This window comes from Sphingobium sp. GW456-12-10-14-TSB1, assembly GCF_059424385.1.
Genome location: NZ_JBWKZI010000001.1, coordinates 1694454 through 1807071, shown reverse-complemented (window position 1 = coordinate 1807071; position 112618 = coordinate 1694454). Strand labels below are relative to the sequence as shown.

The window sequence follows — 112618 nt, the reverse complement described above, 5'->3', positions numbered from 1 at the left end:
GATGGGCGATGAAGGCGGCGCGGCTGGGATAGCCTGCCTTGGCCGCGACGTCATCCATGCGGGCGCGGATACGGGCGACTTCGGACAGGCCGATGGCATGGATCTGGTCGGGGGTGAGGTCGGTCGTCGTATGGGCGCGAACCCGGCTGGCATACCATGCCGCGCCGCCGGGCAGGGTGGAGGCGCTGTCGCTCTTGCGGCAGGCGGGCAGATAGTCCTTCACGAACAGATCGTGCCATTTGGAATATTCGGGCGCGACCACGTCGCGGATGAGGGCGGTGGCGCGGGCCTGCATCGCGGCCCAGTCCGCATCGCTGATGTCGCGGGGCCTGGCGCGGGTGAAGGGTTCGTAGAAGCGCGTGTCCTGCGGCTTGCCCGCGACGATGCCGCTGATGCTGGCGGCATAGTTGCCCAGCACCGAGCAGGGCTGGACATAACCGCCCTTGATCGCCTGCCGCGTGATGGAAAGGGCGTCGGCATTTTGCCGGGGGTAGAGCGAAAGGCGCTTCAGATAGCTGTCATAATCGGCGCGATTGTAGAAGGGCAGGCCGTCGCTCATGCTGGCAAAGCCCTGATGCCAGCCATAATAAGTGGTGAACAGCATCAGCCGTTCGGCGGGATGGCTTTCCCCGGCGATGTCGTCCCGCAGCATCCACAGCAGCACGGCGCGGTTGACCCGGTCGGCGGAGTCAAGGCCGCTGTCGGCGATCGCGTCGAGCCGGGCGACGAATGCCTGTTCCGCCTTGATCTGCGCGGCGCGGCCAGCCAGCGAAATGTCGTAGATGCGATCGTCATAGTCGCGCACGCCGCGCGCGGTGGCATCGACCGGATGGACCGACAGCCACCAGGCCCAATGATCGTCCATAACCTTGCCAAGGGCGTCATGGGGCGTTTGGGCTTGGGCCAGAACTGGTGTGGCGACGGCGAGGAGGAGGGCGATGATCTTGCGCATGGCACAGGGGATCGCGTGTCCCGGCCCGTTTGGCAAGAGGATCAGGCAGGTGGATCAGGCCGGGGCGACGCCGTCCGCTTCGACGATGCCGTCGCCAGCGTGGTAGCCGCGGACCCGGACCCGCTTTTCGACCAGATCGACCGGGACGCGCAGCAGCACCAGCCGGTAGCTGCCGCCCCGATCGCGCTGGAGCAGGAAGCCGGCGGCGTCGCGGATCAATCGACCCGTTTCATCCACAGCCGCGCCTGTTTCTGCTCCAGCTATATCCATCGGTTCAGTCTATCGCGTCCTTGATGCCCTTGCCAGCCAGCATGCCCAGGACAAGGAAGAGAACAAAGACCGCAAGGGCGATGAAGAACAGGATCTTGGCGATGCCGACGAATGTGCCAGCCGCGCCGCCAAAGCCCAGTATGGCGAGGACGCCGGCGATGACGAGCGAGATGAGGGCGAGTTTCAACATGGTAATATGTCCCTGACGTTGGAAAGGCGATACTTTCCGAACGAGCGGCGGGACCAGCGGTTCCGTGGTCAGACCCAGCCTTCCAGCACCTGGTTGGGCGGGCGGTGGCCATCGACCCAGCTGCGGATGTTGGCGATGACGCGCGCGCCGGTGGCGTCGCGGCCTTCGAAGGTGGCGGACCCCATGTGCGGCAGCAGCACGACATTGGAGAGGGCGAAGAGGCGGGGATCGACGGCGGGTTCGTGGGTGTAGACGTCCAGCCCTGCGCCCGCGATCCGGCCTTCGTCCAGCGCGGCGATGAGCGCCGCTTCGTCGGTGATTTCGGCGCGGGATGTGTTGATGAGATAGGCGTCGGGCCGCATCAGTGCGATACGCCGTGCGTCGATCAGCCCGCGCGTATCGCCGTTGAGCGGGCAGTGGATCGACACGATGTCGCAGGCGGCGAGCAGGCCGTCGACATCGCCGACCCATTCCGCCTCCAGTTCCTGCTCCACCTCGAACGGCAGGCGGTGGCGGTTGTGATAGGCGATGGTCAGGCCAAAGGCGCGGGCGCGGCGGGCGACGGCGCGGCCGATGCGCCCCATGCCGATGATGCCCAGCTTCTTGCCGCCGATGCGGTGGCCGAGCATCCCCGACGGGCTCCAGCCGCGCCACTCGCCACTGCGCACCAGCTTCTCCCCTTCGGCCAGGCGGCGGGGGACCGACAGGATCAGCGCCATCGTCATGTCGGCGGTGTCTTCGGTCAGGACGCCGGGCGTATTGGTGACGATGATGCCCTTTGCGCGGGCGGCGGCGAGATCGATATGGTCGACGCCGCTGCCGAAGCTGGCCAGCAGTTGCAGCCGGTCCGGCGCGGCGGCGATCAGCGTGGCGTCGATCTGGTCGCTGATGCAGGGCACCAGCACGTCGCACTGGGCCATGGCACGGGCGAGTTCGGTGCGGCTCATCGGCTGATCACCGACATTGAAGCTGGCGTCGAACAGTTCGGCCATGCGCGCCTCCACATTGGGGGGCAGGCGTCGCGTGACGATGACGCGCGGCTTGGCGGGGCGCGGTTTTTTGGCCATGCCAAGGCCGCTATGCCTGGCCGCGCCATCGGTCAAGCGCTTATGGTGGATCGGGCAAGTCAGCAGTTGTCGCAGGGGCGGCGCAGCGGCTATGGGAAGGCCATGGGTGACAGGAAAAACAGGTCGGGCATGAAGCGCATTTTTCTGGGCGCGGGCGTGGTCATGGCGCTGGGCGCAGCGGGCGACGCGGTGATCGCGGCGGGCAAGCCTGTGCCGTACTGGGCCTCGATTTCGCAGCCGGAGGCGCGGATGCGGGTCGGGCCGAGCCTGGATTACCCATCCAACTGGATCTACCGCCGCCGCGACCTGCCGGTGAAGGTGGTGCAGGTGCTGGGCCTGTGGCGCAAGGTCGAGGACCCGGACGGCGCGCAGGGGTGGATGCATGTCCGCCTGCTGAGCGACACGCCAACCGGGGTGGTGCGCGCGGCCGAAGCGCCGATGCGCGAATCGGCCAGCGATGGGGCGCGGACATTATTTCGTGCGCAAAAGGGCGTGGTTGGGCGCCTGTCCGATTGTTCGGGCGGCTGGTGCAGCTTCGACGTGAAGGGCCAGCGCGGCTATGTGAAGGCGCAGGACGTGTGGGGCGCGACCGACAAATAGGATGTGCGGCGCTTAACTTCGCATATTTCCCGGTGATCGTGATATTTTCGTGCGTGCTTCGGGCAGAATGTTGCGCGGGCCGGTGGTTGGGCGCGGCGCGGAACTTCGCAAACTTCGCCCATGTCGCGCATGGGGGATTTGCGCGGGCGTGCTGGGGTGGACGATGGGAAAGAGCCGGGCGCGAGTGTAGCAGGGGGCGGGGGTGTAGGACAGGTGGGGGTAGGTGCCGGCTGGGGCCGTATGGCGACATTCGGCTTTCGCTAAAAAAAGCGAAAACCGACTTTAATCCCCCATCAAAATGGCTTCCTCGATCTGATTATCCATTAGCTGGGCGATGCTGACGCGGAATGCGTCGAGATTGGGGTAGTTCGTCTGGAACATACCGCGTGCTCGGTTATGAGGTTTGTGGTCGTCCGCCACCTCAAACCGCATCACCAAATTCCCGCGTTTATCAGCGGGCGAGATTTCAAACCGCAGGATGAGGTCGTTGCCTTGCTGCATTTCAAAGCCCCATTGTGCAACTACGGGACTATCTTCCTTAATCGGATACACGCTCAGCGCCTCGCCAAACTCCTTGACGTCCTGCCATTGAACCCAAAAGCCGCCGGTTCCTGAAAAATCATCTGTCACGACTGACACAGAAAGACGACCGAAGTCATCTCGAGTCTTTTTCGGATCAAAGAAGCTAGAGTCGTACTGATATTTGAGTGTGATCTTGTTCATCACGGCACTTTATGGAAGCGAATGCATGTCCGCTACGTAGAAATCACAGGCCTGCCCGCAATGGCGATTTCTGGTCGTTAGCTGATGCTGCTACCTTCATGGCGGCGTGATCTCCACTCCTGCATCGCAATCAGCGTGATCGCCAAAAGGCAGGTGACGCGCCAATTGCTTGGAAGATCGATAAACAGCAACACGGCTGGCGCTAGGGTAGCAATGAAGGAACTGCTGTCGATGCGAGCTGACCGTCGCGCTTGAAGCGCGAGATAGGTCGCGATCCCGAAGCCCAGCAAGGAAAGAAGCGCATAGCAAATCGTGTAGACGATGTGCGACAGGCCGACATAGCGAGCGTGAGGATCAGCGTGCAATAGGCACCCCCTTCGTGGGGTGATCGGCGTGCAAAAAGGACCCCTTCATCCCGGGGATTTAGTCGGCCGACTGGTTTTGATCAGTTGGCGAGAACGGGATGTTGATCGTGGAGACAGTGGTTCGGATTCGGCGTGAGCATGCAGCGGGTAAGGCGATCAAGGCGATCGCTCGTGACCTTCGTTTGTCGCGGAAGGTCGTCCGCAAAGCGATCCGGTCGCCGGAGGCGGCGTTCAACTATCAGCGCAAAGTCCAGCCGCTGCCGCGGATCGGTCCTTATCAGGATCGTCTCGATGCGCTGCTTGAGGAGAACGAAGGTCGCGGCCGCCGCGATCGGCTACGGATGACGCGTATCCATGACCTGCTGGTGCGCGAGGGGTTCGATGGATCCTATGATGCGGTGCGCCGCTATGCGGCGCGCTGGCGTGCTGCGCGGCGGAAGGATGCTGGCGAAGGCGCACCGGCGTTCATCCCGATGACCTTCCAGCCGGGTGAGGCCTACCAGTTCGACTGGAGCCACGAGGATGTGGAGATCGCCGGCAAGCCGATGCGGGTGAAGGTGGCGCATATGCGTCTCTGCGACTCGCGCGCACCCTATGTCCGGGCCTATCCGCGCGAGGGCCAGGAGATGCTGTTCGATGCCCATGCCCGGGCGTTCGCGTTCTTCGGCGGTGTGCCGCGACGCGGTATCTACGATAATATGAAGACGGCGGTGACGGCCGTGTTCACCGGCAAGGAGCGTGTGTTCAACCGCCGCTTCCTGATCATGACCGATCATTACATGGTCGAGCCGACCGCCTGCTCGCCGGCGGCGGGATGGGAGAAGGGCCAGGTCGAGCAGCAGGTCCAGACAATCCGAGGCCGCTTCTTCCAGCCGCGGCTCCGGTTCGCCAGCCTGGCCGAGCTCAACGGGTGGCTGGAGGCCGAGTGCCGGCGCTGGGCCGAGCATCATGCCCATCCCGAACGCGGGGATATTACCGTCGCCGAGGCGCTGGATATGGAGCGACCGGCCCTGCAGCCGATCCTGGCACCGTTCGACGGCTTCCATGAGAGCGAGCATGCCGTCACCGGCACCTGCCTCATCAGCTTCGATCGCAACCGCTACTCGGTCATGTCGACGGCCGCACGCCGGACCGTTCAGGTGCGCTCCTATGCCGATCGCATCGTCATACGCTGCGGCGATGCGATCGTCGGGGAGCATGAGCGCCACTTCGGTCGGAACCGCACGATATACGATCCCTGGCATTATCTGCCGGTCCTCGCGCACAAGCCCGGCGCGCTGCGTAACGGCGCACCGTTCCAGGACTGGGATCTGCCGCCCGCCCTGCACCGATTACGGCGAAGGCTCGGCACCGGGGACGAGGCCGATCGCAGGTTCGTGCGGGTCCTCTCGGCGGTGCTCACCGATGGCCTGGAGCCGGTAGAGGCTGCCGTGCGCGAAGCGTTGGCGAACGGAACGGCCAGCGACGAGCTGATCCTCAACATCCTCTCCCGGCGCCGCGAGCCGGCGACACCCCACAGCATCGTCACTTCGGAAGACCGGATGCTGCAGCATCCTCCGCTCGCCGACTGTGCCCGCTATGATCTGCTGCGAGGCTATGATGCAGCGGCATGATATGATCGACACGATGCGCGGCCTCGGACTCAAGGGCATGGCGGCGGCGTTCGACGAGGCGGTCACCACCGGCCTCCAGCGCAAGCGCACCACCATGGAGATACTGACCGACCTGCTCCGTGCTGAGGCGACCCACCGGGATGCAGCCTCCATCCGCTATCGGATGACGGCTGCGAGGCTGCCCGTGGTGAAGGACCTGGAGCGGTTCAGCTTCGAGGGCACACCGATCAATGAGGAGATGATCCGCTCCCTTCACGATGGCTCCTTCCTCCCGCCTCGCCGCAATATCGTGCTGGTCGGCGGCACGGGGACAGGCAAGACCCACCTCGCCATCGCGATCACCGCCAATGTCGTGCGAAGGGGCGCTCGCGCCCGCTACTTCAACACCGTCGATCTGGTGACACGCCTCGAAGAGGAGACCCGGATCGGCAAAGGCGGGACCCTGGCGGCGCAGCTGTCGCGGCTCGACCTGATCGTTCTCGACGAGCTCGGTTATCTGCCGTTCGCCCGCTCGGGAGGGCAGTTGCTGTTCCACCTCATCAGCAAGCTTTATGAGCGGACCAGCGTCATCATCACCACGAACCTCGCCTTCGGCGAATGGCCGACCGTGTTCGGCGATCCCAAGATGACCACGGCGCTGCTCGACCGCGTCACCCACCACTGCGATATCGTCGAGACGGGCAACGACAGCTGGCGCTTCAAAAACCGCAGCTGACAGCCACCTTCGGCGCCTTCAAAAATCTATCTTGCGCTGCGCGCGCCTCCGGTCGGGCTACGCCCGCCCTCCGCCGCACGCAGCGCAAGGCCATCTTCAACAAACCAGCATCATATTATCTGAAAAGGGGGTCCCTCTTCGACGCCGATCGGGGGTCCCTTTTGAACGCCGTTTGACAGCGAGCGAAGGCGCTGGCTGCGCTAAGCAGGCCTAGCATCAGCCATATGTCGCGCGAAGGTCTGAGGACGCTCATAGATGTAACCTAGCGATTGGCGGAATGTCCGCAATCGGGAACAACCGACCGCCGTCTCTTCTCGATAGGGTGACACCCCTCCACCACTTCGGGGACTGTCAGGAATTTCGTGTGCGGCGAGGCATAATGGGCAACAAGGAGACCCAATATGTCACGACGGAAAGAACCCTCAATACCGAACGCCATTCTCGATCAGTTGCTGGCCGGCACTGACGCGGCAGCGGCACTCAGCCAAGGCGGCCTGCTCGATTCTTTGAAGAAGGCTTTTGCCGAACGCGCCCTCAACGCGGAGATGGATCACCATCTTGGCCAGGAGGAGCAAGGGAACAACAGCCGGAACGGCTATGGCCGCAAGACGGTGACGACCGACGGTGGACGGATCGAGATCGAGGTTCCGCGTGATCGAGCGGGCAGCTTCGATCCTCAACTGATCGCCAAGTATCAGCGTCGCTTTCCCGGCTTCGATGACAAGATCATCTCGATGTATGCGCGCGGCATGAGCACCCGTGAGATCACCGGGCATCTGCGCGAACTATACGGCATAGAGGCCTCGCCCGACCTGATCAGCACGATCACCGACGCTGTGCTGGAGGAGGTTGCGGCCTGGCAGCAGCGGCCTCTGGACCCAGCCTATCCGTTGGTTTTCTTCGATGCGATCCGGGTCAAGATCCGCGACGAGGGGATGGTCCGCAATAAGGCGATCCATATTGCCCTGGGCGTCATGGCCGACGGCACCAAGGTGGTCCTTGGGCTATGGCTGGAGCAGAATGAAGGCGCCAAATTCTGGCTGCGCGTCATGAACGAACTGCGCAATCGCGGCGTCGAGGATATCATGCTGGCCGTCGTCGATGGCCTCAAGGGCTTTCCCGATGCCATCACCGCCGTCTTCCCCGAAGCGATGGTCCAGACCTGCATCGTCCATCTCCTGAGGAACTCGATGGATTTCGTGGCATGGAAGGATCGCAAGGCGCTCGGAACAGCCCTGAAGGCCATCTATCGTGCCGTCGATGCCGCAGCCGCCGAGGAGGCGCTGACCGCCTTCGAAGCCAGCTTCTGGGGCCAGCGCTATCCCGCTATCGGCCAGAGCTGGCGCCGGGCATGGCCTGAGGTCATCCCATTTTTCGCCTTCCCCGACGAGGTCAGGCGGATCGTCTATACGACCAATTCAATCGAGGCCCTCAATTCCAAGCTCCGCCGCGCTGTCCGGGCGCGGGGCCATTTCCCCAACGATGAGGCGGCGACAAAGCTGCTCTATCTGATCTTGAACCGATCGGAGAAAGAGTGGAAAATGCCACCGCGTGAGTGGAACATGGCGAAGGCGCAATTTGCCGTGCTCTTCGGCGAACGTTTCATCAGGGCCATGACGGCCTGATGGTCAACCGCCTCGCCGCACACGAAATTCCTGACAGTCCCCCACTTCGTGGTCCCCCTCCCCTTGCAGGGGAGGAGTTTATTGTCGCTCTTCTTGGGTCATGGCGGACCCTGCGCCGGTCGGAAGGTGACGAAGGTGGGTTTGGCAGCCTCTCGGCATATGCGCGCCGCCTGCGTCGGTCCCCCTCATCCAACTTCGCCTAACCTCACTGCGTTCGGTAAGGCTGCGTATCCTTCTCCCCCGTGGGGAGAAGGGAGGGGGCTGCTGTCAATCGTCGTCGTCATCCTGACGGATGGCAGGATCCATTGGCTCTGCCCTCGCGCGCAATCGCTAGCCTTGCGTGAATGGATCCCGGATCAAGTCCGGGATGACGGGGTGAGGGGTGTCTGGCGTTCTTTTGCCGATGCCCCTCACGCCTCCGGGCGGGTCCAGATCCAGGTGCCGCCGATCAGGGCGGCGGTGAGGGGGAGGAGGTACCAGGGCCAGGGGGAGAGGAAGAGGGCGAGGGTGGCGCTGAAGGCGAAGGCGGCGAGCGCGGCTTTCTTGCCGCGGCGGCTGATCGCGCCGCGTTCCCGCCAGCTGCGAATATGGGGGCCGAAAATCCGGTGGTCGAGCAGCCTGGCCTCCAGCGCGGGGCTGGAGCGGGCGAAGCAGAAGGCGGCGAGGATCATGAAGGGGACGGTGGGCAGCAGCGGCAGGAAGGCGCCGATGGTGCCCAGGCCCAGCGAGGCGAAACCGGCGATGAGGTAGAGGTGCCGCCGCATGGGGTTCCTGTTCTGGCCGGGGTGGATGATGCGTGCGATGCTATTGCTTCGCAGGGGCTGGGGTGGATGGCAAGGGTGACGTTGGCGTCCCGCCCCCTCTTCCAACTTCGCCTAAGCCGCTTCGCGGCCAAGGCTTCGTGTCCATCTCCCCCGTGGGGAGAAGGGGTTTTAGGCGGCGGGGAGTCTTAGACGCACGAGGAGGCCGCCCAGATCCTCGCTTTCTTCGAGGGTGACGGTGCCGCCGTAGATTTCCGCGACGTCGCGGACGATGGCGAGGCCAAGGCCGGTGCCGGGCTTGCCGGAATCGAGGCGGACGCCGCGGTCGAAAATGCGGGTGCGTTCTTGCGCCGGGATGCCGTGGCCGTCATCCTCGACCAATATTTCGACCATGTCGCCCGCGCGCTGGACGGTCGCGAACACGCTGCCGCCACCATATTTGGCGGCGTTTTCGACGAGGTTGCCGAGCATTTCGTCGAGATCCTGCCGCTCTACCCGCACGGCGGCGTCCTTCGATCCGTCCATGTCGACGCGGACGTGGGAATAGAGGCGGGCGACGGCGCGTTCGACGGCGGTGAGGCTGGCCCAGACGTCGGCGCGGCTTTGCGCGGCACCCCGCCGACCGACGGCGCGGGCGCGGGCGAGGTGATGATCGACCTGCCGCCGCATCGTCGTGGCCTCGCGGATCACGGTTTCGCCAAGATCGGCCGACTGGGCCGTCGCCGCGTTCATGATGACGGTCAGCGGGGTCTTGAGCGCATGGGCGAGATTGCCCGCATGGGTGCGCGCTTCTTCCGCCTGCCGTTCATTGTGGGCGAGCAGGGCGTTGAGTTCCTCCACCATGGGCAGCACTTCGGCGGGCATGGGTTCGGTGACGCGGCTTTTAAGGCCATCGCGCATGCGGATGATTTCCAGCCGCACCTTGCGCAGGGGGCGCAGGCCATAGAGGGTCTGGAGCGTGGCCAGCACGAACAGGCCGAGCGCGAGCAGCGCGAAGCTTTGCACCAGCGTGGTGCGCAGCGTGCGGATCTGGGCATTCAGGCCCGCGCGCGCCTGCGCCACGATGAACATCCAGCGCGTGTTCGATCCGGGCAGGACAACGCTGCGTTCCATGATGCGCAAATCCTCGCCAGGGAATTGCTTGCTGTCATAAACGTGGAGGCGGCGGTCATGATGGTCGAAGGGCACCTTGATCGCGCGGTCCCAGAGCGAGCGGGAGCGCCAATCCTCATGCCCCTTCGCACTTACCTGATAATAGAGGCCGCTATTGGGTTCGAGGAAGCGCTGGTCGGCCAGTTCGCGGTTGAAGAGGACTTCGCCGTCCGGGCCGATTTCCGACGCGGCGATCATCGCCGTCAGCACATAATTCATGCCGTCGTCGAAATTGCGGGTGATGGCGTCCGACAGCACCCGGTCCAGCGCCACGCCGCCGCCGATCAGCAGCACGCTGATCCACAGCGCGGCAATGCCGATCATCCGGCGGCTGATGGAGCCGGTAGAGCGGACGGGGGGAGGGGTGATGGGATCGGTCATGCGTATCCCACTTTACCGTTCGCCCTGCGCGAAGTCGAAGGGGTCCGGTGAGCGGAGCGAAGTGCCTTCACTGCGTTCAGGTGAAGGCTTCGACTTCGCTCAGCCCGAACGGATGTCGGGTTTGGTATCAGCGCCCCGGCTCGTCCAGGCTGTAGCCCAGGCCGCGGATGGTGGTGATGACGTCGGCGCCCAGTTTTTTGCGGATGCGGGTGACGAACACTTCGATCGTGTTGGAATCGCGGTCGAAATCCTGATCGTAAATATGTTCGATCAATTCGGTGCGGCTGACCACCTTGCCCTTGTGATGGAGCAGGTAGGAGAGCAGTTTATATTCCTGCGCGGTGAGCTTTACCGGATCGCCGCTGAGCGTCACCTTGCCTGAGCGGGTGTCGAGGCGGACGTCGCCTGCGGTGAGTTCGCTCGACGCATTGCCCGATGCGCGGCGGATGAGCGCGCGCAGGCGGGCGATGAGTTCTTCGGACTGGAAGGGTTTGGCGAGATAGTCGTCCGCGCCCGCGTCCAGCCCCGCCACCTTGTCCGACCAGCTGTCGCGCGCGGTCAGCACCAGCACGGGAAAGGCGCGGCCTTCCTTGCGCCAGCGGTCCAGCACCGTCAGGCCGTCAATGGTCGGCAGGCCCAGGTCGAGCACGACCGCATCGTAATTTTCGGTGGAGCCAAGGAAATGCCCATCCTCGCCATCGGTGGCGAGGTCGACGGCATAGCCAGCACCCTCCAGCGTGTTCCTGAGCTGCTGGCCCAGACTTGGTTCATCCTCGACGATCAGCAGACGCATGGGCTGTTCCGTTTCTTTTCTGTGTCAGGCGCGGTCAGCGCGCCCAGCCGATGATATTGCCTGTCCGGCCGTCCGCATCAACCCACATGACCTTTCCGTCCTTCACATATTTGAGGCGATAGCGGTTGGAGGACGGGTCGAATTCGCTGCCGACATAGCTGGCCCCGTTCATCTGCGAATCGACGCGGCGCTTGATCATGGCAAAGGGCATGACCTGCCCGTCGAGCATGGCCCGGCGCGCGGCGTCCTGCTCGTCGCGGCGTCCTCCAGCGTCGGCGACCGGGACCAGTGCGATTGCGGCCCCCATGGCGATGATTCCGGCGATCAGGCTTTTGCGCATCATTGTCATGGGCATGGCATAGGCGACAGGCATTGAACAGGTGGTGAATGGGGGAGGGTGAGGTGTTTGCGCTATTTCATCCCCCCCCGGCGGGGGGGGGCGGCCGCCGGGGGAGGATTGAGGTTTTTACTTTTCCAGTGCGTATTGCACCGTGAGCGTAACTGATGCGCTGACCTGGCCGGGTTCGACCGGGGTGGCGGCGGCATCGGCCTTGAAGCGGGCGCTTTGCAGCATGGGCATGGGGGGCTGGCCGCCGCTGTTGCTTTCGGCGATGGAGAGGAGGCGGGCGGTGCGGTAGCCAGCGGCCTGGGCGTAGAAATCGGCCTGGGCCTTGGCGCTCTTGAGTGCCGCGCCGCGCGCCTGCGCCAGCATCGGCGCGGGATTGTCGATCGCGAAGGTCGGGCCGTTGATGTTGGTCGCGCCCGCGGCCACCATGGCGTCGAGCAGGGGGCCGACCTTCCTGATGTCGCGCAGTTTGACGCTGAGCTGGTTGGACGCTTCATAGCCGATGAAGCGCGGGCCGGCGGGTTCGCCGTCGCGCTGGTTATAATCATATTGCGCCGACAGGTTGATGCCGCTGGTCTGGATGTCCTTCTTGGCGATGCCGGCGCGGGAGAGGGTGGCGATCAGCTTTTCCGTCTTGGCGGCATTGTCCTGCATCGCCGCCTGCGCGGTAGGCGCGCGCGTCTGGACGCCGGTGCCCACGGTGGCGATGTCGGGCGAGCCCTCGACGCTTTCGGTGACGTTGAGGGTGACCACCGGCGCGGTTTCGGCAAGGGTCACGCTGGTCTGGGCGATGGCGGCCATCGGGAGCGACGAAGCGGCGAGCGCCATGATGGCGAGGGCGGATTTCATGAAGGGAACACTCCTGTTTGGATGCCGTAATGGTGGGACGGCTGCGATGAATGGACGCTGACATGCGTTGAAAGCCGTCAGACAGGTTGGGGTTCCGTGTCCTCCCCCATGTCGGTGACGCCTTGCGCCGGGGAGGATGTGCTTGCTCCATCGTGATCTTGCGACTAGCTGCACGGGCATGGCAGCACCTCTTCTTTCGTTCGAAAATCTTGGCCTTTCGCAGGGCAGCCACTGGCTGTTTCGGGGGATGGATATTCACGTCGGCGCGCGCGACCGGCTGGCGCTGATCGGGCGCAACGGCGTGGGCAAGACAACCCTGCTCAAGCTGCTGGGCGGTCAGATCGAGGCCGATGAGGGCGTGCGGTCGGTGCAGCCGGGCGCGCGGATCATCACGCTGGAGCAGGACCCGGACGTCAGCGCCTTTGCGACGCTGCATGATTTCGCGCTGGCGGGCGAATTTGCGCCGCCCGCCCATGAGGTCGAGGCGATTGCCGACCAGTTGGGGATCGACCTGTCGCGCGAGGCGAAAACGGCGAGCGGCGGCGAGCGGCGGCGGGCGGCGATCGCCCGCGCGCTGGCGAGCGAACCGGACCTGCTGTTGCTGGACGAACCGACCAACCATCTGGACATTGCGGCGATCGACTGGCTGGAAAACTGGCTGGCGCGCTATAATGGCGGCTTCATCGTCATCAGCCATGACCGCGCCTTCCTGACGCGGCTGACGCGCCAGACGCTGTGGCTGGACCGGGGGCAGATGCGCCGCAACGAGATCGGCTTTGGCGGTTTCGAACAGTGGATGGAGGCGGTCTATGCCGAAGAGGCGCGGGCGGCGGAGAAGCTGGACGCCAAGCTGAAGATCGAGGCGCACTGGCTGGAGCGGGGCGTCACCGCGCGGCGCAAGCGCAACCAGGGGCGGCTGGCCAAGCTGTGGGAAATGCGCGAGACGCGCGCGGCTATGAACGGGCCGCAGGGCGTGGCCAAGATCGCGGTGGCGAGCGACGACAGCAAGACCAAGAGCGTCATCAAGGTCGAACATGCGACCAAGCGTTTCCCCCGGTCTCCGTTCGCTTCGAGCGAAGTCGAGAAGCGGCAGAGCGACGGTGTCTCGACTTCGCTCGACACGAACGGAGCTGGTGAAAGGGTCATCATCGACAATCTGTCGCTGCGCGTGCAGCGCGGCGACCGGATCGGCATTGTCGGGGGCAATGGCGCGGGCAAGACGACGTTGCTGAAACTGCTGACCGGCGAATTGCAGCCCGACAGCGGGACGGTGAGCCAGGCCAAGACGCTGGACATGATCTTCATCGACCAGCAGCGCAGCCTGATGCAGGGCGACAAGACGGTCCGCGAAGTGCTGGCCGAGGGGGGCGACTGGATCGATGTGCGGGGCGTGCGCAAGCATGTCCATGGCTATCTCAAGGACTTTCTGTTCGATCCAAGCCTTGCCGAGGCGAAGGTGGGCACGCTGTCGGGCGGGGAGCGTTCGCGCCTGCTGTTCGCGCGCGAATTTGCGCGCGAATCCAACCTGCTGGTGCTGGACGAGCCGACCAACGACCTGGATCTGGAAACGCTCGACCTGTTGCAGGAAGTGATTGCCGATTATGACGGCACGGTGCTGATCGTCAGCCATGACCGCGACTTTCTGGACCGCACGGTGACGGTGACGCTGGGGCTGGACGGATCGGGCAAGGTCGATGTGATCGTGGGCGGCTATGCCGACTGGATCGCCAAGCGCGATCCGCGCAAGGCGGTCAAGGTCGAGAAGAAGGCCGCCTCCGCGCCTCCGCCGCCAAAGCCCGTGTCGGCGAAGCTGAGCTACAAGGACCAGCGCGACCTGGAACTGCTGCCCAAGCGGGTCGAGGAACTGGAGGCGGCGATCGCGCGGGACGAGGATATGCTGGCGGACCCGGCGCTTTACACCCGCGACCGCAAGCGGTTCGACGCGCTGACCGGCGCGATCGAAAAGGCGCGGGCCGAGAAAGAGGCGGCGGAAATGCGCTGGCTGGAACTGGCGGAGAAGGCCGAGGGTTTGGCGGGGTAGGCTGTCGTGCTCCCGCGCAGGCGGGAGCCTAGTCGATAGCGTGGGACTGGGCTCCCGCCTGCGCGGGAGCACGTATCATGGGACACTCGACTTCGCGCCAAACCAACGGCAGGGTGGAGTAGGATCGTAACGGGGGCTGACCAATGGACACGGCAATCGACCAGTCGCACCATGCCGTTCATTATGTGAATCGCGTCGGCTGGCTGCGCGCGACGGTGCTGGGGGCCAATGACGGGATCGTGTCCACCGCCAGCCTGATGACCGGGATCGCGGCGTCGGGGGCGGACGGGCAGACGATCCTGCTGACCGGCGTTGCCGCGCTGGTCGCGGGGGCGATGTCGATGGCGGCGGGGGAATATGTGTCCGTCAGCGCGCAGTCGGATACCGAACGCGCCGACCTGGCCAAGGAACGGCATGCATTGGCCGTGCAACCCGAACAGGAATGGGCGGAACTGCGCGACATTTATGTCGAGCGCGGCCTGACGTCCGACCTGGCGGGGCAAGTGGCACGACAGTTGATGGAGGCCGACGCGCTGGGCGCGCATGCCCGCGACGAGCTGGGCATTTCCGATATTGCGACGGCCCGTCCGGTGCAGGCGGCGCTGGCGTCGGCGGGCAGCTTTGCCATGGGGGCCGCGCCGCCGGTGGTGGTCGCGGCGATCGCGCCTGCCGGCAGCGCGATCATGGCGATTGTCTGCCTGAGCCTGCTGTGCCTGGCGCTGCTGGGCTATGTCGGCGCGCGGCTGGGCGGGGCGCAGGTGGTGCGATCAATGGGCCGGACCCTGTTGTGGGGCGCTCTGGCGATGGCGGTGACGGCGGGCGCGGGGCATCTGTTCGGGGCGGCGATATAGTGGCAAGGTCCACGCAAATTTCACAGGAGACGACGAGATGACGGACATTCAGCAGATCCCGCTCAAGACCATCAAGGGCGCGGACACGTCCCTCGCTGACTATGCGGGCAAGGTGGTGCTGGCGGTCAATGTCGCATCCAAATGCGGGCTGACGCCGCAATATGAAGGGCTGGAAAAGCTGTACGCCGACTATAAGGACAAGGGGCTGGTGGTCGCAGGCTTTCCCGCCAATGATTTCGGCGCGCAGGAACCGGGGACGAACGACGAGATCGCGACATTTTGCACCACCAATTTCGGCGTCGATTTCCCGATGTTCGAGAAGATCGTGGTCACCGGGCCGGACAAGCATCCGCTCTATGCCGCGCTGACCAGCGCCGTGCCGGAAGCGCAGGGCGAGGGCGATGCGTTTCGCGAGAAGCTGAAAGGCTATGGCATGACCCCCAATCCGGTGCCTGAAATACTGTGGAATTTCGAGAAGTTCCTGATCGCCAAGGATGGCAGCGTGGCTGCGCGTTTTGCGCCGACGACCGCGCCTGACGACGCGGCGCTGGTCGCGGCGATCGAGACGGAACTGGCCAAGTGAGAATGCGGGCAGGCCTGATCGCGGGGGCGATGCTGATGGCGGGGGCACCCGCCGGGGCGGCGCTGTCGCCCGCCGAACGCACGATCAGCACCAGCGTGGAGGCGGGCTATGAACCCGCGATCGGCCTGCTCGAAAAACTGGTGAACCAGAATAGCGGTTCGATGAACCTGGCCGGGGTGAAGGCCGTGGCCGACATGCTGCGGCCTGAGTTCGAGAGGCTGGGCTTTGCCGTGACATGGCAGCCGATGGATGCGGCCAAGCGGGCCGGGCATCTGATCGCGGTGCATAAGGGACGGGCCGGGACCACGAAGATGCTGCTGATCGGGCATCTCGATACTGTGTTCGAGCCGGACTCGCCGTTTCAGACGTTCGAGCGCAAAGGCGATCTGGCGCGCGGGCCGGGCGTGGCGGACGACAAGGGCGGGGTCGTCACGATGCTGCTGGCATTGAAGGCGATGCAGGCGGCCGGCACGCTGAAGGGCGCGAATATCGAGGTGGTGCTGACCGGCGACGAGGAGGATTCGGGCGATCCGATCAGCATCGCGCGGGCCGACCTGATTGCCGCTGGCAAGCGCGCCGATGTGGCGCTGGATTTCGAGGGGCTGTCCCAGGAGGACGGCAAGGATATGGGGTCGATCGCGCGCCGATCCTCCAACAGCTGGACGCTGACCGCGAGCGGAAAGTCGGGGCATAGTTCGGGGATTTTTTCCGCCAGCGCGGGCGATGGCGCGATCTATGAACTGGCGCGGATCATCGTGGCGTTTCGCAAGGAACTGCCCGAACCCAATCTGACCTTCAATGTCGGGCTGATCGGCGGCGGGCAGAGCGCCGATGTGGACAAGGACGGCGTGCGGATCGCGGTGACCGGCAAGACCAACATCATCCCGCCGATTGCGGTGGCCAAGGGCGATTTCCGTACGCTGAGCGAAGAGCAGACGGCGCGGGTGCGCGCGAAGATGGAAGCGATCGTCGGGGCGGGGCATCTGCCGGGCACATCGGCGCGCATTGCATTCGACATGGGCTATCCGTCGATGGCGCCCACGGCGGGCAATCGCGCGCTGCTGGCGCGGTTGAACCGGGTCAATGCCGATCTGGGGCTGGCGCAGATGCCAGAACTCGATCCGCTGAAGCGCGGCGCGGGCGACATCAGCTTCGTCGCGCAGGATACGGACGGGCTGGTGGGGCTGGGCGTGACATCGACGGGCGATCACAGCCCGGCGGAACAGGCCGACCTGTCGAGCATGAAACGCCAGGCCAAGCGCGCGGCGATATTGATGAGCCGGCTGGCAGGGGAAAAGGGGCGGAAATAGGGGGCATGGCATAGTTGAGCAGCGTGTTCCCGCGCAGGCGGGAACCCAGGCCCGCCGTCCGAACTGGGTTCCCGCCTGCGCGGGAACACGGAAATATTGTAACGGATGTAAGTATATAGCCATGCTCCCGTCCACGCCCCTCCTCGCCACATCGATCGGCCCGGTGCTGGAAACGCTCAGCATCGTCGGTACGTTCGTTTTTGCCGCGTCGGGCGCGCTGGCGGCCGCGCGGTTGCGGCAGACTTTGGTGACCTTCGCCTTTTTCGCGCTGGTGACCGGGGTGGGCGGCGGCACGTTGCGCGATCTGCTGATCGGGGCGCCGGTATTCTGGGTCGTGAATGCCGCGCCCGCCATCACCTGCATGTGCGCGGCGGTGATCGTGTGGTGTACGCCGCGCCGCTTCTGGAGCGAGCGGGCGCTCGATTGGCTCGACGCGATCGGGCTGGCTGCCTTTGCGGTGTTCGGCGCGGTCAAGGCGATGAGTTTTGGCGTGCCGCCCTTTGTTGCCGGGATGATGGGCGTGGTGACCGGCTGCGTCGGCGGCATCATGCGCGATCTGCTGGCGGGGGAACCGTCGATCCTGTTGCGGCCCGAACTTTATGTGACGGCGGCGGCAGTAGCGGCGGGGCTGTTCGTTGGGTTGCGGATGATAGGGCTGGACGTGCCGGTCGCGGGCGTCATCGCGGCGCTGACCGGCTTTGGCTTGCGCGCGCTGGCGATATGGCGCGGGCTGGGGTTGCCGGTCTATCGGGATGAGGGGTAGTTTATCGTCCTTCTCTTGACGAGATTTACATGCCCTCTGACCTCACCCCGTTCGGGCTGAGCCTGTCGAAGCCTCGTCCTTCTGCTCAAGACGTGCAGCCCTTCGACAAGCTCAGGGCGAACGGAGGAGGGAATGCGCCGCAAGCGGAGAAGGGGATTAGCGCCACAACCCCGCGATGAGCGCCATCATGCCGCGCTGGTCTGCTGCGCTCTGCGTCCTCGGCGCGCCATAGCTGCGGCATTCCAGGCAGTCGGCACGAACGCCTGCGCCGGTGACCAGGGCCTTGACGTCGGCCACCGCCTGCATCGCCCAGTTGCGCTGGACCATGGCTTGCCGGGCCAGCATGTCGCGCGGCGCGCCTGCATCGTCCGCGTCGCGCTGCGCCATCGCCTCGATCCAGGCGGCCCATTTGTCGGGCGCTTTTTCGATGCGGTAGGCGCGGGCGGTCTTGGGGTCGATCTTGGCGCGGCGTGCGGCTTCGGCGATGGCGTCCTCCAGCCCGCCGAAGCGGTCGACAAGGCCATTCTGGCGCGCGGTGCCGCCGTCCCAGACGCGGCCCTGCGCGATGGCGTCGATCTGCGCCGGGGTCTTGTGGCGCGATTGGGCGACGATGCCGACGAAGCGGCGATAGATGTCCTCTACCCCCATCTGCATGATCGCGTCGAATTGCGGGGAGGTGCCGCCGGCAAGGTCTGGCTGGCCCGACAGGGGCGTGGTGGCGACGCCGTCCGTCGTGACGCCGATCTTGGCCAGCGAGCCTTCAAAGCTCGGCAGGATACCGAACACGCCGATCGAGCCGGTGATGGTGTCCGGCTCTGCAAAGATCATGTCGGCGGGGGTGGAGACCCAATAGCCGCCGCTGGCCGCGACATTGCCCATCGAGACGACCACGGGAAGTCCGTCCGCCTTGGCCTGAAGAATGGCGGAGCGGATCTTTTCCGAGGCCATGACCGATCCGCCGGGCGAATCGACGCGGACGACGAGGGCTTTCAGATCCTTTTCATTGAGCGCGGTCAGCAGCAGGTCGGAGATGGTGTCGCCTGCCGCAGTGCCGGGACCGGCTTCGCCATCGACGATGTCGCCCGCGATCGTCAGCACGCCGATCTGGCCGTCATTGGCGGGCATGCGCGCCTTGACATACGCGGCAAGGTCGATCGTGGCGAAACCGCCCGCCTTCGCATCGGAGGCGTCGCCCGCAATCTCCGCGACGCGCGTGCCAAAGGCGGTGGCGTCGCCCAGCTTGTCGATCAGGCCCGCGGACAGGGCGGCCTGCGCCATATTGCCGTTGGCGGCGCGGGCAGCGGCGACCGGGTCGGCGGCATAGGCGGCGATCTTCGCCTTTGGCCGCGCCCTGGCGACATCATCGCGCCAGTTTTGCCAAAGCGCGTCGGCCAGCGCCTGATTGGCCTGCTTGGCTTCGGGGGACTGATCGGCCCGGATAAAGGGTTCGACGAAGCTCTTGTAGGTGCCGACGCGATAGACATGGGTGTTGACGCCCAGCTTGTCGATCAGCCCCTTATAATAGAGGCCCGATCCGCCCCGGCCCATGATCGCGACGCCGCCCAGCGGATCGCTCCACGCTTCGCTGGCATGGGCGGCCAACAGATAGCTGTCATCGGTATAGAGGGTGGCATAGGCCAGCACCGGCTTTTTCGCGGCGCGCAGGGCGTCGAGCGCCTGGCCAACGCGGGCGATGGCGACCTGACCGCCGCCCATGAAGCCATCCAGGTTCAGGACCACCGCCTTGACCTTGCCATCCGTCCTGGCCGCATCGAGCGCGGTGACGATGTCGGACAGGCGATATTCCTTCATCTGCGGGCCGGACCCCGACAGCAGCGCGAAGGGATCAACCTCCGCTGGCTGTTCGACGATGGTGCCGTTGAGGTCGAGCAGCAGCGCGCCCGCGCTGATGCCGGCGACGGGTTTTGGCGAGAAGGAGAGGGCGGCGTAGAGCGCGCCGAAGAAGAGGAGCAGGAACAGCAGGACCAGTCCGTCCTTGATCGCGACCAATATGCGCCACGCGCCCTTCACAAATGCCAAGTGGGTGTTCCTTCTGCCCGATCTGCCATGGCTAGCCCATCGCCCTGTCGACTGCAATGTGGGGGTACAGGCGGGCTGGACAAGCTTGCGCGGTCGATTTTGGCCGCTATGGGGATCGTTGCATAATCACGGCCTATCCATCCCCGTTTGCCCTGAGCCTGTCGAAGGGGGCTTCGGCAAGCTCAGCCCGAACGGAGGTGGGGTTGGAGAATTATGCCGCCGTTCCGTGATGGGAACTCATATTGTCCGCTCTTGTGCAGGAGACATGCCCGATGCCCACACTCGTCCTTATCCGTCATGGCCAGTCGTCATGGAATCTGGAAAACCGCTTCACCGGATGGTGGGACGTGGACGTGACCGAGAAGGGCGCGGGCGAAGCGCGGGCGGCGGGACAGTTGATGAAGGCCAAGGGGCTGGATTTCGACCAATGCTATACCTCGCTCCAGACCCGCGCGATCAAGACGCTGAACCTGGCGCTGGAGGAAATGGGGCGGCTGTGGCTGCCGGTGGAGAAGGACTGGCGCTTGAACGAGCGTCACTATGGCGGGCTGACCGGCCTGGACAAGGCGGAGACGGCGGCCAAGCATGGCGACGCGCAGGTCAAGATCTGGCGCCGCAGCTTCGACATTCCGCCGCCGGTGCTGGAAGCGGGCAGCGAGTTCGACCTGAGCAAGGACCGCCGCTATGCGGGCATCGCCATTCCATCGACCGAGAGCCTGAAGGATACGATCGCGCGCGTGCTGCCCTATTGGGAAAGCCGCATCGCGCCCGACCTGAAGGCAGGCAAGCGGGCGCTGATTTCCGCCCATGGCAATTCGCTGCGCGCGCTGGTCAAGCATCTGTCGAACATTCCCGACGACGAGATTACCGAACTGGAAATTCCGACGGGTCAGCCGATCGTTTACGAACTGGCCGACGATCTGAGCGCGATCGAGCGCTATTATCTGTCGGAACGGTAAGGGCTGTGTGCTCCCGCGCAGGCGGGAGCCCAGTTGAAACGGCGGGACTAGGCTCCCGCCTGCGCGGGAGCACGCCGGGTTCGGAGGAAATACGACATTGCCCCCCGGCGACCCGGTCGCTAAGGGGCTTTGCTTTCCGGGCGGCACCGTGAAGGCCGCGCCATGAGGGGAAGCACGGGCATGAGCGGGGCAATCGAGGTCGGCATCATCATGGGGTCGCGGTCCGACTGGGACACGATGCGCCATGCCGCCGAAACGCTGGACGCGCTGGGCGTGCCCCATGAATGCAAGGTGGTGTCGGCGCACCGCACCCCGCAGCGGCTGTATGATTATGCGACGAGCGCGGTGAGCCGCGGCCTGAAGGTCATCATCGCGGGCGCGGGCGGGGCGGCGCATCTGCCGGGCATGTGCGCGTCCATGACGCGCCTGCCGGTGCTGGGCGTGCCGGTCGAATCGAAGGCGCTGAAGGGCATGGATTCGCTGCTGTCGATCGTCCAGATGCCCGGCGGCATTCCCGTGGCGACGCTGGCGATCGGCAAGCCGGGCGCGATCAATGCCGGGCTGCTGGCCGCCGCGATCCTGGCGACCAATGATCCTGAACTGGCCGGGCGACTGGACGCCTGGCGCACTAAGCAGACCGATGCGGTCGCCGAAACGGTGGAGGACTGAGCGGCCCCATGACGACCATCGCGCCCGGTTCGACCATCGGCATCCTTGGCGGCGGCCAGTTGGGGCGGATGATCGCCATCGCCGCCGCGCAGCTTGGCTATTGCACCGCCATCTACGCGCCGGAAGAGAGCGGCCCCGCCGCCGACGTGTCGCCGCGCTGGACGCGGGGCGATTATGAGGACGCAGCGGCGCTGGCGGCCTTTGCCGACGGCGTCGATGTCGTCACCTATGAATTTGAGAATATCGACCCGGCGGCGGTCGAGGTGCTGGCCACCCATGGGCTGGTGCGTCCGGGTGCGCAGGCGTTGCGGGTGGCGCAGGACCGGCTGGCGGAAAAGCGGTTCGTGTGCGATCTGGGCGGGCTGACCGCGCCCTTTGCGCCGGTCGAGGATCTGGACGATCTGGAGGCGGCGATCGCGCAGGTCGGCAGCCGCGCGATCCTGAAAACCAATCGCATGGGTTATGACGGCAAGGGGCAGGCGCGGATCAACGAGCCGGGCGATGCGGTCGGTGCTTGGAATGCGATCGGTCGGCAGAGCGCGATACTGGAAGGCTTTGTGACCTTTGCCGAGGAATTTTCGGTCATATTGGTGCGCGGGGCGGACGGTGAGGTGCGCTTCTGGGACAGTTCGGCCAATGTCCATGTCGATGGCATCCTTGACACGTCGATCACGCCCGCCGGGCCGCTGATCGAGGGGCAGGTGCCTGCCGCCCGCGCGCTGGCGCGGAAAATTGCCGATGCGCTGGACTATGTCGGCGTTCTGACCTGCGAATTTTTCGCCAGCGCCGACGGCCCGGTGTTCAACGAAATGGCGCCGCGCGTCCATAATAGCGGGCATGGCACGATCGAGGGTGCGGTGACGAGCCAGTTTGAAAATCATGTCCGCGCGATTTGCGGACTGCCGCTGGGCGACACCGCGCTGGCGGCGCGCCGGGTGGAGATGCGCAACCTGATCGGCGAGGCGGCGCATGACTGGCAGGCGATCCTGTCCGATCCGGCCAACCATCTGCACCTTTATGGCAAGCATGAAGCGCGGCCGGGGCGCAAGATGGGGCATGTCACGCGGCTGACGCTGTGAGCGAGATCGTGCTGATCCTGGCCCGCGCCGACAATGGCGTGATCGGGCGGGATGGTGATCTGCCCTGGCGGTTGCCGGCGGACCTCAAGCGGTTCAAGGCGCTGACGCTGGGCCATCCGATGATCATGGGGCGCAAGACGTTCGACAGCCTGCCGGGCCTGCTGCCGGGGCGTCGCCATATCGTCCTGACCCGCGACCGGACATGGAGCGGGGCAGGGGCGGAGGTAGCGCATGATGTCGCGGGCGCGCTGGCGCTGGCCAATGCGCCGGGCGTGATGGTGATTGGCGGGGCGGAAATCTATCGATTGTTCCTGGACGTTGCCCATCGAATCGAGCTGACCGAAGTGCATCTGGACGCGGTGGGGGATGCCAGCATCGCCTATCCCGATCCGGCGGACTGGGTGGAAGTGGCGCGGGAAGCGCATGAGGCCGTCGATGATCGGCCCGCCTATAGTTTTGTCTCTCTTTGTCGCATCGATTCGGAACAGGGCGCTATTTCCGCAGGTTAAGGCAGTCCCCGGATAGAGGACTGCATCCATGCCCATTTTAGACGCACGCGACGGCGCGCATATCCAGTATAAGGTGGCCGGAGAAGGCCCGCCCGTCATCCTGATCCACGGCTGGCCGCTGACCGGCGATATGTGGGAATATCAGACAGTCGCGCTGGTCGAGGCTGGGCATCAGGTCATCACCTATGATCGGCGTGGCTTTGGCCAGAGCAGCCATCCTGCGACCGGCTATACCTATGACATATTCGCCGACGATCTGGCCGACCTGATCGCCCATCTGGGTTTGCCGCGCGTCAGCCTGGTCGGCTTTTCGATGGGCGGGGGCGAGATTGCCCGTTACCTGACCCGCCATGGTGCCGCGCGGGTGGACCGAGCGGTCCTGGTGTCGTCCGTCGTGCCCTATCTGCTCAAGACCGCTGACAATCCCGATGGCGTGGAGGAGCATGTGTTTGCCGGTATGCAGGAGGATATCCGCAAGGATCGCTTCGACTTCCTCCAGAGTTTCGCCAAGGATTTCTATGGCGTTGGCTGGGTGACCAGCCCGGTCAGCAAGGGTTTGCTGGACTGGAGTTTCGCGCTGGGCATCATGGCCAGCCCGCTGGCTACCATTGCCTGTGTCGATGCCTTCGGGCGCACCGATTTCCGTCCTGACCTGGCAAGCTTCACCGTCCCCACGCTGGTGATCCATGGCAGCGGTGACAAGACAGTGCCGATCGACCCCAGCGGTCGCGCGGCGGCGGCGGGGATCGCTGGCGCGCAATGGCTGGAATATGAGGGCGAGCCCCATGGGCTGTTCGCGACGGTGCCCGACCGGCTGAATGCCGATCTCATCGCCTTCCTGCGTGGTGGCTGACGACTGAGGATTGCGGGCGTTCGCGAGAGGGGTCTCGGTCATTGCTCTTGGCCGGGATGCCCCCTATAGGCCGCGCCATGGAGCGGCTGACAAGCGGCGCCCCGGTCCCGGCGCATTTGCGCGGGGCCATCATGGCGCTGGGCAATTTCGACGGGTTTCACGCCGGGCATCAGGCCGTGGTCGGCCATGCGATAGACCGCGCCCGTGCCGAGGGGCGTCCGGTCATCGTCGCGACCTTCGATCCGCATCCGATGCGGTTGTTCCGGCCCGACACGCCCCATTTTCGCCTGACCACGCTGGACCAGCGGGCGGCCCTGTTCGCCGCTGCCGGGGCGGACGCGATGATGGTGTTCGCCTTTACCCCCCAACTGGCCGCGCTTGGGCCGCAGGCTTTCGTGCGCCTGCTGGCCGCCGATATGGGCATTGCGGGGGTCGTCACCGGGCAGGATTTCACCTTTGGCAAGGGGCGCGCCGGTTCCGTGGCGGCCCTGTCCGAACTGGGCGCGCCATGGGGCATGTGGGCGCAGGCGGTTGCGCCGGTGACCGATGCGGACGGGGCGGTGATTTCCTCCAGCCGCATCCGCGCGGCGTTGCAGGCGGGCGATTGCGCCACCGCGACCCGGCTGCTGACCCGGCCCTTCGCGATCGAGGGGGAGGTGCAGCATGGCGACAAGCTGGGGCGGACGATCGGCTTTCCCACCGCCAATGTCGATATGGGCAGCTATTTGCGCCCGGCCTATGGCATTTATGCGGTGCGCGGGATTTTGCCGGACGGGCGCGTGCTGGACGGGGCGGCGAATCTGGGCATCCGCCCGACCTTCGACCCGCCCAAGGAATTGCTGGAACCGCATTTCTTCGAATTTGCCGAAAGCCTGTATGGCCAGTGCATTGCCGTGCAACTGATCGCGTTCCTGCGGCCGGAGGCGAAATATGACGGGCTGGACGCGCTGATGGCGCAGATCGCGCTGGACTGCGAGGCTGCACGGCAAATCCTTGCGGGAACGCCTTACGTCGCTTAATGGCGGCTTGTTTTCTCACCCGTTCGGGCTGAGCGAAGTCGAAGCCTTCTACTGAGCGGAGCGAAGTGACCTCCCTATCGGTCGGTCGAGCCCTTCGACTTCGCTCAGGGCGAACGGTCATTAGCAGATACCGGACCCATTATGACCGACGCACCTGACTATAAGTCCACCGTTTTCCTGCCCGTCACCGACTTTCCGATGAAGGCCGGCCTGGCGCAGAAGGAACCCGCGATCGCGGCCAAGTGGGAGGCGATGGGTCTGTATGACCGGCTGCGCGAGCGGCGCAAGGGGCGCGAACGCTTCATCCTGCATGACGGGCCGCCCTACGCCAATGGCGACATCCATATGGGCCATGCGATGAACAAGGTGCTCAAGGACATCATCGTCCGCAGCCAATCGCTGCTGGGCAAGGATGCGCCCTATGTGCCCGGATGGGACTGCCATGGCCTGCCGATCGAATGGAAGATCGAGGAGGAGTATCGCAAGAAGAAGCTGAACAAGGACGAGGTGCCCGCCGCCGAGTTCCGCGCCCAGTGCCGCGCCTATGCCGACAAATGGGTGGGCGTGCAGAAGGAGCAGTTCAAGCGTCTGGGCGTGATGGGCGACTGGGCCGATCCCTACCTGACCATGAAGTTCGACGCCGAAGCTACCATCGTGGGCGAGTTGCTGAAATTCGCGGAAAGCGGCCAGCTGTATCGCGGGGCCAAGCCGGTGATGTGGTCCCCGGTCGAAAAGACCGCGCTGGCCGAGGCTGAGGTGGAATATGAGGATGTCGTGTCGACGCAGATCGACGTGGCGTTCGAGATTGTGGAAGCGCCCAATGCGCCGGAGCTGGTTGGCGCGCATGCGGTGATCTGGACGACGACCCCTTGGACGATCCCGGTGAACCAGGCGATCGCGTTTGGGGAGGGGATCGAGTATAAGCTGGTTGAAGAGACGACGCTTCCGTTGAACGATGAATCGGCGCCGACGAAGACTGGTCGCCGTTTTCTCGTAGCTTCGGATTTGGTGCACGCTTTCGGTGAACGTAACGGCTGGTTTGCTCGCAATACCGACGAAGAAGACTTCGGGTATATGTCGATATGGACCGGCAAAGGCATCGACCTCGCCGGAGCCATCGCCCGTCATCCGATGCACGCGCTCGGCGGCTTCTTCGCCCGTCCGCGTCCCTTCCTGCCCGCCGATCATGTTACCACCGACGCGGGTACCGGCCTTGTCCATATGTCCCCCGATCATGGCGAGGAGGATTTCATCGCCTGCAAGAAGCTGGGCATCGACCCGGTCTTTGCGGTCAATGATGCTGGTTTCTATCGCGACGATTGGGAATGGTTGCCGGGGCAGGGCAGCGTCATCAATACCAAGTTCAACGGTGCGGACGGCCCGATCTGCACTGACCTGCGCGCGGCTGGCGCGCTGCTGTCGGCCAGCGAGTTCAGGCATAGCTATCCCCATAGCTGGCGGTCGAAGGCGCGGATCATCTATCGCTGCACGCCGCAATGGTTCATTCCGATGGACAAGCCGAGCGGGCAGGTGATGGACTATCCGCTGCCGCCGCTGGAGCCGGTCACCGGCGCGCTGGCGACGGCGCTGCCGACCAACGGGCCGACGCTGCGCGGCGTGGCGCTCGATGCGATCCAGAACACCCGCTGGGTGCCGGAGCGCTCGACCAACCGTATCCGGTCCATGGTCGAAGGGCGTCCCGACTGGGTGATCAGCCGCCAGCGCGCCTGGGGCGTGCCGATCGCGCTCTATGTGCATCGCAAGAGTGGGCAGTATCTGGTTGATCCGGCGGTCAATACCCGCATCGTCGAAGCGTTCAAGGCGGGCGGCGCGGATGCCTGGTTCGGGGCGGATCATCAGGCGCTGCTGGGGCCGGAGCATGATCTGGCCGACTATGAGGTCATCACCGACATTCTCGATGTGTGGTTCGATTCCGGGTCGACCCACAGTTTCGTGGTGGAGGCCCGCTATGGCGAGGGCGCGCGCGCCGACCTGTATATCGAAGGGTCTGACCAGCATCGCGGCTGGTTCCAGTCATCGCTGCTCGAAAGCTGCGGCACGCGCGGACAGGCACCGTACAAGGCAGTGCTGACCCATGGCTTCGCGCTCGACGGGACCGGGCGCAAAATGTCCAAGAGCCTTGGCAATGTTGTCGATCCGCTCAAGATCATGGGCGAAAGCGGCGCGGACATATTGCGCGTATGGGTCGCGAGCACCGACTATTTCGACGATGTGCGGATCGGCAAGGAAGTGTTGGCCGGATCGTCCGACGCCTATCGCAAATTGCGCAATACTTTCCGGTACATGCTGGGCGCTCTTTCCGATTATGATGAAGAGACCGAAGCCGTGTCCTACGCCGAAATGCCGGAGCTGGAGCGCTATATGCTCCACCGGCTGGCGACGCTGGACGCGGAATTGCGCAGCGTTGTCGACAAGGCGGCGGACAGCGAGAATTGGCTGGAATTCAGCCGCTATACCCGCGCGCTGTTCGATTTCGCCAATAGCGACCTGTCGGCCTTCTTCTTCGACATTCGCAAGGACTGCCTCTATTGCGACGCGCCGTCGGACCCCAAGCGCCGCGCCTATCGCACATTGCTGGATACGCTGTTCCACGCGCTGGTCCGCTATGCCGCGCCGATCATCCCCTTCACCGCGGAGGAAGTATGGCAAAGCCGCTTCCCAAGTGACGAGGAAAGCGTGCATTTTCTGGAATGGCCGGAGATCGACCATCACTGGATCAACGCGCATCTGGACGAGAAATGGACCGAGTTGCGCAGCCAGCGCGAACAGGTGAACGAGGCGATCGAGCCGTTGCGGCGCGAGAAGATCGTGCGTTCCAGCCTGGAGGCCGATGTCACCATGGGGCAGGTGCTGGCCGTGGGCGACGTCGATTTCGCCGAAGTGGCGATCGTCGCGCGGGTGACGATGGGCGAGGGCGACGGCATCAGCGTCCGTCCCAGCGAATGGCACAAGTGCGGCCGTTGCTGGCGCTTGCTGCCCGAAGTCACCGAGGATGGCGCGCTGTGTGGCCGGTGTGACGCGGTTGTTGCGCCATGAATAGGCATGGAACAACGTGCTCCCGCGAAGGCGGGAGCCTAGTCGTGCCGTCCGAGCTGGGCTCCCGCCTTCGCGGGAGCACGTTTTTTCCAGTCGCTGGGTTTGATCGATGACTAATCCTATCAACCACCGCCCGCTGGGCCTGACCGTCGCGATCGTGACGCTGGCGCTCGACCAGCTCATCAAATATGCCGTCACCTATCCGCTGGCGCTCAAGAGCCGGGCGGATCTGGGGATCGAGATATTGCCGATCTTCCGCCTGCGCTGGTTGGAAAATCGCGGCGTGTCGATGGGCTTCTTCCACGCCGACACCGACCTGATGCGCTGGGCGCTGGTGGGCATGACCATATTGATCGCCGGATTTGTGGGCGTGTGGATGTGGCGCGAAAAGGCGCGGCAGGATGTCGCGGCGCTGGGGCTGGTCCTGGGCGGCGCCATAGGCAATATCGTCGACCGGATAAGGCTGGGCTATGTCGTTGATTATGCCGACCTGCATTTTGGCGACTGGCGGCCCTTCCTGATTTTCAACCTGGCTGACGCAGCGATCACCATCGGCGTGCTGATCCTGCTTGCGCGGGCGTTGCTGCTGCGCGACAAGGGCGCAAATACGGAGACTTTGAAGTGAAGCTTAAACTGATCCTTGCCGCCGGTCTGCTCACCACCCTGTCGGCCTGCGGCGGCGGCGGCGGGCTGTTCAACCGCGAACGTCCCGATGAATTTGCGGTGTCGCGTCAGGCGCCGCTGGTGATCCCGCCAGACTTCGCGCTGGTGCCGCCCGCGCCCGGCTCGCCTTCGTCCAATGCGGTCGATTCGAGCAAGGCGGCGATGGAAGCGATGTTCGGTGGCCCGGCGCAGCGCAGCGCGACCGAAACGTCGACGCTGAACGCCGCCGGTCGCGCCAATGCGGCGGCGGGCATCCGCTCGACCGCTGGCGATCCGGGCACCGAAGTGGTCGACAAGGGTGCGACCACCCGCGACATTATCGCCGCCCCCGAAGGCGACGGTCAGGACGCACGAGCCGCAACGCCGCAGTGACAGGGAATGGAAAAGGGGCCGAATGGCCCCTTTTTTGTTGCGATAGCTGCTTTCCCGCGTGAAGCGCCCACCTCCGTTCGTTTCGAGCGAAGTCGAGAAACCTGTGCGTGATGTTTCTCGACTTCGCTCGAAACGAACGGAGCACAGCAAGTTTATGATACCCTCCCCCGGAAGGAGGATGTTTTTTTAGGCCCGCGCTTCGGTTCCTACGCTGTTGTGGCGCAATGCCGTCAGCACCGTGTCGATGATGGCGTCGGCGTCCAGGCGCGCGTCGGCATATTGTTTTTCGGGCTTGTCCTGATCCTGAAACAGGTCCGGCAGGCGCAGGGTGCGCAGTTTCAGGCCGTTGTCGATCAGGCCAAGGTCACTGGCCAGCGTCAGCACATGCGCGCCAAGGCCGCCGATCGCCCCTTCCTCGATCGTCACGGCGACTTCATGGGTGGTGAGCAGGCGGCGGATCATCGCTTCGTCGAGCGGCTTGGCAAAGCGCAGGTCGGCGACGGTGGTGGAGAGGCCGCGCGCTTCCAGAGCCTCGGCGGCTTTGAGCGCCTCCTCCAGCCTTGTGCCGAGCGAGAGGATGGCAACCTGCCGCCCGTCGCGCACGATGCGGCCCTTGCCGATGTCCAGACGCTCCGGAATGGCGGGCATGGCGACGCCGGTGCCGTTGCCGCGCGGATAGCGCAGCGCGATCGGGCCGCTGTCATGGCAGGCGGCGGTATGGGTCATATGGACCAGTTCCGCCTCGTCCGCCGCCGCCATCACCACCATGTTGGGCAGGGTGGCGAGATAGGTGACGTCAAAACTGCCCGCATGGGTCGATCCGTCTGCGCCGACCAGACCCGCGCGGTCAATGGCGAATCGGACCGGCAGATTCTGGATCGCGACGTCATGGACGACCTGATCATAGGCGCGTTGCAGGAAGGTCGAATAGATGGCGCAGAAGGGCCGCATCCCCTGCGCAGCGAGGCCCGCGGCAAAGGTGACGGCATGTTGTTCGGCGATGCCGACGTCAAAGCAGCGGTCGGGGAAGGCGGTCGCGAACTTGTCCAGCCCGGTGCCGGACGGCATGGCGGCGGTGATGGCGCAGACGGCCGGATCGCGCTGCGCCTCGGCAATCAGCGCCTGGGCAAAGACATTGGTGTAGCTGGGCGGGCCGGGCGGTGCCTTGGCCTGGGTGCCGGTGATGACGTCGAATTTCTGGACGCCATGATATTTGTCATCGGCCGCTTCGGCGGGGCCATAGCCCTTGCCCTTTTGCGTGACGACATGGACCAGGCACGGCCCTTCGGCAGCGTCGCGGACATTTTCCAGCACGGGGATCAACTGGTCGAGATTATGGCCGTCGATCGGGCCGACATAGTAAAAGCCCAGTTCCTCGAACAAGGTGCCGCCCATCGCCATGCCGCGGGCGAATTCGTCGGTCTTGCGCGCGGCATTGTGGAGCGGGCGGGGCAGCTTGCGCGCCAGCTTCTTGGCAAGGTCTCGCAGGCCCAGAAATTCGCGGCTGGACACGAGCCGCGCGAGATAGCCCGACAGGCCGCCAACCGGGGGGGCGATCGACATGTCATTGTCGTTCAGGATGACGATCAGGCGATTGCCCGCCGCCTGCGCATTGTTCATCGCCTCATAGGCCATGCCCGCCGACATCGCGCCGTCGCCGATCACGGCGATGCCCTTGCCCGGCCGGTCCTGCATCTTGTTGGCGATGGCGAAGCCCAGAGCCGCGCTGATCGACGTGGAGCTATGCGCCGCGCCGAACGGGTCGAAATCGGATTCGGCGCGCTTGGTGAAGCCCGACAGGCCGCCGCCCTGACGCAGGGTGCGGATGCGGTCGCGCCGTCCGGTCAGGATTTTGTGGGGATAGCATTGATGCCCCACGTCCCAGATCAGCTTGTCATTGGGCGTGTCGAACACATAGTGGATGGCGGTCGTCAATTCGACCACGCCAAGCCCCGATCCCAGATGGCCGCCAGTGACGCCGACAGCGGCGATCACTTCCTGCCGCAGTTCGTCGGCAAGTTGCCGCAGCTGCTCCGGCTTGAGGGCGCGCAGGTCGGACGGCCAGATCACCTGGTCGAGCAACGGGGTTTGGGGGCGATCGTTCATGAAAGACATAGACTCGTCAGGGCGCTAGGCCGTTCCGTCGCGAAGCGCAACGATCCACTTATGCAGCGCATTTGGCGCATGTTCCCAAAATTTCTATCACCGGGCGTTCGGGCTTGAACCCTTCCTGTTCGGCAACGGCGCGGACTTCGTTCGTCACCTTGTCATCATCGACATGGGTAGCCTGCTTGCAGGTGCGGCACACCAGGAAGATGCAGTCATGGTGGCAGCCGGGATGGGCATTGGCGATATAGGCGTTGGCGCTTTCCACCCGCATCGCGACATTGTTGGTCACGAACAGGTCGAGGATGCGATAGACGCTGTTGGGCGCGACCCGCTTGCCGCGCGCCTTCGACACGGTGTCGGCAATGTCATAGGCCGATGCGGGCTTGTCCTCCGCCGCCAGCGCATCGAAAATGGCCGCGCGCATGGGCGTCCATTGTTCGCCCTGCGTTTCCAGCGTGGCGCGAGCAGCGTCGGCCAACCGGGTGCCGGTGGGTTCGTGATGATGGTGGTGATGGTCGGCCATGACGTCAATCTAGGCCGGGTAGATGGCCGGGGCAAGGGCGCGCGTCAGCGTTGCCCGAAGGTCCATGCCGCCCAGAGCCAGCCAGCGATCATCAACAGGCCGCCAATGGGCGTCACCGCGCCCAGCCATTTGGGCGCGCCCAGCGCCATGGCGTAGAGGGTGAGGGCGAAGATCGCCGCGCCAACCAGTAAAAGCGCCGCCGCGCCGCGCGCCACGCCCATGATCGCCAGCGCGGCGACGGCATGAACCAGTTGGTAAAGGCCGCCGGTGCGCAGCCATTCCGCCGCCTTGGGATCGGCAACGCCATGCGCGCCGAACGCGCCCGCCCCGATGGCGAGGGCGGCAGACAGGGCGGCGAATATGGGGATCATGGCTTTTCTCCATCGCCGCGCGAGAGCAGGCGCATGCCTCTGCCGGGGCGATACATGAGATCCTTGGCCGCCAGCAGCGTGCCATGTTCGATCTGGAGCGCCAGCCTTTGCTGATCGTTGGCGCGATATTGGCGTTCGACTTCCTCGATTTCCTCCGATGGGACGCCAAGCGCCTCCATCGCCTGCACGCCCATGCAGATGGCCGATTCATAGACTTCGCGCACCACGGCGGCGAGATCGATGTTCTGCAAGGCCAGCAATTGCCGCCGGTCGAAGGCGCGGACCATCAGCGCCGCCTGCGGGAAGGCTTCGGCAATGGGTTCAAGCGTGCGGCTGTCAAGCGAGGGATCGTCGATGCAGAAGGCGATCAGCCGGGCTTCTTCCGCGCCGGCGCGGCGCAGCAGGTCGATGCGGGTGCCGTCGCCATAATAGACTTTCGTGTCGAACCGCTGCGACGTTTCGATCTGGGCGGGCTTCTTGTCGATCGACACGACGGCAAAGCCGTGGCCGATCAGCATCTGCGCGACCGTCTGGCCGAAGCGGCCATAGCCAACGATGATCGCGGTGCCGCGCGGCGCTTCGTCCGGGTCGGGCAGATCGGCGCCGGCACTGGGCGTGGCGAATTCGAACCGGCGGGCGAACAGCATCAGGAAGGGGGTAGTCGCCATGGAGAAGGTGACGATGGCGCTGAACAGGCTGGCGGCTTCGGGCGCGATCAGCAGCGCGCCCTGCGCCTGAGCGAACAGGACGAAGCCGAATTCGCCGCCCTGACTGAGCAGCAGGCCAGCACCAAGCGCGGGCCGCCAGTCCATGCCGAACAGGCGGGCGAGGCCGGTGATGATCGCGGCCTTGGTCGCGACCAGGATCAGCGCCATGCCGATGACGAACACGGGATTGGCAGCGACGGTGGCGAGATCCAGCACCATGCCGACCGCCAGGAAGAACAGGCCAAGCAGGATGGAACGGAAGGGTTCGACGTCCGCCTCTATTTCATGCCGATAGGGCGAATCGGCGAGCATCACGCCCGCGACGAAGGCACCCAGGGCGGTGGAAAGATGCAGGCTGTGCATCAGCGCGGCGGCGGCCAGCACGGTGAACAGGCCGACGGTGACGAACAGTTCGCGCTCGCCCAATCGTCCGACAAGGGACAGGAGCGGGCGCAGGATGAAGCGACCGGCCAGAACCAGGCCCGCGATCGCCGCGACGGTATAGGCCGCCGTCATCCATCCGGGCGGTCCGCCTGCATCAGCGGGGTTGCGGGACAGGGCGGCGACGATGGTGATCAGCGGGACGATGGAAAGATCCTGAAACAGCAGGATCGAGAATATCTTTTCACCGAAGGGCGAGTTGATGCGGCCGCTGGATTTCAGGCCCGGCAAGACCTGAGCGGTCGACGAGAGGGCGAGCGGCAGGCCGAGCGCAATCGCCGCGCCCCAGGTGAAGCCGGTGAAATAGAAGATGATCGCGGTCAGGACGCAGCCGCACAGCACCACCTGCGCCAGGCCGAGGGCGAATATGTCCCGCTTCAACCGCCAGAGTCGGGCGGGATGCAGTTCCAGACCCACGAGGAAGAGCAGCAGGACGATGCCGATTTCGGCAATGGCGAGCTTCGATTCACCGCCGCCCACCAGCCCCAGCCCCTGCGGCCCGACCAGCGCGCCCGCGACGAGATAGCCCAGCACCGCGCCCAGCCCGAAGCGGCGGAAGATGATGACGAACAGCAACGCCGCGCCCAGCAGGAGGACGCCGTCGGAGAGCAATATCTCGGTCGCGGTGATGGGAGCGGCGGATTTGGCCATCAGGCGTCGGCCATCCGGGCGGCTTCGGCAATGGCTTCAAAGCCCAGCCGGATCGAGGCATGGCGGGCGGGGTAGCCGCGCGCCGGGGCGAGGACGGCAAGGCCGGGCCAGAAATCGAGATCGTCGCTGGCACCCGACAGATAGTCGGTCAGCTTGTCGCGGGCCTCGGCCAGTTCGTCGGCGCTCATGCCGATGGCCTGCGCGGCCATCAGCGAGGCGGATGCCTGTCCCAGCGCGCACGCCTTTACGTCCAGCCCGATGTCGGACAGGCGACCGTCGGCCATCGCCACATCCACCGTCACCCGCGACCCGCAGGTGGGAGAGCGCCGCTCCACGCTCGCCTGCGGGGCAGGCAGACGGTGATGATGCGGGATGCTGGCGGCGAGCCGCAAAATATCTTTGTTGTACAGGGGGGCGCTCATTGCCGTCCCATGTAGGGCAGGATGGGCGTGGGGTGAAGGCGGGGAATGGTCATAGCGGGAAATAATGGAAACAGGCGGCGGACATACTCGCCATTGTGAAGTGCCGTCCCCGCGCTTATCGCCCGGAGCCATGAAGATTCTGGTCGATGCCGATGCCTGTCCCGTGAAGGACGAGATTTACAAGGTCGCCTTTCGCCATGGCGTGCCGGTCACGATCGTGAGCAACAGCCCGATCCGGGTTCCCGCCCATGACCTGATCGACCGGGTGGTGGTGAGCGACGGGTTCGATGCGGCGGACGACTGGATTGCCGAGCGGGCGGATGCGGGCGCGGTGTGCATCACGGCCGACATCCTGCTGGCGGACCGATGCCTGAAAGCCGGTGCGATCGTGATTGCGCCCAATGGCAAGCCCTTCACGCTGAGTTCGATTGGCGCGGCGATTGCGACGCGGGCGATCATGGCGGATCTGCGCGCGGGGGGCGAACAGATTGGCGGGCCGCCGCCCTTTGGCAAGAATGACCGTTCGCGATTCCTGTCGGCGCTGGACGAGGCGCTGGTGCGCGGCAATCGGGGTCGATGATGGCCGATTGGGACGCGATCATCCTGGGTGCGGGTGCGGCGGGGATGATGTGCGCAGCGGTCGCAGGCCAGCGGGGCAGGCGGGTGCTGCTGGTCGACCATGCCGATCAGCCGGGCAAGAAAATCCTGATTTCGGGCGGCGGACGGTGCAATTTCACCAATATCGACACGGCGGCCGATCGCTATCTGTCGGCCAATCCGCATTTCGCCAAGTCCGCGCTGGGGCGGTACGGCGCGCAGGATTTCATCGCGCTGGTCGATAGCTATGGCATCGCCTGGCATGAAAAGACGCTGGGGCAATTATTCTGCGACGGGTCGGCCAAACAGATTGTCGCGATGCTGGAGGAGGAATGCGCCAAGGGCGGGGTGACGATGGCACTGGGGCAGCCGATTGCGGATGTGGCGCATGGCGATGGCCTGTATCGGGTGGCGGTCGGCGGGGTGGAGCATCGCGCGCCCGCGCTGGTGCTGGCGACCGGCGGGCCGTCCATCCCGAAGATGGGCGCGACCGGCTTTGCCTATGACGTCGCGCGGCAGTTTGGCCTGTCGATCATCCAGCCGCGGCCCGCGCTGGTGCCCTTCACGCTGGGGACGGACGAGGCGCTGTTTCAGGCACTGTCGGGCGTGTCGGCGGACGTCATGGTCCGCTGGAACAAGGTGCGGTTTCGGGAGGCGGCGCTGTTCACCCATCGCGGTCTGTCGGGACCGGCGATGTTGCAGATTTCATCCTATTGGCAGCATCGCACCCCGATCCATGTCGATTTCCTGCCCGACCATGACGCGGACTGGCTGATCGAGGCGAAGCGCGAACGGCCACGCGCAAGTTTGCGCAAAGTGGTGGCGCAGGCGCTGACCGAGCGGCTGGCCGATGCGCTGCTGGAGCGGGCCGGGGTGCAGGGCGAGATGGGCAATCTGTCCGACAAGGCGCTGCGGCAACTGGGTGCGCGGCTGCACGACTGGCCGTTCGCGCCGACGGGGACGGAGGGCTATGCCAAGGCCGAGGTGACGGTCGGCGGGATTGCGACGGCGGGCCTGTCATCGCGGACGATGGAGGCAAGCAAGGTGCCGGGCCTGTACGCGATTGGCGAGGCGGTGGACGTGACCGGCTGGCTGGGCGGCTATAATTTCCAATGGGCGTGGGCCAGTGGCTGGGCGGCCGCGCAGGCGGTTTAGGATCGACCGACATTCAGCCCTGACGGCCTGCAAATGGCGATTTTCCGTGCTTCCGGTGCTCACCTACTTTTAGTAGGCTGCGCTCCGGGTCACGAAAAACCACCATTTTCGGCTCGTCATCATCTGAATGTCGATCGACCCTGACGGTCGAGTTAAGGCCCGCTATCCTCGCCCTGCGGCGGTTGCGTGGGGGCGATGCGCGGTGGGGGCGTGTCGGCTGGCGGGGCTGGCTGGTCGGTGGGCAGGCGGATCTGGGCCGGGCCGACATTCACGGTCATGCCGCCTTCGTCGACACCGAGTCCGACATTGCCGATGCTGGTTTCCACGCTGATATTGGCGATGGCGTTGACGAGGTCGGCATCCTGCGTTTCGACCGGGGCGTCCTCCACCGCTTCGTTGATCGCGCCGCTCATGAAATTGCGCCAGATGCGCGCGGGGACGCCGCCGCCTGCCGCGCCGCCGGGGAGCGGGCTATTATCGTCATTGCCGATCCACACTGCCGTCACCAGACCACCGGCATAGCCAACGAAGATGGCGTCGCGGCTGTCCTGGGTCGTGCCGGTCTTGCCGAAGGTGCTGGTGCGCAGGGCCGCGGCGCTGCCGGTGCCGCGATTGGCCGCAGAGGAGAGCAGGTCGCGGATCATGGCCAGTTCATCGTCATCGAAGGCCCGCTGACGCGCCATCAACCGTTCGAACCAGCCCCGTTCTTCGGGCGGCAGGCCATGGGCAAGGACGGGATATGATCCCGCCGCGACCGCCGCATAGGCTTCGGCCAGTTCGATCAGCGGAATTTCCGATGTGCCGAGCGCCAGGCTCAAATCCTCGGTCAGGGGCGCGGTGACGCCCAGATCGCGGGCGACCTTGATGACATTGTCGACGCCGACCTTCTGCGTCAGGCGGACGGCGGCGACATTGCTGGAGGCGGCGAACGCCTGACGCAGGCTGATGCGGCCACGATATTTGCCGCCATGATTGGCCGGGCGATAGCTGCCCGTGGTGATCGGCGTGTCGTCGATCATATCCTCCGGCGTCATGCCTGCGCGGAAGGCGGCGAGATAGACGAACAGCTTGAAGGTCGAGCCGGGCTGGCGCCTGGCCTGCACGGCGCGGTTGAAGCTGCTTTTGGCGTAATTCTTGCCGCCGACCATGGCGACGACGCTGCCGTCCGGCTTCATTGCGACCAGTGCCGCCTGCGCTCCGCCCAGCGGCGCGCGGCGGACGGCGGCTTCGGCCAGGCGCTGGATGCGCCAGTCGAGCGTGGTGTCGATTTTCTGTTCGCCATAGACCGCGCCCGCCCGGTCGCGGGCGTCGAGCAGCACCCAGTCGGCAAAATAGGTGCCGGTGGTGGCGTCGGGCGTTTCGCGGACGTTGAGGCGGACAGGGGGCAGGGCGTTGCGTTCCGCCTGCGTCAGATAGCCAGCGTCCACCATCGCCTGCGTCACCAGCGCGGCGCGGGCGCGCGCGCCCTTCAGATTGCTGGTGGGGGCAAGGCGGGATGGCGCCTTGAGCAGGCCCGCCAGCATCGCGGCCTGCGGGATGGTCAGCCGTTCGGGCGCGCGGTTGAAATAATGGAGCGCGGCGGCGCGCAGGCCATAGACATTGTCGCCGAAATAGACGTTGGACAGATAACGTTCGAGGATCTGGTCCTTCGTCAGCCAGGCTTCGAGCCAGAAGGCGATCATCGCCTCACGCGCCTTGCGGCCCATGGTGCGGTCGCTGGAGAGGAATACGCCCTTGGCCAGCTGCTGGGTGATGGTGCTGCCGCCCTGCGACGATCCGTCCGACCAGAGATTGTGCCAGGCGGCGCGGGCGATGCCGCGCGGATCGACGCCCCAATGGCTGTAGAAGCGCCGGTCCTCGATCGCCATGAAAGCCTGGGGCACATGGGCGGGAAGCTGTGCGATGGTGACCGGCGTGTCGATCACCGCGCCGCGCCGGGCGATGAGGTGGCCGTCCGTCGACATCAGGCTGATGCTGGGCGGCGCGATCGGCCGGAGCGAGCGGGAGAGGGGGGCGGTGACGGCGAGCCAGCCGATCACCAGCATCAGCAGCGCCAGGCCAGCCGCGATGATCCAGCCCAATATCTGCAACCGCCGCCGCCAGGGCGTGGGCGGGGCGAAGGCGCTGGGCGGCCCGGCGCCGAATTCGCGCGGCGGCGGCGCGGCGGGATCGGCTATGCTTGACGGATCGGTCATCGGTTCAGCCATGCTGTATTATTCGCCTGATACAGTCAAGTCTGTCCCGCACCGGGACAGGGGCAGGTTAACCATCTTTCGCAATGGCCCAAATGGTAAATAATGCGTTAACCCATCATCATGCGAACACGCCCCCTTGTCCTGACGACCGAATCCGCCCGCCACCCTTTTCGCCAGCGGTTGCCGCAGCATGTGCTGCGCGTTGTCGAGCAGGCGCCAGCGGCCAGGCGAAAGCGGATCGATGACGACAGCGACTGGAAGCTGTTCGGACTGAGCTTCTGCGCCTTCTTCACGGCCTTCTACAGCTTCATTTCCTGAGCGCCCATCCTCCCCTTGCGGGGGAGATGGCTGGCCGCAGGCCAGACGGAGGGGTGTTGAGCCATCGAGAGGGGGACACCCCTCCGTCTGGCCTGCGGCGCGCCACCTCCCCTTAAAGGGGAGGATTTCAGGCACAGACGGGGCCGTCGCACGCCTTGTGCAGTTTCCACGCCAGCCAGGCGCAGGGCAGGCAGAGCAGGGCGACGAGCAGCAGTTGCTTCACGACTGACAGGCCGGCGATCGTCAGGCCGATCGCGATGACCGATCCGACCACCATCATGCCGCTGTTCACGATATTGTTGGCCGCGACGGTACGGGCGGCTTCGCATTTTTCGACGGTGGTGGTGAGGAAGGCGTAGAGCGGCACGACGAACATGCCGCCAAAGGTCGCGACGCCCAGCAGGCAGGCGGATAGCGGCATCGCCATGGGATGGGCGAGGAAGTCGCTGAACGAGAGCATCTGTCCGGCGGGGGCGGGCGTCCACAGCGCGCATACGACATGGAAGGCGACGATGCAGGCGCCCATGCCGATCACCGATGCCGGGGCGTATTTGGCCGAGACATGGCCGCAGAGCAGCCGGTTGATCGCGATCGAGCCGATGGCGATGCCGATCGAGAAGATGGCGAGGAACAGGCTGGCGACCGACTTGTCGGCGGTCAGCACATTTTTGACCAGCGGCGGAAACTGGATGAACAGGATGGAGCCGACCGCCCAGAACAGGCTGATCGACATGATCGCCAGAAACAGGCGGCGGATATGCATGGTGCCGCGCACCAGCGTAATCGACGAACGGATGATGTGGAAATCGATCGGCGTCCGTTCCAGCAGCGACGGGGCGGACGGCACCCTGCGCCCGGCGGCAAAGCCGATCAGCGCGGTGATGACGATGCCGACCGCAGCGACCTCCACCGGGATCAGGCCAGCCAGGATCGTGCCCGCCAGAATGGCGATATAGGTGCCGGCTTCCACCAGGCCGGTGCCGCCCAGCACTTCATCGTCATGGAGATGCTGGGGCAGGATGGCGTATTTGATCGGGCCGAAGAAGGTGGAGTGGACCCCCATGGCGAACAGCGCGAGCAGCAGCAGCGGGATGGCCAGCGTGTGGACGGCGATGCCCGCCCAGATGAGGCCGAGGCCAGTCGCGCCGACCAGCATGATCGCGATTTCCGCGCCCTTGACCCAGCGGATGATGACCGCCTTGTCCCGCTGATCGGCCAATTGTCCCGACAGGGCGGACAGGAGGAAGAAGGGCAGGATGAAGATGCCGGTGGCCAGCGCGCTGAACCAGGTTTCCGAGCGTTCGTCGTTATACACCTGATAGACGACGAACAGCACCATCGCGTTCTTGAAGAGATTGTCGTTGAACGCGCCGAGCAACTGGGTGATGAAAAGCGGCAGGAAACGGCGCTTGTTCAAGAGCCTGAGAGAGGCTTTCATGGATGAAGGGGGCTTCTTTACCGTTAGCGACCGGAGCGGGGTCTAGCCGCTGGCGGTGCCGCTGTCCAATCCCGTTGCCGCAATCATGTGTCGTGCCCATGTGTCGCGCCTTGTGCGTTGGGCCGGACTGTGGCAGTCGGCGGCGATGCTGACGCTGCCCAATCTGCTTACGCTTTCGCGCATCGTCACGGTGCCGTTGCTGGTCGCCCTGCTGTGGCCCGCGGAAATGGGCGCGCGCTGGACCACCGGCTATGCGCTGGCCTTCGCGCTATATTGCCTGATGGGCATTACCGATTATTTCGACGGCTATCTGGCGCGCGCACAGGGCGCGGTGTCGCGGCTGGGCATCTTCCTGGATCCCATCGCCGACAAGATCATGGTCGCCGCTGTCATCCTGATGCTGAGCGCGACGCGCGACATAGCGGGCATCCATATCGTCGCCGCGATGATCATCCTGCTGCGCGAGATCGCGGTATCGGGATTGCGCGAATTTCTGGCGGGCATTCAGGTGTCGGTGCCGGTGTCGCGGCTGGCCAAGTGGAAAACCACCTTCCAGATCATTGCGCTGGGCGCGCTGATCCTGGCGGGGGCGGTGCCGCAATTTCCCTTCGTCCAGGCGGTCGGCATCGTGACGCTGTGGGCCGCCGCGCTGCTGACGCTGATAACCGGCTGGGATTATCTGCGCGTCGGCATCAAGCATATGGATTGAGCGCGGATCATGCTGACGATCGTCTATTTCGCCTGGGTCCGCGAACGGATCGGGCTGGATGAGGAGCAGGTGGCGCGGCCCGACGCGGAGACCAGCATTGCCGATCTGGTGGCGATGCTGGCGGCGCGGGGCGGCGGCCATGCCGAGGCGCTGGGCGATGCGACACGATTGCGCGCGGCGCTGGACCAGCGGTTTGTGGCGCTGGACAGCCCGATCGGCGATGCGCGCGAACTGGCGCTGTTTCCGCCGGTGACCGGGGGATGAAGAGGGTCGCGGTGCAGGCCGGGGATTTCGATGTCGCGACCGAACTGGCCGCGCTCGAAGCCCTGGGCGGCGGCGGGGTGGCGAGCTTTACCGGCGTGGTGCGCGGGGGCGGCGGGCTGGTCGCACTGGAACTGGAACATTATCCGGCGATGACGCAGGCGCAGGTCGACCGCATCTGCGACGAGGCGATGGCGCGCTGGCCGCTGCTGGGCCTGAGCGTCATCCACCGCTTCGGGCGGCTGGAGCCGGGGGCGCGCATCGTGTTCGTCGGCACGGCATCGCGCCACCGCGCCGCCGCGCTGGAAAGCTGCGCCTTCCTGATCGACTGGCTGAAGTCACAGGCGCCCTTCTGGAAGAAGGAGCATTTCGCCGACGGCGCGGCGGGATGGGTCGAGGCGCGGGCGGAGGATGAGGCGAAGGCTAAGGGCTGGATCGGTTAGCATCCGTTTGTTTCTCGACTTCGCTCGAAACGCACGGAACTGTCAGGCCGCCTCCACCATCGTCGGCGGATCGGACGCTTCGCGCAGAATGCCGGCGAGGAGGTGGAATTCCTTTTCGCGCGGGCTGTTCTTGCGCCAGACCAGCGCGATGTCACGCCAGGCCCGGTCGGAACGGAGCGGGCGGGCGACGATCTGGGTATGTTCCAATATGCCGCTGGCGATCGCCATTTCGGGCAGCATGGTGACGCCCAGGCCATTGTCGACCATCTGAATGAGCGTGTGCAGCGACGTGCCCATCATGATCGCGCTGGCGCGCAGTTCGGGGCGGTTGCAGGCGGCCAGCGCATGGTCCTTCAGGCAATGCCCATCCTCCAGCAGCAATAATTTGCTCTCGTCGATCATCTCCGGCCCGATCCAGTCTGGCGGATCGCGCGGATCGTCGCGCGGGAAGGCGACATAGAGGCGGTCCTGAAAGAGGATTTCGCTTTCCAGTTCGCCGGTGGCGAAGGGGAGGGCGAGCAGGACGCAATCGACATTGCCATGGCGCAGCGATTCGATCGCCGCCTGGGTCGTTTCCTCGCGCAGATAGAGTTTGAGTTCGGGCCGGTCGGCGCGCAGGCGGGGCAACAGGCGCGGCAGCAGGAAGGGCGCGATCGTCGGGATGACGCTCATGCGCAATTCGCCCGACAGCGGCTTGCCCGACGCTTCGGCGATGGCGGAAAGCTCCTCCGCCTCCCGCAGCACGCGGTGCGCCTTTTCCACGATGCGATCGCCAAGCGCGGTGAAGCGCACGACGCGGCGGGTGCGCTCCACCAGCGTGACGCCCAGCAGCGATTCCAGTTCCCTGATGCCCGCCGACAATGTGGACTGAGTGACGTAGCAGCTGTCGGCCGCCTTGCCGAAATGTCCCTGTTCCTTCAGCGCAACCAGATATTGCAGCTGTTTGAGGGTGGGGAGGTAGTTGGACATCTATCGGCTTCCTCGATCAGAAAGCCGAATATAAGTGTTTCAGCCGATATATCCAAGATATTTGGCGAGGCCGACAATGGATGTGAGGGTCAGGATAAAGCCGACCGCCGTGAACAACAGGCGCGGCGGGATATGCTTGGCGAGCATCGCGCCGACCGGGGCGGCCAATACGCCACCGATCAACAGGCCGAGCGTGTAGGTGGTGAAGGCCTGCCACCCCAGATGGATGAGGAAGGTGAGGCTGATCGACAGGGTCAGGAAGAATTCGACCGTGTTGACGGTGCCGATCGTATGGCGAGGGCTGGACCCCTGCAACAACAGGTTGGAGGTCACGATCGGCCCCCAGCCACCGCCGCCGGTCGCATCCATGAAACCGCCCGTCAGGCCGAGCGGTGTCACCCATTTGGGGTCTTTCTGCTTGGGCGGTAGGTGAAAGCCACGCCAGACGAGATAGAGGCCGATGGCAGCGAGATAGGCCTGGATATAGGGTTTGATGACGGCGCCGTCGATATTGGACAGGACATAGGCGCCCGTCACGCCGCCGATGACGCCGGGAATGATGAGCTTCGAAAACAGCTTCCAGTCGACATTCTTGTGCAGGATGTGGCTGATGGCCGAGACGGCGGTGGTGAAGGTTTCCGCGACATGGACGCTGGCCGAGGCGCGGCTGGGCGGCACGCCGAGCGTGAGCAGCAGCGTGCTGGAGATGACGCCATAGGCCATGCCGAGCGCGCCATCGACCATCTGCGCGCCGAAGCCGACCAGGATGAACGGCAGAATTTCGCCGAAATGGGCCGTGAGAGCGTCGATCATCCGTCTGCCTTTGGTCTGATTGTCTACCTATATAGTTTGCTTATCAGCACGCGGCAAGCAAGTTCCTATTTGCGGTGGCGAAGGGGAAATAGCGCCGTCTCTGGAAAAATCGGACCTGGGTCGCTATGTTGGTTTTCGATTTAGCTATAGCGGCGTGCGGACAGGCGCGCCCGGTTCGGGGATATGTGGATGGTACGCGCCCTCATTGCCTATCTGGATTCGGTCAAATCGCGCGATCCTGCGCCCCGGTCCCGTGCGGAAATCCTGCTATATCCAGGCGTCTGGTCGCTGGCCTTTCACCGGGTGGCCCATCGCCTGTATCGGGCGCGGCTCTTTTTCCTGGCGCGCGCGGTCAATCATTTCTCGCGCTTCATGACCGGGAACGACATTCATCCGGGGGCCAAGATCGGCAAGCGCTTCTTCATCGACCATGGATTTACCGTGGTCGGAGAGACGGCGGAGATTGGCGACGATGTGACGCTGTACCAGAATGTGACACTGGGCGGGACCGATCCGGCCAATGGCATTGCGGGCAAGCGGCACCCGACGCTGGGCGATGGCGTGATCGTCGGGTCGGGCGCGCAGGTGCTGGGGCCAGTGACGGTCGGCGCGCGGGCGCGGGTCGGGGCCAATGCGGTGGTGACCAAGGATGTGGCCGAAGGCGCGACGATGGTGGGCATACCGGCGCGGGCGATGCTGGTCGACGTGACCGCCTATCAGCGCGATTTCGTGCCCTATGGCACCCCTTGCTCCGACTGTTTCGACCCGGAAAAGCAGAAGCTGGAACTGCTCCAGTGCGAGGTCGAACAGTTGCAGAAGCGGCTGGCGGAACTGATCGCGGAGCAACAGCGGCCCAAGCTGCCCGACGACGAGTCGCTGTTCAAGGCGCGTGACCGGGCCTGATGTCCAATGTGACGCCGTTTCCCAAGGGTGGAGCGGGGCAGGTCGGGTTCGACCGGCAGGAATTGCAGCGAATCATGGACCTGTATGGCCGGATGGTGTCAGCCGGGCACTGGCGTGACTATGCCATGGACATGGGGCGTGAGGCCGCGATTTTCAGCGCGTTCCGCCGCGCCGCCGAACGCCCCGAATATCGCATCGAAAAGCGCCCGGCGCTGCGCAACCGGCAGGGCATGTGGGCGCTGGTCGGCGAAGCGGGCAATATATTGAAACGAGGCCAGGATTTGCAGAATATCCTGGCCCCGGTCGAGCGCAAATTATTGCGGATCGTGGAGGGGTAAGTCCTCCTGATCCCTCCCCAAGGCAGGCTTTGGGGAGAATTTTCAGGCCGGTGCGCGGTCGAGATAGGGCAGCTTGTCGATCAGCGACGGGGGCAGGCCGCCGACCACCAGCGTGCGGGCATGGTGCCAGAGCGCCGACAGCAGCAGCAGCGAGGAGCCGATCACCAGCGCGGTGAAGGCGGCGGAGAGTTCGACCGCGCCTGCCTGCTTGAACAGGGCATAGAGGGCGAAGAGAACATAAGCGAGGCTGGAGACCAGCAGCGCGCGCCGGTCGATCGCCAGAGCGACAAGGCCGAAGGCGACATAGAGGGCGATGACCATCACCGCCTTTGCGACGCTGATGTCGTCGCCGTCGAATACGCCGAGCAGGTGGAAGAGCGAATGGGCGATCATCGGCGCAGCGGTAAGGTGCAGCCAGAAGGCGACGTCCGACCGGCGGGTGATGCGGCTGCGGTCCGACATGTCCCACCACATGGCGAAGGCGAAGATGGCAAGCCCGCCAGCCAGCAACAGCAGGAAGGGCAGGGTGACGTTGTTCGGGATCGCCGCGATGACGAGGCCCGCGACGACCCCGGCCGCCGCCGCAGCGCCTGCCGCCACGGTGATCGGCACCATGAAGCGCCGCCAGTGCGCGAAGGCCGCCAGCGCGCTGAATGCAGCGACGCCAGACAGGATCAGCGCGCCTGCCCGGTCGCCGACATCGGGGAAGAGTTGCGCCGCCAGCGCGCCCAGCGAAAAGGCGACGCCGCCGACGAAGCCGGCCAGCAACAGGATGGAGGGCAGCGCCATGCGCCGCTGGCGGGTGAAATATTCGGCCAGCCCCCAACTGGCTGCCGCGACCAGCAGGCCCGACATCAGCGACGGATGATGTTCCGGCGCGCCCAGCCGGATGCTGTTGCCCAGCCAGCCGACCGCGACCAGCAGGATGATGCCGGCGATCGCCACGAAAATATCGTTGAAGCCGGTCAGCAGGCGGAAGGATTCTTCATCCACCACCGGGCTGGACCGCAGCCGGGCGACATGATCGCGCAGCGCCTGCGCGCTTTGCGCGGGGATAACCCCCGCCGCTACAGCATCCTGTAGATCACTCTCGCTATACATCGTCCATCTCCAACGGACTGTTGATTATGGCCTGTCATAGCATGACTGTATTATATCATCAATACAGTTGATTTGGCCTTTTTCTGCGACGCCGCCAGTGATAGCGCGAATGGCGAACAAAGAAGGAGAGCTACGATCATGACCCTGCCGACATCGCTTCAAGGCCGTTTGTCGCTGCCGCTGATCGGATCGCCCATGTTCATCATATCCCAGCCCGACCTGGTCATCGCCCAGTGCCGGGCAGGCATTGTCGGCGCCTTCCCCTCGCTCAATGCCCGGCCTTCGGGCGTGTTCGAGAGCTGGCTGCAACGGCTGACCAGCGAATTGACGGAAAAGGATGCGCCCTTTGCCGTCAACCTGATCGTCCACAAGACCAATCCCCGGCTGGAGGAGGATCTGGCGCTGTGCGTCAAATATCGCGTCCCGATCATCATCACGTCGCTGGGCGCGCAGGAAAAGGTGAATGAGGCGATCCATAGCTATGGCGGGATCGTGCTGCATGACGTCATCAACAACAGGTTCGCGCGCAAGGCGATAGAGAAGGGCGCGGACGGCCTGATCGCGGTGGCGGCCGGGGCAGGGGGGCATGCCGGGACGCTGTCGCCCTTTGCCCTGGTGCAGGAAATCCGCCAGTGGTTCGACGGGCCGCTGGCACTGTCCGGGTCGATTGCGACGGGCCGCTCGATCGCGGCGGCGCGGATGATGGGGGCGGACCTGGCCTATATGGGATCGCCCTTCATCGCCACGAGCGAGGCCAATGCCGATGCGGCCTACAAGCAGATGATCGTCGAATCCCAGGCCGACGACATCATCTATTCCGATGTGTTCACCGGCGTTCATGGCAATTATCTGCGCCCCAGTATCGTGGCGGCGGGCATGGACCCGGACGCGCTGCCCAAGGCGGCGGACATGGATTTCGCCGGTGCCATGACCGACAAGAAGGCATGGCGCGATGTGTGGGGATGCGGGCAGGGGATCGGCGCGATCACCAAGGTGCAGCCAGCGGGCGATTTTATCGCGGGCCTGAAAGCGGAATATCAGGCGGCGGTGGCGGGGTTTGTGGCGTAATGGCATCCTCCCCCTTGCAGGGGAGGTGGATGGCCGTAGGCCAGACGGAGGGGTGTTACCCTATCGATAGGGCGACACCCCTCCACCATTCGCTTCGCGAACGGTCCCCCTCCCCTTGCAGGGGAGGACCTAATAGTCACAAAAACGCCCTCAATTCCGCGATGAAGCGGTTGAATTGGTCGTGGTGGAGCCAATGGCCCGCATCAGCAAATTCGACCAGCCGGGCGTTGGTGAAATGCGCGGCGCGACCGTCCTTGACCGGGTTGGACGCCCAGCTGTCGAGGCCCAGGCACAGCAAGGTCGGCGCGCTGATCTGTCGCCAAAAGGCAGGCAGATCGTCGTCCGATCCGGCCTGTGGCGCAGCGCCGTTGAGATAGGGATCGAATTTCCAGCTATAGCTGCCATCTTCATTGCGGTTGACGCCATGCATGGTGAGGTGCAGCGCCTGTTCCAGCGAGAGATGTTCGTTGCGTTCGCGCATCCGCCCGACCGCGGCCTCTATCGTTGGGTAGCGTTTGGGCGTGCGGCGGGCGCTGGCGCGACGGGATTCGATCCAGTTGCGCCAGACGTCAGGCTCTGATTCCTGCGCCTTTTCCTGTATCCGGTGGGGCGAAAGGCCCAATCCTTCGATCGCGACGATCTTGTCCACCTTGTCAGGGAACAGGCCCGCAAAGCGTAGCGCGATCGACCCGCCCAGCGAATGGCCGACGATCCTGATCGGCGATCGGTCCAGCAGATCGACCAGCAACGCCAGATCATAGACATAATTGGTCATCATATAGGCGCCGTCAGCCGACCAGCCGCTGTCGCCATGGCCGCGCAGGTCGAGCGCGACGACGTGATAATCCTTCGCCAGCGCGCGCGCCGTCCAGTCCCAGCTGCGCCCATGGTCGAAGCCGCCATGGACCAGGATCAGCGTGGGCGCCGATGAATTGCCCCAGTCGAGATAGTGCAGCCGGGTGCGCAACGACGTGAAGAAATGCGATGTCGGTGTGGGCGCAAACGGCGTGTCCATGTAATCCTGCGATTTTGTTGGAATTTTTATTCCATTGGCGAAGTGCAGGCTGCTTGCAACCCCCTATCCGCCAAAAGTGTCAGCCGCCGTGCGGCGTGACCGTAGCGTCGAGCAGCGGATCGCCGGCGCGCGAAGGGCGACTGGCCTTCACGATGCGGGCGAGATCGGCCTGTTTGAACGGCTTGTCCAGCCGGGGCCGGGCGCTGGCGTGCGGGGGCAATTCGGCAAAGCCGGTGATGATGATGACCGGCAGGCCGGGAAAGCAGGCCTCGATCGCGTCGGCCAGTTGCGCGCCGGTCATGCCCGGCATGGCATGGTCCGTCACGACAAGGTCGATCGCGCCCTGTTCCAGCAGGCGCAGCGCATCCACGGCATTGCTGGCCTGAAACACGGTATGGCCCAGATCTTCCAGCATCCCCGCCGTGTTCATCAGCACCAGATCATCATCATCGACCGCCAATATGACCATCGGCGTGTCGATGTCGTCGGCCATCTGAAAGCGCGCGGGCGCGGGTTCGGCGGTATCGGCGCTGGCGACGGGCAGCCACAGGGCGACGGTAGTGCCCAAGCCGACCTCGCTCGACAGGGTCAGCGATCCGCCACATTGCTGGGCAAAACCATGGACCATCGACAGGCCAAGCCCGGTGCCCTTGCCCACGCCCTTGGTCGTGAAGAAGGGTTCGCGCGCGCGTTGCAGCGTCGCTTCGTCCATGCCTTCGCCAGCGTCGGTGACGGCAAGGCGGATATAGGCACCGGCCGCCAAATCGGGCCGTTCGCCGGCATCGACCGCGATTTCCGCCGCCTCGACAATGATCAGCCCGCCGCCCGGCATGGCATCGCGCGCATTGACCGCCAGGTTGAGCAGAGCCAGTTCCAGTTGCGTCGGATCAGCATGGGCGGGGACCATGGCGAGCGGGAAGCGGGTTTCGATGGTGATGCCCGACCCCAGCGTCGTCTGGAGCAGGTCCGCCATGTCGCGCACCAGGGCGATGCAATCGACGCATTGCAGCTTGAGTTCCTGCTTGCGCGCGAAGGCCAGCATCCGCTGGGTCAACGTCGCGCCACGTTCGGCCGCGGCCATGGCATTGTCGAGATAGCGGCTGATGTCCGCGCCGCTCGCCATGCGCTGCCGCGCCAGATCAAGGCTGCCGACGATCACCGCCAGCAGATTGTTGAAATCATGCGCGACCCCGCCGGTCAGCTTGCCGATCGCGTCCATCTTCTGCGTCTGGACGATGGCGTCGCGCGCTTCGTCCAGCGCGCGCTGCGCTTCGCGTCGTTCGGTCAGATCGCGCGTCACCTTGGCAAAGCCGTGCAATTGGCCCAGCGGGTCGCGGATCGGATCGATCACGACATTGGCCCAGAAACGGGTGCCATCCTTGCGGATGCGCCAGCCTTCCGCTTCGAACCGCCCTTCCTGTTCGGCGGTGTGCAGCGCGCGGGAGGGGAGGCCGGCGATGCGGTCCTCCTCGCTATAGAAACGCGAGAAATTCTGGCCGACAATCTCGTCGGCGCTATAGCCCTTGCACCGTTCCGCGCCGCGGTTCCAGCTGGTTACCGTGCCGACGGGATCGAGCATGTAGATCGCATAATCGGTGACGCTGTCGACCAGCAGGCGGAAGCGTTCCTCGCTGTGGCGCAACGCTTCGCGCGCGGAGCGTTGTTCGGTCATGTCGCGGGTGATTTTGGCAAAGCCCAGCAATTGTCCGCTGGGATCGCGGATCGGATCGATCACGACGCTGGCCCAGAAGCGGGTGTCGCCCTTGCGCACGCGCCAGCCTTCCGCTTCGAAACGGCCATCATGTTCAGCAGTGTAGAGGGCAAGGGCAGGCACGCCGCTCGCCTGATCCTCCGCCGTGTAGAAGCGGGAAAAATGCTGGCCGATAATCTCGTCCGCTTCATAGCCCTTGAACCGGCGCGCACCTGCGTTCCAGCTGACGATGACGCCGGTGGGATCGAGCATGTAGATGGCGTAATCGGTAACACTCTGGACCAATAGTTCAAAGCAGTTGTCAGGACGTCCAGGCACAGCACTAATCATCAATTCCCCGAAGGCGGACGTCGAATGGATCAAGAGCGTCCTTGCCACAGGCAAAACGCTCATGTCGCGTGAAAGTTCCCTGTTGCCGCAAACAAGCCGTTTACCGTTGATGGCTTGACTTGCGCGCAGCCGCTCCGCACGAAACCGGCGTCAGATGGAGCGGGATGGAATATGGTCAGCGTAGCAGGGGCGAGCGTCACTGTCATCGGGGAAGCGATGCTGGAACTGAGCCGGGGGACGGGCGACGGCTGGACGCTGGGCTATGGCGGCGATGTCATCAACACCGCGATCCATCTCGCCCGGTCGGGCGACAGGGTGCGGCTGGCGAGCGCCATGGGCACGGACCCGATGAGCGCGGAGCTGTGCGCGGCATGGGAGGCCGAAGGGGTCGACACCGCGCTGGTGCTGCGCGCGGCGGACCGGCTGCCGGGCCTGTATGCGATCGAAACGGATGCGAGCGGCGAGCGCAGTTTCCATTATTGGCGGGGGGAGGCGGCCGCGCGACGGATGTTCGATCTGCCCGGCAGCGCAGAGATGGTGGCGCAGGCGGCGCAGTCCGACCTGCTCTATTTCTCGCTCATCACGCTGGCCATCCTGCCCGACGAAGGGCGGGAGGCGTTGCTGGACCTGTGCGCCAGGGTGCGGGCCGGGGGCGGCAAGGTGGCGTTCGACGGCAATTATCGCGCCCGGCTGTGGAGCGATGCCGCAACCGCCTGCCACTGGCGCGACCGGGCGATTGCGGTCAGCGACATGGGCCTGCCGACGCTGGCGGACGAGGTGGAGATGGGCGCAGCCGACGACGCGCAGGACGCCGCCGCCCGCTGGGGCGCGGGGCAGGGGCGTGAGGTGGTGGTGAAGCTGGGCGGTGATGGCTGCCTGGTCGATGGCAACATCGTGCCGGTCCCGCAGATGGTGCCGGTAATCGATTCCAGCGGTGCTGGCGATGCTTTCAACGGCGGCTATCTCCATGCACGGCTGACGGGCGCGACGCCCGTGGACGCGGCGCTGGCGGGGCACCGGCTGGCGGGATGGAATATCGGGCGTCGCGGCGCGATTCCGGCGCGCGATGGCGATGCGCCTTATTGAACCGATTCAGAACGGGAACTGTGATCCTCCCCCAGCGGGGGAGGTGGCTGGCCGCAGGCCAGACGGAGGGGTGTCCCGCTATCGAGAGGGCGACACCCCTCCGTCAGCACTTCGTGCTGCCACCTCCCCTTGCAGGGGAGGATGCTTCCAGAATGTCTGGCACAACATCTGCAATCGCGGACTGCGGCCTTCGCCGGGGGAACGCTAGCCGCAGGTTGCCTTAACCCCCGCCCGCATCCTGACCGGCCTTGCGCGCCACGCGGCGGTTTTTCGCGGCGCCCAGCCGTTCGAGCGGATTGACCAGCGCCTCATAGCGGCCGAACAGATGTTCCACCCGGTCGCGGTCGGTTTCAAACGGGGCCGCACGGTAGAGGCGATCAACCGCGCGGTCGAGCGCGGCATGGGCGCGGCGCAGGTCGGCGGGCATGGTGTCCGGGTCATAAAGGTCGGCCAGGCTGGACGTGGGATAGGCGGCGCGGGCATCCAGCACCGCCTGCGCCAGCTCCTCTATCTTCGCGCGCTGCGCGGGGGTGGCGTCGGGCCATGGGAAGGTGTTGTAGACCATACCGGGTGAATACTGAAAACGACTTTCTAATCTTCCACCAACATGACCCAGCCAAGCCATGTGCTGTCCGCTAGTAAGGATGCCAAAGTCCCAGAGCGTGGCATCCAAAACGACCAAGAGCTTGTTGCTCGGAATGGTAGGCGGTTCCAGCCAACCTATCGGCACATAATCGCGTCGCTCGCTACTCACTTCAGGAATAGCCAAATAGGGAGTGGCAGGAATTGTCGTCACCTCAAAAAGTGACGGATAAGAGGCAAGTTCTCGCGTTTTTGACTTTCGACTGGCGGCGCGAAAATCACGAACCTGCCGCAGCCGATCTTGAACGGACGGCATAGCTCTGATCAAATCGGGAGCCGCCTTACTGACGGATAAAATCCAACGCCCATTTCCTGAAATATACTCCTGAGCGCCTATGAACGGGACCATGAATGGTTGTGCATTTGGTTCGTTGTCGAGAAACGCTTGTCGTTCCCCGGCGTCGAATATCAGATGTCCGCCATCTACCGGCTTACTGCCCATTCTCATCGGCATTTTGGCAGACAACGGAACTGTTGCGGTGCGAACCATCAAGTGCCGGTTAGCTACGCCTTTTGCATCAAACAGATAGGCGGTGAGCGCCATATGGCGGCTTTCCACTGGATCGCGCTTGATGTCGGGATAGCTGAACAGTCGCTTCTCCGTCGGTTCATGATCGCGATGGGCCAGGCCGATGATGACGACATGCACATGCGCCTTGCCCTTGGCTTCACTCAGCCAACTGAATGTTCGATGGGCAAAGGCGATTTCCAGCCCGTGTCGGTCGAACAGGATCGGCCATAGCTGCGCCACCTGTTCACCCTGTGTAATCGAATTGGTTGCAACAAAGGCAATGCGAATGCGCCGGTTGTCCTGCACATATTGCCCTGCCTTGATAAACCACGCCGCGACATAATCCAGTGAACCGGCCTTGCCGTTAGTGGCGTTGATGACCCGCGCCATTTGATCCCGCTGCAACAGCGATTGGTAGCTCTGCCCAATAAAAGGCGGGTTGCCCATGATATAGCTGCATTTTTCCGGCGGCAGCAGCGCGGCCCAGTCCGCTTCCAGCGCGTCGCCATGCAATATGTGGGCGCTGTCCTTTAGCGGGATGCGGGCATAGTTCAGGCGGAACGCCTCATTGATCGCATTATTGGAGATATGGTCCATCATCCACATCGCGACTTCGGCGATCCGGGCCGGAAACTCCTCATATTCAATGCCGTAAAACTGGTCGACCGTGACGCGGGACAGCAGGGCTGCGTCGATCTGCTGGTCGCCATATTGGGCCTTGAGCGCTTCCAATTCCAAGGCGCGGATTTCGCGATAGGCGATGACCAGAAAATTGCCGCACCCGCAGGCGGGATCGAAAAAGGTCAGCCGCGCCAGCTTGTTCTGAAATTCGCCCAGCGCCCGGTCCCGGCCTGTCTTGCGCGCGATGATGGTGGCCAGTTCCGATTTCAGATCATCCAGAAACAGCGGCCCGATGACCTTCATGATATTGGCTTCGGTGGTGTAATGCGCGCCCTTCGCCCGCCGTTCCTTCGCGTCCATCACCGACTGGAACAGCGACCCGAAAATGGCGGGCGATACGCCCGACCAGTCGTGCCGCGCCGCGTCCAGCAGATGATCGCGCATCGCCTGGGTGAAATGCGGGGTGCGGACACGCTTGGCGAACAGGCGGCCATTCACATAGGGAAAGGCGTTGAGTTCCGCCTGCAATGTCGATTGGCGGGCATTTTCCGGCGTGTCCAGCACGTCGAACAGGTCATTGAGAACACGGCCAACATCACTGCCGTCGGGCCGCGTGTCGTTTTCGACAAGCTGGAGGAAAATATCCTTGGGCTGGAAAATGCCGGTGTCGTCGGCAAACAGGCAGAAGAGCAGCCGGACCAGCAATTGTTCCAGATCATGCCCGACATAGCCCGTTTCCTCCAGCGCGTCGTGCAGCTTGCCCATCAGTTCCGCCGCCTTGATGGTGACGCCTGCCTGGGTTTCAAAGCTGACCTTGCGGCCCAGCATGAAATCGAAAGCGGTGATATGCTTGTGCAGATCGGCGAGGCGGAACTTCAACTGTGTGCGGGTTTCAAGGTCCAGAAGCACCCAGGTCTGGAAATCGCAGGACAGCACCCAGCGGGGTTGCTGCGTCGGGTGGATGCCCTCCACATAATCGAGCGCCTGGCCCTGCGCCCGGCCAAGGTCCAGGCTGGCGCTTTTCTGTTCGACCAGCAGCGTGCCGGGCCAGAACAGGTCGATAAAGCCATGGCGATTGTTCAGCAGCTTGACGCGCTGTTCATAGATCGCGACCTGCTTGCGCTTGATGCCGAAAATCTCGAAAAATTCATTGTAGAATGTCTGGGTCTGGCCGCGCTCATAGTGCGCGTCTTTCCATTCATCGCTGAACGCCTTGGCCCGCCGCTTGATCTCATCCCAGCCTAAACGCATGAATCCCCCTGACGTGCGCCAAGGCTTAGCCTGACGAGCACCGGTCGCCAAGGCGCGTTTGGATTATCCAGAGGATTGGGAAAATTGGAGCGGGTGAGGGGAATCGAACCCCCGTCGTCAGCTTGGGAAGCTGCTGCTCTACCATTGAGCTACACCCGCGTTCGACCGCCCATTGCCACGGGGGAAATGCGCCGTCAACCGATTGGGCGTCAGCCGATCTGGCGCTTGGCGAGTTTGCGGGCCAGGGTGCGGCGGTGCATGCCCAGGCGGCGGGCGGCTTCGGAAATGTTGAACTCGCTGTCCTTGAGCGCTTCATGGATATGTTCCCACTCCAGCGTCTTGATCGACGTCGGGCGGGGGGCGAGCGGGATGGCGGTGTCGCCGCCGGACCGGGCGAAGGCGGCTTCGATGTCGTCGCTGTTGGACGGTTTGGCGAGATAGTTGGTGGCGCCCAGCTTGATCGCCTCTACCGCGGTGGCAATGCTGGCAAAGCCGGTAAGCACGACGATGAGCATGTCGGGATCATGGGCGTGGAGCGCCTGGACGCAGACCAGCCCGGATTGCCCGCCCAGTTTGAGGTCGACGACGGCATAGCCCGGATCATGATCCGCCAGTAATTGCACGACCATTTCCTGACTGTCGGCGATCAGCACGGTATAGCCGCGCCGCTCGAACGAGCGTTTGAGCGTCTTGGCGAAGGCGTCGTCATCCTCGACGATCATGAGCAGGCGGTTATCGGTCATCGCTATCCTCCCCGATCGCGAGCGTGCCAAGCGGCAGGCGCAGCAATATCAGCGCGCCGCCATCCGCGCCATTGCTGGCGCTGACGCAGCCGCCAAGCTTTCGCACGACATTGACGACCAGGAACAGGCCAAGCCCGCCGCCCTGCCGCCCCTTGCTGGAGCGATAGGGCTTGCCGAAATCGGCCAGCATGTCCGCGTCGAACCCCGGTCCATTGTCGCGCACGGCAATGTTGAGCCACTGGCTTTCGCGCCCGACCAGCAGGTCAATATAGGTTGCGCCCGCCTCCCGCGCATTATCGAGCAGGTTGGTGATCGCCTGCCGGATGACGGGATCAGCGACGATCCGCGGATAATCGTGCGGGCCGAAATCGCAGCGCAGCGGCATCCCCGGATTGGCGGCGCGCCAGCCCTGCGCCATGGAGTCGATGAAGGCGCGGACATTGGTGACCTGCGGCGCTTCGCCACGCGCTTCGCCCGCCGACAGCAATATGCCCGACAGGATCGCCTTGCACCGGGTGACGGCGGCCTGCATCTCCTCCACTTCCTCGACCAGAGCGGGGTGGGTGGTGATTTCGGGCATGTGCCGCCAGTCGCCCAGCACGACCGCGAGCGAGGAGAGGGGGGTGCCCAGTTCATGCGCCGCGCCCGACGCCAGCAGGCCCATGCGGACGATATGCTCTTCCTCCGCCGCCTGTTGCCGCAATTGCGCCAGATAGGCTTCGCGCGCGGCCAGGTTGCGGGTCACGCGGGTCATGAACAGCACCAGCAGCACCGCGATCATGGTGAAGCAGACCCAGGTGCCGATGATGTGCAGATCGAACAGGCGGCCCTCCAGCGCGTCGCTGAGGTCCAGCGGGCGGTAGAAAAAGGCGAGGCCGGCGGCGCACAGCACGGAGATCGCGACGATGCCCCACACGCTCCAGCGATGGAGCAGCACCGCACCCAGCGCGACTTGGAGCAAATAGAGCGAGATGAAGGGATTGGTCGCGCCGCCGCTCATATAGAGTTGGGCGGTGAGCGAGAGGACGTCGAACAGCAGCGCCAGGAACAGTTCGGCATGGGTGATGTCGGTGCGCCGCCGCAATATGGCGAGGCTGGCCAGGTTCACGCCAGCCGCGATGCAGGGGACGACCAGCATCGGCACCATCGGCAGGCGGATGCCCATGCCGTAATGGACGATCAGGATGGTAGCGACCTGACCCGCCAGCGCGATCCAGCGCAACTGCACCAGCAGCGCCATATTCTTGCGCCCGGCAGCGTCGGCTGGCCACTGGCTGGGCAGCCAGCGGGCGGCGATCGGCAGGCGCAGGGTCATGGACGGCGGCTTTGACGCATGAGGAGGATATAGGCGCCCGCGACCATGGCGGCCAGACTGAACCATGTCAGTGCATAGACAAGATGATTGTTGGGGAAGCGGATGACGGTGAGGCCGCCGACGGGCAGGGCATCGGGCTGTGTCCCGGCGTCGGCGTCGATGAAATAATCGGCGGTCGCGGGCAGGGCGCGCGCGGCGGCGATGGCGGCGACATCGCGCGAATACCAGCGGTCGGCGGCGGGATCGTTCGACCGCAGGAAGCCGCCGCCCGGCTCTGTAAGACGCAGCAGGCCGGTGATGCGGACCGTCCCTGCCGGGCGGGCGTAGCGGGTGCGGGCGTCGTGCGGCACGAAACCGCGATTGACCAGGAGGATCGTGCCATCGGGGCGGCGCAGCGGCGTCAGCACCCAAAAGCCGGGGCCGCGCACGGTGGAAGCCTGCACCAGCGTTACTCGGTCGTGCAGGAAGGTGCCGGTCGCGCGCACGCGGCGATATTCGTCGGCCCCGGTGGCGCTAGCCGGCGCGGCGACAGGCGTGGCGTGGATGCGCGCGTCGACGCGGGCGATCAGGTCACGCTTCCACGCCAGCCGCTCCACCTGCCACACGCCCAATGCACACAGCCCCGTAAACAGCAAGGCGGCGATCAGCGTCAGGCCGACGGGGAAACCCACCCGGCCCTGGCTGTGCGATGTCACGGCATCTGGCTCATGTCATGCTCCATATGGGGCATCATATTGTTGTTGAGATGATACATGACCCACATCGAGCCGGACAGGGTGATAACCACCAGCACCAGCGTGAAGAGCAGCGCCATCATCGACCAGCCGCCTTCCGAGCGGGTGTTCATGTGCAGGAAGTAGATCATGTGGACGATGGTCTGCACCATGGCAAAGCCCATGATGACGAAGGCGGTGACCTGCGGATTGGCGAAGGTCTGGTTCATGACCAGCCAGAAGGGAATGGCCGTCAGCAGCACCGACAGGCCAAAGCCGATCATGTAGCTGCCCATGGTGCCGTGACTACCAGACCCATGGTCGTGATCGTGGCCGTGATCGTGCGCGCTCATCGCAGCATCCCCATGAGATAGACGAAGGTGAAGACGCCGATCCAGATGACGTCGAGGAAATGCCAGAACATCGACAGGCACATCAGGCGGCGCTGGTTGGCGGCGATCAGCCCCTTTTGCCCGACCTGCACCATCAGCGTCACCAGCCAGATGATGCCGAAGGTGACGTGCAGGCCATGGGTGCCGACCAGCGCGAAGAAGGCGGACAGGAAGCCCGACCGTTGCGGGGTTGCGCCTTCATGGATGAGATGGGCAAATTCGTAGAGTTCGATGCTCAGGAACGCCAGGCCGAACAGGCCGGTGATGGCGAGCCAGGCCTGCGTCGCGCCGACCTTGTCCTTCTCCATCGCCAGCATGGCAAAGCCATAGGTGATGGATGAGAAGAGCAGCATCGCGGTGTTGAGCGCGACGAGATTGAGGTCGAACAGGTCGCGCGGTCCCGGTCCCGCCGCATAATTGCCGCCCAGCACGGCATAGATGGCGAACAGGCAGGCGAAGATGAGGCAATCGCTCATCAGGTAGATCCAGAAGCCCAGCGCCGTGCTGGACCCTTCGGGATGATGCGGATCTTCGCCCAGATGGAAGAGCGGATTGCCGTCATTATCGAGGAAGGCGGGGTCGATTGCGGATCGTGTGGCCATGATGCTTAGCCCTGTGTTGCGAGCAGCGCGCTGCGCTCGCCCTCGGTACGCTCAACCACGTCCCGTGGGATGTAGAAATCGCGCTTGTAGTTGAACGTATGCCCGATCGCGACCGCCAGTATGGCGACGAAGGACAGGCCCGCCAGCCACCATATGTACCAGATCATCCCGACCGAGAAGGCGACCGACAGGCCCGCAATGATGATGCCGGTGCCGGTGTTGGACGGCATGTGGATGGGGGCATAGCCGGTCAGCGGACGCTCATAGCCGCGCTTCTTCATGTCCGCCCAGGCATCGCCATCATGGATGAGCGGGGTGAAGGCGAAATTATAGTCGGGCGGAGGCGAACTGGTCGCCCACTCGAGCGTGCGGCCGTCCCACGGATCGCCGGTCGTGTCACGCAACTGGTCGCGATTCTTGATGCTGACGGCGAACTGGATGAGCATGCAGGCGATGCCCCCCGCGATCATCACCGCGCCCAGCGCCGCGATCTGGAACCAGATTTGCAGGCTGGGATCATCGAACACGCGCATCCGGCGGGTGACGCCCATCAGGCCCAGCACATAGAGCGGCATGAAGGCGACCCAGAAGCCCACGACCCACAGCCAGAAGCTGCGCTTGCCCCATGTCGTCTCCAACCGGAAACCAAAGGCCTTGGGCCACCAGTAATTGATCGCCGCGAACAGGCCGAACAGGACGCCGCCGATGATGACATTGTGGAAATGGGCGATCAGGAACAGCGAATTGTGCAGCACGAAATCCGCCGGCGGAACGGCGAGCAGCACGCCGGTCATGCCGCCCACGGTGAAGGTCAGCATGAAGGCGACCGTCCACATCATCGGCAGTTCGTAGCGGATGCGCCCGCGATACATGGTGAACAGCCAGTTAAAGAGCTTGGCCCCGGTGGGGATGGAAATCACCATCGTCGTGATGCCGAAGAAGCTGTTGACGCTGGCGCCCGAACCCATGGTGAAGAAATGGTGCAGCCAGACGAGATAGCTGAGCAGCGCGATGACGATCGTGGCGTAGACCATCGAGCTGTAGCCGAACAAGCGCTTGGACGAGAAAGTGGAGGTGACTTCGCTGAACACGCCGAACAGCGGCAGGATGAGGATATAGACTTCCGGATGGCCCCAGATCCAGATCAGGTTCACATACATCATGGGGTTGCCGCCCATGTCGTTGGTGAAGAAGGCGGTGCCGACATAACGGTCGAGGCTGAGCAGCGCCAGCACGGCGGTCAGCACCGGGAAGGCGGCGACGATCAGGATATTGGCGCAGAGCGACGTCCAGGTGAAGATGGGCAGCTTCATCATCGTCATGCCCGGCGCACGCATCTTGACGATGGTGGCGATCAGGTTGACGCCCGATAGCAGCGTACCGATGCCCGCGATCTGCAAGCCCCAGATATAATAGTCGACGCCTACGCCCGGCGAATAGGCGATGCCCGACAAGGGCGGATAGGCGAGCCAGCCGGTGCGGGCGAATTCGCCCACGAACAGCGACATCATGACGATGACGGCGCCCGCCGTCGTCATCCAGAAGCTGAAATTGTTGAGGAAAGGAAAGCTGACGTCGCGCGCGCCGATCTGGAGCGGGACGATATAGTTCATGATCCCCGTGATCATCGGCATCGCGACGAAGAAGATCATGATGACGCCATGCGCCGTGAAAATCTGGTCGTAATGATGGGAATTCAGATAGCCTTCGGAACCGTTGAAGGCCATCGCCTGCTGAAGCCGCATCATGATCGCGTCGGCAAAGCCGCGCAGGAACATGATCAGTCCCAGGACCATGTACATGATGCCGATGCGCTTATGGTCGACGGTGGTGAACCAGTCGCGCCACAACATGCCCCACAGCCGATATTTGGTGATGAGGCCCAGCACCACCGCGCCGCCCAGCGCGACCATCACGAAGGTGCCGACGACGATCGGCTCATGCAGCGGGAGCGAACTCCAGTCGAGTCGACCGAAGATCAGCTTCCAGATGCCGCTATTTTCGGAGGCGGGATGCGGGGACATGGACGTTAGGGCCTTGAAAGGGGGAAGGGGGTGTTGGCTCGGAATTGATCCTCCCCTGCAAGGGGAGGTGGCAGGGCGAAGCCCTGACGGAGGGGTGTCGCCCTATCGTGAGGGCGACACCCCTCCACCGGCTCCGCCGGTCCCCCTCCCCTTGCAGGGGAGGAATGAACATCACATGCCATGGCCACCCCCATGCCCCTCATGATCCTGCTGCCCCGGCGCTTGGTTGCCGCGCTCGGCGGGGGTGCGTTCGGCGGCGGGCGTCATGCCTGCGGGCTGCGCGATCTCCCCCTTCTTGCCGGGTTCGACCGGGTGATAGCCGCCTACGTCGATGGTGCCGTCATGGCGCAGGCCAGCCGTGTCGCGGGCCGATTCCTTGCCCGCCCCGCCTAGGGCGTCGGTCATCATGATCTGGTCCATGCAGCGCTTGCCCGGTTGCACGCACATATTGAGCGCGGCGTGGAACAGGCGGGGTTCGACGCTGGCGAAATAGATCGGCTTCACCTTTTCGCTGGGCTGTTCCAGCTTCACGTAGGTGGCGCGGTCCAGCCTCTGGCCGCTGGCCTTCACGCGGGCGACCCACTGGTCAAAGCCGCGCTGGTCCATGGCGTGGAATTTGAAGCGCATGTTGGAAAAGCCGGCGCCCGAATAGTTGGCGGAAAAGCCGTCGAAGGTGCCGGGCCGGTTGGCGACCGCGTGCAGGCTGGTCTGCATTGCCGGCATGGCATAGATCTGCCCGGCGAGCGCGGGCACGAAAAAGCTGTTCATGATCGATGCGGACGTGATCTTGAATTCGATCGGCTGGTCGATCGGCGCGGCCAGTTCATTGACTGTGGCGATCCCCAGTTCCGGATAGATGAACAGCCATTTCCAGTCGAGCGCGACGACTTCGACCTGCAGGCGCTTTGCCGCCGGATCGACCTTGCGCTGCGGGTCGAGCCGTTCGACCGGGCGATAGGGGTCGAGCAGATGGGTGCTGGTCCAGGTGACCGCACCCAGCGCGATGATGATCAGCAGCGGCGCGGACCAGATCAGCAATTCCAGGCTGGTCGAATGGTCCCAGTCGGGGTCATAATCGGCGGCCTGCGCCTTTGCGCGATATTTCCAGGCGAACCAGGCGATCGTGCCCATCACTGGCACCACGATCAGCAGCATCAGCGCGGTCGCGATGAGGATGAGGTCGCGTTGCTGCATTGCAACGTCGCCCGACGGGGCCATGACCACCCAGTTGCACGCCCCCAGCGGCAGCAGCAGAACGGGCGCGAATCGGCGCAGAATTGCGCGGCTTTTGGCGGGCGGTCGAGCGATCATGGCCTCCGTCTAGTCAGGAAGTTACCGGGGCGACATTGGACCTTTTGTCCTATCCCTGTGCGGTTGCGAAATAGGGCATGGGTCTATTTGACAAGCCGATGATTCGCCATGCAACGAAGTAGGGCGAACAATCGTTCCCGCAGCATGAAGGCCCTTTTCACGCCATGACATCCGCGACGACAACGCCCAACAAGACGCAGGCGGAGCATGACGTGCGCAATCTTCATGCGCATGGCGACAAGAAAATCGCGCCGACCGAGATCGCCATTGGCGTCATCATCGGGCGGACGTCGGAATTTTTCGACTTTTTCGTTTATGCCATCGCGTCCTGCATCGTCTTTCCCGCCCATGTGTTCCCCTATCTGTCGCCGCTGCAGGGCACGCTCTGGTCCTTCGCCATCTTTGCGCTCGCCTTTGTGAGCCGGCCGATCGGGTCGGTCATCTTCATGGCGATCGACCGCGCCTATGGCCGCGGGGTGAAGCTGACCATCGCGCTGTTCCTGCTTGGCGGATCGACCGCGGCTATCGCGTTCCTGCCCGGCTACGCGACGATCGGCCATTGGTCGGCCGTGCTGCTGGCGCTGTTCCGCGCGGGGCAGGGGGTGGCGCTGGGCGGCACCTGGGATGGTCTTGCATCCTTGCTCTCGCTCAACGCGCCGCAGAGCAAGCGCGGCTGGTACGCCATGATGCCGCAACTGGGTGCGCCGCTGGCGCTGATGGTGACGGCGGGCCTGTTCGCCTTCTTCCTGTCGACCTTGTCGCGCGCCGATTTCCTCGATTGGGGCTGGCGCTATCCTTTCTTCGTGGCGTTCGCGATCAATGTGGTGGCTTTGTTCGCGCGGTTGCGGATCGTGGTGACGGAGGAGTTTTCGCGCCTGTATGAAAAGCGCGAGCTTCAGCCTTCGCTGGTCATCCCGACCGTGCGCAGCGAAGGGCGCAACATCGTCATCGGCGCTTTTGCCCCGCTGGCCAGTTTCGCGCTGTTCCACATGGTCACCGTGTTTCCGCTGTCGTGGATCGCGCTCTACACCGACCAGCCGCTGGAGCGCTTTCTGGTGATCGAGGTGATCGGCGCGTTTGTCGGCGTGCTGGCGATCATCGTCTCCGGCTTCGTTGCCGACATGATCGGGCGCCGCCGGTTGCTGGGCTTTTCGGCGGTCGGCATCGGCTTTTTCGCGGTCGCCGCGCCGCTGCTGCTGAATGGCGGCGATCTGGGCGAGGTCGCCTTCATGGTGCTGGGCTTCATCCTGCTTGGCCTCAGCTTTGGCCAGTCGTCGGGCGTGGTAGCCTCCAATTTCCGTACCGCGACCCGCTATACCGGGTCGGCGCTGACGTCGGATCTTGCCTGGCTAGTGGGGGCGGGCTTTGCCCCGCTGGTCGCGCTGGCGATTTCCGCCGAGTTCGGGCTGGCGGCGTCGGGCGCCTATCTGCTGTCGGGTGCGGTCGTCACCGGCCTGGCGCTGTTCGTGAACAAGGAACTGGCGGGCAAGGATCGCTAACCCGTTTGCCAGCCCAGGCGGGCGGCGGAGCTTAGAGCGCGTCCCGCATCCGGGCCAATGCCTTGCGGTCGAACCAGGCGCTGATGCCGCCGCGCGGGCGGAAGCGGGGGAGCCAGTCGGGGTAGAGGCTGGAAAGGCGCGGGGGCAGGCCGTCCGGTCCCTGCCGCGTCATGATGTCCGACACGATCCGGTTCTGGAAGAAGCGGACCGAATAGTTAATCAGATGGGGTGGTTGCCGCCCTCCCCAGACGGCATCGCAATGTGCCAAGATAGTGGTGTTGAAAGGCCACTGAGCGGAAAGGACGGCAACCGTGACAAAGGATATGATGATCGGGGTTGATTTGGCAAAAGCTGTTTTTCAGCTGCATGCCGCGTCGATGACAGGTCAGCTTCGGTTTTGTAAAAAGCTGTCGCGGCAGAGTTTCCTCAAGTTTATGGCCGAGCAGCCTCGTGCGGTGGTTGTGATGGAGGCTTGTGGCAGCGCGCATTACTGGGCCCGCGAGATGACCAGCCTGGGCCACGAGGTGAAGCTGATTGCGCCGCAATACGTGAAGCCGTTTGTGAAGCGGCAGAAGAATGATGCGGCAGACGCCGAGGCGATCGTGATCGCCGCCCAGAGACCGGAAATGCGCTTCGTCGAGCCAAAATCAGCCGAGCAGCAAGGTCGGGCAATGCTGTTCCGGGCGCGGACCCGGCTAGTTCAGCAGCGCACCGAACTGGTCAACATGCTGCGCGCTTTTCTTTACGAGCTCGGTCATGTGGTGCCGCAGGGCATCAATAACGTGTCCCGGATCGCCGCGATCATCACCGAGCCCAACAGCGATCTGCCTGAGATTGCCCGGATTGAATGCCGCGATTTGCTGGAGCAGATCGAAGCAATGACCGTGCGGATTGCGACAAGCGACCGCCGGATCAAGGATCTGGCAGGGCAAGCAGACATGGCTCGAAGGCTACAGACCATGCCTGGAGTGGGGCCGATGACGGCTCTGGCAGTCGAAGCGTTTGCCCCGCCAATGGAGAGCTTCAAATGCGGCAGGGACTTTGCCGCTTGGCTGGGATTGGTGCCGAAACAGCATTCGAGCGGAGGCAAGACCCGTCATGGCCGCGTCTCCAAAGCCGGGCAAAGCGACATTCGCCAGCTGCTTATCATGGGCGCCATGTCGCGATTGAACTGGATGGGCCGAAAATCGATCTCAGAAACATCGTGGCTAGCCCGCATGCTGGCGCGCAAGCCACGGATGCTGGTGGCAATCGCATTGGCCAACAAGATGGCCCGGATGATCTGGGCGATGTTGACGAAACAGGAAGATTATCGAACCCCGGCAACGGCAATCGCCGCCTGATAGAAAGGCTGCGCAAGGCCCAAGCTGGTAAGGGGGAGTGAGAAGGCGACGACCCGAATGGGCAAAATGATCGAACAGATCTGGATCAGGAAAACCAGTTAAGAGTCCCGAGTTTCGAGCTCGTGAATCAGATTTGGACCTGATCCGCGGATCACCATACCGGCCAGCGGCTTCTGGAAAACGCTGCAATCAAAGGCCTGACAGAAGACCGCGCTCGATCACCTGTTCACCGGTTCAAATACTTCTTGCCTCACGGGCGGCAACCACAGAAGCCTCTTATACTGCATCGTCCAGGTGGACGGACGGGTCAGGCTGACCTGTTCGCAGGCAAAGCCCGCGCCGTCGCAGGCGATCACACGGGTAACGTCCCAGCCGCTATCCTTTTGCAGATCGGTATGCGCCCAGGCCGCGACCAGCCCATCATCGCCAATCAGATCGTCGGGCAGGCGCAGGCCGCGCATGCGGATCGCGCCGACGAAGAGCCCCGACAGCGCGTAGAGATCGCCAAACAGCCCGCCGTCGGCACGCAGATTGCGGCGATAGGTTTGCGCCATCCGGCCATTGACCGGCATACCGGCGGCGGCATTGGCATGGGGGTGGGCGGCAAGGTCCGCCACCAGCGCGTCAATCGACCCGCTCTGTATCTCCGCGTCGCCATCCAGAAAGACGACGGCCTGCTCGCTACCGTTCAGCAGGTCATGGATCAGATGGTTCCAGGTCCGTGACTTGCCGCCCGCGGCAATGTCATGAACGATGACGTTCGATCGCCCGCCCGCCGCTTCCCGCGCCCGCGCCACGGTGGCGTCGGTGGTGCCGTTGACCAGCACATGGAACAGCGTATCCGCCCGGTCGAGCGGCAGCGAGCCAAGGCAGGTGGCGATGCGCTTTTCTTCCTGATGGGCGAAAATGGCGACGGCAACAGTCATGGCGTTTAGCGGAAATCCCAGGCCTGCTGGCCATGCTGGCTGGCGTCGAGGCCGTCGGCTTCTTCCTGCGCGCCCACGCGCATGGGGATGACCATCGACACGATCAGCGCGGCGATGGCGGTGCCGATCATCGCCCAGAGCGCGACGATGGCAAGACCGGCGAGCTGGCTGAGCAGCGCGGCGCTCAGGCTGACCGGCACTTCATAGCCGACCCCGCCCAGCAGCGGCAGGACGAAGATGGGGAGCAGCAGGACGCCGGTGAGGCCGCCCAGTCCGTGCACCACGAATATGCCCGCCGGATCGTCGATCCAGCGCGCCGCCAGCCCGCCGCCGATGCGGCAGACAATTGCTGCAATCACGCCGATCATCATCGCGCCGCCTGTGCCCACCAAAGCGGCGCTGGCCGAAATGGCGGCGATTCCCGCCAGGGCGCCGGACAGGATGCCGGTGGCGCTGGTGCGCGCGCCCAGCAGCCGGTCGAGCAAGGCCCAGAGCAGCGCGGCGGCGCAGGCGGCAAAATGATAGTTCAGGATGGCGGTCGCGGCGTCATCGGTTGCGCCCAGTGCCCAGCCGCCGACCACGCCCGACAGGCCGATCCACAGCAATGCGCCGCCCGCCAGACCGAGTACGGGGGAATGGCCGGGTTCGGAGGCTTCGCGCCGCCGCCCGGCGATCAGGGTCAGAGTCAGCGCGGAAAAGCCCGCAACGCCATGCACGACCAGCCCGCCGGCAAAATCCAGCACGCCAAGGTCGGCGAGCCAGCCGCCGCCCCACACCGCATGGACAGTCGGCGCATAGACCAGCAACAGCCAGAGCGGCGCGAAGCCGATCAGCCAGCCCAGCCGCACCCGTTCCGCAACCGCACCGATCAGCAGACAGGCGGCCAGCAGGGCCAGCGCCATCTGGAACAGGACGAAGGCGGATTCGGGTACGGTCATCCCGTCGCGCAATTGCCCCAGATTGGCGAGCAGCAGGTTCGCGCCGCCGCCCAGCCATGCGCTGCCCGGCGCATAGGCGATGGAATAGCCCGCGATTCCCCAGACCAGCGACACGATCGCAATCACGGCCGCGCCCTGCGTCATCACCGACAGCGCATTGCGCACATTGACCAGCCCCGCATGGCGCAGCATCAGCCCCGGCAATGCGGCCAGCAGCACGAGCAGCGCGCAAAGGATCATCCAGCCGGTATCGCCACTATCGGCAACGGCGACCTGCGCAAAGGCGGGCTGCGGCAGCGCGAGGGCGGCGATCAGGGGCAGGGTCTGGGCAAAACGCATGGGGCATGTTCCGGCTTTAATAATGCGTCGGGGTCTAGCCCGGACGGGGTAAAGACTTCGATAAGCAGGAGCATGGCGTTGACGCGGCGCATTGGCTAGGCTGGGCGACATGAACCCGGACATACGCAATATCGTCATCCTCACCGGCGCGGGGATTTCCGCCGAAAGCGGGCTTGCCACCTTTCGCGGGCCGGACGGATTGTGGGAAGGGCATCGCGTCGAGGATGTCTGCACGCCCGAAGCGATCGCGCGCAATCCCGCGCTGGTGCATCGCTTCTATGACGAGCGGCGCGCGAAGCTGGACGATGTGGCGCCCAATGCCGCGCATGAGGCGCTGGCGGCGCTCGACAGGGCGTGGCCGGGCGAATTGCTGATCGTCACGCAGAATGTCGATGACCTGCATGAACGGGCTGGGGCGAAGCGGCTGATCCACATGCATGGCGCGCTGCGATCGGCGCTGTGCGCGGCGTGCGGGAAGGCGGTGGCGTGGAGCGGATCGCTGCCGCCCGGATCGGTATGCGATGGCTGCGGCAAGCCCAGGCTGCGGCCCGACATCGTGTTCTTTGGCGAAATGCCCTATGAGATGGACGCGATCGACGATGCGCTGCGGCGCGCGGACCTGTTCGTGTCGATCGGCACGTCCGGCGCGGTCTATCCGGCGGCAGGTTTCGTCCAGACCGCCCGCCATGTCGGCGCGCGAACGCTGGAGCTCAATCTCGATCCTTCAGCGGGCAGTTATTATTTCGAGGAAAGCCGGCTGGGACCGGCGAGTGTACTGGTGCCGGAGATGGTGCGGGAGTTGTTGGGGTAGGGGCAGGCTATTGCCCGAGCGGGTTTTGAAACTGATGCGTCCCGGGTGAAATCCCCACATCCGTTCGTTTCGAGCGAAGTCGAGAAACCTGCTCACCACGTTTCTCGACTTCGCTCGAAACGAACGGATCAAGATGTAGGCATCACGCTTCTACATTGGTCCGCCCTGCGCGTCACAAGCCGACCCCATTGTCCGCCATCGCCGGCTCTTCGTCGCGATAGAGCAGCATGACCGAGCCATCCTCGCCCGTGACCGCGCGGATGGGGAGGCTCAGTTGCAGGGCGGAGAGGAATTCGCGGCTGTCGCTGATGCGGAAGCGGCCGCCGATTCGCAGCGCCGACACCCGCGTATCGCCAATCAGGATCGGCGCGGTGCGGTAGCGGTTGAACTCGCCTGCCGCCTGCTCGATGGTTTCACCGTCCAGTTCGACCATCTGTTCGCGCCAGGCCGTGCGCTGGCCAACCAGCTTGGGGTCCAGCCGGGTGAGCGCGATGGTGCGCGGCTGGATCACCGCGCCGCTGCCTGCGCTGACGCGCTTTTGCACATTGTCGCCCGAATGGACGGTGACGGTGCCGTGGGTGACGGTGAGTTCGACGATCGAGGGACGCATCCGCACGTTGAAGGCGGTGCCGACCGCGCGGATGACCGCCGATCGTGCTTCAACGTCGAACGGGCGTTCGGCGTCACGGGCGACATCGAACGAAGCTTCGCCCTTCAGGATGCGCACTTTGCGGCCATTGTCGGTGAAGCGGACTTCGGCTTCGCTGTCGCTGTTGAGGTGCAGGGTCGATCCATCTTCCAGCGCGATGTCGCGGATCTGGCCGATGCCGGTCTGGAAACGCTCCACCCCGCTGAACGTGCGGACGGTGACGATGGCGGCGACGATGAAGAGCATGACCGCGACGGCGGCGGCGACCATGACGTTGCGCGACAGGCGGCGCTGCTGTTCTTCGCTGACGATCTGCGCCAGCGGGGGCAGGGTGACTTCGGCGGCGGCGCTTTTCAGTCGCTCGGCCGCTTCCCATGCTGCTTCGGCACGGGCGAACGCAACGGCGTGGCTGGGGTCAGCCTCTACCCATGCGCAAATTTCGGCTTCGTCCTGCGGGCTGGGATCGCTGTTAAGCCTGGCCAGCAGGCGCGCTGCTTCCGCTTCGATCGCGGCCCTGGTCCCGCAGCTTGATCCTGGCTCCGACCCCTGCACGTTCGAAATCCGTTTCCTCACGTTCTGCCCAGGCCCGCATAACTATCGCGATGGCTTTGGCCAGATGTTTTTCAACAGTAGAAACGGATAGGGACATCTCCTCCGCTATTTCCAGCATGGATTTTTCGTGGATGCGGCGAAGAATGAACACGCGACGGCACTGAGCAGGCAGCGACTCGACGATGACCTGCACCTGACGCAGCGCTTCGCGGGCGTTCAATTGCGCCTCGATCGTATTTTCGCCGCCCAGCAGTTCCAGGTCGGCCATGGTTTCGAAGCTGACCACCTTGTTACGGCGGGCGGTGTCGATGACGAGGTTGCGGGCGATGGTGAAGAGATAGGCGCGGCCTGTCGTCACATTTTCCCAATTTTCCGTCGCATAGGCGCGGGTCATGACTTCGGCGACCATGTCGTCCAGTTCATGGGTGGAGGGCAAAATGCGTCGCAAACGACCGCGCAGTGCTGCTTCCTGTGGCAGGATGACGGTTTTGAACCAATCCAGTTTTGCGCGAACCCTATGCACGTCGACCCCCTATTTTGTCAGCCGCGCCTCTCCGTCATTTCTATTTGTAACAATTCAATCATGCTTGCAGGGGTCTGTCCAGCGGCGGGGCCATCATATTTTAACGATCAACCAAAAAGGTTCCGCAAACTGACATAAAAATTGTGGATATGTTGGCCTATCGGCCGAAAATTGCGCTCAATCCGGCGGCACTTCGGCTGGCGCGCTGTCTGGCTGATCATAATCGGGACCGACCGGCACGATCTCGTCCGGCTCCGTGACCGGCAATTCCTGCGGAGTCGCAGGGGCGGGGGTTTCGGGTGGCGACTGCGGGTCGATAATGTCCGGCGGGGGCACGCCATCGGGGTTGGGCGTGGGGTCGGGCTGGGTGGCCATATCTGCTTCTCTCTGTTAAGGGGGCTGAGAGGTTACGCATGGGTCGTCGCCCCGGTTCCGCGACCCGACTCACTATCCCTTGCCCTTGCCCACGCTTTTCTCTATGCCGCGCCGACCGGCGACCGATGCGGGCGTGGCGAAATTGGTAGACGCGCCAGATTTAGGTTCTGGTATCGCAAGATGTGGGGGTTCGAGTCCCTTCGCCCGCACCAGTATGCCACCTGCGGCAGCGCCACCGAAATTCAGCTGAAGAAAGCGTTTGAGAGAAGAGATGCAGACTGTCGAGACGTTGAACGAAGGCCTTAAGCGCGCCTACACTGTCACCATCACGTCGAAGGATATCGACGCGCGAGTGGACAAGGAAGTGAAAGCCATGGCCCCGCAGGTGCGGATGCCCGGCTTCCGCCCCGGCAAGGTGCCCGCCAATCTCGTCAAGAAAATGCATGGCGAAGCGCTCCAGCGCGACGCGCTCAACAACAGCATTCAGGAAAGCATCCAGAAGCTGATCGCCGACCAGAAGCTGCGTCCCGCGATGCAGCCTTCGGTCGAGCTGGACGAAGGGTTCGAGTTCGGCAAGGACGCGGAAATCAAGGTCGCGCTCGAAGTGCTGCCCGACATCGCGGCGCCCAGCATCGAAGGCATCAAGCTGGAACGGCTGACCGTCGAAGTCGCCGACGCGCAGGTCGATGAGGCCGCGGGCCGCATCGCCACGCAGCAGGGCGCGCTGGAAGAAAAGGGCGACGATCATGTCGCGCAGGACGGCGACACGCTGGTCATCGACTTTCTGGGCAAGGTCGACGGCGAAGCCTTTGAAGGCGGCGCGGCCGAGGACATCAAGCTCAAGCTCGGCTCCGGCCAGTTCATCCCCGGCTTCGAGGAACAGCTGGGCGGCGTGAAGAAGGGCGAGGAAAAGGTCATCGAAGTGACCTTCCCTGAAGATTATGGCGCGGCGCACCTGGCCGGCAAGCTGGCGACCTTCGACATCAAGGTGAAGTCGATCCTGGACGGCGACAAGCCCAAGCTGGACGATGATTTCGCCAAGTCGCTGGGCCTGGAAGGGCTGGACCAGCTCAAGGATCTGCTCAAGGGCCAGATCGAGCAGGAACATAATGGCCTGACCCGCACCCATATGAAGCGCAAGCTGCTTGACCAGCTGGCGTCGGCCCATGACTTCGACGTGCCGCCGAGCATGGTCGAGGCCGAGTTCGAGCAGATCTGGCAGCAGCTTCAGCATGAAGCGAGCCATGAGGAAGATCCGGCCGCCGCGATCGCCGAAATGGAAGCCGAGAAGGAGGATTATCGCGCCATCGCCGTGCGCCGCGTTCGCCTCGGCCTGCTCCTCTCCGAAATCGGCCAGGCCAATGGCGTGACCGTCAGCGACCAGGAAATGAACCGCCTGATCATGCAGGCCGCGCAGCAGTACGGCCCGCAGGACCGTGAGCGTTTCGTGCAATATGTCCGTCAGGACCCGATGGCCGCAGCCCAGCTGCGCGCGCCGCTTTATGAGGACAAGGTCGTCGACTTCCTGTTCGACAAGGCCGAAGTCACCGACCGCGCCGTGACCAAGGAAGAGCTGGAAGCGGCGATCGAAGCCGAAGATGGCGACATCAAGCCCCACGTCCACGGCCCCGATTGCGGCCATGACCATGACGAAAAGCCCAAGGCGAAGAAGGCCGCGTCCAAGAAGGCCGCTGCCGAACCCGCCGCCGAAGCCGAAGCGGTAGCCGAGGAAGCCCCCGCCAAGCCGAAGAAGGCCGCCGCCAAGAAGGCAGCCCCTGCCGCGGCGGAAGCGGACGCGCCGGCCGCAGAGGCCGCTGCCGAGGAAAAGCCCAAGAAGAAGGCTGCTCCCAAGAAGGCCGCTGCCAAGGCTGAATAAGCCCGGCTGAAAAGCGATGGACAAGCGCCCGGCTTCCGACAGGAGGCGCGGGCGCTTTTCATTTCGCCTGCGCCATGGCAGAGGAAATATTAACCCTGTCGGTCCATGCCATCGGGCACGGAAGGCAGCAGGATGCGAAGGCCGATGAAGGAATATCCCGCCATGACCAGCGACAGCGCGCTGGCAGTCCCGCGCATCGCGGTCATCCTGCCCTGTTATAATGAAGCCGGCGCGATCGTGCAGACGGTGCAGGATTTCCGCCGCGCACTGCCCCATGCCGACATCTATGTGTTCGACAATAACAGCAGCGACGGCAGCCCCGAACTGGCGCGCGGCGCTGGCGCGATCGTCCGCCGCGTGACCCAGCAGGGCAAGGGTCATGTCGTGCGCCGCATGTTCGCCGATGTCGATGCCGACATCTATATCATGGCCGATGGCGACGCGACCTACGAGGCCGCTGCCGCCCCCGCGATGGTTGCCGCCATGCTCGACGATAATCTCGACATGGTCGTCGGTTGCCGCAAGTCGGAGGCGGAAGAGGCCTATCGCCCCGGCCATCGCCTGGGCAACTGGGCGCTGACCAGCCTGCTCAAACAATTGTTCGGGCGCAGTTTTACCGACATATTGTCGGGCTATCGCGTCTTTTCCCGCCGCTTCGTCAAAAGCTTTCCGGTGCTGTCGGCCGGGTTCGAGATCGAGACCGAGATCAGCGTTCATGCGCTCGAACTCGCCATGCCGGTCGCCGAAGTCGTCACCGCCTATGGCGCGCGGCCCGAAGGATCGGTCAGCAAGCTTTCCACCTATCGCGACGGCTTTCGCATCCTGCGCACCATCTTCACCCTCTATCGCATCGAGCGGCCGATCCTGTTCTTCGGCGTGATCGCTGCGTTCCTTGTCGCGCTGGGGCTGGGGCTGGCCGCGCCGCTGATCGTGACCTATATGCATACTGGCCTGGTGCCGCGTTTCCCGACCGCCATCCTGGTCACCGGCCTGATGATCCTTGCCACCCTGTCGGGCATGTGCGGGCTTATCCTCGACACGGTGGTGCGCGGGCGGCGGGAGGTGCGGCGGCTGTCCTATCTTGGTTTTCGCGCGCCGTCCGACTTCGCCCGGCGCGACTGAACCGGCTTCCTTCCTGCACGCCCCCCTTGAACCATTTGCCGTTTGTGCCGATGTAGGGGTGGGCAAAAGCACCTGACTGAAAGAGCACAATGACCAACATCATGCATGATCCCATGGCCGCGCTGGTTCCTATCGTTATCGAGCAGTCGAACCGTGGCGAGCGCAGCTTCGACATTTTTTCGCGCCTGTTGCGTGAGCGGATCATCTTCGTGACCGGCCAGGTCGAGGATCATATGGCCTCGCTGATCGTCGCCCAGTTGCTGTTCCTCGAATCGGAAAATCCGAAGAAGGACATCTGGATGTACATCAACTCGCCCGGCGGCGTGGTGACGGCGGGCATGGCGATCCACGACACGATGAAATATATCCGGCCACAGGTCGGCACGGTGTGCATCGGCCAGGCGGCGTCGATGGGCAGCTTCCTGCTGGCGGCCGGTGAACCGGGCAAGCGGATCGCGCTGGGCAATGCCCGCATCATGGTCCACCAGCCATCGGGCGGCGCGCAGGGCATGGCGAGCGACATCGAGATCCAGGCCAAGGAAATCCTGCGTATCCGCCGTCGCCTGAACGACCTGTATGTCCAATATACCGGCAGGTCGCTGGAAGAGATCGAGCGGGCGATGGACCGCGACACCTTCCTGGAGGCGGACGAGGCCAAGGCCTTCGGTCTGGTCGATGAAGTGTTCACCAGCCGGCCCGCGCTGCCCGAAGCGAGCGAGACTTAAAGCCCATCTTTACCGGGGCGCGCTACTTTCACCCCTTGTGAAACCGGCGCGCCACGGTCTAGGATGACTATGGACCAGATTACCCGCGCCGGAATGCGGTTTTGGTGATTGTTGAACCGGCAGGGAAGAAAGATTGGCGAATGACTAAGCTTACCGGCTCCGATTCCAAGAGCACGCTCTATTGCTCCTTCTGCGGCAAGTCGCAGCATGAAGTGCGCAAGCTGATCGCTGGGCCGACCGTGTTCATCTGCGATGAGTGCGTCGAGCTGTGCAACGACATCATCCGCGAGGAGACCAAGGGCGGTCTCGTCGGCAAGAAGGATGGCGGCGTACCGACCCCGCAGGAAATCTGCGATGTGCTGGACGATTATGTGATCGGCCAGAACCGGGCGAAGCGCGTACTGTCCGTCGCGGTCCATAACCATTACAAGCGGCTGAACCATGGCAGCAAGCCGGGCGAGGTCGAGCTGGCCAAGTCCAACATCCTGCTGGTCGGCCCGACCGGCTGCGGCAAGACGCTGCTGGCGCAGACGCTGGCCAAGACGTTCGACGTGCCCTTCACCATGGCCGATGCGACGACGCTGACCGAAGCGGGCTATGTCGGCGAGGATGTGGAAAACATCATCCTCAAGCTGCTTCAGGCGTCGGACTATAATGTCGAGAAGGCGCAGCGCGGCATCGTCTATATCGACGAGATCGACAAGATCAGCCGCAAGGCGGAAAACCCCTCCATCACCCGCGACGTATCCGGCGAGGGCGTGCAGCAGGCGTTGCTGAAGCTGATGGAAGGCACCACCGCTTCCGTCCCGCCGCAGGGCGGTCGCAAGCATCCGCAGCAGGAGTTTTTGCAGGTCGACACGACCAACATCCTGTTCATCTGCGGCGGCGCGTTCGCTGGTCTGGAAAAGATCATCGGCGATCGTCTGGAGGCCAAGTCGATCGGCTTTGGCGCCTATGTCGCTGCACCCGAAGAGCGCAAGACGGGCGAGCTGCTACGGCAGAGCGAACCGGAAGATTTGCTGAAATTCGGGCTGATCCCCGAATTTGTCGGTCGTCTGCCGGTCATCGCGACGCTGGAGGATCTGGACGTGTCGGCGCTGGTCAAGATTTTGGGCGAGCCGAAGAACGCGCTGGTCAAGCAATATGGCAAGCTGTTCGAGATGGAGAATGTCGACCTCAGCTTCACCGACGAAGCGCTGGTCGCGATCGCCAAGAAGGCGATCGAACGCAAGACCGGCGCGCGCGGGCTGCGCTCCATCCTCGAAGCGATCCTGCTCGACACCATGTTCGACCTGCCGTCCATGCAGGGCGTGGGCGAAGTGGTGGTCGACAAGGATGTCGTCGCGGGCAAGAAGGAACCGATTCGCGTATTCAGCGAAAACAGCAAGCGAGCCGAAGACGCCGCCTGATCGCAAGGCCAGGCCGGAGACAAAAATGGGGCTGACGGGTGACCGTCGGCCCCTTTTTGTTGGTCCGGTTCCACGCTGACACAAATATTCCTGCTGCGTTGCAAAATTGCACCACCGTCAAATAGTGGACAAAAACTCCTATAAAATGTAATTAAAACAATGGCTTGCGTGATGCGGGCGCCGTGCCTCTCGCGCCATCCTGCTCATCTGTTCGCACCTGTGACAGAGCATGTTGCACATTGTAACAAAAGTGCAGCCATAGCATCACAGGGGCGTCGCCAGAGGCCGTCACAGGCGGCTCCGGCTTCCCAGAAGCAGTATCAGGGACGCGCGCTTGTCGTGCGGTTCATCAAAAGGGATTTGGGTCAGATGAAGCATTTGAAAATCTTGCTGGCTGCGGGGGCTGCCTCGGTCAGCCTGTCGGCGGTAATGGTCGCACCTGTCCATGCACAGGAAACGACATCGACCGTGCGCGGCACCGTGACAGCTGATGGCGCGCCAGTCGCGAATGCGACAATCACCATCGTCCATATTCCTTCGGGCACCACCAGCACCGCGACGAGCACGGCTTCGGGCAGCTTCACGGCGTCCGGCCTGCGTATCGGCGGTCCTTTCACGGTGAAGGTCGCAGCCGACGGATACGAAAGCACGGAAGTCACCGACATTTTTACCGTGGCGGCGCAGGCCTATGACCTGCCGATTGCGCTGACGTCGACCGGTGGCACCATCATCGTGACCGCCTCCAGCGTGGTTGGCGCGGGGACCAAGGCGTCTGGACCCACCACCATTCTGACCGCGCAGGACATTGCCCAGGTCGCATCGGTCAATCGTGACATTCGCGACCTTATGCGTCGCGATCCGTTCGCGCGCCTCGACTATGCTGAAGGGTCCGGCCGCGCCGTGTCCTTTGCCGGTCAGAATGCCCGCTTCAACCGCTTCACTATCGATGGTGTTCCCGTCACCGACAATTTCGGTCTGAACCCCGATGGCCTGCCAACCCGTCGTTCGCCGGTGCCGCTGGACGCCATTGCCCAGTTCCAGACGCGCGTTGCGCCTTACGACGTGCGTGAAGGCAATTTCCAGGGCGGTACGATCAACGCTATTCTGAAGTCGGGAACCAACGAATTCCACGGCACTGGTTTCTATGCCTATTCGTCGGACAATCTGACCGGCAAAAAAACCAAGGCTGGTCCGGGCGTGCCCACTGGTCGGGTCACATTGCCGAATTTCAAATATGAAAATTATGGGGCCGAACTTTCCGGTCCGATCATCAAGGACAGGCTGTTCTTCATGATCGCAGGTGAGCGTATCCGTGCGGGCTTGCCAATCGCGGAAGGCACCGCGGGCGACAATGCCGGGACGGTCATTCCCAACATCACCGATGCGCAGGTCGCCCAGATTCAGGGCATCGCGCAGTCGCGCTACAATTATGACACCGGCGGCATCCTCAACAACTCCAACGACCGTGACGATCGTCTGGTGGCCCGTATCGACGCCAACCTGTCCGATACGCAACGCGCGTCCATTACGTACATGTACACCAAGGATTCGATCCAGTTTAACCAGAACACCTTTGCCACCGGTAACCCCGGTCTGGGACTGGAATCCAACGGTTATATTTCGTCGAACCAGTTGCATACCGGCGTGTTCCAGTTGAACTCGGAATGGAGCGACGAGTTCTCGACCGAAGTGCGCGGCTTCTACAAGGATTATAAGCGCGGCCAGGATCCGGTGATGGGTCGCGGTTTCGCCCAGTTCCAGGTTTGCACCGCGCCGACTTCGGATCGCACTGCGCCTGGCTCCGCAGGGTCCGGTGCATCAACTGCATGTCAGCCCGGCTTCGGTACGGTCAGCTTCGGTCCGGACGTATCCCGCCAGTCCAACGCGCTGACCAGCCGCACCTATGGCGGGATGGTGCAGGGGCGCCTGACCCGTGGCGATCATGATCTGCGCGTGTTCGGTGAATTTTCCGACACCAAGATTTTCAACCTGTTCCTGCAACGGACCGCAGGCGATTATTATTTCGACTCGATCGCCGATTTCGAGGCCGGCAATGCGCAGCGTATGCGCTACCAGAATGCCGTGCCCTCGCTTAACCCCGATGATGCGGCTGCGCGTTTCCGCTATCAGACCTACACTTTCGGCATCCAGGACACCTGGCGGATCAACGACATGCTGACGCTGGCCTATGGCGCGCGTTATGACTTGTATGGCGGCAATAGCCGTCCGGCGCTCAACCAGAATTTCGTTAATCGCTATGGTTTCACAAACACCGCTTATGTCGACGGTCGTGGTATCTTCCAGCCGCGCGTCGGCCTGAATTTCAAGCCGACCAGCGACCTGTCGATCCGTGCGGGCGGGGGCATCTTCTCCGGCGGTTCGCCTGACGTCTATGTCTCCAACAGCTTTTCGAACACCGGGTTCCTGTCCAACAGCATCGACGTGCGTCGTAACAATGATGGTTCGGTCACAGGCACGTCGCTGGCCAACGGCGACGCGATCCTGAACGGGGTCAACGGGACGACGATCCCGACCGCAGCCAACACGCTGGTGTCAAGTGCTGCTTCTTCGGCAACCGCGCCGGTCAACGCCCTGGATCACAAGTTCAAGATTCCGTCGCAATGGCGGGGCACGATTTCGGCAGACTGGACGCCGCGTGACACATTCCTGGGCAATGGCTGGAATTTCGGTGCGGATCTGTTCTATTCCGCTGTTCGCAATCAGGTGTTCTTCACCGATTTGCGTGTAGTGCCGACCGCTTCGCGGACCCCCGACGGTCGCATTCGTTACGCACCAGTCACGAGCTTTGCTGACACCAACAACGATCTGTTCCTTACCAACACAACGAAGGGGCGCAGCTACATCGCGGTTGCCCGGGTCGACAAGAGCTTTGATTTCGGGCTCGACCTTGGTTTCAGCTACACTTGGCAGGACGTGACCGATCAGGCGCCAGCCACATCGTCGACGGCATCATCCAACTATGCCAACGGCGCGTTCCTGGACGCGAACGGCGCCGCTGTCGGCACGTCGAATGACGAAGTGAAGCATAATTTCAAATATCGCCTCAACTTCAGCCATGCTTTCTTCGGCGATTACAAGACCAACTTTGCCCTGTTCGGCGAAACCCGCATCGGCCGCCCCTACAGCTATACGATGCAGGATGTCTCCAACGCACGTAGCGGGATATTCGGCACCACGGGTAGCAATTCGCGTTACCTTCTCTACGTGCCGACTGGTCCAAACGATCCGCTTGTGTCCTACGACAGTGCCGCGACGCAGAACTATCTGGAAGGGCTGATCACGACCACTGGTCTTGGCAAATTCCGAGGACAGATTGCACCGCGTAATGCCTTTAACGCCAAGTGGTTTACCAAGATCGATTTGCATATCGATCAGGAAGTCCCGACTGGTCTGGGCAATTCGCGTATCACCTTGTTCGCGGACATCGAGAATTTCACGAACTTCCTGAACAAGAAATGGGGTCAGCTTCGCGAATATTCTTTCCCCTACAATGTGATCGCGGTTCGCGCCCAGTGCCTGACGACGCCAGTTGCGACCGGAACGGCCCCAACCGGCGCGCAGGGAGCTACCAGCACCGCCCAAGCCTGTGCGCAGTATCGGTATAACGCGCCGACTGCGACGCCGACCGACACGATCTATTCGCGTCAGTCGCTCTACACCATTCGTGTGGGCGCTCGTTTTACCTTCTGATCGCAAAGATCATCGACAAAAGCGAAAGGGCGGGGCGCAATCCCCGCCCTTTTCATTTGAGGCAAGCATCCAGCCCGTCGCGCTGTACCACGCCGATCCGTGCGGCGATCGTGTTGCCGTAGCGGCGGGTGAAGCCGCTGGGGGCGATGGCGGCGCGGCGTTTGGGGAGGGGGAGGACGGCGGCGATCCGCGCCGCTTCTGCCCGGCTCAACCGGTCCGCGCCATGGCGAAAATAGCGGATGGCGCCCGCCTGCACACCATAGGTGCCGATGCCGGTTTCCGCGACGTTCAGATAGACTTCCATGATCCGCCGCTTGCCCCAGATCGCCTCGATCAACATGGTGAACCAGGCTTCGAACCCCTTGCGGACGAAGCCGCCGCCCTGCCACAGGAACACATTTTTCGCGGTCTGCTGGCTGATCGTGGATCCGCCGCGTACGCGGCCGCCGCTTGCGTTATGGATTGCCGCCTTGGCGATGGCGTCGACGTCGAAGCCGTGATGGGCGCAGAATTTGCCGTCCTCCGCCGCGATCGCCGCGCGCGCCATGTCCGGGTCAATCTCGTCCAGGCTCACCCAGTCCTTGGTGATGCCATTGGGATCGAGCAGCATCGTCATCGTCACTGGCGGGGGCACGAAGCGGTAGAGCGTCACCATCAGCAGCGAGAGGATGACGAAGCCGATCAGCAGTTTGAGCGGGATGCTGATCCAGCGGGAACGGCGGCGGGCAGAGGGGGTTTTGGCGGTCATGCCGCCAGCGTAACGCGCCCCGGCCTTGTGTTTCAAGCGCCCTGCAAGATGGCGGGGCGACCCCGGTTGATCATCAGCACCAGCCCCGCGCCGATCAGGCATAACAGCCCCGCCGCAACGAAGGCAGGCATATAGCTGTGCCAGACCGTGCGCGACAGGCCGCCCGCCATCGCTGCGCTGGCCGCACCGAGTTGATGGCCGGCAAAGATCCAGCCAAAGACGATGTTGGCGCGTTCCGGCCCGAAGCGCTGGGCGGTCAGCTTGACCGTGGGCGGCACGGTCGCGACCCAGTCCAGACCGTAAAAGACGGCGAACAGCGACAGGCTGTAGAGCGAGAAGTCGCTGAACGGCAGATAGAGCAGCGACGCGCCACGCAGGCCGTAATACCAGAAGAGCAGCCAGCGATTGTCGTATCGGTCCGACAGCCAGCCCGACGCCAGTGTGCCGCCGAAATCGAACAGCCCCATCATCGCCAGCATCGACGCCGCGCCGATCGCCGCCAATCCATAATCGCCGCACAGAGCGATGAAATGGGTCTGGACCAGACCGTTGGTGCTGGCACCGCAAATATAGAAGGAGAGGAAGAGGAACCAGAAGGTCGGCACTTTGGCCGCGTCGCGCAGAACGGTGATCGGTGTCATCAGCAACGCGCCAAAGCCGATCGTCTGGGCCGGCGGCGGCTGGATAGCGCTGTCGCCATAGGGTGGCAGGCCGAGATCGGACGGGCGATCGCGCATCAGCAGCAATACGACCAGCGCCGCCAGCAGGATCGCGCCGCACACCAGCAGCACGGCAGAGCGCCAGCCCAAAGTGTCTGTCATTCCGGCGAGCAGCGGCAGGAAAGCCAGTTGGCCAGTCGCCGTGCTGGCGGACAGCAGCCCCATGACAAGCCCGCGCCGGTCCGAAAACCAGCGGGTGGCGACGGTTGCGCCCAGCACCATGGCGGTGAGGCCAGTGCCCAGCCCGATCACCACGCCCCATAGCAGCACCAATTGCCAAAGCTGGCTCATGCCCAGCGACAGCAGCAGGCCGATCGTGACGATGCCGAGCGAAATCAGCATCATCCGGCGCACGCCGAAGCGGTTCATGAAAGCAGCGGCAAAGGGGCCGATCAGGCCGAACAGCAGGAAGCGGATGGCCAGCGCAGCGGAAATGTCGGCGGCGGTCCACCCAAATTCGCGTTGCAGCGGCACGATGAACACGCCGGGCGCGCCGACCGCGCCTGCGACCACGAGCATGGTGAGGAAGGTGGCGGCTAGGACGACCCAGCCATAATGGATTTTGCCGGTCGCCAGACGCCGGGCCAATGCAGTCGACATCAAGCTACATCCCCTTCGCGCGTCAGCCGGATCACCGCCATATGACCGACGTGCAAGGGGCCAACAAGACGCCAGTTGCGGTCCGATGGACCCTGGGCAACAGAAAAGGCTCCGAATCGCTTCGAAGCCTTTTCCGGTTAGCCTGTATCTGGCGTCAGGCGGCGGCGAAGCGCGCCATGTGGCTGAGCTTGTCACCGGCAATGCGCATCATCGCCTTTTGCAGCTTTTCAAAGGCGCGCACCTCGATCTGGCGGACGCGCTCGCGCGATACCCCATAGACCTGACTCAGTTCCTCCAGCGTCTTGGGTTCTTCGGCCAGACGCCGTTCGGCCAGGATGTGCTTTTCGCGATCGTTGAGGTCCGTCATCGCCTCGACCAGCATTTCGTGGCGCTGAGTGCGTTCCTGCTCCTCGGCCACGCGCTCGTCCTGCAACGGATCGGTATCCTGCAACCAATCCTGCCACTGGCCGTCGCCATCCTCCCGCATGGGGACGTTGAGCGACGTATCGCCACCCATCGCCATGCGGCGGTTCATCGACACGACATCCTGCTCGGACACGCCCAGATCGGTCGCGATCTTGGTCACATCTTCCGGCTTCAGATCGCCATCCTCGAACGCTTCGATATTGTTCTTCATCCGGCGAAGGTTGAAAAACAGCTTCTTCTGCGATGCGGTGGTGCCCATTTTCACAAGCGACCAGCTGCGCAGGATGAATTCCTGGATCGAGGCGCGAATCCACCACATGGCGTAGGTCGCCAGGCGGAAGCCGCGGTCAGCCTCAAACTTCTTCACGCCCTGCATCAGGCCGATATTGCCTTCGGAGATCAGTTCGCTGACCGGCAGGCCATAGCCGCGATAACCCATCGCGATCTTCGCCACGAGGCGCAGATGCGAGGTCACCAGCTGGGCCGCAGCCTCAGGGTCCTGATGCTCCTCATACCGTTTGGCGAGCATATATTCCTGCTCAGGGGTCAGAAGCGGAAATTTGCGGATTTCCGACAGATAGCGGTTGAGGCTGGCTTCACCGCCCAGCGCCGGAACCGCGGGGACATTGCTCGTCTTGGCCATGTCGCTTCACCTTTCCCTTTCATGCGCGGTCGGACCCAGAAGAGGCGTCACAAAGACCGTCGCAAACTTGTTCATCTCTATACGTGGAGCAGGCTTAACAGTTCCTGCATATCGGCAGGGAGTGCACTTTGGAACATAAGCCGTTCGTCCGTTACCGGATGTATGAACCCCAGGCTTTTTGCGTGCAATGCCTGCCTTTTGAAACCCAGCGTTTCCAGTATTGATTTGAAACCTTTTCTTTCTCTACCGTAAACCGGATCACCGATCAAGGGGTGTCCGATATGGTGCATATGGACGCGGACCTGATGGGTGCGGCCGGTTTCCAGCCGACATTCCACCATGGCCGCGTCGCGTAGCCGTTCCACCGTGCGATAATGGGTGACGGCATGTTTGCCGCGCCCTTCGCGATGAACCGCCATCTTCTTTCGATCAGCGTCCGAACGACCGAGCCAGGCATCGACCGTGCCGGTGCCGGGCAGGGGATGGCCATAGACGATCGCGGCATAGAGTCGCTGGATGCTGTGATCCTTGAACTGGCGCGCCAGCCCGTCATGCGCCTTGTCCGATTTGGCGACGACCAGCAGGCCGGACGTATCCTTGTCGATGCGGTGGACGATGCCGGGCCGGGCGACGCCGCCAATGCCCGACAACTGACCCTGGCAATGATGCAGCAGCGCATTGACCAGCGTGCCGTCCAGATTGCCCGCGGCGGGATGGACGACCAGCCCGGCGGGCTTGTCCACGACGATCAGGTCCGCATCCTCATGCACGATGTGGAGCGGAATATCCTGCGCCTGCGTTTCCAGCGCTACGGGCGCGGGCAGGGTGATGGCGAAAGACTGGCCGGTCGCGACCTTGATGGTGGTGCCGATCTTGATCGGCTGGCCGGTCGAGCGGACATGGCCGTCGTTGATCAGCGCCTTCAACCGTTCGCGCGACAGGTCGGGCAGCAGGTCGGCCAGCGCCCGGTCGAGCCGCATCCCGTCCTGCGCCTGCGCGATTGTCGCTTCGATGATGGAAACCCCCGAACCCATTGGGTAGGGATGTAGGCATGGCGATTGCAATATCAAGGACGCTGCTGGACCAGATTCAGTCGATTGCGGCGGCGGACCGGGCGGAGGTGTGCGGCCTGTTGTTCGGCACGGCGGAGCGAATCGCGGCCATCGCGCCCGCCGCCAATGTCGCGCCGGACCCCGCGCGCCATTTCGAGCTGGACCCGGCGGCGCTGATCGCTGCGCACCGGGCGGCGCGGGCGGGCGGGCCACCGATCATCGGTCATTATCATTCGCATCCGTCCGGCGTGGCGGTGCCATCGGCGACAGATACGGCCTGCGCCGCGCCCGATGGCAGCCTGTGGCTGATCGTCGCGGCGGGCGAGGCGCGGCTCTGGGTGGCGCAGGGGGATGGCGCGGGTGGCGTGTGCTTCGCCCCGACGACGTTGCAGGTCGTATGAGCGAAAGGGCGCGCGGCGGGGTTGCATCGCCCGGCGCAGCAGCGCATTAGCCAGTCAGGCCATCCTTAGTTTCCACAAAATCGGCGGTGCAGACCCTGACATGACCCACCCCATCGACAGCATCGAATTTGCCAGCCTTCTGTGTTCGCGCTTGTGCCACGACCTGTTGAGTCCGGTTGGCGCGCTGAATAACGGGCTGGAACTGATGGCGGACGAAACCGACCCGGACATGCGTCAGCGCTGCCTGGACCTGCTGGCCGACAGTGCCCGCACATCCGCCAACAAGCTCAAATTCTTCCGCCTGGCATTCGGTTCGGCCGGGGGCTTTGGCGACGCAGTGCCGCCGCATGAGGCGCGGGTTGCGATCGAGGGGATGTTCGCGGGGACGGGCCGGGTCAAGATCGGCTGGATGGTTGAGGAGCAGATGCTGGGCAAGCTGCCGGTCAAGGTGCTGCTGAACCTGGCGCTGATCGTCGGCGACGCGCTGGTGCGGGGCGGGCAGCTGGATATTGGCGCGGAAAAGCGGCCCGGCGTGACAGAGATTGTCGTGCGGGGCGAAGGGCCAAAGGTCGTGCTGGACCCCGATCTGCGCGCGGCGCTGGCGGGGACGCTGCCCGCCGAAGGGCTGGCTTCGCGCACGGCGGCGGCATGGATGGTACGGCAGTTGGTGACCAATGCAGGCGGCGAGATCGCGCTGTCGCCTGCAGGCGAGCCTATGCTGCTGTTTGGTGCGTCCATTCCGGAGTGAGAGAGGGGGCGGGCCTGCTGAAGTTCGGTTCGCCCTGAGCGTGTCGAACGGCTGTAGTGCCCCGAAGAAAAGGACAAGGCTTCGACAGGCTCAGCCCGAACGGATTTTGAGTTCTCGGATGCGCCTCAATCCTCATCGTCCATAAGCGCTTCCACCGGGGGGTGCAGGCGCAGGCGGCTTACGCGGCGGCCATCGCTGGCCAATATTTCCAGTTTCCAGCCGCTCTGTTCATGGTCGAGTATCTCGCCCGGTTCCGGCACCCGGCCAGCGATGATGAAAGCGAGGCCGCCCAGCGTGTCGACATCCTCGTCAATGTCGCCCAGCTTCTCGTCAATCTCTTCGGCGACATCGTCCAGTTCGGCGCGCGCGTCTGCTTCCCACAGGCCGCCGGGCAGCGGCACCAGCATCACTTCGGGGGCGTCGTCATGCTCATCCTCGACATCGCCGACGATTTCCTCGACCAGATCCTCGAACGTCAGCAGCCCTTCGGTGCCCGAATATTCGTCCAGCACGATGGCGAGATGGGTCCGCTTGGCACGCATTTCGGCCAGCAGGTCGAGCGCGCCCATGCTTTCGGGGACATAGAGCGGCTGGCGGATCAGCGGGGCCAGCGTGTCGGGGACGGGGGATTTGCCCGCCAGGATCGCGAAAGCATCGCGGATGTGGACCATGCCGACGATGGTGTCGAGCGTGTCGCGATAGACCGGGATGCGGCTATGGCCCGCTTCGGCAAACAGCGCGGCAAGATCGGCGAAACTGGCCTTCTCCTCGATCGCGATGATGTCGGCGCGCGGTACGGCGACGTCATCCACGGTATGTTCGGAAAAATGAAGCAGGTTGCGGACCATCTGGCGCTCGATCGCCGACAGGTCGCCCTTGGCGGGCGCAGCCGCGCCTTCGTCCTGCTCCTCCTCGTCATATTCGTCGAGCGCTTCCTCCAGTTCCTGCCGCAGCGTCGTGGATTCGTTATCGCCGAACAGAAGCGACTTTATGCCGCTCCATAAACCGCCTTCATTACTACTGTCCGATTCCTTGGAACCGTTGCCGTCCTTTGGGCTGCCCTCAGCCATAGTTCGTCCTACACCCCTGATAGAATATTATCCCCGTAGGGATCCGAAAGCCCAAGACTGGCCAGCGCCGCGACTTCCAGCGCTTCCATGACTTCGGCTTCATTGTCGTCCATATGATCATATCCAAGCAAATGAAAAGTCCCGTGGATAATCAAATGCGCAGCATGATCGGCAATGGAGATGCCCCGGTCGGCTGCTTCGGCGGCGCAAACCCCCTCCGCCAGCACGATGTCGCCCAGCAATATCTCGCCATCGTCCGTATTGGCGGTGCCTTCCAGCAGGTCGGCCTGCACCATCGGGAAGGACAGGACGTTGGTCGGCTTGTCCTTGTCGCGATAGGCGCGGTTGAGTTCATGGACTTCTTCATCCGTCGTCAGCTTGACCGCGACTTCGTAGGTCGCCGCATCAGTGGCGAAGGCGGCAAAGGGGCTGTGGGCGATGGCCGCAGACACGGCGCGCTGGGCAAGCATTTCCCAGTCCGTATCGGGCCAGCCAGTGTCATGGAGGACGGCGACGTCAATCATGGAACGAACTTTCCTCCGTTCGGGCTGAGCGAAGTCGAAGCCTTTGCCAGAGCGGAGCGAAGGCACCTCGCTCCGCTCGGTTGGGCACTTCGACTTCGCTCAGTGCGAACGGATTTTTTTGCTTACGCATCCGGCCCCTCATAAGCCTGCACGATCCGCCCGACGACCGGATGACGCACGACATCGCCGATGCCGAAGGGCACCATCGCGATGCCCTCCACCCCGTCCAGTCGCGCGACGGCATCGGCCAGGCCCGAAGCCCCCGGCAGCGGCAGATCGACCTGGCGGGGATCGCCGCAAATGACCATGCGGCTGCCTTCGCCAAAGCGGGTGAGGAACATCTTCATCTGGGCGATCGTGGTATTCTGCGCCTCGTCCAGCACGATGAAGGCGTTGGCCAGCGTTCGCCCGCGCATGAAGGCCAGCGGGGCGATCTCAATCTCTCCGCTGGCGATGCGCCGCTCGACCTGTTCGGCGGGCAGCGTGTCGTAGAGCGCGTCGTAGATCGGGCGGAGATAGGGGTCTACCTTCTCCTTCATGTCGCCGGGCAGGAAGCCCAGCCGCTCGCCCGCCTCGACCGCGGGGCGCGAGAGGATCAGCTTGTCGACCGTTCCGGTGATGAGCTGGCTGACCGCCTGCGCCACCGCCAGATAGGTCTTGCCCGTTCCTGCCGGCCCCAGGGCGAAGATGATGTCGTTCCGGTTCATCGCCTCCATATAGGTGACCTGCGTGGCGGATCGGGGGACGATGGTTTTCTTGCGCGTGCGGATCATCACCGTGGGCGGTTCGGCCACGTCATGGCGGATGATGCCGTCCAGCGTGGGTTCCGACGACATGGCGATCACGGCTTCCACCGCGCCCGTATCAATCTGTTGCCCGGCGACGATGCGGTTATAGAGGCCGGTCATGACGTCGCGCGCGCGGGCGGCGGCTTCCGCCTCGCCCTCGATCTGCAACTTGTTGCCGCGCGCAGCGATATAGACGCCCAGCCGATTTTCGATGGCGACCAGATTCTGGTCATATTGCCCGAACAGGGTGCCCAGCAGATGCGGCTTTTCGAACGTGACTTCGAGCCGCGCGCGTTCGGCGATGTCGGTGCGGGGTTGATGCGGTTTCTTGCCCATTCAAAAGCCTCCCTTGCCTGTCATGCATCTCGTTAGGATCGGCCAGAGCCGCAGATCGAAGAGATGGCGTCCCGCTGTTGCGGGAATGACGAGGCTTTGGTTCAAGCGGCTTTCCTCCTGCCAATTTCGCCGGCCAGACTATTGGGACCGGCGCTGATGATGTCGACCTCTATCATATCGCCGATCGCCTGGTCGGGGGCGGTGACGTGAACGGATTGCAGCCAGGGCGTCTTGCCGATCAATTGACCGGGATAGCGGCCCGCGCGTTCCAGCAATATGGTGGTGCGGCGTCCGACCGTGGCGGCGTTGAAGCCGACCTGATGGCGATTGATCGCCGCCTGTAGCCGCACGAGCCGATCGTCCATGACGTCGGCGGGTATTTGCCCGTCCATGTCGGCTGCTGGCGTGCCGGGGCGGGGGCTATATTTGAACGAATAGCATTGCGCATAGCCCACGGCGTCGACGATGCGCAGCGTGTCGGCAAATTCCTCCTCGGTCTCTCCGGGGAAGCCGACGATGAAGTCACCGGACAGGGCAATGTCCGGGCGCGCCGCGCGGACGCGATCGATCAGGCGCAGATAGCCCTCGACGCTATGGCTGCGGTTCATCGCCTTGAGGATGCGGTCATTGCCCGATTGCACCGGCAGATGGAGGAAGGGCATCAGCTTGTCGACGTCGCCATGGGCGGCGATCAGCCCGTCGCTCATGTCGTTGGGATGGCTGGTCGTATAGCGGATACGCTTGAGCGCATCGATCTTCGCCAGTTCCCGGACCAGACCGTCCATACCCTGTGCCCGGCCCTTGTCATCCTCGCCGGTCCAGGCGTTCACATTCTGGCCCAGCAGCGTGATTTCCTTCACCCCGCCATCCACCAGCGCCTTCGCCTCGTCGAGGATCGTGCCCCATGACCGGCTGATTTCCGCGCCGCGCGTATAGGGGACGACGCAATAGGTGCAGAATTTGTCGCACCCTTCCATGATCGTCAGAAAGGCGGTGGGCCGCGCCTGCTTGGTGCGGGCGGGCAGGGCGCCGAATTTCGATTCCGCCGGCATGTCGGTATCGACCGCCGCTTCGCCGCGACCCGCCTTTGCGATGAGGTCCGGCAGGCGGTGATAGGCCTGCGGGCCGACGACGATGTCCACCGTTCGGGCGCGGCGGCTGATTTCGCCGCCCTCGGCCTGCGCGACGCAGCCAGCGACCGCGATCATCGGGCGGCTGCCATCCTCGCGCGTCATCCGGCCAATGTCGGAATAGACCTTGTCCACTGCCTTTTCGCGGATGTGGCAGGTGTTGAGGATCACCAGATCGGCGTCATTCCCGTCCGCAGCGGCGGTCATGCCCCGCTCGCCCAGCATCTCGGCCATGCGTTCGCCATCATAGACGTTCATCTGGCAGCCGAAGGATTTTACGTGGAAGGTGGCTGGAGTCTTGGGCGGTAGGGGACGATTCATGGCCCAGCTATACAGGCGGCAGGGGGGTAGCGGAAGGCCGATGCTGCGATGCGGCGCTATCGGACGCATTTTGCGCGATGCTGGCGGCGATCGCGCCGCGTGCCGTTGCCGCTATGACCTTGCGATCGGCGCAATCGGCGGGGTCGAACGGCGGCAGAAAGCGCAGCGTCACGTCCAGCCGCCCCTTGCGCCCCAAAACGCGCCATGCGTTGGCGCCCGCCGGTTCGTCGCCATGCCAGGCGATGGCGGATGTCGCCGCGCCATAGTCGATATGCACCGGCTGGATCAGCACCGCGCGCGGCGGCGGCAGCAGCACGGCCAGAAGCGATGGCTTGAACGGCAGCAGCCCGCTGCCGTCGCTGGTCGTGCCTTCGGGAAATAGCGCGACCGGCTGATGCCCCAGCATGGCGGCGCGCAGCGCGTCGATCTGGCCCGACAGCGCGCCGCGCCGCTCACGGGCGACGAACAATGTGTTGTTCTGCGCCGCGAGCCAGCCGACGACCGGCCAGCGGGCAATGCCGTCATGCGCGACAAAGGCCGCGCCGGTGGCGCCGCCCATGGCCAATATGTCGATCCAGCTGACATGGTTGGCCAGCAGGAACATGTCGCCGCCATGCGGCTGTCCCGCGATCCGCACCCGCACGCCGACGGCGCGCGCGGCCATCGCCAGGAAACGGCGCGGCCAGGGCGACGGGCGACGAAGGACGCGCCAGAGCAGGTGGGGAGGCAGGCACAGCAGCAGGCTGGCAATCAGCGCGGCTATGCGCGACCAGCGACGAAGCGGCGGCAGCGCGTCAGTTCTTCCGGTCGAGGGCGACGCCGTACAATTCCATGCGATGATCGACCAGCCGGAAGCCCAGCTTTTCCGCGATCTGCTTTTGCAACTGTTCCAGTTCGGGGTCGACAAATTCGATCACATTGCCGGTTTCGACATCGATCAGATGATCGTGATGCGATTCGGGCGCAGCTTCGTAACGGGCGCGGCCATCGCCGAAATCATGGCGTTCCAGAATGCCGGCCTCTTCGAACAGGCGGACCGTGCGATAGACGGTGGCGATCGAGATGCCTGGGTCGATCGCAGCGGATCGCTTGTGCAATTCCTCGACATCGGGATGGTCGGTCGCATCACTCAGCACCTGGGCGATCACCCGGCGCTGTTCGGTGATGCGCAGCCCCTTTTCGTGACACAGGGCTTCGACGTCGATCTTGCGGTTCATGGAGTCTCGCTGGCTTTAGAGGTGCGGACAGTCAGACGAAGCCTAGCGGCTTTTCCTGTCGCGTAAAGGGGCACATGGCTGCATGCGCCCCTTTACACAAGACCGTTCCGTCAGCCGGGCGGATTACTTTGCGGCGCTGCCGCTACGGCGGCGCTTGGTGCCCAGGCCGATTTTCTTGGCCAGCGAGCGGCGCTGTTCGGCATAGTTGGGGGCGACCATCGGATAGTCGGCGGGCAGGCCCCATTTTGCGCGATAGTCTTCGGGCGTCATCTGATAATGGGTCATCAGGTGGCGCTTGAGCATCTTGAGCTTCTTGCCATCTTCCAGACAGATGATGAAGTCCGGCTTGATCGACGAACGGACCGAAACCGCAGGTTCGGGCTTGACGTCCGGCACGGCAGTCGGTTCGCTCAGGCCCGACAAGGCAGCGTGGACATTCTGGATCAGAGCAGCAACGTCAGATACAGACACGCTGTTATTGGAGACATGCGCGGCGACAATGTCCGATGTCAAAGTAATGAGCAGTTCGCTCTGTGCGGATTCTATTTCCATTGTCCTGTATCCTGTAAGGCTATTGTTGCGCGACCCGTCCTACGAGATTCATTTCAGGAACGGTACGTGTTCGCTAAACCTTGCCGGATAATTTCGCAAGAGCATTTGGCATCAAGCAAGCATGTCGATGCGAAAACTTAGAGCATCATAAAGTTGTCCATCATTGCCGCGATAGTAACCGGGGCGGCGATGCACGTATTCAAAGCCTGTTTTCTCATAGAGATGCACGGCGTTGTTGCTGGCGCGCACTTCCAGGTTCATGGATGTAATGCCTCTGCGACGCGCAGTGCGCAAACTGTCGCGCAGCAACGCTTCGCCAATGCCCCGTCCACGCCAGGCGGGGTCGACCGCCAGCAGCAGCAATTCGCATTCGTCGAGCACGGATCGCACCAGCGCAAAGCCCAGCGCCGCCGCGTCCACGCGCGCGATCGTCAGCCAGGTGCCGGGCATCATCATGACGCCGGCCAGTTGCGGCAATGTCCATGCCTCACCAAAAACCGGATCGAAGGCGGCCTCCATCACCGTCATCGCATCGGCCATCGCGTTGCGCTCGCTCTGGTCGTAGGTATCGAGGACAAGACCCGGCATCATGACGCGGCGCGCTCCGCCATGGTCTGCGCGTCGGCGCCCCGGCCATAAATGGGCGTTGCGGGCAGGGCGGGCTGGGCGGCGATCAGGCCATAGTCCGCTGCGTCGGGATAGAGATTGACCGCGGCGCCATGGCCGCGCGCGGTCACCAATGCTTCCGCCCCGGTGCCGTAGAGCGTGTCGATGTCGAGCTGCGTCGCCAGGGCGGCGATGGGGGTCGAGGCGACCGGGCTGGTCGCGTTCAGCCCGTCGGCGGTGAAGCATTGCCAGAATAGTTCGCCATGGCCGCCAGTGATGGTGACCGCGATCGGTCCGTCGCCAGCATGGAGTTGCGCCGCTTGCGCCGCGATCAGCGACGGCGCGCTATATCCGCGTAGTGGCAGTTGCCAAGCCAGCGCCAGCGCGCGGGCAGCGGCGATGCCGATGCGAACCCCGGTAAAGCTGCCGGGGCCGACATTGACGGCGATGGCATCCGCGCGACCACCGCCGGGCAGGGCGGCGATGGCGGGCAGCAGGGCTTCGGCATGGCCGCGCCCGACAATTTCATGGAAGCGCGCAACGGGCGCCCCATCTTCCAGCAGCGCGACGGACAAAGCCTGTGTCGCGGTGTCGATCACCAGCAGGCGCAAACCTTACCCCCCTCAACCTTCCTTCTTGCGGTTAGTCGATCTGTCGCGATTTGCCAAATGGTGGAAAGGGAAGGTTGACCCGATCAGACCGCGCGGACTTCCGTCACTTCGGGGACATAATGTTTGAGCAGTTGCTCGATCCCGTTTTTCAGCGTCGCGCTGGATGAAGGGCAGCCAGCGCAGGCGCCCTGCATCTTGAGGAATACGGTGCCCTTGTCGAAGCCGCGATAGACGATGTCGCCGCCATCATTGGCGACGGCGGGGCGGACGCGCGTGTCGATAAGATCGCGGATCTGCGCGACGATTTCGGCGTCTTGCGGGTCGTCGCCGAATGCGTCGTCATCCAGCGGCACGGCTATGCCCGCGGCCGATCCCGGCGCGAACAGCGGCATGTTGGCGGAAAAATGGTCGAGCAGGATCGACAGTATGTCCGGCTTCACGTCCCGCCATTCCGATCCCGGCGCGATCGTCACCGACACGAAATTGCCGCCGAAAAAGACGCCGGTAACATCGCCCAGCCCGAACAGCGCGTTGGCGAGCGGCGATGCCTCCGCCTCTTCAGGGGTTGCGAAATCGCGCGTTCCATCGCCCATGACCGCCTGGCCGGGGAGGAATTTGATGGTTGCCGGATTGGGCGTCAGTTCGGTCTCTATCAGCATGGCCGCTATGTGGCGATTTGCAGGCGCAAGATCAAGCGCTGCGGGAACTTCGCTGGCACCCGTCGATTGTTGGGAATGACCCAGCAGGAGAGATAGAATGACGACGCCAAAGGATATTCGCGAACATTTCTGGAGCGATATGAGCAAAAGCCCCTTCGTCATGGTGGGGTTGAGCAATAGTCAGGACCATAGCCTGCCGATGACGGCCCAGCTTGATCCCGATGCCGATCATTGCTTCTGGTTCTATACATCGCGCGACAATCGCCTGGCCCCCGGCGGCCCCGCCATGGCCCAGTTCGCGGCGAAGGATCATGGCCTGTTCGCCTGCATCAACGGCACGCTGGTCGAGGAGACCGACCCGGCGGTGATCGACCGCTACTGGTCCAAGCAGGTTGAGGCCTGGTATGAGGGCGGTCGCAATGATCCCAACCTGCTGATGCTGCGCTTCGACCTTGGCACGGCGGAAATCTGGCTGGCCGACCTGTCGCTGACGGGCGTGTTCAAGATGATGTTCGGCGGTGATGTGTCCAAGGAGATGAAGTCCAAGCATGCCGAGGTCGCGCTGTAAGGCGATTGAGCGGCATATACTGAACCCCACGGGCGTGCGAAGGCGCGTTCCCAAGGGCAGGCGGCTGCGCTTCATCGCGCGGCCGCTTGCTATTTGCCTGCATCTTCGCCATATGCGTTGCAGCGCAGCAGAGGGACCATGATGGTTCCATAGCGATTGGCAGCGTGATCGTCCGCAACCTGGGTGGCTGGAACAGCCGCAATAGGATCACGGACCGGCCAATGAGAGTCTGCGCCAAGCTTGAGGCTTCCCTTTTCACGCGGGTCGTTTCGTAACCCGCCTCGCGCCCTTCCTGCGTCCGCAGTGCAAGTTGGCGTAAAGGCCCACTTGTGAGTTTTCCAAATGCAATTCAACGATTTTGGTCTGGCCGAGCCGATCACCAAGGCGCTTGCCTCCAAAAATTATGTGACACCCACGCCCATCCAGCAAAAGGCGATTCCCGTGCTGCTGGACGGCAAGGATCTGTGCGGCATCGCCCAGACCGGCACCGGCAAGACCGCCGCCTTCGCGCTGCCCAGCCTCGACTATTTTGCCCGCAACCCCAAGCCGACGCCGATCAAGGGCTGCCGGATGCTGGTGCTGGCCCCGACCCGCGAACTGGCCGCGCAGATCGCGCAGAGCTTCCGCGATTATGGCCGCTTTTTGAGGCTGTCGGTCGAAACCGTGTTCGGCGGCGTGCCCATCGGCAAGCAGATCCGGGCGCTGGCCGGGGGCGTCGACATCGTCGTCGCGACGCCGGGCCGTCTGCTCGACCTGATCGACCAGCGCGCGCTGACCATCAAGGACACGGAAATCTTCGTGCTCGACGAAGCGGACCAGATGATGGACATGGGCTTCATCCAGCCATTGAAGCGCATTGCCAAGATGCTGCCCGCCGATCGGCAAAACCTGTTCTTCTCGGCCACGATGCCCAAGGAAATCGAGGCGCTGGCCGCCCAGTTCCTCAACAATCCGGTCAAGGTCAGCGTTGCGCCGCAATCGACCACCGCAGAGCGCGTCCAACAGCGCGCCACCTTCGTCAATCAGGCCGAGAAGCAGGCGCTGCTCCACCTGATCCTGAAGAGCGAGGACATTGACCGCGCGCTGATCTTCACCCGCACCAAGCATGGCGCCGACCGCGTCGTGCGTTTCCTGGAAGGCGCGGGGATCGAGGCGTTCGCCATCCATGGCAACAAGAGCCAGGGCCAGCGCACCACCGCGCTCCAGGCGTTCCGCCAGGGCAAGGTGAAGCTGCTGGTGGCGACCGACATCGCCGCGCGCGGCATCGACGTGTCGGGCGTGTCCCACGTCATCAACTTCGAAATCCCCAATGTGCCCGAACAATATGTCCACCGCATCGGCCGCACCGCGCGCGCCGGGGCCGAAGGCGTTGCGATCAGCTTCGTGGCGGACGATGAGCGGCCTTATCTCAAGGCGATCGAACGGGCGACGCGGGTGAAGCTGGCGATCGAACCGCTGCCGGAGAATTTCATGGAAGCGGTGCGGAACCTGCCCAAGCCTGCCGCCCCCAAGAAGGGACCGAGCCAGACGCCGCAGCAGCAGGCGCGTCGCGCCGAAGGGCAGCGCAAATATCAGGATGGCCAGCGCCAGCAGCGCGGTACCCCCGACCGGGCGCATCGCACCGATGCCGAGGGTGGCGAGAAGCGGCCCTTCCGCCGTCGCCGCAGCGGCGGTGGCGTCGGCGCGCACAAGGGCGCGGTCCAGCGCACCGGCGCGCCGCGCTGATGCAGTCTTCCGTTCGTTTCGAGCGTGGTCGGAAAACTATTCCGACACGCTCGAAGCGAACGATATTTTGCGGCGTCCCATGACCATCTTTGTCAGTAGCCATTCAGGAAAATCCCGTTAGGCTCCCCGGCCTATGAGATTGTTCCCCCGGCGCGCCGCCGCTTCGCTGACTGTCCTTGCCCTGCTGCTGTCGGGGGCGCCTGCGCCGCTGGCGGCCCGGACGGAATCTGCCCCTGCCGCCACGTCAGGCGCGCTCGCGCCGAAGGTGCGGCCGTGGCTTTACGAAAATAGCGATGTGCCGATTGATGCCGCATGGCGGTTTGGCACTTTGTCCAATGGCCTGCGCTATGCGATCCGTCGCAACGGCGTGCCGCCGGGGCAGGTGTCCGTGCGGTTGCGGATCGACGCGGGATCGCTGATGGAGCGGCCCGACGAGCAGGGCTATGCCCATTTCATGGAGCATCTGACCTTTCGTGGGTCACGCCATGTCCCCGATGGCGAATCCAAGCGTATCTGGCAGCGGCTGGGCGTGACATTCGGCAGCGACAGCAATGCGCAGACGACGCCGACCGGCACCAGCTATGCGCTCGACCTGCCGCAGGCGACGCCGCAGAGCCTGGGCGAAAGCCTGAAGATTCTGGCGGGGATGATGGCTGATCCCAATATTGTCGACAGCGCGGTCGATGCCGAGCGCGCGGTGGTGCTGGCCGAACGACGCGAGAGCGACGGGCCGCAGACGCGGATTTCCGACGTCAGTCGCGAGCATTTCTTCGCCGGGCAACCCATGGCCGATCGTGCGCCGATCGGCACGGTGGCGACGCTCAACGCCGCGACGGCGGCGAAGATGACGGCGTTTCACGAGCGCTGGTATCGCCCGGAAAACGCCGTGATCGCGATAGCGGGGGATATTGATCCGGCGCTGGCCGAACAGCTGATCAAGGACCAGTTTGGCGGCTGGTCCGTGCCCGGCAAGGGCGCGCCCATGCCCGACTTCGGCGCGCCCGATCCCAAGTTCCCCGCCACCCGCGTTGCGGTGGAGCCGGGCGTGCCGCTGGGCCTGACGCTTGCTTGGCTGCGCCCGTGGAAGCCGCGCGCCGACACTATCCTCTACAATCAGGACAAGCTGACCGACATGCTGGCGTTGCAGATCATCAGCCGCCGGCTGGAGCAGGCGGCGCGTAGCGGTGGCAGCTTCCTGCAATCGAGTGTCGAGCAGCAGGATGTCAGCCGATCGGTCGATGGTACGTTCATGACCATCATCCCGGTGGGCGAGAATTGGCAAAAGGCGCTGGCCGATGTGCGCGGCATCGTGGAGGACGCCAAGACCACGCCGCCCAGCCAGACCGAAATCGACCGCGAATATGCGCAGATGGATACGGCGCTGGCAATCCAGGTCGAAAATGCCGATACGGAGGCGGGCGCGAAACAGGCGAGCGACCTGATCAGTGCGGTCGATATTCGCGAAACGACGGTCAGCCCCGACGCGGCGCTCAGCATCTTCCGCTCTGGCAAGGCGAACATGACCCCTGTCAAGATCGTCGAATCGACCAACCGGCTGTTTTCGGCGGGCGTGTTCCGCGCCCTGCTGGTGACGGGCACGGCGCAGCCGGGTCTGGACGCGAAGCTGGCGGCGGCCGTCGCCGCGCCGGTCAAGGCGGCGACCAATGCGCGGCTGGCCGACAAGATCGTGACGATGGCGGACCTGCCCAAGCTGGGTGCGCCGGCCACGGTCGTTTCCCGCACGCCCATTGGCCTTGCCGGAATGGAAAGCATCACCTTTTCCAACGGGGTGAAGCTGACGCTGTTCGCCAATGATGCCGAGACGGAAAAGGTGCGGATCAACGTACGCTTCGGTCATGGCCAACAGGCCTTCTCCCCGGTCAAGCCGGTGGCGAGCTGGGCAGGGGATTATGCGCTGGTGGCCAGTGGCATCGGCACGCTGGGCCAGCGCGAGCTGGACGACCTGACCAATGGTCGCCGCATGGGCATGGATTTTTCGATCGACGAAGATGCGTTCGAATTGCAGGCGGTGACGCGCCCGGCCGACTATAAGGACCAGTTGCGCCTGTTCGCGACCAAGCTGGGTGCGCCCGGATGGGACCCGGCGCCGATCGCGCGGGTCAAGGCTGGCGCGACCGTTGCCTATGACGCCATGACCCGTTCGCCCGACGCTGTGCTGGGGCGTGATCTGGGCTGGTTGCTGCATGACAAGGATGTGCGGTTTCGCACCCCGTCGCTGGCCGAAATCAACGCGCTGACGCCGCAGGCCTTCCGCGCGACATGGGAACCGATTCTGGCGTCGGGACCGATAGAGGTGCAGATTTTCGGGCAGGTAAAGCCGGACGACGCGATAGCGGCAGTGGCGCAGACGCTGGGCGCGTTGCCGCCCCGCACCGATACGCCCGTGCCCGCCGCCAACCTGGCGATGCGCTTTCCTGCCCATGTCGAAACCCCGATCGTGCTGCGGCACAAGGGCGACAAGGAACAGGCCGCCGCCGTCATGGCATGGCCGACATCGGGGGGCTTCACCCTGCAAAAGGAAGCGCGCCAGCTGGAGATACTGACACAGATCTTCAACGACCGGCTGTTCGACCGGCTGCGATCGACCGAGGGTGCGGCCTATTCGCCCAGCGTCCAGAATAGCTGGCCATTTTCCTATGAGAGTGGCGGCTATATATTGGTGACGAGCCAGGTGCGGCCCGACCGGATCGCCTATTTCTACGATGTGGTGAAATCGACCGCGGCCGATCTGGCCAGGACGCCGGTCAGCGAGGATGAATTGCAGCGGGCGGTCGCGCCGATGCGGCAGATGCTGATGCGGGCCGGGACGGGCAATGCCTTCTGGATGAACCAGATGGAAGGCGCGACCCATGATGCGCGCTATGTGGCGGCGATGCAGACGATGGCGCAGGATATGCTGACTGTCACGCCAGCCCAGTTGCAGGCGCTGGCCGCCCGCTATCTGGTTCCGGCCAAAAGCTGGTCGGCGATTGTCCTGCCCGAAGGGGTCGAGGCGAAATAGCCGGGGGGGGGGCGCTGCTGGTCCGGCGCCCCGTTTTTGTCTAGCAGATGGCGCGCAGCGCCGCGACGATCATCAGTGCGGAGAGGCGGGCGGTGTCGGTTGCGCTGAGGCTGGGGCGCGAAAGGCTGCGATGGCCAAGGCCGAACAGGCAGGCGAGGACAATTTCTTCCGCGCCGTCCAGCGCTTCGCCTGACAGGTCGGGATTGGCCGCGCAGGCAAAGTCGCGAATATAGCCGCGAAACCGCACGCACATCGCCGCGATCATATCCCCGACCGGCCGGTTGCGGAAACTTTCGGCCAGAATGTCGAAGGACAGCGCTTCGTCCTTTTCATCGACGACATGCAGCAGCAATTCCTCGAACGTCTGTTCGACCGTCAGTTCGCCAGCGTCGAGCCGCGAGCGCAGCGCATCCATATGCATGCAGCGTTCGTCATAATCCGCCTGTACGATGGCGGCGATGATGTCTTCCTTGCCCTTGAACAGACGATATATCTGCCCGACCGAAACCTGGGCTGCTACGGCCAGTTCGGCCATGGAGGATTGATGGAAGCCATGGCTGTCGAACAGCGTTCGGGCGGCTTCCAAGATCCGCTCCTTACCCGACCTTTCCGGTACGGTCTGTTTTTGCTGCGCTGCAACCAATTTGCCCTCCTAGACATTTTCTCTCTTGAATTCACATTGGCATGATCCTACCTGCCGCGCAAGCGGAATGAACGTTCATTCCGATCAGTATCCTATCAAAACGGAAATATGCGCGATGCAAAAGGGGAAGTTCATCGGTCTGCTGGCGTGTGCGTCGGCGCTGACTCTGAGTGCGTGCGGGGACAGTCCGCCGCCTGCGCCGCCGCCACCCGCCGTGGGCGTCGTAACGCTCGAGACCGGCACCGCGCCGCTGATTAATGAGCTGCCGGGACGGATCGTAGCGGTGGAAACCGCCGAAGTTCGGCCACAAATCAGCGGCGTTATCCGTCGCCGTCTGTTTGCCGAGGGCGGCATGGTGCGGGCCGGGCAATTGCTCTACGAAATCGAGGACGCCCCCTATCGCGCCGCTGTCGCGCAGGCGCAGGGTGCGCTGGCGCGGGCCAATGCGGCGATCCGGGCCACCAGCTTGCAGGCGCAGCGCTACAAGGATCTGGTCGGCATCAACGCCGTCAGCCGTCAGGAATATGACAATGCCGACGCCGCCGCGCAGCAGGCGCGCGCCGATGTTGCAGCGCAGCGTGGCGCGCTGCAATCGGCACAGGTGAACCAGAATTTCACGCGCATTCGCGCCCCCATTTCCGGTCGTATCGGCCGTTCGTTGTTCACGCCGGGCGCACTGGTGCAGGCCGGGCAGGCGGACCCGCTGGCGACGATCCAGCGCACCGACACTGTCTATGTCGATGTCACCCAGTCCGCCGCGGAGATCATCGACCTGAAGCAGGCGATGAAGAAGGGCGGCGTCAGCAGCGTGGACGGCGCGCGTATCCAGTTGCTGCTGCCCAATGGCAGCACCTATCCGATCGAGGGCCGGCTGCAATTTTCCGAAGTGTCGGTCGATCCGACGTCGGGCGCAGTGACGCTGCGCGCGACCTTCGCCAATCCCGACGGGCTGTTGCTGCCGGGCATGTATGTGCGCGCCAGGGTAGTGGAAGGCCAGCGCCGCCAGGTCATCCTGGCGCCGCAGCAGGGCATCAGCCGCGACGCGCGCGGCCGCGCGACGGCGCTGGTCGTTGGCAAGGACAATAAGGCGGAATTGCGCCAGGTAACGGTCGATCGCCCGGTGGGCGACAAGTGGATCGTTACCGGCGGGTTGAAACCTGGCGACCGTTTGATCGTCGAAGGCTTGCTCAATCTGCGCGCCGGCACGGTCGTCAAGCCCGGTGCGCCGCAGCAGGTTACCGCGTCCAACGGCGGGGCGCAGTAAATCATGGCCCGCTATTTTATCGACCGGCCCATCTTTGCATGGGTCATCGCCATCGTCATCATGCTGGCCGGTCTGCTCGCCATCAGGGCGCTGCCCGTCGCGCAATTTCCTGAAATCGCGCCGCCCACGGTCGGCATCGCAACCAGCTATCCAGGTGCCAATGCCCAGACGCTGGAAAGCACGACGACCCAGATCATCGAGCAGCAGCTCAAGGGCATCGACAATCTGCGCTATTTCTCGTCCACCAGCGATAGCGCGGGCAACCTGAACATCACGCTGACGTTCGAGCAGGGCACCGATGCGGACATCGCGCAGGTGCAGGTGCAGAACAAGCTGGCGCAGGCGACGCCGCTCCTGCCGCAGGAAGTGCAGCAACAGGGGCTGCGCGTCACCAAATCGACCGCCAGCTTCCTGATGGTGATGGCGGTCTATTCCGATGACGGCATCCATGACCAGCAGGATGCGGGCGACTTTATCGCGTCGTCGCTGCAAGATCCGATCAGCCGCGTCACCGGGGTTGGCGACACCCAGTTGCTGGGTGCGCAATATGCCATGCGGGTGTGGCTGGACCCCTACAAGATGGCCAATCTGGGCGTCACGACGGGCGACGTGAAGGCCGCGATCCAGGCGCAAAATGCGCAGGTATCGGCGGGCCAGATCGGCGGCACGCCATCGCCAAAGGGCCAGGCGCTCAACGCCACCGTCACCGCCCAGTCGCGCTTGCGTACGCCGGAGGAATTCCGCGCCATTCGCCTGCGCAGCAACAGCGACGGGTCGGTCGTCCTGCTGTCTGACGTCGCGCGGGTCGAACTGGGATCGGAAAATTACAGTTTCGGCGCGAAGTTCAACGGCCATCCGGCCGCCGGTTTCGGCATAAAGCTGGCGCCGGGCGCCAACGCGCTGGACACGGTTACGGACGTCAAGGCGCAGATCAAGACGCTGTCGAGGAATTTCCCGTCCTGGGTCAAATATGACTTCCCGGTCGACAATTCGACCTTTGTGAAACTGTCGGTCGAACAGGTTATCCACACGCTGATCGAGGCAGTGTTGCTGGTGTTCGTCGTCATGTTCCTGTTCCTTCAGAACTGGCGCGCGACGTTGATCCCCACCATTGCCGTGCCGGTCGTGCTGCTGGGATCGCTCGCGATCCTGCATGCGGCGGGCTTTACCATCAACACGCTGACCCTGTTCGGCATGGTGCTGGCGATCGGCCTGCTGGTCGACGACGCCATCGTCGTCGTCGAAAATGTCGAGCGGCTGATTCAGGATGAAGGCCTCAGTCCCAAGGAAGCGGCGAAAAAGTCGATGGACGAGATTAGCGGCGCGCTGATCGGCATCGGCCTGGTGCTGTCCGCGGTGTTCCTGCCCATGGCATTCTTTGGCGGGTCCACCGGCGTCATCTTCCGCCAGTTTTCGATCACCATCGTTTCGTCCATGATCCTGTCGGTGCTGGTCGCGCTGATCCTGACGCCCGCGCTGTGCGCCACGATCCTGAAACCGGCCCGGCATGACCATGCGACGCAGAAGGGCTTTTTCGGCTGGTTCAACCGCACGTTCGACAAGGGCGTTGTCCGCTATGGGCAGGGCGTCGAGAAGGTCGAGCGGCGCTGGGGCCGGACCATGCTGGTCTTTGGCCTGGTGACCGTTGGCATGGCGGTCATCTTCCTGCGCCTGCCGACCGGCTTCCTGCCCGAAGAGGATCAGGGCCGCATCATCAACCAGATTTCGCTGCCCACCGGCGCGACGATCGAGGAGACGGAGCGGACGCTGGACCGGGTGCGCGACTATTATCTGACGCAGGAAAAGGACAATGTCGCGGCGGTCTTTACCATTTCCGGCTTCGGCTTTGTCGGGCAGGGCCAGAATGTCGGCATCGCCTTCGTGCCGATGAAGGACTGGAAGCTGCGCAAGGGGCAGGACAACAGCGTCATGGCGATCGCCGAGCGCGCCAATGCCGCCCTGCACAAGATTTCCGCAGGCATGGTCATCGCGTTCGTGCCGCCAGCGGTGCAGGAACTGGGCAATGCGTCGGGTTTCGACTTCCAGTTGCTGGACCTTGGCAGTGTGGGCCATGAAAAGTTGCTGGAGGCGCGCAACCAGTTGCTGGGCATGGCGATGCAAGACAAGCGATTGGCGCAGGTGCGGCCCAATGGCCTGGAGGACAGCGCACAGTTGAAGCTGACCGTCGATCAGGCGGCGGCGGGTGCGCTGGGCATCGCGCAGGCGGACGTCAACGACACGATCAGCACCAATCTGGGCAGCGCCTATGTCAATGACTTCATTGATCGCGACCGGGTGAAGCGCGTGTTCGTGCAGGCCGACGCGCCGTTCCGCACCACCCCCGATTCGATCGGGGCGCTGCATGTCCGGGGCAGCAGCGGCGTCATGGCGCCCCTGTCGGCCTTCTCCACGACGGAATGGGTCACGGGTCCGGCCCGGCTGGAGCGGTTCAACGGCGTGCCGTCTATGAACATACAGGGCGCGCCCGCGCCCGGCGTGTCGAGCGGCGAGGCGATGAAGGCGATGGAGGAATATGCCGCCAAATTGCCCGCCGGCATCGGCTATAGCTGGAACGGCATTTCCTATGAGGAACGCACGTCCGGCGGGCAGGCGCCCTATGTCTATGCTCTGTCGATGCTGATCGTGTTTCTGTGCCTGGCTGCGCTGTATGAAAGCTGGTCGGTGCCGATCGCGGTGATGCTGGTGGTGCCGCTGGGCGTTTTGGGCGCGGTGATCGCGGCCACGCTGGCGGGATTGAACAACGACATCTACCTTCAGGTCGGCCTGATCACGACGATTGGCGTGTCGGCGAAGAATGCGATCCTGATCGTGGAATTCGCCGAAGAGAAGATGCGTGAGGGCATGTCGCCGGGCGCGGCCGCGCTGGAGGCAGGCAAGCTGCGTCTGCGGCCGATCCTGATGACCAGCTTTGCCTTCATCTTCGGCGTGCTGCCGCTGGCGCTGTCGACCGGGGCAGGGGCCGGTGGCCAGAATGCGATCGGCTGGGCCGTGGTCGGGGGCATGTTGTCCGCGACAGTGCTGGCGATCTTCTTCGTGCCGGTATTCTTCACCGTGGTGAAGCGGCTGTTCCGTGAACATAAGACCCATGATGCGGCGCAAGAGCAGGCAACGCCCGCCACGCCGCAGGAGGCATAAGAGATGCGTAACATCAAAGCGCTGGGCGCCATCACCCTGTCGCTGGCGCTCGCCGCGTGCGACATGGCGCCCAAATATGTGCGGCCCGCGCTGCCGGTTCCGGCGACCAGCCCGCAGGGGCCGGCCTATGGCGCGGCGGACGGGGCGGCGATCGTCCCGGCCGATACGGCATGGCGCGATTTCTTCACCGACGCGCGGCTGGCGCGGGTCATTGACACGGCGCTCGCCAATAATCGCGATTTGCGCGTCGCGCTGGCCAATGTGGAGCAGGCGCGGGCGCAATATCGGGTGCAGCGCGCCGACCTGTTGCCCGGTGTGACGGCGGGCGGCAATGCGACCTATCAGGATTCGCCCTTTTCGCTCGCCGGGTCGGGTCGGACAGACATTTATCAGGCGCAGGTCGGCATATCGGCGTGGGAAATCGACCTGTTCGGGCGGGTCCGCAACCTGAGCAAGGCCGCGCAGGAGCAATATTTCGCCAGCGTCGAAACCCGTAACGCAGCGCAGACCGCGCTGATCGCGGAGGTGGCCAATGCGTGGCTGACGATGGCGGCGGACCAGGAACGGCTGCGCATCGCCCGCGATCTGGAAAGCGCGTTCGGCAAGACGCTGGAACTGAACCGCGCGCGCTTTGCCAAGGGGATCGCGTCCGAACTGGAGGTACGGCAGGCGCAGACCAGCTATGATTCGGCACGATCGACGATCGCCGAGACGCTGACGCTGGTGGCGCAGGATCAGAATGCGCTCAATCTGCTGGCGGGTACGACGGTTCCGGCCAGCGACCTGCCCGATGCGCTGCCAGCGGCAGGCGCGACGATCGACAATCTGCCCGCCGACATATCGTCCGACGTCCTGTTGCGGCGGCCCGACATTGCGGCGGCGGAGCATCAGTTGCGCAGCGCCAACGCCAATATCGGCGCGGCGCGGGCGGCCTTCTTCCCCAATATCTCGCTGACGGCGGCGTTCGGTTCGCTGAGCCTGGGCCTGTCCAACCTGTTCGGGTCGGGCAGCCAGTTCTGGTCGGTCGCACCATCGGCTTCGCTGCCGATCTTCGACTTCGGCAAGAATAAGGGCAATCTGGCCTATGCCAGGGCGACCTATGACGCGATGCTGGCGACCTATGAAAAGAGCGTCCAGACGGGCTTTCGCGAAGTGGCGGACGCGCTGGCAAGGCGCGGGACGATGACCCAGCAGATGGAAGCCCAGACATCGCAACGGGATTCGGCGCGGGCCGCCTATACGCTGTCGGACGCGCGTTTCCGGGCCGGGGTCGATCCCTTTCTGACGACGCTGGATTCGCAGCGTGCGCTGTTCACCGCAGAGCAAAGCCTGCTGGCGACGCGGCTGACCCGTGCGACCAATATGGTCGAACTCTATCGTGCCATGGGCGGCGGCCTGAAATAAGGCGGCTTTGATCGCAAGGGGCGGAACCGATAGGGAGACTGTTCCATGACGCTAGCCACGACCCTGTTTGCTTCGCCCGTCGGCACATTGACGCTGGTGGCCAGCGACGCCGGACTGGTGGCGGTGTTGTGGGAGGATGACGATCCCGCGCGCGTGCGCCTGCCGGTGACGGCGGCACGGCCCGACCATCCCGTCCTGCGGCAGGCCGCGACGCAACTGGCGGACTATTTCGCCGGGGTGCGGCAGCATTTCGACGTGCCGCTGGATATGCGCGGCACGGCCTTTCAGCAACGGGTGTGGGCGGCCTTGCTGGCGATCCCGTTCGGGGAGACGCGCAGCTATGGCGCGATCGCCAGCGCCATCGGCCAGCCGACCGCATCGCGCGCCGTGGGGGCGGCCAATGGCCGCAACCCGCTATCGATCCTTGCGCCATGCCACAGGGTGGTGGGCAGTAACGGGGCGCTGACGGGTTTTGCCGGCGGGCTGGCCGCCAAGACATGGCTGCTGGACCATGAGCGGCAGGTTTTGGGAACATAAGGCCATAGCCTGTTGCGTCAGGGCGGCGATCTGCCTAATCTGAGGGCAACAGGAGTCATCGAAATGAACCAGCGTAACCGCTGACGCGGCACGACCTATAGCAGCGGAGCAATCCGCCCATCTGGCTCTGTTTCGAGAATATCATGCATAAATTGACCAACAAGATTTGCGTCGTCACCGGCGCTGCGCGCGGCATTGGCCGGGCGATCGCGGCGCGTTTTCATGCCGAAGGCGCGCGCGTCATCCTGACCGATATTGATGCGGGGGCCGGGGCTGCGGCTGCGGCTGAAATCGGCTGCCGCTTCATCGCACTGGATGTGCGGGAGGAGGCGGACTGGGCGCGGCTGGCCGAGGCGGTTCCTGTGATCGACGTCATGGTGAACAATGCCGGGGTGACCGGGTTCGAGCAGGGCATGGTCGCCCATGATCCTGAACATGCGACGCTGGCCGACTGGCGGGCGGTCCACCACGTCAACCTGGACGGCACCTTTCTGGGATGCCGATACGCGATCGGCGCGATGAAGGCGCAGGGCAGCGGATCGATCATCAACATTTCGTCGCGGTCGGGGCTGGTCGGCATTCCGCTGGCGGCGGCCTATGCCTCGTCCAAGGCGGCGATCCGAAATCATAGCAAGTCTGTGGCGCTCTATTGCGCGCAGCAGGGCTGGGCCATCCGCTGCAATTCGATCCACCCCGCCGCGATCCTGACGCCGATGTGGGAAAGCATGATCGGCGATGGCCCGGATCGGGAGGCGCGGATGGCGGCGCTGGTCGCCGATACGCCGCTCAAGCGGTTCGGCACGAGCGATGAAGTCGCGACGGTCGCGGTCATGCTGGCGTCCGACGAGGCGACCTATATCACCGGGACGGAGGTGAATATCGATGGCGGGCTGCTGGCGGGATCGGCCGCTGCGCCCGGCTGAGCGGGGGTTTATGCCCACGTCGCGATGGATCAGCGGGCGGCATCGCTGCGCGCTTGCATCGGCTGAGCGGATCGGGGCACAAGGGCGGCAATGTCCGTTCCCCGCCCCGCTGTGACAGCCTGTCCCGATCCATCGCCGCCTGCGACCGGGTCGACTTTCCGCATCGACGTCTGGCGCGACCTGGGTGACCGGCGGATCGCGTGCAGGATCGATGCCGGGCAGGGCGTGACGGCGTTGCTCGGCCCGTCGGGGGTGGGCAAGACGACCATACTCAACATGGTCGCCGGGCTGTTGCGGCCCGATGGCGGCCATATCCATGTGGGCGACGTGCCGCTGTTCGACGCCGCGCGGGGCATCGATGTCGCGCCGGAACATCGGCGTCTGGGCTATATCTTTCAGGACGCCCGGCTGTTCCCGCACCTGCGGGTGCGCGGCAATCTTCTCTACGGTGTGCGTCGTTCGCCCGATGCCGCCGAGGCGCTGGAGGAGATGGCCCGCTTCCTTGGCATAGCGGCGCTGCTCGACCGCTGGCCATCGACCCTGTCGATGGGGGAGGCGCAGCGCGTGGCGATTGGCCGCGCCCTGCTGACGCACCCGTCCTGCCTGTTGATGGACGAACCGCTGGCGTCGATCGACCGCGCGCGGCGCGCCGACATATTGCAGCTTGTCGAACGGTTGCGGGACGAGGTGGGCGTGCCGATCCTGTACGTCACCCACGACCTGGCGGAGGCGGAGCGCCTGTCCGCGCATATCGTCCAGATGGATTTCGAATGATGGCCGCCCGCCGGATCCAGCGCAGGAGCATGACGTGATGCTGGACCTGCCGCCCGATTACTGGCCGATCATCGCCCTGTCGATCAAGGTCAGCGCGGTTGCGGTCGGCGCGATGCTGCCGATTGCGTTCGCGCTGGCCTGGATATTGGCGCGATGGCGTTTCCCCGGCCGGATGCTGCTGGACGCGCTGGTCTATCTGCCGCTGGTGGTGCCGCCGGTCGTCACCGGGTGGCTATTGCTGCTGCTGTTCGGCGCGAACGGCCCGATCGGGCGCTGGCTGGCGGACTGGTTCGGCATCACCCTGCTGTTCCGCTGGACCGGCGCGGCACTGGCCGCCGGGATCATGGCCATGCCGCTGATGGTGCGGGCGATCCGCCTTTCGATCGAGGCGGTGGATCGACGGCTGGAAGGCGCGGCCCGGACGCTGGGGGCCGGACCGGTGCGGGTGTTCCTGACCATTTCCCTGCCGCTGTCGCTGCCCGGCGTGCTGGCGGGGGTGATATTGGGCTTTGCCCGGTCCATCGGCGAATTCGGCGCGACCATCACCTTCGTGTCCGATATTCCGGGCGAAACCCGCACGCTTCCCATCGCCATCTACGCAGCGTTGCAAGCGCCCGGCGCAGAGGCCGTGGTCACGCGGCTGGCCATCGCGTCGATCCTGCTGTCGCTGACCGCCCTGCTCTTGTCCGAAGTGCTGGCCCGGCGCATGGCGGCGGGGGTTCGAAGCTATCGGGCCTAGGCCGCCGGGATATAGGAAATTGCGTGCCCCCGGATGGGGTGGTGCACCCAAGTGGATTCGAACCACTGGCCTTTGCCTTCGGAGGGCAACGCTCTATCCAGCTGAGCTATGGGTGCATGACGCTGGCCGGTGAGCCGTGTCAGACAGGCCGCTTAGCAAAGGCCGTTCGTCCGCGCCAGCGGCAAAATCGCCGCCGGGCCATCTTATTTCGATGCTTTTTTCATCGGCTGGAATTTGCCCAGGCCACAGCTGGCCCCCGGTTGCAGGCCGGGACCATTGTTCCACAGCACGGTGATGATATCGACCGAACAGAGTTGCGACAGGCTGGTGCGGTAGGAAAAGCGCTTTTCAAAACCCAGGCTGGGGCAGCTGTTGGGCAGGGTGTTGCGGTAGATTTTATTGCCGTTCATGATGAAATCGATGGTGCGGTCATCGCGAACATTGGTCGAGCGGATCGAGGTTAGCGGAATGCAATCCATGGCCTTCGCGCCGGTCGGGACATAGGGGTCGGGCGTGGTCTTGGCGATGGCGGGGGCGGCGGCCAGGGCCAGCGCGAAACCCAAAGCGAAACGGACGGACATATATTCTCTCCTTAGAGACGTCTTTGAACGAATCGACGTCGCAGGACTGTGAAAACCGTCCTAGCCGACCGGTTCTGAACGCAGGAAGAACAAGCAGGCGTCAGGCGGGCGGCGGGGTCTTGGGCTTGAACCGGCACAGGTCGGCGACGGGGCAGCGCCAGCATTCGGGTTTGCGCGCCTTGCAGACATAGCGGCCATGCAGGATCAGCCAGTGATGGGCGTCGCGGCGGAAGGGTTGGGGGACGCGCTTTTCCAATTTCGCCTCGACCGCCAGCACCGTCTTGCCCGGTGCCAGCCCGGTGCGGTTGCCGACGCGGAAGATGTGGGTATCGACCGCGAAGGTTTCCTGCCCGAAGGCGGTGTTGACGACGACATTGGCGGTCTTGCGCCCGACGCCGGGCAGGGTGGTCAGCGTGTCGCGATCCTGTGGTACTTCCCCGCCGAAATCGCGGACCAATATGTCCGACAGGGCGATGACATTCTTCGCCTTGGTATTGAACAGGCCGATCGTGCGGATATGGGCTTTGAGGCCATCCTCGCCCAGATCGACCATCTGCTGCGGCGTCGTGACGTCTGCGAAGAGGGCGCGGGTCGCCTTGTTGACGCCGACGTCCGTGGCCTGCGCCGAGAGCGTCACCGCGACCAGCAGCTGATAGGGGTTGCCATATTCCAGCTCCGTCACGGGCGCGGGATTGGCTTCGGCCAGGCGGCTGAAAAAGTCGAAGATCTGCGCTTTGTTCATGACGATGCTCAGGGGCGTCAGAGGCCCAATACGCCCTTCATGTCGTACCGCCCGACGCTCTGGCCGATCAGCCATTGCGCGCCCTTGACCGCGCCGCGGGCGAAGATGGTGCGGTTTTCGGCGCGGTGGCCGATTTCGATCCGTTCGCCTTCGGTTGCGAAGATGACCTGATGGTCGCCCGCGACCGATCCGCCGCGCAGGGCCGCAAAGCCGATCGCGCCGCTTGCCCGTGCGCCGGTGATGCCGTCCCGACCGCGTTCGCTATGGTCGGAGAGCGTGATGCCGCGCCCGTGTGCCGCGGCCTGGCCCAGCAGCAGGGCGGTGCCGGACGGGGCATCGACCTTGTGCCGGTGGTGCATTTCGACGATTTCGATATCCCAGTCATCGCCAAGGCCCGCTGCGGCCTGTTCCACCAGCGCGGCGAGCAGGTTGACGCCAAGCGACGTGTTGCCGGTCTGGAGGACGGGGATCATTGCTGCGGCTTCGTCGATCAGGGCGTGATGGACGGCTTCAAGGCCCGTGGTGCCGATCAGGATCGGCTTGTTGGCGGCAATGCAGACATCGAGATGAACAGAGAGGGCGCCCGGTACGGAGAAGTCGATCAGCACGTCGCTGCGCTCGGCGAGCGCCAGCGGATCGGTGGTGATGGCGATGCCCGGCGCGATCTCACCCGTGCCGTCGCGGTCGGTGCCGCCCGCTATGCCAAGGCCGGCGTCCGCCGCGACCTGCGCAATGGCGCGGCCCATGCGGCCAGCCGCCCCGAAAATCCCGATAGTCGTCATGTTCGCCCCGTTCGCATCCAGTCGTAGCGGCCGATGCCAGAGCGACGGCGCTTTGTCATTATCGTTCAATAGGAGTCGCCGCCGCAGGCAATGCGCCCGGTGCCGCGATTGTCGACCGAACAGGCGGCCTTGCCAGTGACGGTGACGTCGCCGGAGCCAGTGGCGGTGATTTTGGCGGTGACGTCTGCGCTGAGGGCAATGCTGCCCGGCCCGTCATTGGCAAGGGTCGCCTGCCGCGCGCGCAGACCTTCGCCCGCGACCGCGCCGGGGCCGGAGACGCGGATATTGGCGACGCTGGTGCGCCCGGCCAGGGTCGCGCGGCCACCGCCCGCCAGCGACAGGTCGATCCGGTCGAGATCGACCGCCGCCACGCTCACATCGCCATTGCCGCCCAGCACGATGTCCCCGCGCAGCCCCTTCATCCGGCTGACCGCGACCGATCCGCCGCCGGTCAGGACGATGCGGGACAGATCGCCGGTGGAGACGCGCAGGGTCGCCGCGCCGCCGCCTTTTTCACCGGGCCGCGCGCGGGTGATGCCAATGATGAGCAGGCGGCCCGACACCGCGACGTTCAGCCGGTCGAGCAGCGCCTGATCCCCCTCCGCGCGGGCCGATGCGCCTGCGCCGGTGGTGACGATGACGTTGACCGGCGCATCGACCCGGATCGCGTCGAAGCTGGTGATGGTATAGCCGCGGGTCGCCGCCGCAGCGGGCGTCGCGATCAGGATGGTCACGCCGATCAGGGCGCGCAGCGCGCCTCGCCCGGTCCTGTGCCACTGGTCGTACATTGCGCCTTGCCCTTCACCGTCACGTCGCCCGGCCCCATGATCCTGATAGCGACCGCGCCGTCCGACGCAAAGGCGATGTTGCCCGCGCCCAGGATCGACACTTTGGCCGTGCCCAGTTTGAGGTCGTCGGCGTCGATGTCCCCCGCGCCGGTGATGGCGAGTTGGCCTGAGTCGGCGGTGCCCGCGATCTTGACCGATCCGGCGCCGGTAATGTCGGTCTTGAGGCTGCGCAGCTTGACGGTGCCAATGGCGAAATCGCCAGCGCCGGTCAGCGACAGGTCCAGCATGTCGCCCTCCGCCCGGTCGAGCGTGAAGTCGCCTGCGCCGGTCAGCGCAGCGGCGCGGATGGCGGGCATGGTGACATGGACGGTGACGTCGCCATCGTCATTCTTGCGACCAAAGGCCCAGTTGCCGTCCGATTTGCGGCCGATCACCAGCCGGTCGCCCTTGACCGCGATGGTGAGCCTTTCGATCGCCTTGGGATCGCCCTCCGCGCGGACAGAATAGGCATCGCCGATCGTCACGGCGACATCGTCCGGGCCGGTCGCTTCGATGGCGTTGAAATCCTTGAGCGTCGACCAGTCCTGCGTCGCGCCGCCCTTTGCGGCGGGCGCGGCATCATCGGCGGGGCGCGAACAGGCGGCGGTCGACAGGGCAAGCCCGGCAAGCAGCAGAGCCGACAGGGAAGGGGAACGGGTCATCGTCATCTCCATACTGTATTGCCATTGTAATACACGCTCATGGTAGCGGTTCCAAGCCCCCTTGTTCGTCAGGCAGGATAAGGCAAGATAGAGACGAGATTAGAACGGAGTAGCACGACCATGCGCGGCCTTTCCTTCGGCATATCCCTGATCGCGTTGATGGCGGGCAGCGCCGCGCCGGCCGCGGGCGAGGGGGACAAGGGCGCGCGCTGGTGGGCGCATGTCGAGGCGCTGGCCAATGATGCGATGGAGGGGCGCGGGACCGGGACGCCGGGCTATGACCGGGCGGCGGACTATGTGATCGGGCAGTTCAAGGCGATGGGGCTGAAACCGGCTGGCACGCAGGGCTATCGCCAGCCGGTGGCGTTTGTGGAGCAGCGCATCCTGTCCGACAAGTCCAGCGCGGCGCTGGTGGGACCGCAGGGGGAGATGCCGCTGGCGGTGCCGGGTGACCTGATCTTTGGCGGTGGGGGCGGGCCGGTGCCCGAAAGCGTCGACGCGCCAATGGTGTTTGCGGGCTATGGCCTGCATCTGCCCGAAGCGGGGCATGACGATTTTGCCGGGCTGGACCTGAAGGGCAAGATCGTCGTCGTGCTGTCGGGTGGTCCGGCGACCCTGTCGGGCGCGCTCAAATCCCATGCGCGGTCGGAGCGGTCGCACTGGCTGGCGGAGCAGGGCGCGCTGGGGCTGATCACGCTGGTCACGCCCAGGCAGGTGGAGATCCCGTGGGTACGGCGGATCGCCCTGTCGGGCGCGCCCGCGCTTTATTATAGCGATGTCAGCCTGCGCGACACGCAGACGCCTTTCCTGAGCGCGCAGCTCGATCCGGCCAAGTCCGACATGCTGTTTGCCGGGTCGGGACAGGATTTTGCCGCGATCGTGGCGGCGGCGGATGCGTCCGCGCCCGTAGCGTCCTTTCCGCTGGCGCTGCGGCTGAAGGCGCAGGTGAACGCGACGCGGGCCGACCTGTCATCGCCCAATCTGATCGCGGTGCTGCCCGGTAGCGACCCGAAGCTGCGGCAGGAATATGTCGTGCTGTCGGCGCATCTGGACGGCTATGGCGTGGGCACGCCGATCAAGGGCGATGCGATCTATAATGGCGCGCTGGACAATGCGTCCGGGGTTGCGAGCCTGCTGGAGATCGGGCGCGCGCTCAAAGCCGGTAAGGTGAAGCCCAAACGGTCGATCCTGTTCGCGATCGTCACGGCGGAGGAGAAGGGATTGCTGGGCTCCCGCTATTTCGCGCGCCGCCCGCCCGTGCCGCAGAAGAGCATCATTGCGGACCTGAATTTCGACATGGCGCTGCCGATCTTTCCGCTGACCAGCGTGACGCCAATCGGCTATGACCAGAGTTCGCTGGGCAAGGATGCGGAAGCCGTGAGCGCGGCGATGAACCTGCCGATCACGCCCGACCCTTTCCCCGACCGCAACGTGTTCATCCGGTCGGACCAATATGCCTTCATCCGCGAGGGCATACCGGCGCTGTTCTTCAAATATGGGTTCAAGGCGGGGACGCCCGAAGCGACGGTAGAAAAGGCGTGGCGGGCGAATATCTACCATTCGCCGTTCGACGATCTGAACCAGCCGGTGATGCCCGCCGAAAGCGCGAAGCTGAACGACTATGTGACGGCGGTGACGCTGCGCGTGGCCAACGGGGCGGCGCGGCCGACTTGGAACGCGGACAGTTTCTTCCGGCGCTTTGCCAGGTAGCGACGGTCAGGGCGCTGGTTGCTCATACAGTTCGAGCGGCAGTCCGTCAGGGTCGGTGAAGAAGGTGAAGCGCTGGCCGGTATATTCATCGATCCGGATCGGTTCGCACGCGACCCCGGCGGCGTCGAGCCGCGCCACTTCCGCATCGATATTGGCGACGGTGAAGGCCAGGTGCCGCAGGCCGCAGGCTTCGGGGCGGCTGGTGCGGGCAGGCGGGTCGGGGAAGGAAAACAGCTCGATCTGGGCATTGCCTGCGTCAAGATCGCACTTCCAAGACTGGCGCTCGGCGCGCCAGACTTCGCGGATCACCGGCAACTGCAATATGTCGCGGTAAAAGGCGCGCGAGCGGGCATAGTCGGAACAGATGATGGCGATATGATGGATGGCGCGCATGAGGGCCTTCTATCGCAGGGGCAGGCCCGGGGGAATGGGGAATGGGGGATGGAGCGGCCTTCCTGTCGAGGGGAGCGGGGCGCTGGCCTGTGTTCGATCACTCTGGCTTGATCCCCCGGCTTCGCGCGCCTAGACCCGCGCCATGACCCAATCTTCCTATCCGGCGCTGCGGATGCGGCGCGCGCGGGCTTCGGCGTGGAGCCGGGCGATGTTTGCGGAAAATCGTCTGTCGCCCAGCGATTTCATCTGGCCCCTGTTCGTGACCGAGGGCGACGGGGTGGAGGAGCCGATCGGGGCGCTGCCGGGCGTGTCGCGATGGTCGGTGGATGGCATCGTCGCGCGGGCGCGGGAAGCGCGGGATGCGGGCATCCCTTGCCTGGCGCTGTTCCCCAATACGCAGGCCGACCGGCGCAGCGACGATGGCGCGGAGGCGCTGAACCCCGACAATCTGATGTGCCGGGCGATCCGCGCGATCAAGGATGCGGTGCCGGACATCGGCGTGCTGACCGACGTGGCGCTGGACCCCTATACCGCGCATGGGCAGGACGGGCTGCTGGACGATGGGGGCTATGTCCTCAACGATGCGACCGTCGATGTGCTGATTGGCCAGTCGCTCAATCAGGCGGCGGCGGGGGCGGACATCATTGCGCCCAGCGACATGATGGACGGGCGGGTCGGCGCGATCCGCGCGGCGCTGGAGGGCGAGGGCCATGTCAATGTCCAGATCATGTCCTATGCCGCCAAATATGCGAGCGCATTCTACGGCCCGTTCCGCGATGCGGTGGGATCGCGCGGGTTGCTGAAGGGCGACAAGAAAAATTACCAGATGGACCCGGCCAATGGGCAAGAGGCGTTGCGCGAGGTGGCGCTGGACCTGGCCGAGGGGGCAGACAGCGTGATGGTGAAGCCGGGGCTGCCCTATCTGGACATCATCGCCCGTGTGAAGGACCAGTTCGCGGTGCCGGTGTTCGCCTATCAGGTGTCGGGCGAATATGCGATGATCGAACATGCCGCCGCCGCTGGCGCGGGGGACCGCGACGCGCTGGTGCTCGAAACGCTGATGGCGTTCAAGCGGGCGGGCTGTTCGGGCGTCCTGACCTATCATGCGCTGCATGCGGCGCGGCTGCTGGGAGCTTGAGATGAGCGATTATCCGGGCGTCAGCATCGTCCCGTTCAAGGGCAAGACGCCGGTCATCCACCCCAGCGCCTTCATCGCGCCGGGATGCCGGATCATCGGCGATGTCGAGA

Annotated in this window: 108 protein-coding genes, 3 tRNA genes and 2 pseudogenes (2 of these 113 only partly in view); 52 read left to right on the top strand and 61 right to left on the bottom strand. The window is 64.2% G+C overall.

Features of this window, described 5'->3' with window-relative positions:
* From AC07X9_RS08825 to AC07X9_RS08810, 4 genes are all read right to left on the bottom strand, one after another.
* Positions 1-952, bottom strand: partial view of a DUF885 domain-containing protein gene (locus tag AC07X9_RS08825; RefSeq protein WP_017184341.1) — the 5' portion only. The gene continues 803 nt to the left of window position 1, outside the view; 952 of the gene's 1755 nt are visible here — the first part of the coding sequence; it begins with the start codon at positions 950-952; the stop codon falls past the left edge of the window.
* A 54-nt stretch (positions 953-1006) separates the two neighbouring features.
* Positions 1007-1222 carry a DUF5818 domain-containing protein gene (locus tag AC07X9_RS08820; protein WP_026002611.1) on the bottom strand — a complete coding sequence of 72 codons (216 nt, stop codon included), beginning with the start codon at positions 1220-1222 and terminating at the stop codon, positions 1007-1009.
* A gap of 4 nt (positions 1223-1226) precedes the next feature.
* Positions 1227-1412 (bottom strand): DUF1328 domain-containing protein, encoded by a 186-nt coding sequence (locus AC07X9_RS08815; RefSeq protein ID WP_017184339.1) that lies wholly within the window; start codon positions 1410-1412, stop codon positions 1227-1229.
* Positions 1413-1480: 68 nt separating this feature from the next.
* Positions 1481-2479, bottom strand: a complete 999-nt coding sequence (locus tag AC07X9_RS08810) for a 2-hydroxyacid dehydrogenase (RefSeq protein WP_017184338.1) — start codon at positions 2477-2479, stop codon at positions 1481-1483.
* Positions 2480-2581: 102 nt separating this feature from the next.
* Between AC07X9_RS08810 and AC07X9_RS08805 the strand changes: the two genes are divergently transcribed.
* A complete protein-coding gene (locus tag AC07X9_RS08805; RefSeq protein ID WP_037515119.1) occupies positions 2582-3079 on the top strand; it encodes an SH3 domain-containing protein in 498 nt (165 codons plus the stop codon).
* A 282-nt stretch (positions 3080-3361) separates the two neighbouring features.
* On the opposite strand, the gene AC07X9_RS08800 is transcribed toward AC07X9_RS08805, so the two are convergent.
* Together AC07X9_RS08800 and AC07X9_RS08795 are read right to left on the bottom strand one after the other, a co-directional pair.
* Positions 3362-3802 carry a hypothetical protein gene (locus AC07X9_RS08800; protein ID WP_086485745.1) on the bottom strand — a complete coding sequence of 147 codons (441 nt, stop codon included), beginning with the start codon at positions 3800-3802 and terminating at the stop codon, positions 3362-3364.
* 77 nt (positions 3803-3879) lie between these two features.
* Positions 3880-4167, bottom strand: coding sequence for a hypothetical protein (locus AC07X9_RS08795; RefSeq protein WP_086485744.1), 288 nt, complete (start codon positions 4165-4167; stop codon positions 3880-3882).
* 98 nt (positions 4168-4265) lie between these two features.
* Here AC07X9_RS08795 and istA point away from each other — a divergent pair, with 98 nt between their 5' ends.
* The 3 genes from istA to AC07X9_RS08780 all read left to right on the top strand — a co-directional run bounded on the left by istA (position 4266) and on the right by AC07X9_RS08780 (position 8120).
* Complete coding sequence (gene istA / locus AC07X9_RS08790; RefSeq protein WP_021238707.1) at positions 4266-5780, top strand: IS21 family transposase; 1515 nt, start codon at positions 4266-4268, stop codon at positions 5778-5780.
* Positions 5767-6495: an IS21-like element helper ATPase IstB gene (istB, locus tag AC07X9_RS08785; RefSeq protein WP_031304487.1), complete on the top strand. Its 729-nt coding sequence runs from the start codon at positions 5767-5769 to the stop codon at positions 6493-6495. Before istA ends, istB begins: the two co-directional genes overlap by 14 nt.
* Positions 6496-6896: 401 nt before the next feature.
* Positions 6897-8120: an IS256 family transposase gene (locus AC07X9_RS08780; RefSeq protein ID WP_026002694.1), complete on the top strand. Its 1224-nt coding sequence runs from the start codon at positions 6897-6899 to the stop codon at positions 8118-8120.
* Positions 8121-8530: 410 nt separating this feature from the next.
* Here AC07X9_RS08780 and AC07X9_RS08775 read toward each other — a convergent pair whose 3' ends face one another.
* The 5 genes from AC07X9_RS08775 to AC07X9_RS08755 form a co-directional block, all read right to left on the bottom strand.
* Positions 8531-8884, bottom strand: a complete 354-nt coding sequence (locus tag AC07X9_RS08775; protein WP_017182727.1) for a YbaN family protein — start codon at positions 8882-8884, stop codon at positions 8531-8533.
* Between the two features lie 168 nt (positions 8885-9052).
* Positions 9053-10357, bottom strand: coding sequence for a sensor histidine kinase (locus tag AC07X9_RS08770; protein ID WP_017182726.1), 1305 nt, complete (start codon positions 10355-10357; stop codon positions 9053-9055).
* Between the two features lie 184 nt (positions 10358-10541).
* Positions 10542-11207, bottom strand: a complete 666-nt coding sequence (locus tag AC07X9_RS08765) for a response regulator transcription factor (protein WP_006953141.1) — start codon at positions 11205-11207, stop codon at positions 10542-10544.
* Positions 11208-11241: 34 nt separating this feature from the next.
* Entirely contained in the window at positions 11242-11580 is a 339-nt protein-coding gene (locus AC07X9_RS08760) for a hypothetical protein (RefSeq protein WP_017182725.1), read from the bottom strand.
* Positions 11581-11673: 93 nt separating this feature from the next.
* Positions 11674-12402 (bottom strand): SIMPL domain-containing protein, encoded by a 729-nt coding sequence (locus AC07X9_RS08755; protein ID WP_017182724.1) that lies wholly within the window; start codon positions 12400-12402, stop codon positions 11674-11676.
* Between the two features lie 178 nt (positions 12403-12580).
* On the opposite strand from AC07X9_RS08755, the gene AC07X9_RS08750 reads away from it, so the two are divergent.
* The 5 genes from AC07X9_RS08750 (at position 12581) to AC07X9_RS08730 (ending at position 17950) form a co-directional block, all read left to right on the top strand.
* Entirely contained in the window at positions 12581-14443 is a 1863-nt protein-coding gene (locus AC07X9_RS08750) for an ABC-F family ATP-binding cassette domain-containing protein (RefSeq protein WP_017182723.1), read from the top strand.
* Between the two features lie 143 nt (positions 14444-14586).
* Positions 14587-15294: a VIT1/CCC1 transporter family protein gene (locus tag AC07X9_RS08745; protein WP_086485743.1), complete on the top strand. Its 708-nt coding sequence runs from the start codon at positions 14587-14589 to the stop codon at positions 15292-15294.
* 37 nt (positions 15295-15331) lie between these two features.
* Positions 15332-15877 (top strand): glutathione peroxidase, encoded by a 546-nt coding sequence (locus AC07X9_RS08740; RefSeq protein ID WP_017182721.1) that lies wholly within the window; start codon positions 15332-15334, stop codon positions 15875-15877.
* Positions 15878-15879: 2 nt separating this feature from the next.
* Complete coding sequence (locus AC07X9_RS08735) at positions 15880-17187, top strand: M20/M25/M40 family metallo-hydrolase (protein ID WP_017182720.1); 1308 nt, start codon at positions 15880-15882, stop codon at positions 17185-17187.
* Between the two features lie 121 nt (positions 17188-17308).
* On the top strand, positions 17309-17950 hold the full coding sequence (locus tag AC07X9_RS08730) for a trimeric intracellular cation channel family protein (protein WP_017182719.1): 642 nt from the start codon (positions 17309-17311) through the stop codon (positions 17948-17950).
* Positions 17951-18106: 156 nt separating this feature from the next.
* Here the strand turns inward: AC07X9_RS08730 and sppA are convergent, their stop codons facing one another.
* Positions 18107-19990 carry a signal peptide peptidase SppA gene (gene sppA, locus AC07X9_RS08725; RefSeq protein ID WP_017182718.1) on the bottom strand — a complete coding sequence of 628 codons (1884 nt, stop codon included), beginning with the start codon at positions 19988-19990 and terminating at the stop codon, positions 18107-18109.
* A gap of 272 nt (positions 19991-20262) precedes the next feature.
* Here sppA and gpmA point away from each other — a divergent pair, with 272 nt between their 5' ends.
* From gpmA to AC07X9_RS08680, 9 genes are all read left to right on the top strand, one after another.
* Positions 20263-20949: a 2,3-diphosphoglycerate-dependent phosphoglycerate mutase gene (gene gpmA / locus AC07X9_RS08720; protein WP_086485742.1), complete on the top strand. Its 687-nt coding sequence runs from the start codon at positions 20263-20265 to the stop codon at positions 20947-20949.
* Between the two features lie 180 nt (positions 20950-21129).
* Positions 21130-21618, top strand: coding sequence for a 5-(carboxyamino)imidazole ribonucleotide mutase (purE, locus tag AC07X9_RS08715; protein WP_017183666.1), 489 nt, complete (start codon positions 21130-21132; stop codon positions 21616-21618).
* Between the two features lie 8 nt (positions 21619-21626).
* Positions 21627-22697, top strand: coding sequence for a 5-(carboxyamino)imidazole ribonucleotide synthase (locus AC07X9_RS08710; protein WP_017183667.1), 1071 nt, complete (start codon positions 21627-21629; stop codon positions 22695-22697).
* A complete protein-coding gene (locus tag AC07X9_RS08705; protein WP_017183668.1) occupies positions 22694-23206 on the top strand; it encodes a dihydrofolate reductase in 513 nt (170 codons plus the stop codon). Before AC07X9_RS08710 ends, AC07X9_RS08705 begins: the two co-directional genes overlap by 4 nt.
* 28 nt (positions 23207-23234) lie before the next feature.
* Positions 23235-24059 carry an alpha/beta fold hydrolase gene (locus AC07X9_RS08700; protein ID WP_017183669.1) on the top strand — a complete coding sequence of 275 codons (825 nt, stop codon included), beginning with the start codon at positions 23235-23237 and terminating at the stop codon, positions 24057-24059.
* A gap of 77 nt (positions 24060-24136) precedes the next feature.
* Positions 24137-25078: a bifunctional riboflavin kinase/FAD synthetase gene (locus AC07X9_RS08695; RefSeq protein WP_017183670.1), complete on the top strand. Its 942-nt coding sequence runs from the start codon at positions 24137-24139 to the stop codon at positions 25076-25078.
* 141 nt (positions 25079-25219) lie between these two features.
* The gene (ileS, locus tag AC07X9_RS08690; RefSeq protein ID WP_086485741.1) at positions 25220-28135 is read left to right on the top strand and encodes an isoleucine--tRNA ligase; all 2916 of its coding nucleotides are present in this window, start codon (positions 25220-25222) and stop codon (positions 28133-28135) included.
* 109 nt (positions 28136-28244) lie between these two features.
* Positions 28245-28760 (top strand): signal peptidase II, encoded by a 516-nt coding sequence (gene lspA / locus AC07X9_RS08685; protein WP_017181350.1) that lies wholly within the window; start codon positions 28245-28247, stop codon positions 28758-28760.
* A complete protein-coding gene (locus tag AC07X9_RS08680) occupies positions 28757-29170 on the top strand; it encodes a DUF3035 domain-containing protein (protein ID WP_017181351.1) in 414 nt (137 codons plus the stop codon). Before lspA ends, AC07X9_RS08680 begins: the two co-directional genes overlap by 4 nt.
* Positions 29171-29356: 186 nt before the next feature.
* On the opposite strand, the gene dxs is transcribed toward AC07X9_RS08680, so the two are convergent.
* Genes dxs through AC07X9_RS08655 form a run of 5 tightly spaced genes read right to left on the bottom strand, consistent with a single transcriptional unit; the run spans position 29357 to position 34394 of the window.
* Positions 29357-31285, bottom strand: coding sequence for a 1-deoxy-D-xylulose-5-phosphate synthase (dxs, locus tag AC07X9_RS08675; protein ID WP_017181352.1), 1929 nt, complete (start codon positions 31283-31285; stop codon positions 29357-29359).
* Positions 31286-31334: 49 nt separating this feature from the next.
* Positions 31335-31802, bottom strand: a complete 468-nt coding sequence (locus AC07X9_RS08670) for a Fur family transcriptional regulator (RefSeq protein WP_017181353.1) — start codon at positions 31800-31802, stop codon at positions 31335-31337.
* Positions 31803-31846: 44 nt separating this feature from the next.
* On the bottom strand, positions 31847-32173 hold the full coding sequence (locus AC07X9_RS08665) for a DUF423 domain-containing protein (RefSeq protein WP_017181354.1): 327 nt from the start codon (positions 32171-32173) through the stop codon (positions 31847-31849).
* On the bottom strand, positions 32170-33972 hold the full coding sequence (locus AC07X9_RS08660; RefSeq protein ID WP_017181355.1) for a cation:proton antiporter domain-containing protein: 1803 nt from the start codon (positions 33970-33972) through the stop codon (positions 32170-32172). Before AC07X9_RS08660 ends, AC07X9_RS08665 begins: the two co-directional genes overlap by 4 nt.
* Entirely contained in the window at positions 33972-34394 is a 423-nt protein-coding gene (locus AC07X9_RS08655) for an iron-sulfur cluster assembly scaffold protein (RefSeq protein ID WP_017181356.1), read from the bottom strand. The genes AC07X9_RS08660 and AC07X9_RS08655 overlap by 1 nt, the downstream gene beginning before the upstream one ends.
* Before the next feature lie 130 nt (positions 34395-34524).
* On the opposite strand from AC07X9_RS08655, the gene AC07X9_RS08650 reads away from it, so the two are divergent.
* Positions 34525-34974: a YaiI/YqxD family protein gene (locus AC07X9_RS08650; protein WP_017181357.1), complete on the top strand. Its 450-nt coding sequence runs from the start codon at positions 34525-34527 to the stop codon at positions 34972-34974.
* Positions 34974-36146, top strand: a complete 1173-nt coding sequence (locus AC07X9_RS08645) for a BaiN/RdsA family NAD(P)/FAD-dependent oxidoreductase (protein ID WP_017181358.1) — start codon at positions 34974-34976, stop codon at positions 36144-36146. The genes AC07X9_RS08650 and AC07X9_RS08645 overlap by 1 nt, the downstream gene beginning before the upstream one ends.
* 152 nt (positions 36147-36298) lie before the next feature.
* Here AC07X9_RS08645 and AC07X9_RS08640 read toward each other — a convergent pair whose 3' ends face one another.
* Positions 36299-38353: a transglycosylase domain-containing protein gene (locus AC07X9_RS08640; RefSeq protein ID WP_017181359.1), complete on the bottom strand. Its 2055-nt coding sequence runs from the start codon at positions 38351-38353 to the stop codon at positions 36299-36301.
* A 108-nt stretch (positions 38354-38461) separates the two neighbouring features.
* Here AC07X9_RS08640 and AC07X9_RS08635 point away from each other — a divergent pair, with 108 nt between their 5' ends.
* A complete protein-coding gene (locus AC07X9_RS08635) occupies positions 38462-38659 on the top strand; it encodes a hypothetical protein (RefSeq protein WP_017181360.1) in 198 nt (65 codons plus the stop codon).
* A gap of 127 nt (positions 38660-38786) precedes the next feature.
* Here AC07X9_RS08635 and AC07X9_RS08630 read toward each other — a convergent pair whose 3' ends face one another.
* Complete coding sequence (locus AC07X9_RS08630) at positions 38787-40097, bottom strand: MFS transporter (protein WP_026002084.1); 1311 nt, start codon at positions 40095-40097, stop codon at positions 38787-38789.
* A gap of 145 nt (positions 40098-40242) precedes the next feature.
* On the opposite strand from AC07X9_RS08630, the gene pgsA reads away from it, so the two are divergent.
* Genes pgsA through AC07X9_RS08615 form a run of 3 tightly spaced genes read left to right on the top strand, consistent with a single transcriptional unit; the run spans position 40243 to position 41510 of the window.
* Positions 40243-40806: a CDP-diacylglycerol--glycerol-3-phosphate 3-phosphatidyltransferase gene (gene pgsA, locus AC07X9_RS08625; RefSeq protein WP_026002085.1), complete on the top strand. Its 564-nt coding sequence runs from the start codon at positions 40243-40245 to the stop codon at positions 40804-40806.
* 9 nt (positions 40807-40815) lie between these two features.
* Positions 40816-41070: a molybdopterin converting factor subunit 1 gene (moaD, locus tag AC07X9_RS08620; protein WP_017181363.1), complete on the top strand. Its 255-nt coding sequence runs from the start codon at positions 40816-40818 to the stop codon at positions 41068-41070.
* Complete coding sequence (locus AC07X9_RS08615; RefSeq protein WP_017181364.1) at positions 41067-41510, top strand: molybdenum cofactor biosynthesis protein MoaE; 444 nt, start codon at positions 41067-41069, stop codon at positions 41508-41510. The genes moaD and AC07X9_RS08615 overlap by 4 nt, the downstream gene beginning before the upstream one ends.
* Before the next feature lie 42 nt (positions 41511-41552).
* Here the strand turns inward: AC07X9_RS08615 and AC07X9_RS08610 are convergent, their stop codons facing one another.
* Positions 41553-42479, bottom strand: coding sequence for a hydrogen peroxide-inducible genes activator (locus AC07X9_RS08610; protein WP_017181365.1), 927 nt, complete (start codon positions 42477-42479; stop codon positions 41553-41555).
* 39 nt (positions 42480-42518) lie between these two features.
* Entirely contained in the window at positions 42519-43292 is a 774-nt protein-coding gene (locus AC07X9_RS08605) for a sulfite exporter TauE/SafE family protein (RefSeq protein ID WP_017181366.1), read from the bottom strand.
* A gap of 189 nt (positions 43293-43481) precedes the next feature.
* On the opposite strand from AC07X9_RS08605, the gene epsC reads away from it, so the two are divergent.
* Together epsC and AC07X9_RS08595 are read left to right on the top strand one after the other, a co-directional pair.
* The gene (gene epsC / locus AC07X9_RS08600; RefSeq protein WP_026002086.1) at positions 43482-44195 is read left to right on the top strand and encodes a serine O-acetyltransferase EpsC; all 714 of its coding nucleotides are present in this window, start codon (positions 43482-43484) and stop codon (positions 44193-44195) included.
* A complete protein-coding gene (locus AC07X9_RS08595; protein ID WP_017181368.1) occupies positions 44195-44533 on the top strand; it encodes a DUF2794 domain-containing protein in 339 nt (112 codons plus the stop codon). Before epsC ends, AC07X9_RS08595 begins: the two co-directional genes overlap by 1 nt.
* Positions 44534-44575: 42 nt before the next feature.
* Here AC07X9_RS08595 and AC07X9_RS08590 read toward each other — a convergent pair whose 3' ends face one another.
* Positions 44576-45634 (bottom strand): hypothetical protein, encoded by a 1059-nt coding sequence (locus AC07X9_RS08590; protein ID WP_017181369.1) that lies wholly within the window; start codon positions 45632-45634, stop codon positions 44576-44578.
* A 138-nt stretch (positions 45635-45772) separates the two neighbouring features.
* Between AC07X9_RS08590 and AC07X9_RS08585 the strand changes: the two genes are divergently transcribed.
* Complete coding sequence (locus AC07X9_RS08585) at positions 45773-46702, top strand: NAD(P)H-dependent flavin oxidoreductase (RefSeq protein ID WP_017181370.1); 930 nt, start codon at positions 45773-45775, stop codon at positions 46700-46702.
* 136 nt (positions 46703-46838) lie between these two features.
* Here the strand turns inward: AC07X9_RS08585 and AC07X9_RS08580 are convergent, their stop codons facing one another.
* Both AC07X9_RS08580 and AC07X9_RS08575 read right to left on the bottom strand, forming a co-directional pair.
* The gene (locus tag AC07X9_RS08580; RefSeq protein ID WP_017181371.1) at positions 46839-47717 is read right to left on the bottom strand and encodes an alpha/beta fold hydrolase; all 879 of its coding nucleotides are present in this window, start codon (positions 47715-47717) and stop codon (positions 46839-46841) included.
* 79 nt (positions 47718-47796) lie between these two features.
* Positions 47797-49758, bottom strand: coding sequence for a hybrid sensor histidine kinase/response regulator (locus tag AC07X9_RS08575; RefSeq protein ID WP_037513959.1), 1962 nt, complete (start codon positions 49756-49758; stop codon positions 47797-47799).
* Between the two features lie 171 nt (positions 49759-49929).
* Between AC07X9_RS08575 and AC07X9_RS08570 the strand changes: the two genes are divergently transcribed.
* Positions 49930-50844, top strand: a complete 915-nt coding sequence (locus tag AC07X9_RS08570) for a sugar kinase (RefSeq protein WP_017181373.1) — start codon at positions 49930-49932, stop codon at positions 50842-50844.
* Between the two features lie 220 nt (positions 50845-51064).
* Here AC07X9_RS08570 and AC07X9_RS08565 read toward each other — a convergent pair whose 3' ends face one another.
* From AC07X9_RS08565 to cyoA, 9 genes are all read right to left on the bottom strand, one after another.
* Complete coding sequence (locus AC07X9_RS08565) at positions 51065-53869, bottom strand: DNA methyltransferase (RefSeq protein WP_017181374.1); 2805 nt, start codon at positions 53867-53869, stop codon at positions 51065-51067.
* Between the two features lie 85 nt (positions 53870-53954).
* Positions 53955-54028, bottom strand: a tRNA-Gly gene (locus AC07X9_RS08560).
* A 50-nt stretch (positions 54029-54078) separates the two neighbouring features.
* Positions 54079-54612 (bottom strand): response regulator transcription factor, encoded by a 534-nt coding sequence (locus AC07X9_RS08555; RefSeq protein WP_017181375.1) that lies wholly within the window; start codon positions 54610-54612, stop codon positions 54079-54081.
* Positions 54602-55927 carry an ATP-binding protein gene (locus tag AC07X9_RS08550; RefSeq protein WP_017181376.1) on the bottom strand — a complete coding sequence of 442 codons (1326 nt, stop codon included), beginning with the start codon at positions 55925-55927 and terminating at the stop codon, positions 54602-54604. The genes AC07X9_RS08555 and AC07X9_RS08550 overlap by 11 nt, the downstream gene beginning before the upstream one ends.
* Entirely contained in the window at positions 55924-56622 is a 699-nt protein-coding gene (locus AC07X9_RS08545; RefSeq protein ID WP_017181377.1) for an SURF1 family protein, read from the bottom strand. The genes AC07X9_RS08550 and AC07X9_RS08545 overlap by 4 nt, the downstream gene beginning before the upstream one ends.
* The gene (cyoD, locus tag AC07X9_RS08540) at positions 56619-56993 is read right to left on the bottom strand and encodes a cytochrome o ubiquinol oxidase subunit IV (RefSeq protein WP_026002088.1); all 375 of its coding nucleotides are present in this window, start codon (positions 56991-56993) and stop codon (positions 56619-56621) included. The genes AC07X9_RS08545 and cyoD overlap by 4 nt, the downstream gene beginning before the upstream one ends.
* On the bottom strand, positions 56990-57634 hold the full coding sequence (gene cyoC / locus AC07X9_RS08535) for a cytochrome o ubiquinol oxidase subunit III (RefSeq protein WP_017181379.1): 645 nt from the start codon (positions 57632-57634) through the stop codon (positions 56990-56992). The genes cyoD and cyoC overlap by 4 nt, the downstream gene beginning before the upstream one ends.
* 5 nt (positions 57635-57639) lie before the next feature.
* Entirely contained in the window at positions 57640-59658 is a 2019-nt protein-coding gene (gene cyoB / locus AC07X9_RS08530) for a cytochrome o ubiquinol oxidase subunit I (RefSeq protein ID WP_086485740.1), read from the bottom strand.
* A 171-nt stretch (positions 59659-59829) separates the two neighbouring features.
* Entirely contained in the window at positions 59830-60969 is a 1140-nt protein-coding gene (gene cyoA, locus AC07X9_RS08525; RefSeq protein ID WP_017184232.1) for a ubiquinol oxidase subunit II, read from the bottom strand.
* A gap of 164 nt (positions 60970-61133) precedes the next feature.
* Here cyoA and AC07X9_RS08520 point away from each other — a divergent pair, with 164 nt between their 5' ends.
* The gene (locus AC07X9_RS08520) at positions 61134-62468 is read left to right on the top strand and encodes an MFS transporter (protein ID WP_017184231.1); all 1335 of its coding nucleotides are present in this window, start codon (positions 61134-61136) and stop codon (positions 62466-62468) included.
* Between the two features lie 31 nt (positions 62469-62499).
* On the opposite strand, the pseudogene AC07X9_RS08515 reads toward AC07X9_RS08520, so the two are convergent.
* A pseudogene (locus tag AC07X9_RS08515) lies at positions 62500-62691 on the bottom strand (family 2 glycosyl transferase); the annotation flags it as partial.
* Between the two features lie 100 nt (positions 62692-62791).
* On the opposite strand from AC07X9_RS08515, the gene AC07X9_RS08510 reads away from it, so the two are divergent.
* Positions 62792-63811: an IS110 family RNA-guided transposase gene (locus AC07X9_RS08510; RefSeq protein ID WP_086485900.1), complete on the top strand. Its 1020-nt coding sequence runs from the start codon at positions 62792-62794 to the stop codon at positions 63809-63811.
* Positions 63812-64077: 266 nt separating this feature from the next.
* Here AC07X9_RS08510 and AC07X9_RS08505 read toward each other — a convergent pair.
* A pseudogene (locus AC07X9_RS08505) lies at positions 64078-64737 on the bottom strand (glycosyltransferase family 2 protein); the annotation flags it as partial.
* A gap of 5 nt (positions 64738-64742) precedes the next feature.
* The gene (locus tag AC07X9_RS08500; protein ID WP_017184229.1) at positions 64743-66014 is read right to left on the bottom strand and encodes an ammonium transporter; all 1272 of its coding nucleotides are present in this window, start codon (positions 66012-66014) and stop codon (positions 64743-64745) included.
* A gap of 109 nt (positions 66015-66123) precedes the next feature.
* Here AC07X9_RS08500 and AC07X9_RS08495 point away from each other — a divergent pair, with 109 nt between their 5' ends.
* The gene (locus tag AC07X9_RS08495; RefSeq protein WP_017184228.1) at positions 66124-66825 is read left to right on the top strand and encodes an NAD-dependent deacylase; all 702 of its coding nucleotides are present in this window, start codon (positions 66124-66126) and stop codon (positions 66823-66825) included.
* Positions 66826-66997: 172 nt separating this feature from the next.
* On the opposite strand, the gene AC07X9_RS08490 is transcribed toward AC07X9_RS08495, so the two are convergent.
* From AC07X9_RS08490 to AC07X9_RS08480, 3 genes are all read right to left on the bottom strand, one after another.
* Complete coding sequence (locus AC07X9_RS08490; protein ID WP_017184227.1) at positions 66998-68026, bottom strand: FecR family protein; 1029 nt, start codon at positions 68024-68026, stop codon at positions 66998-67000.
* A complete protein-coding gene (locus AC07X9_RS08485; protein WP_017184226.1) occupies positions 67944-68549 on the bottom strand; it encodes a sigma-70 family RNA polymerase sigma factor in 606 nt (201 codons plus the stop codon). Before AC07X9_RS08485 ends, AC07X9_RS08490 begins: the two co-directional genes overlap by 83 nt.
* A gap of 177 nt (positions 68550-68726) precedes the next feature.
* Positions 68727-68924 carry a hypothetical protein gene (locus tag AC07X9_RS08480; RefSeq protein ID WP_017184225.1) on the bottom strand — a complete coding sequence of 66 codons (198 nt, stop codon included), beginning with the start codon at positions 68922-68924 and terminating at the stop codon, positions 68727-68729.
* Positions 68925-69051: 127 nt separating this feature from the next.
* Here AC07X9_RS08480 and AC07X9_RS08475 point away from each other — a divergent pair.
* The 6 genes from AC07X9_RS08475 (at position 69052) to AC07X9_RS08450 (ending at position 77767) form a co-directional block, all read left to right on the top strand.
* Positions 69052-69136 (top strand) — tRNA-Leu (locus AC07X9_RS08475).
* A gap of 59 nt (positions 69137-69195) precedes the next feature.
* Positions 69196-70800, top strand: coding sequence for a trigger factor (tig, locus tag AC07X9_RS08470; RefSeq protein WP_017184224.1), 1605 nt, complete (start codon positions 69196-69198; stop codon positions 70798-70800).
* Between the two features lie 144 nt (positions 70801-70944).
* The gene (locus tag AC07X9_RS08465; RefSeq protein WP_017184223.1) at positions 70945-71922 is read left to right on the top strand and encodes a glycosyltransferase family 2 protein; all 978 of its coding nucleotides are present in this window, start codon (positions 70945-70947) and stop codon (positions 71920-71922) included.
* Positions 71923-72011: 89 nt separating this feature from the next.
* Positions 72012-72647, top strand: a complete 636-nt coding sequence (clpP, locus tag AC07X9_RS08460) for an ATP-dependent Clp endopeptidase proteolytic subunit ClpP (protein WP_017184222.1) — start codon at positions 72012-72014, stop codon at positions 72645-72647.
* Positions 72648-72787: 140 nt separating this feature from the next.
* Complete coding sequence (gene clpX, locus AC07X9_RS08455; protein ID WP_017184221.1) at positions 72788-74056, top strand: ATP-dependent Clp protease ATP-binding subunit ClpX; 1269 nt, start codon at positions 72788-72790, stop codon at positions 74054-74056.
* Positions 74057-74425: 369 nt separating this feature from the next.
* Positions 74426-77767 (top strand): TonB-dependent receptor, encoded by a 3342-nt coding sequence (locus AC07X9_RS08450; protein ID WP_017184220.1) that lies wholly within the window; start codon positions 74426-74428, stop codon positions 77765-77767.
* 52 nt (positions 77768-77819) lie between these two features.
* On the opposite strand, the gene mtgA is transcribed toward AC07X9_RS08450, so the two are convergent.
* The 4 genes from mtgA to AC07X9_RS08430 all read right to left on the bottom strand — a co-directional run bounded on the left by mtgA (position 77820) and on the right by AC07X9_RS08430 (position 81937).
* Entirely contained in the window at positions 77820-78515 is a 696-nt protein-coding gene (mtgA, locus tag AC07X9_RS08445) for a monofunctional biosynthetic peptidoglycan transglycosylase (RefSeq protein WP_017184219.1), read from the bottom strand.
* Between the two features lie 32 nt (positions 78516-78547).
* Entirely contained in the window at positions 78548-79837 is a 1290-nt protein-coding gene (locus tag AC07X9_RS08440; protein WP_026002589.1) for an MFS transporter, read from the bottom strand.
* Between the two features lie 151 nt (positions 79838-79988).
* Positions 79989-80903, bottom strand: a complete 915-nt coding sequence (gene rpoH / locus AC07X9_RS08435; protein ID WP_017184217.1) for an RNA polymerase sigma factor RpoH — start codon at positions 80901-80903, stop codon at positions 79989-79991.
* A 77-nt stretch (positions 80904-80980) separates the two neighbouring features.
* Complete coding sequence (locus AC07X9_RS08430; RefSeq protein ID WP_017184216.1) at positions 80981-81937, bottom strand: RluA family pseudouridine synthase; 957 nt, start codon at positions 81935-81937, stop codon at positions 80981-80983.
* A 17-nt stretch (positions 81938-81954) separates the two neighbouring features.
* Here AC07X9_RS08430 and AC07X9_RS08425 point away from each other — a divergent pair, with 17 nt between their 5' ends.
* On the top strand, positions 81955-82356 hold the full coding sequence (locus AC07X9_RS08425) for a Mov34/MPN/PAD-1 family protein (protein WP_017184215.1): 402 nt from the start codon (positions 81955-81957) through the stop codon (positions 82354-82356).
* A 100-nt stretch (positions 82357-82456) separates the two neighbouring features.
* On the top strand, positions 82457-83104 hold the full coding sequence (locus AC07X9_RS08420; protein WP_017184214.1) for a histidine phosphotransferase family protein: 648 nt from the start codon (positions 82457-82459) through the stop codon (positions 83102-83104).
* 125 nt (positions 83105-83229) lie between these two features.
* Here AC07X9_RS08420 and AC07X9_RS08415 read toward each other — a convergent pair whose 3' ends face one another.
* The 10 genes from AC07X9_RS08415 to AC07X9_RS08370 all read right to left on the bottom strand — a co-directional run bounded on the left by AC07X9_RS08415 (position 83230) and on the right by AC07X9_RS08370 (position 90918).
* Entirely contained in the window at positions 83230-84174 is a 945-nt protein-coding gene (locus AC07X9_RS08415; protein ID WP_017184213.1) for a hemolysin family protein, read from the bottom strand.
* 8 nt (positions 84175-84182) lie between these two features.
* Entirely contained in the window at positions 84183-84698 is a 516-nt protein-coding gene (gene ybeY / locus AC07X9_RS08410) for an rRNA maturation RNase YbeY (RefSeq protein ID WP_017184212.1), read from the bottom strand.
* A 122-nt stretch (positions 84699-84820) separates the two neighbouring features.
* Positions 84821-85822, bottom strand: a complete 1002-nt coding sequence (locus tag AC07X9_RS08405; protein ID WP_017184211.1) for a PhoH family protein — start codon at positions 85820-85822, stop codon at positions 84821-84823.
* A gap of 101 nt (positions 85823-85923) precedes the next feature.
* The gene (gene miaB, locus AC07X9_RS08400) at positions 85924-87273 is read right to left on the bottom strand and encodes a tRNA (N6-isopentenyl adenosine(37)-C2)-methylthiotransferase MiaB (protein ID WP_026002588.1); all 1350 of its coding nucleotides are present in this window, start codon (positions 87271-87273) and stop codon (positions 85924-85926) included.
* A 7-nt stretch (positions 87274-87280) separates the two neighbouring features.
* Complete coding sequence (locus tag AC07X9_RS08395) at positions 87281-88063, bottom strand: lysophospholipid acyltransferase family protein (RefSeq protein ID WP_037515043.1); 783 nt, start codon at positions 88061-88063, stop codon at positions 87281-87283.
* A gap of 4 nt (positions 88064-88067) precedes the next feature.
* Entirely contained in the window at positions 88068-88490 is a 423-nt protein-coding gene (locus AC07X9_RS08390; protein ID WP_017184208.1) for a Fur family transcriptional regulator, read from the bottom strand.
* A gap of 123 nt (positions 88491-88613) precedes the next feature.
* Positions 88614-89042, bottom strand: coding sequence for a Ros/MucR family transcriptional regulator (locus AC07X9_RS08385; RefSeq protein WP_017184207.1), 429 nt, complete (start codon positions 89040-89042; stop codon positions 88614-88616).
* 111 nt (positions 89043-89153) lie between these two features.
* Positions 89154-89633 (bottom strand): ribosomal protein S18-alanine N-acetyltransferase, encoded by a 480-nt coding sequence (gene rimI / locus AC07X9_RS08380; RefSeq protein ID WP_017184206.1) that lies wholly within the window; start codon positions 89631-89633, stop codon positions 89154-89156.
* Positions 89630-90259 (bottom strand): tRNA (adenosine(37)-N6)-threonylcarbamoyltransferase complex dimerization subunit type 1 TsaB, encoded by a 630-nt coding sequence (tsaB, locus tag AC07X9_RS08375; RefSeq protein WP_017184205.1) that lies wholly within the window; start codon positions 90257-90259, stop codon positions 89630-89632. The genes rimI and tsaB overlap by 4 nt, the downstream gene beginning before the upstream one ends.
* Before the next feature lie 83 nt (positions 90260-90342).
* On the bottom strand, positions 90343-90918 hold the full coding sequence (locus tag AC07X9_RS08370; RefSeq protein WP_017184204.1) for a NifU family protein: 576 nt from the start codon (positions 90916-90918) through the stop codon (positions 90343-90345).
* A 97-nt stretch (positions 90919-91015) separates the two neighbouring features.
* Here AC07X9_RS08370 and AC07X9_RS08365 point away from each other — a divergent pair, with 97 nt between their 5' ends.
* The 3 genes from AC07X9_RS08365 (at position 91016) to AC07X9_RS08355 (ending at position 96233) form a co-directional block, all read left to right on the top strand.
* Positions 91016-91486: a pyridoxamine 5'-phosphate oxidase family protein gene (locus tag AC07X9_RS08365; RefSeq protein ID WP_017184203.1), complete on the top strand. Its 471-nt coding sequence runs from the start codon at positions 91016-91018 to the stop codon at positions 91484-91486.
* A gap of 342 nt (positions 91487-91828) precedes the next feature.
* A complete protein-coding gene (locus AC07X9_RS08360; protein ID WP_017184201.1) occupies positions 91829-93211 on the top strand; it encodes a DEAD/DEAH box helicase in 1383 nt (460 codons plus the stop codon).
* A 133-nt stretch (positions 93212-93344) separates the two neighbouring features.
* Complete coding sequence (locus AC07X9_RS08355; protein WP_026002587.1) at positions 93345-96233, top strand: M16 family metallopeptidase; 2889 nt, start codon at positions 93345-93347, stop codon at positions 96231-96233.
* Between the two features lie 40 nt (positions 96234-96273).
* Here the strand turns inward: AC07X9_RS08355 and AC07X9_RS08350 are convergent, their stop codons facing one another.
* Entirely contained in the window at positions 96274-96819 is a 546-nt protein-coding gene (locus tag AC07X9_RS08350) for a TetR/AcrR family transcriptional regulator (RefSeq protein WP_017184199.1), read from the bottom strand.
* A gap of 172 nt (positions 96820-96991) precedes the next feature.
* Here AC07X9_RS08350 and AC07X9_RS08345 point away from each other — a divergent pair, with 172 nt between their 5' ends.
* The 7 genes from AC07X9_RS08345 (at position 96992) to modB (ending at position 105673) form a co-directional block, all read left to right on the top strand.
* A complete protein-coding gene (locus AC07X9_RS08345; protein WP_026002585.1) occupies positions 96992-98140 on the top strand; it encodes an efflux RND transporter periplasmic adaptor subunit in 1149 nt (382 codons plus the stop codon).
* Positions 98141-98143: 3 nt separating this feature from the next.
* Entirely contained in the window at positions 98144-101296 is a 3153-nt protein-coding gene (locus tag AC07X9_RS08340; RefSeq protein ID WP_017184197.1) for an efflux RND transporter permease subunit, read from the top strand.
* 3 nt (positions 101297-101299) lie between these two features.
* Entirely contained in the window at positions 101300-102700 is a 1401-nt protein-coding gene (locus AC07X9_RS08335) for an efflux transporter outer membrane subunit (protein ID WP_017184196.1), read from the top strand.
* A gap of 45 nt (positions 102701-102745) precedes the next feature.
* Complete coding sequence (locus tag AC07X9_RS08330) at positions 102746-103237, top strand: methylated-DNA--[protein]-cysteine S-methyltransferase (RefSeq protein ID WP_017184195.1); 492 nt, start codon at positions 102746-102748, stop codon at positions 103235-103237.
* A gap of 143 nt (positions 103238-103380) precedes the next feature.
* Complete coding sequence (locus tag AC07X9_RS08325) at positions 103381-104160, top strand: SDR family NAD(P)-dependent oxidoreductase (RefSeq protein WP_017184194.1); 780 nt, start codon at positions 103381-103383, stop codon at positions 104158-104160.
* 90 nt (positions 104161-104250) lie between these two features.
* A complete protein-coding gene (locus AC07X9_RS08320) occupies positions 104251-104934 on the top strand; it encodes an ATP-binding cassette domain-containing protein (RefSeq protein ID WP_017184193.1) in 684 nt (227 codons plus the stop codon).
* A gap of 37 nt (positions 104935-104971) precedes the next feature.
* Positions 104972-105673 carry a molybdate ABC transporter permease subunit gene (gene modB, locus AC07X9_RS08315; protein WP_017184192.1) on the top strand — a complete coding sequence of 234 codons (702 nt, stop codon included), beginning with the start codon at positions 104972-104974 and terminating at the stop codon, positions 105671-105673.
* Positions 105674-105712: 39 nt separating this feature from the next.
* Here the strand turns inward: modB and AC07X9_RS08310 are convergent.
* From AC07X9_RS08310 to AC07X9_RS08285, 6 genes are all read right to left on the bottom strand, one after another.
* A tRNA-Arg gene (locus tag AC07X9_RS08310) sits at positions 105713-105789 on the bottom strand.
* A gap of 87 nt (positions 105790-105876) precedes the next feature.
* Positions 105877-106254 (bottom strand): hypothetical protein, encoded by a 378-nt coding sequence (locus tag AC07X9_RS08305; RefSeq protein WP_017184191.1) that lies wholly within the window; start codon positions 106252-106254, stop codon positions 105877-105879.
* Between the two features lie 100 nt (positions 106255-106354).
* Complete coding sequence (nth, locus tag AC07X9_RS08300) at positions 106355-106996, bottom strand: endonuclease III (protein ID WP_017184190.1); 642 nt, start codon at positions 106994-106996, stop codon at positions 106355-106357.
* 17 nt (positions 106997-107013) lie between these two features.
* Positions 107014-107778, bottom strand: coding sequence for a 4-hydroxy-tetrahydrodipicolinate reductase (gene dapB, locus AC07X9_RS08295; protein ID WP_026002583.1), 765 nt, complete (start codon positions 107776-107778; stop codon positions 107014-107016).
* Between the two features lie 65 nt (positions 107779-107843).
* Complete coding sequence (locus AC07X9_RS08290; RefSeq protein ID WP_017184188.1) at positions 107844-108566, bottom strand: GIN domain-containing protein; 723 nt, start codon at positions 108564-108566, stop codon at positions 107844-107846.
* Positions 108518-109279 carry a head GIN domain-containing protein gene (locus tag AC07X9_RS08285; RefSeq protein WP_017184187.1) on the bottom strand — a complete coding sequence of 254 codons (762 nt, stop codon included), beginning with the start codon at positions 109277-109279 and terminating at the stop codon, positions 108518-108520. Before AC07X9_RS08285 ends, AC07X9_RS08290 begins: the two co-directional genes overlap by 49 nt.
* Positions 109280-109387: 108 nt before the next feature.
* Here AC07X9_RS08285 and AC07X9_RS08280 point away from each other — a divergent pair, with 108 nt between their 5' ends.
* Positions 109388-110977 (top strand): M28 family metallopeptidase, encoded by a 1590-nt coding sequence (locus AC07X9_RS08280; protein WP_017184186.1) that lies wholly within the window; start codon positions 109388-109390, stop codon positions 110975-110977.
* Positions 110978-110983: 6 nt separating this feature from the next.
* On the opposite strand, the gene gloA2 is transcribed toward AC07X9_RS08280, so the two are convergent.
* Entirely contained in the window at positions 110984-111370 is a 387-nt protein-coding gene (gene gloA2, locus AC07X9_RS08275; RefSeq protein ID WP_017184185.1) for an SMU1112c/YaeR family gloxylase I-like metalloprotein, read from the bottom strand.
* Between the two features lie 142 nt (positions 111371-111512).
* Between gloA2 and hemB the strand changes: the two genes are divergently transcribed.
* Positions 111513-112508: a porphobilinogen synthase gene (hemB, locus tag AC07X9_RS08270; RefSeq protein ID WP_017184184.1), complete on the top strand. Its 996-nt coding sequence runs from the start codon at positions 111513-111515 to the stop codon at positions 112506-112508.
* A 1-nt stretch (position 112509) separates the two neighbouring features.
* On the top strand, positions 112510-112618 hold the 5' end (the start) of the coding sequence (locus AC07X9_RS08265; RefSeq protein ID WP_026002582.1) for a gamma carbonic anhydrase family protein. Its footprint extends 461 nt past the window's final position; only the first 109 of its 570 coding nucleotides appear in the window; it begins with the start codon at positions 112510-112512; its stop codon lies off the right edge, out of view.

Excerpts from the sequence above, each read along its gene's own strand:
- AC07X9_RS08820 (WP_026002611.1), bottom strand. The coding sequence starts at position 1,222 with ATGGATATAGCTGGAGCAGAAACAGGCGCGGCTGTGGATGAAACGGGT.
- AC07X9_RS08815 (WP_017184339.1), bottom strand. The coding sequence starts at position 1,412 with ATGTTGAAACTCGCCCTCATCTCGCTCGTCATCGCCGGCGTCCTCGCC.
- AC07X9_RS08810 (WP_017184338.1), bottom strand. The coding sequence starts at position 2,479 with ATGGCCAAAAAACCGCGCCCCGCCAAGCCGCGCGTCATCGTCACGCGA.
- AC07X9_RS08805 (WP_037515119.1), top strand. The coding sequence starts at position 2,582 with ATGGGTGACAGGAAAAACAGGTCGGGCATGAAGCGCATTTTTCTGGGC.
- AC07X9_RS08800 (WP_086485745.1), bottom strand. The coding sequence starts at position 3,802 with ATGAACAAGATCACACTCAAATATCAGTACGACTCTAGCTTCTTTGAT.
- istA (WP_021238707.1), top strand. The coding sequence starts at position 4,266 with ATGTTGATCGTGGAGACAGTGGTTCGGATTCGGCGTGAGCATGCAGCG.
- istB (WP_031304487.1), top strand. The coding sequence starts at position 5,767 with ATGCAGCGGCATGATATGATCGACACGATGCGCGGCCTCGGACTCAAG.
- AC07X9_RS08780 (WP_026002694.1), top strand. The coding sequence starts at position 6,897 with ATGTCACGACGGAAAGAACCCTCAATACCGAACGCCATTCTCGATCAG.
- AC07X9_RS08775 (WP_017182727.1), bottom strand. The coding sequence starts at position 8,884 with ATGCGGCGGCACCTCTACCTCATCGCCGGTTTCGCCTCGCTGGGCCTG.
- AC07X9_RS08770 (WP_017182726.1), bottom strand. The coding sequence starts at position 10,357 with ATGATCGGCATTGCCGCGCTGTGGATCAGCGTGCTGCTGATCGGCGGC.
- AC07X9_RS08765 (WP_006953141.1), bottom strand. The coding sequence starts at position 11,207 with ATGCGTCTGCTGATCGTCGAGGATGAACCAAGTCTGGGCCAGCAGCTC.
- AC07X9_RS08760 (WP_017182725.1), bottom strand. The coding sequence starts at position 11,580 with ATGCCTGTCGCCTATGCCATGCCCATGACAATGATGCGCAAAAGCCTG.
- AC07X9_RS08755 (WP_017182724.1), bottom strand. The coding sequence starts at position 12,402 with ATGAAATCCGCCCTCGCCATCATGGCGCTCGCCGCTTCGTCGCTCCCG.
- AC07X9_RS08750 (WP_017182723.1), top strand. The coding sequence starts at position 12,581 with ATGGCAGCACCTCTTCTTTCGTTCGAAAATCTTGGCCTTTCGCAGGGC.
- AC07X9_RS08745 (WP_086485743.1), top strand. The coding sequence starts at position 14,587 with ATGGACACGGCAATCGACCAGTCGCACCATGCCGTTCATTATGTGAAT.
- AC07X9_RS08740 (WP_017182721.1), top strand. The coding sequence starts at position 15,332 with ATGACGGACATTCAGCAGATCCCGCTCAAGACCATCAAGGGCGCGGAC.
- AC07X9_RS08735 (WP_017182720.1), top strand. The coding sequence starts at position 15,880 with ATGCGGGCAGGCCTGATCGCGGGGGCGATGCTGATGGCGGGGGCACCC.
- AC07X9_RS08730 (WP_017182719.1), top strand. The coding sequence starts at position 17,309 with ATGCTCCCGTCCACGCCCCTCCTCGCCACATCGATCGGCCCGGTGCTG.
- gpmA (WP_086485742.1), top strand. The coding sequence starts at position 20,263 with ATGCCCACACTCGTCCTTATCCGTCATGGCCAGTCGTCATGGAATCTG.
- purE (WP_017183666.1), top strand. The coding sequence starts at position 21,130 with ATGAGCGGGGCAATCGAGGTCGGCATCATCATGGGGTCGCGGTCCGAC.
- AC07X9_RS08710 (WP_017183667.1), top strand. The coding sequence starts at position 21,627 with ATGACGACCATCGCGCCCGGTTCGACCATCGGCATCCTTGGCGGCGGC.
- AC07X9_RS08700 (WP_017183669.1), top strand. The coding sequence starts at position 23,235 with ATGCCCATTTTAGACGCACGCGACGGCGCGCATATCCAGTATAAGGTG.
- AC07X9_RS08695 (WP_017183670.1), top strand. The coding sequence starts at position 24,137 with ATGGAGCGGCTGACAAGCGGCGCCCCGGTCCCGGCGCATTTGCGCGGG.
- ileS (WP_086485741.1), top strand. The coding sequence starts at position 25,220 with ATGACCGACGCACCTGACTATAAGTCCACCGTTTTCCTGCCCGTCACC.
- lspA (WP_017181350.1), top strand. The coding sequence starts at position 28,245 with ATGACTAATCCTATCAACCACCGCCCGCTGGGCCTGACCGTCGCGATC.
- dxs (WP_017181352.1), bottom strand. The coding sequence starts at position 31,285 with ATGTCTTTCATGAACGATCGCCCCCAAACCCCGTTGCTCGACCAGGTG.
- AC07X9_RS08670 (WP_017181353.1), bottom strand. The coding sequence starts at position 31,802 with ATGGCCGACCATCACCACCATCATCACGAACCCACCGGCACCCGGTTG.
- AC07X9_RS08665 (WP_017181354.1), bottom strand. The coding sequence starts at position 32,173 with ATGATCCCCATATTCGCCGCCCTGTCTGCCGCCCTCGCCATCGGGGCG.
- AC07X9_RS08660 (WP_017181355.1), bottom strand. The coding sequence starts at position 33,972 with ATGGCCAAATCCGCCGCTCCCATCACCGCGACCGAGATATTGCTCTCC.
- AC07X9_RS08655 (WP_017181356.1), bottom strand. The coding sequence starts at position 34,394 with ATGAGCGCCCCCCTGTACAACAAAGATATTTTGCGGCTCGCCGCCAGC.
- AC07X9_RS08650 (WP_017181357.1), top strand. The coding sequence starts at position 34,525 with ATGAAGATTCTGGTCGATGCCGATGCCTGTCCCGTGAAGGACGAGATT.
- AC07X9_RS08645 (WP_017181358.1), top strand. The coding sequence starts at position 34,974 with ATGGCCGATTGGGACGCGATCATCCTGGGTGCGGGTGCGGCGGGGATG.
- AC07X9_RS08640 (WP_017181359.1), bottom strand. The coding sequence starts at position 38,353 with ATGGCTGAACCGATGACCGATCCGTCAAGCATAGCCGATCCCGCCGCG.
- AC07X9_RS08635 (WP_017181360.1), top strand. The coding sequence starts at position 38,462 with ATGCGAACACGCCCCCTTGTCCTGACGACCGAATCCGCCCGCCACCCT.
- AC07X9_RS08630 (WP_026002084.1), bottom strand. The coding sequence starts at position 40,097 with ATGAAAGCCTCTCTCAGGCTCTTGAACAAGCGCCGTTTCCTGCCGCTT.
- pgsA (WP_026002085.1), top strand. The coding sequence starts at position 40,243 with ATGCTGACGCTGCCCAATCTGCTTACGCTTTCGCGCATCGTCACGGTG.
- moaD (WP_017181363.1), top strand. The coding sequence starts at position 40,816 with ATGCTGACGATCGTCTATTTCGCCTGGGTCCGCGAACGGATCGGGCTG.
- AC07X9_RS08615 (WP_017181364.1), top strand. The coding sequence starts at position 41,067 with ATGAAGAGGGTCGCGGTGCAGGCCGGGGATTTCGATGTCGCGACCGAA.
- AC07X9_RS08610 (WP_017181365.1), bottom strand. The coding sequence starts at position 42,479 with ATGTCCAACTACCTCCCCACCCTCAAACAGCTGCAATATCTGGTTGCG.
- AC07X9_RS08605 (WP_017181366.1), bottom strand. The coding sequence starts at position 43,292 with ATGATCGACGCTCTCACGGCCCATTTCGGCGAAATTCTGCCGTTCATC.
- epsC (WP_026002086.1), top strand. The coding sequence starts at position 43,482 with ATGGTACGCGCCCTCATTGCCTATCTGGATTCGGTCAAATCGCGCGAT.
- AC07X9_RS08595 (WP_017181368.1), top strand. The coding sequence starts at position 44,195 with ATGTCCAATGTGACGCCGTTTCCCAAGGGTGGAGCGGGGCAGGTCGGG.
- AC07X9_RS08590 (WP_017181369.1), bottom strand. The coding sequence starts at position 45,634 with ATGTATAGCGAGAGTGATCTACAGGATGCTGTAGCGGCGGGGGTTATC.
- AC07X9_RS08585 (WP_017181370.1), top strand. The coding sequence starts at position 45,773 with ATGACCCTGCCGACATCGCTTCAAGGCCGTTTGTCGCTGCCGCTGATC.
- AC07X9_RS08580 (WP_017181371.1), bottom strand. The coding sequence starts at position 47,717 with ATGGACACGCCGTTTGCGCCCACACCGACATCGCATTTCTTCACGTCG.
- AC07X9_RS08575 (WP_037513959.1), bottom strand. The coding sequence starts at position 49,758 with ATGATTAGTGCTGTGCCTGGACGTCCTGACAACTGCTTTGAACTATTG.
- AC07X9_RS08570 (WP_017181373.1), top strand. The coding sequence starts at position 49,930 with ATGGTCAGCGTAGCAGGGGCGAGCGTCACTGTCATCGGGGAAGCGATG.
- AC07X9_RS08565 (WP_017181374.1), bottom strand. The coding sequence starts at position 53,869 with ATGCGTTTAGGCTGGGATGAGATCAAGCGGCGGGCCAAGGCGTTCAGC.
- AC07X9_RS08555 (WP_017181375.1), bottom strand. The coding sequence starts at position 54,612 with ATGACCGATAACCGCCTGCTCATGATCGTCGAGGATGACGACGCCTTC.
- AC07X9_RS08550 (WP_017181376.1), bottom strand. The coding sequence starts at position 55,927 with ATGACCCTGCGCCTGCCGATCGCCGCCCGCTGGCTGCCCAGCCAGTGG.
- cyoD (WP_026002088.1), bottom strand. The coding sequence starts at position 56,993 with ATGAGCGCGCACGATCACGGCCACGATCACGACCATGGGTCTGGTAGT.
- cyoC (WP_017181379.1), bottom strand. The coding sequence starts at position 57,634 with ATGGCCACACGATCCGCAATCGACCCCGCCTTCCTCGATAATGACGGC.
- cyoB (WP_086485740.1), bottom strand. The coding sequence starts at position 59,658 with ATGTCCCCGCATCCCGCCTCCGAAAATAGCGGCATCTGGAAGCTGATC.
- cyoA (WP_017184232.1), bottom strand. The coding sequence starts at position 60,969 with ATGATCGCTCGACCGCCCGCCAAAAGCCGCGCAATTCTGCGCCGATTC.
- AC07X9_RS08520 (WP_017184231.1), top strand. The coding sequence starts at position 61,134 with ATGACATCCGCGACGACAACGCCCAACAAGACGCAGGCGGAGCATGAC.
- AC07X9_RS08510 (WP_086485900.1), top strand. The coding sequence starts at position 62,792 with ATGATGATCGGGGTTGATTTGGCAAAAGCTGTTTTTCAGCTGCATGCC.
- AC07X9_RS08500 (WP_017184229.1), bottom strand. The coding sequence starts at position 66,014 with ATGCGTTTTGCCCAGACCCTGCCCCTGATCGCCGCCCTCGCGCTGCCG.
- AC07X9_RS08495 (WP_017184228.1), top strand. The coding sequence starts at position 66,124 with ATGAACCCGGACATACGCAATATCGTCATCCTCACCGGCGCGGGGATT.
- AC07X9_RS08480 (WP_017184225.1), bottom strand. The coding sequence starts at position 68,924 with ATGGCCACCCAGCCCGACCCCACGCCCAACCCCGATGGCGTGCCCCCG.
- tig (WP_017184224.1), top strand. The coding sequence starts at position 69,196 with ATGCAGACTGTCGAGACGTTGAACGAAGGCCTTAAGCGCGCCTACACT.
- AC07X9_RS08465 (WP_017184223.1), top strand. The coding sequence starts at position 70,945 with ATGAAGGAATATCCCGCCATGACCAGCGACAGCGCGCTGGCAGTCCCG.
- clpP (WP_017184222.1), top strand. The coding sequence starts at position 72,012 with ATGACCAACATCATGCATGATCCCATGGCCGCGCTGGTTCCTATCGTT.
- clpX (WP_017184221.1), top strand. The coding sequence starts at position 72,788 with ATGACTAAGCTTACCGGCTCCGATTCCAAGAGCACGCTCTATTGCTCC.
- AC07X9_RS08450 (WP_017184220.1), top strand. The coding sequence starts at position 74,426 with ATGAAGCATTTGAAAATCTTGCTGGCTGCGGGGGCTGCCTCGGTCAGC.
- mtgA (WP_017184219.1), bottom strand. The coding sequence starts at position 78,515 with ATGACCGCCAAAACCCCCTCTGCCCGCCGCCGTTCCCGCTGGATCAGC.
- rpoH (WP_017184217.1), bottom strand. The coding sequence starts at position 80,903 with ATGGCCAAGACGAGCAATGTCCCCGCGGTTCCGGCGCTGGGCGGTGAA.
- AC07X9_RS08430 (WP_017184216.1), bottom strand. The coding sequence starts at position 81,937 with ATGGGTTCGGGGGTTTCCATCATCGAAGCGACAATCGCGCAGGCGCAG.
- AC07X9_RS08425 (WP_017184215.1), top strand. The coding sequence starts at position 81,955 with ATGGCGATTGCAATATCAAGGACGCTGCTGGACCAGATTCAGTCGATT.
- AC07X9_RS08420 (WP_017184214.1), top strand. The coding sequence starts at position 82,457 with ATGACCCACCCCATCGACAGCATCGAATTTGCCAGCCTTCTGTGTTCG.
- AC07X9_RS08415 (WP_017184213.1), bottom strand. The coding sequence starts at position 84,174 with ATGGCTGAGGGCAGCCCAAAGGACGGCAACGGTTCCAAGGAATCGGAC.
- ybeY (WP_017184212.1), bottom strand. The coding sequence starts at position 84,698 with ATGATTGACGTCGCCGTCCTCCATGACACTGGCTGGCCCGATACGGAC.
- AC07X9_RS08405 (WP_017184211.1), bottom strand. The coding sequence starts at position 85,822 with ATGGGCAAGAAACCGCATCAACCCCGCACCGACATCGCCGAACGCGCG.
- miaB (WP_026002588.1), bottom strand. The coding sequence starts at position 87,273 with ATGAATCGTCCCCTACCGCCCAAGACTCCAGCCACCTTCCACGTAAAA.
- AC07X9_RS08390 (WP_017184208.1), bottom strand. The coding sequence starts at position 88,490 with ATGAACCGCAAGATCGACGTCGAAGCCCTGTGTCACGAAAAGGGGCTG.
- AC07X9_RS08385 (WP_017184207.1), bottom strand. The coding sequence starts at position 89,042 with ATGGAAATAGAATCCGCACAGAGCGAACTGCTCATTACTTTGACATCG.
- rimI (WP_017184206.1), bottom strand. The coding sequence starts at position 89,633 with ATGATGCCGGGTCTTGTCCTCGATACCTACGACCAGAGCGAGCGCAAC.
- AC07X9_RS08370 (WP_017184204.1), bottom strand. The coding sequence starts at position 90,918 with ATGCTGATAGAGACCGAACTGACGCCCAATCCGGCAACCATCAAATTC.
- AC07X9_RS08365 (WP_017184203.1), top strand. The coding sequence starts at position 91,016 with ATGACGACGCCAAAGGATATTCGCGAACATTTCTGGAGCGATATGAGC.
- AC07X9_RS08360 (WP_017184201.1), top strand. The coding sequence starts at position 91,829 with ATGCAATTCAACGATTTTGGTCTGGCCGAGCCGATCACCAAGGCGCTT.
- AC07X9_RS08355 (WP_026002587.1), top strand. The coding sequence starts at position 93,345 with ATGAGATTGTTCCCCCGGCGCGCCGCCGCTTCGCTGACTGTCCTTGCC.
- AC07X9_RS08345 (WP_026002585.1), top strand. The coding sequence starts at position 96,992 with ATGCAAAAGGGGAAGTTCATCGGTCTGCTGGCGTGTGCGTCGGCGCTG.
- AC07X9_RS08340 (WP_017184197.1), top strand. The coding sequence starts at position 98,144 with ATGGCCCGCTATTTTATCGACCGGCCCATCTTTGCATGGGTCATCGCC.
- AC07X9_RS08335 (WP_017184196.1), top strand. The coding sequence starts at position 101,300 with ATGCGTAACATCAAAGCGCTGGGCGCCATCACCCTGTCGCTGGCGCTC.
- AC07X9_RS08330 (WP_017184195.1), top strand. The coding sequence starts at position 102,746 with ATGACGCTAGCCACGACCCTGTTTGCTTCGCCCGTCGGCACATTGACG.
- AC07X9_RS08325 (WP_017184194.1), top strand. The coding sequence starts at position 103,381 with ATGCATAAATTGACCAACAAGATTTGCGTCGTCACCGGCGCTGCGCGC.
- AC07X9_RS08320 (WP_017184193.1), top strand. The coding sequence starts at position 104,251 with ATGTCCGTTCCCCGCCCCGCTGTGACAGCCTGTCCCGATCCATCGCCG.
- modB (WP_017184192.1), top strand. The coding sequence starts at position 104,972 with ATGCTGGACCTGCCGCCCGATTACTGGCCGATCATCGCCCTGTCGATC.
- AC07X9_RS08305 (WP_017184191.1), bottom strand. The coding sequence starts at position 106,254 with ATGTCCGTCCGTTTCGCTTTGGGTTTCGCGCTGGCCCTGGCCGCCGCC.
- nth (WP_017184190.1), bottom strand. The coding sequence starts at position 106,996 with ATGAACAAAGCGCAGATCTTCGACTTTTTCAGCCGCCTGGCCGAAGCC.
- dapB (WP_026002583.1), bottom strand. The coding sequence starts at position 107,778 with ATGACGACTATCGGGATTTTCGGGGCGGCTGGCCGCATGGGCCGCGCC.
- AC07X9_RS08290 (WP_017184188.1), bottom strand. The coding sequence starts at position 108,566 with ATGTACGACCAGTGGCACAGGACCGGGCGAGGCGCGCTGCGCGCCCTG.
- AC07X9_RS08285 (WP_017184187.1), bottom strand. The coding sequence starts at position 109,279 with ATGGAGATGACGATGACCCGTTCCCCTTCCCTGTCGGCTCTGCTGCTT.
- AC07X9_RS08280 (WP_017184186.1), top strand. The coding sequence starts at position 109,388 with ATGCGCGGCCTTTCCTTCGGCATATCCCTGATCGCGTTGATGGCGGGC.
- gloA2 (WP_017184185.1), bottom strand. The coding sequence starts at position 111,370 with ATGCGCGCCATCCATCATATCGCCATCATCTGTTCCGACTATGCCCGC.
- hemB (WP_017184184.1), top strand. The coding sequence starts at position 111,513 with ATGACCCAATCTTCCTATCCGGCGCTGCGGATGCGGCGCGCGCGGGCT.